Annotated in this window: 42 protein-coding genes and 4 pseudogenes (1 of these 46 running past the window's edge); 22 read left to right on the forward strand and 24 right to left on the reverse strand. The window is 72.1% G+C overall.

The features are described 5' to 3' along the window. Nucleotides 1-158: 158 nt before the first annotated feature. Complete coding sequence (locus tag ACXIZN_RS17735; protein ID WP_457955735.1) at nucleotides 159-2,657, reverse strand: M14 family zinc carboxypeptidase; 2,499 nt, start codon at nucleotides 2,655-2,657, stop codon at nucleotides 159-161. A gap of 214 nt (nucleotides 2,658-2,871) precedes the next feature. Between ACXIZN_RS17735 and ACXIZN_RS17740 the strand changes: the two genes are divergently transcribed. From ACXIZN_RS17740 to ACXIZN_RS17755, 4 genes are all read left to right on the forward strand, one after another. Beyond that, the gene (locus ACXIZN_RS17740; protein ID WP_457955736.1) at nucleotides 2,872-3,561 is read left to right on the forward strand and encodes a DUF998 domain-containing protein; all 690 of its coding nucleotides are present in this window, start codon (nucleotides 2,872-2,874) and stop codon (nucleotides 3,559-3,561) included. Between the two features lie 96 nt (nucleotides 3,562-3,657). After that, entirely contained in the window at nucleotides 3,658-3,996 is a 339-nt protein-coding gene (locus tag ACXIZN_RS17745; RefSeq protein ID WP_457955737.1) for a YciI family protein, read from the forward strand. A 23-nt stretch (nucleotides 3,997-4,019) separates the two neighbouring features. Further along, a complete protein-coding gene (locus ACXIZN_RS17750; protein WP_457955739.1) occupies nucleotides 4,020-5,264 on the forward strand; it encodes an RNA polymerase sigma factor in 1,245 nt (414 codons plus the stop codon). Beyond that, nucleotides 5,261-6,034: a class I SAM-dependent methyltransferase gene (locus ACXIZN_RS17755; protein ID WP_457955741.1), complete on the forward strand. Its 774-nt coding sequence runs from the start codon at nucleotides 5,261-5,263 to the stop codon at nucleotides 6,032-6,034. The genes ACXIZN_RS17750 and ACXIZN_RS17755 overlap by 4 nt, the downstream gene beginning before the upstream one ends. On the opposite strand, the gene ACXIZN_RS17760 is transcribed toward ACXIZN_RS17755, so the two are convergent. Together ACXIZN_RS17760 and ACXIZN_RS17765 are read right to left on the reverse strand one after the other, a co-directional pair. Next, entirely contained in the window at nucleotides 5,928-6,578 is a 651-nt protein-coding gene (locus ACXIZN_RS17760) for a hypothetical protein (protein WP_457955742.1), read from the reverse strand. The genes ACXIZN_RS17755 and ACXIZN_RS17760 overlap by 107 nt on opposite strands. Then, on the reverse strand, nucleotides 6,575-6,907 hold the full coding sequence (locus tag ACXIZN_RS17765) for a hypothetical protein (protein WP_457955743.1): 333 nt from the start codon (nucleotides 6,905-6,907) through the stop codon (nucleotides 6,575-6,577). The genes ACXIZN_RS17760 and ACXIZN_RS17765 overlap by 4 nt, the downstream gene beginning before the upstream one ends. Nucleotides 6,908-7,270: 363 nt before the next feature. Between ACXIZN_RS17765 and ACXIZN_RS17770 the strand changes: the two genes are divergently transcribed. The 11 genes from ACXIZN_RS17770 (at nucleotide 7,271) to ACXIZN_RS17820 (ending at nucleotide 17,537) form a co-directional block, all read left to right on the forward strand. After that, the gene (locus tag ACXIZN_RS17770; RefSeq protein WP_457955744.1) at nucleotides 7,271-8,563 is read left to right on the forward strand and encodes a helix-turn-helix transcriptional regulator; all 1,293 of its coding nucleotides are present in this window, start codon (nucleotides 7,271-7,273) and stop codon (nucleotides 8,561-8,563) included. Next, nucleotides 8,560-9,309, forward strand: coding sequence for a hypothetical protein (locus ACXIZN_RS17775; protein ID WP_457955745.1), 750 nt, complete (start codon nucleotides 8,560-8,562; stop codon nucleotides 9,307-9,309). Before ACXIZN_RS17770 ends, ACXIZN_RS17775 begins: the two co-directional genes overlap by 4 nt. Next, nucleotides 9,300-9,896 (forward strand): dCTP deaminase, encoded by a 597-nt coding sequence (dcd, locus tag ACXIZN_RS17780; RefSeq protein WP_219152951.1) that lies wholly within the window; start codon nucleotides 9,300-9,302, stop codon nucleotides 9,894-9,896. The genes ACXIZN_RS17775 and dcd overlap by 10 nt, the downstream gene beginning before the upstream one ends. Then, nucleotides 9,880-10,962: a thiamine-phosphate kinase gene (locus tag ACXIZN_RS17785; protein ID WP_457955747.1), complete on the forward strand. Its 1,083-nt coding sequence runs from the start codon at nucleotides 9,880-9,882 to the stop codon at nucleotides 10,960-10,962. Before dcd ends, ACXIZN_RS17785 begins: the two co-directional genes overlap by 17 nt. A gap of 249 nt (nucleotides 10,963-11,211) precedes the next feature. Next, nucleotides 11,212-11,973 carry a 3-oxoacyl-ACP reductase FabG gene (gene fabG, locus ACXIZN_RS17790; protein ID WP_457955749.1) on the forward strand — a complete coding sequence of 254 codons (762 nt, stop codon included), beginning with the start codon at nucleotides 11,212-11,214 and terminating at the stop codon, nucleotides 11,971-11,973. Nucleotides 11,974-11,976: 3 nt separating this feature from the next. Beyond that, nucleotides 11,977-12,429 (forward strand): MaoC family dehydratase, encoded by a 453-nt coding sequence (locus tag ACXIZN_RS17795; RefSeq protein WP_126735814.1) that lies wholly within the window; start codon nucleotides 11,977-11,979, stop codon nucleotides 12,427-12,429. 91 nt (nucleotides 12,430-12,520) lie between these two features. After that, nucleotides 12,521-13,546, forward strand: a complete 1,026-nt coding sequence (locus ACXIZN_RS17800) for a phosphotransferase family protein (RefSeq protein WP_457955751.1) — start codon at nucleotides 12,521-12,523, stop codon at nucleotides 13,544-13,546. Between the two features lie 2 nt (nucleotides 13,547-13,548). Continuing rightward, nucleotides 13,549-14,772 (forward strand): acyl-CoA dehydrogenase family protein, encoded by a 1,224-nt coding sequence (locus tag ACXIZN_RS17805; RefSeq protein ID WP_192745152.1) that lies wholly within the window; start codon nucleotides 13,549-13,551, stop codon nucleotides 14,770-14,772. After that, nucleotides 14,769-15,950: an acyl-CoA dehydrogenase family protein gene (locus tag ACXIZN_RS17810; RefSeq protein WP_457955752.1), complete on the forward strand. Its 1,182-nt coding sequence runs from the start codon at nucleotides 14,769-14,771 to the stop codon at nucleotides 15,948-15,950. Before ACXIZN_RS17805 ends, ACXIZN_RS17810 begins: the two co-directional genes overlap by 4 nt. Further along, entirely contained in the window at nucleotides 15,947-17,062 is a 1,116-nt protein-coding gene (locus ACXIZN_RS17815; protein ID WP_457955753.1) for an acyl-CoA dehydrogenase family protein, read from the forward strand. The genes ACXIZN_RS17810 and ACXIZN_RS17815 overlap by 4 nt, the downstream gene beginning before the upstream one ends. An 82-nt stretch (nucleotides 17,063-17,144) precedes the next feature. Further along, nucleotides 17,145-17,537: a DUF7715 family protein gene (locus ACXIZN_RS17820; RefSeq protein WP_457955755.1), complete on the forward strand. Its 393-nt coding sequence runs from the start codon at nucleotides 17,145-17,147 to the stop codon at nucleotides 17,535-17,537. A 3-nt stretch (nucleotides 17,538-17,540) separates the two neighbouring features. On the opposite strand, the gene ACXIZN_RS17825 is transcribed toward ACXIZN_RS17820, so the two are convergent. Then, a complete protein-coding gene (locus ACXIZN_RS17825) occupies nucleotides 17,541-18,158 on the reverse strand; it encodes a TetR/AcrR family transcriptional regulator (protein ID WP_192745156.1) in 618 nt (205 codons plus the stop codon). A gap of 173 nt (nucleotides 18,159-18,331) precedes the next feature. Here ACXIZN_RS17825 and ACXIZN_RS17830 point away from each other — a divergent pair, with 173 nt between their 5' ends. After that, nucleotides 18,332-21,115 (forward strand): AAA family ATPase, encoded by a 2,784-nt coding sequence (locus ACXIZN_RS17830; protein ID WP_457955756.1) that lies wholly within the window; start codon nucleotides 18,332-18,334, stop codon nucleotides 21,113-21,115. 204 nt (nucleotides 21,116-21,319) lie between these two features. After that, a complete protein-coding gene (locus ACXIZN_RS17835; protein WP_457955757.1) occupies nucleotides 21,320-23,692 on the forward strand; it encodes a BTAD domain-containing putative transcriptional regulator in 2,373 nt (790 codons plus the stop codon). Between the two features lie 216 nt (nucleotides 23,693-23,908). On the opposite strand, the gene gntA is transcribed toward ACXIZN_RS17835, so the two are convergent. The 17 genes and pseudogenes from gntA to ACXIZN_RS17920 form a co-directional block, all read right to left on the reverse strand. Continuing rightward, complete coding sequence (gene gntA, locus ACXIZN_RS17840) at nucleotides 23,909-24,613, reverse strand: guanitoxin biosynthesis heme-dependent pre-guanitoxin N-hydroxylase GntA (protein ID WP_457955758.1); 705 nt, start codon at nucleotides 24,611-24,613, stop codon at nucleotides 23,909-23,911. Then, complete coding sequence (locus tag ACXIZN_RS17845; RefSeq protein WP_457955760.1) at nucleotides 24,610-25,368, reverse strand: 4'-phosphopantetheinyl transferase family protein; 759 nt, start codon at nucleotides 25,366-25,368, stop codon at nucleotides 24,610-24,612. Before ACXIZN_RS17845 ends, gntA begins: the two co-directional genes overlap by 4 nt. Further along, on the reverse strand, nucleotides 25,365-26,111 hold the full coding sequence (locus tag ACXIZN_RS17850; RefSeq protein ID WP_457955761.1) for a thioesterase II family protein: 747 nt from the start codon (nucleotides 26,109-26,111) through the stop codon (nucleotides 25,365-25,367). The genes ACXIZN_RS17845 and ACXIZN_RS17850 overlap by 4 nt, the downstream gene beginning before the upstream one ends. Next, entirely contained in the window at nucleotides 26,108-27,157 is a 1,050-nt protein-coding gene (locus tag ACXIZN_RS17855) for an HAD-IIIC family phosphatase (protein WP_457955762.1), read from the reverse strand. The genes ACXIZN_RS17850 and ACXIZN_RS17855 overlap by 4 nt, the downstream gene beginning before the upstream one ends. Then, nucleotides 27,154-28,293 (reverse strand): acyl-CoA dehydrogenase family protein, encoded by a 1,140-nt coding sequence (locus ACXIZN_RS17860; RefSeq protein ID WP_457955763.1) that lies wholly within the window; start codon nucleotides 28,291-28,293, stop codon nucleotides 27,154-27,156. The genes ACXIZN_RS17855 and ACXIZN_RS17860 overlap by 4 nt, the downstream gene beginning before the upstream one ends. 12 nt (nucleotides 28,294-28,305) lie before the next feature. After that, complete coding sequence (locus ACXIZN_RS17865) at nucleotides 28,306-28,557, reverse strand: acyl carrier protein (RefSeq protein WP_007029786.1); 252 nt, start codon at nucleotides 28,555-28,557, stop codon at nucleotides 28,306-28,308. A 382-nt stretch (nucleotides 28,558-28,939) separates the two neighbouring features. Beyond that, nucleotides 28,940-29,785, reverse strand: coding sequence for a 3-hydroxyacyl-CoA dehydrogenase family protein (locus tag ACXIZN_RS17870; protein WP_457955764.1), 846 nt, complete (start codon nucleotides 29,783-29,785; stop codon nucleotides 28,940-28,942). Beyond that, a complete protein-coding gene (locus ACXIZN_RS17875) occupies nucleotides 29,782-32,712 on the reverse strand; it encodes a type I polyketide synthase (protein ID WP_457955766.1) in 2,931 nt (976 codons plus the stop codon). The genes ACXIZN_RS17870 and ACXIZN_RS17875 overlap by 4 nt, the downstream gene beginning before the upstream one ends. An 8-nt stretch (nucleotides 32,713-32,720) precedes the next feature. Further along, complete coding sequence (locus tag ACXIZN_RS17880) at nucleotides 32,721-41,453, reverse strand: type I polyketide synthase (protein WP_457955768.1); 8,733 nt, start codon at nucleotides 41,451-41,453, stop codon at nucleotides 32,721-32,723. A 202-nt stretch (nucleotides 41,454-41,655) separates the two neighbouring features. Next, nucleotides 41,656-52,647, reverse strand: coding sequence for an SDR family NAD(P)-dependent oxidoreductase (locus ACXIZN_RS17885; RefSeq protein WP_457955770.1), 10,992 nt, complete (start codon nucleotides 52,645-52,647; stop codon nucleotides 41,656-41,658). Nucleotides 52,648-52,680: 33 nt separating this feature from the next. Beyond that, nucleotides 52,681-57,717, reverse strand: a complete 5,037-nt coding sequence (locus ACXIZN_RS17890; protein WP_457960544.1) for an SDR family NAD(P)-dependent oxidoreductase — start codon at nucleotides 57,715-57,717, stop codon at nucleotides 52,681-52,683. Between the two features lie 12 nt (nucleotides 57,718-57,729). Further along, nucleotides 57,730-57,921 (reverse strand): annotated as a pseudogene (locus tag ACXIZN_RS17895) (hypothetical protein); the annotation flags it as partial. Then, nucleotides 57,881-77,839 (reverse strand): annotated as a pseudogene (locus ACXIZN_RS17900) (SDR family NAD(P)-dependent oxidoreductase); the annotation flags it as partial. The pseudogenes ACXIZN_RS17895 and ACXIZN_RS17900, both read right to left, overlap by 41 nt. Before the next feature lie 39 nt (nucleotides 77,840-77,878). Beyond that, nucleotides 77,879-82,213 (reverse strand): annotated as a pseudogene (locus tag ACXIZN_RS17905) (type I polyketide synthase); the annotation flags it as partial. A 344-nt stretch (nucleotides 82,214-82,557) separates the two neighbouring features. Beyond that, the gene (locus tag ACXIZN_RS17910; protein WP_457955771.1) at nucleotides 82,558-92,376 is read right to left on the reverse strand and encodes an SDR family NAD(P)-dependent oxidoreductase; all 9,819 of its coding nucleotides are present in this window, start codon (nucleotides 92,374-92,376) and stop codon (nucleotides 82,558-82,560) included. A gap of 132 nt (nucleotides 92,377-92,508) precedes the next feature. Continuing rightward, a complete protein-coding gene (locus ACXIZN_RS17915; protein ID WP_126735794.1) occupies nucleotides 92,509-92,730 on the reverse strand; it encodes a hypothetical protein in 222 nt (73 codons plus the stop codon). Then, nucleotides 92,730-99,119, reverse strand: a pseudogene (locus tag ACXIZN_RS17920) (SDR family NAD(P)-dependent oxidoreductase); the annotation flags it as partial. The pseudogene ACXIZN_RS17920 and the gene ACXIZN_RS17915, both read right to left, overlap by 1 nt. A 304-nt stretch (nucleotides 99,120-99,423) precedes the next feature. Here ACXIZN_RS17920 and ACXIZN_RS17925 point away from each other — a divergent pair. The 5 genes from ACXIZN_RS17925 (at nucleotide 99,424) to ACXIZN_RS17945 (ending at nucleotide 108,074) form a co-directional block, all read left to right on the forward strand. After that, nucleotides 99,424-101,115, forward strand: a complete 1,692-nt coding sequence (locus ACXIZN_RS17925) for a flavin monoamine oxidase family protein (RefSeq protein ID WP_457955772.1) — start codon at nucleotides 99,424-99,426, stop codon at nucleotides 101,113-101,115. A gap of 19 nt (nucleotides 101,116-101,134) precedes the next feature. Continuing rightward, entirely contained in the window at nucleotides 101,135-102,547 is a 1,413-nt protein-coding gene (locus ACXIZN_RS17930) for a class I adenylate-forming enzyme family protein (RefSeq protein WP_457955774.1), read from the forward strand. Between the two features lie 27 nt (nucleotides 102,548-102,574). Then, entirely contained in the window at nucleotides 102,575-103,513 is a 939-nt protein-coding gene (locus tag ACXIZN_RS17935) for an ACP S-malonyltransferase (RefSeq protein ID WP_457955775.1), read from the forward strand. Then, nucleotides 103,510-105,054, forward strand: coding sequence for an MFS transporter (locus tag ACXIZN_RS17940; RefSeq protein WP_457955777.1), 1,545 nt, complete (start codon nucleotides 103,510-103,512; stop codon nucleotides 105,052-105,054). The genes ACXIZN_RS17935 and ACXIZN_RS17940 overlap by 4 nt, the downstream gene beginning before the upstream one ends. A 275-nt stretch (nucleotides 105,055-105,329) precedes the next feature. Further along, nucleotides 105,330-108,074, forward strand: a complete 2,745-nt coding sequence (locus ACXIZN_RS17945) for an AAA family ATPase (protein ID WP_457955778.1) — start codon at nucleotides 105,330-105,332, stop codon at nucleotides 108,072-108,074. Between the two features lie 6 nt (nucleotides 108,075-108,080). Here ACXIZN_RS17945 and ACXIZN_RS17950 read toward each other — a convergent pair whose 3' ends face one another. The 3 genes from ACXIZN_RS17950 to ACXIZN_RS17960 all read right to left on the reverse strand — a co-directional run. Continuing rightward, nucleotides 108,081-110,762 carry an AAA family ATPase gene (locus ACXIZN_RS17950; RefSeq protein WP_457955779.1) on the reverse strand — a complete coding sequence of 894 codons (2,682 nt, stop codon included), beginning with the start codon at nucleotides 110,760-110,762 and terminating at the stop codon, nucleotides 108,081-108,083. Nucleotides 110,763-110,859: 97 nt separating this feature from the next. Continuing rightward, on the reverse strand, nucleotides 110,860-113,598 hold the full coding sequence (locus tag ACXIZN_RS17955; protein WP_457955780.1) for an AAA family ATPase: 2,739 nt from the start codon (nucleotides 113,596-113,598) through the stop codon (nucleotides 110,860-110,862). Further along, on the reverse strand, nucleotides 113,595-115,343 hold the 3' portion of the coding sequence (locus ACXIZN_RS17960) for an AAA family ATPase (RefSeq protein WP_457955781.1). It continues 945 nt past the right edge of the window; the window shows 1,749 of its 2,694 coding nt (coding positions 946-2,694); its start codon lies off the right edge, out of view; the stop codon is at nucleotides 113,595-113,597. Before ACXIZN_RS17960 ends, ACXIZN_RS17955 begins: the two co-directional genes overlap by 4 nt.

Raw genomic sequence — 115,343 nt, forward strand, 5'->3', positions numbered from 1 at the left:
GACACCGTGGAGGCCGGCCACCTGAGGGGGGCCGTCCACTGGGGACGCGGCGGCGATGCGGGCGGTGCGGGACCGGCCCGCGTTTCAGGGCGAAGCGCGTGAAGGCCCCCTTCCCTCGGCTGAGCCGAGGGAAGGGGGCCTTCACGCGTAAGGGAGAGCTACCGGACCGAGCGCTCCTTCTTGGCCCGCGCGGAACGGGTGCAGACCTCACCGACATCGACCGTCTGGCCGCGGTCGATGTACACGTCCGCCAGCCCGACGAGCTTGCCCTTCGGCGACGTACAGGTCAGCTGGTACGCCTCCTTGGGGCCGTAGGTCGGCGGGATCGGCGACTGGAACGACACGCCGCCGGTCCAGTCGTCCACAGTGGACGGATTCGCCTGCGAGTAGTTGACCAGCACGGCCGTGTAGTCCCCGGCGGGCGGGTCGTACAGGATCGCGTGCTCTTCCGTGGTCGAACCGTTCGCCGACGACGACACCATGTTGCCCGCGGAGTCGAAGACGTACAGGTCCCAGTCCGTGTCCTGGCTGGCCCACTTGACGTCGACGCTGAACTTCCCGTTGTCGACCTTGGGGAGCCCGTCGACGTGGAACGTGAAGCTCTCCGAGGTCGGGTCCGTCGGGTAGTTCTGGTTGATCGCCGGGACCCCGGCCGGGTTGACGGCCTGGATCGCGGGCTGCGCCGGACCCTGCGGCTCGCGGCCGTAGCGGCCCGCGACGTAGGGCCGGGTCGACGGGTTGATCGACCACGCGAACCGCCCGCCGGTGGAGGACAGCGACGAGTTCAGGTCGTCGGTGACGTAGATCGGCGGCTTCGTCGAGCCGTCCGGCTGCACCACCGGCGAGGTCGGCGTCTGGAAGGTCTTGTGCAGCTTCAACTGGTAGCCCTTAGGCGCCGTACCGATCAGCGTCGAATGCGCCGCCGGGTCGGCGGTGTTGGCCAGCATGTCGATGAACGCGGCACGGTTTCCGCCCTTGCCCGCACCGGCCGCGGGGGCGACACCGGTGTACTCGGCGACGACACCTTCGGCGAACGGCGGGTGGAACTCGTTCGGGCCGACCTCGAACGTGAAGCCCCAGCCACCGGTGGCCCAGTACGACCAGTCCTCGGTCGAGCCGGTCGTGTCGTAGAGCGCCCACGACGGCTGGCTGGTGTACCCGTTGCGCGAGGCCATCTTGTCGCCGAGCGCCTTGTACGCCGGCTCGTCGAGCGGCGGGCGGACGGCGGCGACACCCGGGACACGCAGCACCAGGTTGGAGTAGGTGTGCAGCGTGATCAGGTTGGTCACCTGGCGGTTGGACACGATCGAGCGGATGTTCTGCGTCTCCGGCTCGGAGAACGGGCCGGAACCACGGAACGTGTCACTGCGCCACAGGGTCGACGCGCCGGCGCCGCCCCAGAAACCCGCGTAGTTGCGGTTCGGGTCGGTTCCGCGTTCACGGCCGGCGGGGTTGGCCTTGCAGACGCCGGTCGCGAACTCCTTGGGCGAGTCGTTGACGTTGCAGTTCTTGCGCTTCATCTCGTAGTCGAACCGCGAGAAGTCGCCCTTGGGCTCGGCCTCACGGGAGATTTCGAAGCCGTCGGGGTTGACGATCGGCACGATGATGTTGCGCGTCCGGCCGACCAGGCCGCGGATCTCGGCGTTGCCGCCGGTGTAGCCCTTGACCAGCTCGTGGGCCCACTCCATGGCGTGCTCGCCCGCCGGCCACTCCCGGGCGTGGTGCACGCCCATGGTGAAGTTGACGGGTTTGCCGTCCGCGATGTTCTTGACGTCGCTCGCGACCTCCAGGCCGATTACGTCACGGCCTTCCCAGGTCGGCTGCGGCAGCGTGAACGCCGTGACGAGCTTGGGGTTCTTGCGGGCCAGTTCCTTGACCTCGAACTGGTAGTCGTAGAGGTGCCGGTAGCTCGTCCGCCCGGACGGCAGCGTGGAGCCCGGCGTCTTCGCGGCGTACTCACGGTCGGTCTTGGCGTTCTGGATCGACTTCGCCGAAAGGTCGGCCTCGACCACCTTCGACTTGAAGCCGTTGTCCGCCAGAGTCTTGCGGTCGGTGTCGTTGGCGAGGACGACCTCGACACCGGTGGCGTCGGCCTTCTCGGTGACGTCGAGGCCGAGCCGGAGCAGCTTGTCCTTGTCCTGCTTGCCCGGGGTCTCGACGCGGACCAGTTCGGCGCGCTGCGGCGCGTGCGCGGCACTGGTCGGCGTCCCCTGCGGCGTGAGGGCGAGGAAGTCGACCCCCAGCAGCGCGTCCCGCGTCTTCCCGTCGTACCGGCAGGTCTGCACGACCAGCTGCTGGTCCTTCTTCACGAATCCTTCGGCGAGTTCGTGGCTGCGCAACGCGGCGGACGCGGCGACCACGGCGCCGGTGGCCTTGTCGAAGACCGCGAGGTCCCAGTCGCCCTCACCGCCGCCACGAGGCGCGATCCGCGCCTGGAGCAGACCGTCCACTGTGGACGTGAACTCACGCCGGTCGGTACCTGCCGTGCCCGGCTTCTGGAGCGCGGCGAAACAGGAACGAGGCACGGCCCGATCGGCCCGGACCACGTTGTCCGCGGCCACCGCCGTCGTGGCCGACGGAAGTGCCACGAAGGTGCCGGCGAGCACCAGGGTCGCCGCCGTCCATCCCGCTCTTCGCCGGTTTGGTGAATACCCCACAGACTGACCTCCTTGGACAGTCCGGTGACCGGGTGAGGTCACCGGTAGCGAGACCCTAGACCCGGGACGCCACCGGGGGGACCCGCCACAAGTCGGCTGCACCCCTTTCGGCCCAACGATCTCACCGACCGTGGCGGAACGATCACCGGGTTTCCTGTCGATTCCGACAGGAAAGCCTAAGAAAACCTTCAGGTTGGGTCGTTACCGTTCAACCATGACGACGCGCCAGGTCACCGCCAGGTCACCGCTGGCCCTGCTGGCCGCCGTGGCCTCGGTCGCCGGCGGAGCGCTGCTGATCCTGCTCCTGCAGGTCCTCCCCGCCACCAGCGACATCAGCCCCGTCCGCCGCACCATCAGCGAATACGCGCTCAGCGAGCACAAGTGGATCTTCGACGTCGCGGTCCTGCTGGTCGCGCTGGGCTCGGCGATCGGCTTCGGCGCGCTGATCCGCCGCAAGCACCTTCCCGTCCTGTCGGCGGCATCGGTCTTCTGCGCCCTCTGGACGGTGAGCCTGGTGGTGATCGTGGCGTTCCCCAAGAACAACTGGGCGATCGGACCGAGCACCGGCGGGACCGTGCACCGGATCGCGAGCGTCGTGGCCTTCGTCTGCCTGCCCTTGGCCGTGTGGTTCGCGGCGAAGGCGGTCTTCCCGTCCTCCCCCGCGCGGCGCGCGGTGACGCGAGTGCTCGCGGTGGCGGCCCTGGCCTGGTTCGGCGTGATCCTCGGGGCGATCGTGGTCTCGATGAACGGTGGCGAGCCCTGGTGGCGGGCGATCCCGCTCGGGCTGGTCGAACGCGCCATGGCGCTGACCGGGCTGCTCGCGCTCGCGTCGCTGCTCATCCCCGCGCGCGTGGTCACCGCACCGGTGACCGAGCAGGCCGAAGCGCTCGAGACCGCGTCCTGAAAGTTCCTTCGGGCGTCCTGTCCATTTGACGGTCTCCCGCTCGTAGCGGTGTCGTGCGGCGAGCAGGCCGCGCGGAAACCAGAACGGGAGTACACCGTGAAGTACATGCTGCTGATCCAGGCCGCGACCGGCGACGCCGAGCCCCAGTGCACCTTCGAGGACTGGATGGCCTACGACAAGCAGGTCAAGGACGCCGGGATCTGGTCCGCCGGGGAGTCGCTGGCCGACCTCGTCACCGCGACGACGGTGACGGTCGACCGGGACGGGAAGCGGACGGTGACCGACGGGCCCTACGCCGAGACCCGCGAGGTGCTGGGCGGTTTCTACGTCATCGACGTGCCGGACCTGGACGCCGCGCTCGACTGGGCGGCCCGCTGTCCCGGCGCCCGGGACGGCTCGGTGGTGGTCCGCCCGGTCGCCGACTTCTCCGCCTGACCGTGGACGAGCGGAGCGCCGGCGTGGCGTCGGTCGAGGCGGTGTTCCGCGAGGAACGGGGCAGGCTCCTAGCCGCGCTCGTGCGCCGCTTCGGCGACTTGGACCTGGCCGAAGAGGTCACGTCCGAGGCGATCGAAGCGGCGCTGGAGCGCTGGCCGGTGGACGGTGTCCCGCCGAGGCCGGGTGCGTGGCTGATGACCACCGCGCGGCGCAAGGCGGTCGACCGGCTGCGCCGTGACCAGGCCTACGCCGCCAAACTCGCGGTCCTGCAGGTGGAACTGGATCGAGCCGATCCCGCTCCCGCGGCGGACGCCGGGGACGGCCTGCCGGACGAACGGCTGCGGCTGTTCTTCACCTGTGCCCATCCCGCCCTGCCCGTCGAGGACCGGGGCGCGCTGACCCTGCGGTTTCTCGCCGGGTTGACCACGCCGGAGGTGGCGCGGGCCTTCCTCGTCCCGGTGCCGACGATGGCGAAACGGATCGTGCGGGCGAAGAAGAAGATCAGCGAGGCCCGGATCCCGTTCCGCGTTCCCGGTCCGGACGAACTACCGGAGCGGCTGCCGGATGTGCTGCAGGCGATGTACTCGATCTTCACCGAGGGGTACGCGGCCAGTTCGGGAGCGAGTCTGCAGCGGGCCGACCTCGCCGAGGAGGCCATCCGGCTCGGCCGTGTCCTGCGCGGGCTGATGCCCGCCGATCAGGAGGTGGCGGGGCTGCTCGCGCTGATGCTGCTCGTCCACGCGCGGCGGGACGCCCGGACCGGGCCGGACGGCGAACCGGTCCTCCTGGCGGACCAGGACCGGAGCCGGTGGGACCGGGAACTGATCGAAGAGGGCGGTGCCCTGGTGGTCGCCTCGCTGACGGGCGGCCCGCCTGGCCCGTACGGGGTGCAGGCCGCGATCGCGGCCCTGCACGACGAAGCGGCCGATGTCGAAACCACCGACTGGCCGCAGATCGTGGCGCTCTACGACGTCCTGATGACCTTGGCGCCCTCCCCCGTCGTCGCGCTCAACCGCGCCGTGGCCGTCGCCCTGCGCGACGGCCCGGCCGCGGGGCTCGCGCTGCTCGACGAACTGACCGGCGAACCGATGCTCCGGGGCTATCCTCCCTTCGCGATCGCCCGGGCCGATCTGCTGCAACGGCTGGGCCGCGACGACGCGGCGGCCACGGCCTACCGTGAAGCGATCGCGCTCGCCCCGACCGAACCCGAACGCGCACACCTGCGGCGAAGGCTCGCCGCGCTCGAATCCCTTGCGGAGACACGATGACCGCCGAACAGCTCGCCCGCGCCTGGGACCAAGCCGCCGCCGGCTACGACGCCTACTACGTTCCCCGGTTCGCGCCGTGGGTCTCCGCCGCGGTACGGGCTCTCCCCTCGGTTCTGCCCGAGGGCCCCGTTCTCGTCCCCTGCAGCGGGACCTTCCCGGAACTCGACGAACTCAGCGGGCACTTGCCCGGCCGCGAGATCGTCGGCATCGATCTGTCCGCCGGCATGGTCGCGAGGGCGAGGCGACGGGCCGCGGGCAATCCACTCGTGCGCGTGGTCGAGGGTGACGCCTCGGAACTCGATCCGGCCTCGGCCGCCGCGGTCGTCTCGGTCTTCGGCCTCCAGCAACTACCCGAACCCGACGCCGCGCTCCGGTCGTGGGCGGGCGCGCTTCGCCCGGGCGGCGTGCTTTCGGTCGTCTACTGGCCGCACAGCACCGAACCGGGCGGACCGTTCACGGTGCTGTCCGACGTGCTGCGGGAACGCGTCCCCGCGGGCGATCGCTCCTGGGAAGAACGGCTCGTGCCCGCGCTGGAAGACGTCGTACTCGAACGCTACGAACCCTTGTCGTTCCCGATGGTCCACCCCGACGCCGGCACGTTCTTCACCGCGCACACCCGGTCCGGACCGATGCGGCCACTGGCGGACGCGCGCGGTGAAGAGTTCATCGCCGTGCTGCGCGCGGAATTCCTGCGAAGGGCGCCGGAAGGGGAATGGCACCACCGTCCGTCTGCCCGGCATATCGTCGCGCGGGCGGCAGACCGGGCTTGACCTCGTCCTCGTCCTCAGCCTTGCGCAGGCGTGCTGTGCAGACCGAAAGGTGCACCACGTTGGCGCGTTTGTGGTGGCGGTACACGTGGACGTCGGAGGCGAAGCACGCCGCCGCGAGCAGGGCCCGCCGCTGCTCGATGCGCTCGTAGCCGACCCCGGCCGGGCAGAACAGGGTGACCTCGACCTCGTCGCCGCGCGGCTTGGTCCACAGGATCACCGGCAGCTTGCCGTCGAGCGTGCACACCCTGGCCCGGGCGAACCCGGTCCGCAGCCGGTGCTGCACGACGATCGAGCGGAGCCGGTCGCGGAGGAAGCGCCGCGCCGAGCGCCAGTAGAACAGCCAGTTCGCGACACCGAACAGCACGACCGCGCCCCAGATCGGGCCGACCGCCTGGAAAAGGGAGAACAACGCGTACGGGAGCACGATCAGCGCACCGATCTCGTACCGCCAGTGATACAAGGCGGTGACCGGGTTGGGCCTCCTGACCACCGTGATCTCCCTGGCCAGCTCGGCGATCGCCTGGGGTTCCTGCCAACGGCTCATGACCTTCCTCCTGTCCGTCCGGCGGTTTGCGCGGCGGCCACGGCCGCCGCGGGAATGGAGCGGACGACACCGGCACCGGCGCAGTCCGGGCAAACGGCGTCCTCGTAGGGCCACCACCCCGTGCCGCCGCAGGGCGCGCACGCGTGGACGGTGTCCCAGCGGGGGTCGCGGTAGACGCGGCGCCTGCTGTTCGGCACCCGCGACACCTGCCAGCCGCGAGCGGCCGCGCGCGTGTCCTCGCCGGTCGCGAAGAGCCATTCGTGGAAGCGTTCGAGAAGCCGATCGAACCAGGACCGGGGCGCTGCCGTGTGGTTCTCGTGGTGGGACATGAGGTTCACCCCCGATGCAGCCAAGCGCGAACTCGGGTCGGCCCACACGGCGCCTACTCCGGCATTCGTGTGGCCCACAGGCGACGCGAGCGGGGTCAGATGCGCAGCGTTACATTCAGTTGGCTGACAGCATCCATTCTCCGGTCGTGCCCAGGCCGGACCAGTCCTCGTGACCGGGTGGGTCACGCACACCAGGACCAGGTGGAACAGGGTCCATCGCGGCTTTCGACACGTTGTGACCCGACGTTGACCGACGCGCCAGCACGGTTCGATCCCCTTGCTGTACTCTCCCCGTTGTGTGCACGTTCAGTCACCGCCCTACATTGCCTACCAGAGGTAGGTAAGCCTGTGTCTAGTGCCTACATGAAGCCTACATCGGCCGGGCAGGGGCCGGTAAGCCCTGATGCGGAAACCGTTACCGCGTCGGGTGTCGGACGTGAGCTGCGGCGGCTGCGCAAGGCCGCGGGCGAAACGCAGGCGGAGACCGCCCGGATCATCGGCGTCACCAGGGCGAACCTGACCCAGTGGGAAACCGGGAAATACCTGCCGTCGGCGCACAACGCGCGTCAGCTCGACGATCACTTCCGCGCCGCGAACGCGCTGTTCACGCTGGTGGAGACCGCCCGTTCACCCCACGAGCACGCGCCGCACGCGGTCGGCGACGCCGCCACCGTCGACACCTCGCGGTCGCTGCTGCAGGTCTTCCACACCGTCGGCGCCAAACTCGCCGAGCGCCTGATCCGGGACGAGCACGGGAAACCGCTGGGCTGGCGGCACAACCTGCAGAAGAGCACCGGCCCGAAGGCGCTCAGTACCGCGTACGGGATCAACACCATGCTGGTGGTAGGCGATCCCTACATCGACCTACATACGCTCGCCGAAGATCTGTACCGGCTGCAATCGGCACAGGGCTGGCGTGGCCGCGCGGGCGGCAAACGGCCGGAGACGACAGCGTCCGTTGTGGACGCGCTCTTCCGCACCAGCACCATGTCCGCCGACGAAGGGCTGGACCAGCTCGAAGGGTCGCTCGACCCGTACAGCAGGACCCGCCCCTACCTGTTGTCCGCCGTGCTGCACACGGCGGTCCGGCTCCGGCCGGACGCCCCGCTGACCGACCGGCTGATCGACGCCCTCCTGGCGGCCCGGCTCGACTTCGACGGCTCACAGCTGTGGCCGGAGAAGAACGAGGCCGGGCTCGTCGCCCCGGAGGCCTCGGTGGTGCACACCGCGCGGTCGGTCGTCGCTCTGCGGGAAGTCCTGCGCAGCCGTGAAGATCGCAACGACGTCCGTGAGGCGGCCGACGAAGCCACACAATGGCTCATCGACCGGTCGCATTCGGACGATGGCGTGGCCGAGGATCTCGAAAGGCCTCGCCCCGACGGGGAAGGAACGACCCGGATCATCATCCGGCACTTCACCGCAGCCTGGGTCGTCCAAGCGCTCGCCACCGCCCCCTTCCTGCCACTCCCCCGGCTCAACCGGGCGCTCGGAACCCTTTGGGAGCGCTACGACGCCGATCAGGGATTGTGGGCCTGGGGAAGCGGCGACCTACCCATCTGGCAGACCTTGGACGCAGTCACCGCGCTCCGCGCGGCCGCATTCGCCGCCGCCGGGCCCCCGCTCAGCCCTCCAGGAACTCCAGGTACGACTGCATGATCGACACCCCGCCCCCGACCCTCACGGCCGCTCCCGCGGGCGCGCACGCGTTCCTCCGTGACCTCACCGGGAGCCGCCCCGGCCACGGCGACGCGGACCTTCCCTGGCTGCGCACGGTCGCGCACCGGGTACAGGACTCCCCCGGCGCTTTCCTTTCGTGGCTCGAAGAAATCCTCGACGACGAGGAAGCCGTCCACGCCGCGGCGAAACGTTCCTACTGGCATCCCAACGGATTCGCCAAAATGGTGCTCCACGCCTCCGCCGATTTCCGTATCCGGCTCCATGTCTGGCCGGAATCCGCGGAGCCGTCCCGCGGCGAATCCAATCCGCATAGCCATCGATGGGAATTCGCCTCGGCCATCGTCGCGGGCGAAGGCCTGCACATGGTCGAGTTCCGCGAAACGACCGAAGGCGGGAAGCCGTACGACCGGTACCGCTACGGCGCCGATCCGGCGAATCCGGCCGCGTTGCTCGCGGACGGCGCCGCCCGGCTCGCGGTGGAGAAGACCCCGCACGTCCGGCTCGGTGACGTCTACCCGTGCGATACCGCCGTCGTCCACACCGTCCGGCCCATCGCCGCGGGATTGACCGCGACGGTGGTGATCCAGGGACCGCACCGCACCGGCACCACGGTCGTGTACTGCGAGCCCGGCGAGTCCGACGACCAGCCCAACGGCGAACTGACCGAGACAGATTTCCGCGTCCTGGTCGGCGCCGTCGCGAAAGCGGTGGCGTCATGCCGTTGACCTGGCCCGCCCCGCGCCGCGGAATCCTGACCGACCGGGCCATCAAACGCGCGCACCGCACCGGCGAACTCACGATCACCCCGTTCGAACCCGGCCTCGTCCGCCCCGCCGCGATCAGCCTGCGGCTCGGACGCCAGGCGTTCGCGCTGGAATCGACCGGGACCGTCGACATCGCCGACCGGAGCACATATCCGGAGCTGCGGCCGAAGGAACTCGACGCCGAAGGCAGGCTGCGCGTCGAGCCCGGCGAAGTCGTTCTCGCGCCGACGTTGGAGAAGATCGGGCTCTCGGAAAGGCTCGCCGGGCTCGTCGACGGCACCAGCGATTACGCGCGGCTCGGCATCAGCGTCGTCCTGTGCGGTCAGGTCAGCCCCGGCTTCGGCAGTGAGACCGGCGCCGTGCTGACCCTGGAGATCGTGAACCACCTGCGGCATCCGGTGCTCCTGCACCCCGGAACGCGGATCTGCAACCTGATGCTGTTCGCCTCCACCGGCAGCGAGCAGCCCTACGGCACCATGCCGAACAACTACTCCCGCGACCACGACGTCGCCCCGTCCCGATTGGCGGATCATGTCGGGCGTAACTGAACTTTCGCCGGTGGGCGACGACGTCCAGCTCGGCGAACTGGGCGAGCACGCGATCCTGGAACACATCCTGCGGCCGCGTTACGGCGGTGTCCGCGGGTTCGGGGACGACTGCGCGGTCCTCGACGCCACGGAAGGGCTTCGTGGCGAACTGGTCGCCACCACCGACAGCTGCCCCACGCCGCTGGTCACCATCCTCGGCGAAACGGATCCCTATCACGCCGGGTGGCTGCTGGCGACGATCAACCTGTCCGATCTCGCCGCGGCCGGCGCCACCCCGCTCGGCCTGGTCGTCAACTACACCCTGCCGAAGACGACCACGGCGGGCGAGTTCCGGCGGCTTCTCGACGGCGTGGACGACTGCACGAAGGTGCACGGCACCAAGGTCGTCGGCGGCGATCTCCGGGACGGCCCGGTCCGGCAGCTCACCGCGACCGCGATCGGCCGGTGCGTCCCCGGCGGGCGGCTCGGTCGCGCGGGTGCCGAAGCCGGCGATCGGCTGCTGCTGGTCGGTTCGCCCGGCTATCTCTGGGCGTACGCGTTGCTCGTCGAAAAGCAGGCACGGCTTCCCGGATCTGTCGTCGCGGACATCCGCGAGCGCGCCTGCCGTCCGATGGCCCAGGTGGCGGCGGGCCGGATGCTCGCCACGGCCGGGCTGGCGCGCGCGGCGATGGACGTCTCCGACGGTCTCTTCCCGACCGTGCGGACCCTGTGCGGTGCCAACGGTCTCGGCGCGCGGATCACCACGGACATCCGGCTGGACGACGCGCCCGCCGACGTCTGCGCGCAGTCGGGGCTCGGCCCGTTCGAGCTCGCGCAGGCCTGGGGCGACTGGACACTCGTGGTCGCCGTGCGGCCGCAGGATGTCGAACTCGCCAAGAAGACCCTCGCCGGCGAAGGTGCCGCGGCCCAGGAAATCGGCTCCCTGGTGGCCCGCGAAGAAGGCATTTCGCTGGACGACGGCGAACTCTGGGAAGGGATCGCGCAGGAGCGCTTCTCGCCCAGTTCCTGGCACGGCGGCGAGGTGCCGAAGCTGATCACCGAGGTCCTCGGCAGGCGAGCGGGCTGACCACTGCTGGGCTTGGCCGGAGGTCGCGAAAGCCACTTTCGAGACGTCTGATGTCCCGAAAGTGGCTTTCGCGACATGTCCTCCACAACTCCCCAAGCCTTCAGCGTCGGCCTCGCCAAGCCGGACGTTCGCCAACGTCGCACTTATGCCATCACTAAATCTGGGATCAATCCCCTGTTCGCTCTACAAAGCGACCGCTCAGTACGGCAGACTCGGGCTCACTTCCACTCGACGACGAGGAGAACACCCGTGACCGAACACCCCTCCCGTGTAGCGATCGTGACCGGCGCCGGCCGCGGCATCGGGGCGGCCGTGGCCAAGCGCCTCGCTTCCGACGGGTTCGCCGTCGGCCTGCTGGACCTCGACGAGGCGGGCGTCAAGCAGGGGGCCGAAGCGATCGTCGCCGAGGGCGGCAAGGCCGTCGGTGTCGCGCTGGACATCAACGACGCCGCACAGGTCGAAGCCGCGGTGACCCGGGTGGCCGAGGAACTCGGCGCGCCGACCGTGCTGATCAACAACGCCGGTATCACCCGCGACAACCTGCTGTTCAAGATGACCGAACAGGACTGGGACTCGGTGCTGGGCGTGCACCTGAAGGGCTCGTTCCTGATGACCCGCGAGGTGCAGAAGTACCAGACGCAGGAGAAGTGGGGCCGCATCGTCAACCTGTCCAGCACCTCGGCGCTGGGCAACCGCGGCCAAGCCAACTACTCCGCGGCCAAGGCCGGCATGCAGGGCTTCACCAAGACCCTCGCGATCGAGCTGGGCAAGTTCAACGTCACCGCGAACGCCATCGCCCCCGGGTTCATCGCCACCGACATGACCGCGGCGACCGCCGAGCGGATCGGCATGTCGTTCGAGGACTTCAAGGCGGCGGCCGCGTCGCAGATCCCGGTGCAGCGTGTCGGCACCCCCGAGGACATCGCCAACCTCGCGTCGTTCCTGGTGAGCGACGGTGCCGGGTTCATCTCCGGCCAGGTCATCTACGTCGCCGGCGGACCGAAGGACTGAGCCATGCGCGAATTCGCCTCTCTGCAGGAGTTCGAGAACGCCGTCGGCGAGCACTTCGGCTACAGCGACTGGCTGACGCTCACCCAGGACCGGGTGAACCTGTTCGCCGACGCCACCGACGACCACCAGTGGATCCACGTCGACGTCGAGAAGGCCGCCGAGGGCCCGTTCGGCGGCCCGATCGCCCACGGTTTCCTGACGCTGTCGCTCATTTCGGGCTTCGTCGGGAAGCTCTACCGGGTCAACGGGCTCACGATGGGCATCAACTACGGGTTGAACAAGGTCCGGTTCCCCCAGCCGGTCAAGGTCGGCGCGAAGATCCGGGCGGGTGCCGAGCTGGTCGAGGTCACCGACGTCGCCGGCGGTAAGCAGGCCGTCGTCAAATGGACGATCGAGATCGACGGCGAACCCAAACCGGCGTGCGTCGCGGAGATGGTCGTCCGGCTGATCGCCTGACAAGGTGACGTCCGGCACCTCGCCGGACCACCCCTACCCGACATACCGACTGGTCGGTACTGTAACCGGAAAGCGAGCCGCTGGAGGCACCATGAACCAGTCCGACCTGCCGGGCCTCGACCTGGCCAGGCTCAAGGCCCATCTGGACGAGCACCAGCCGGGTCTCGTCCAAGGAGACTTGAGCGGCCAGGTCGTGGAGGGGGGCCGGTCCAACCTCACCTACATCGTGGGCGACGGCCGGTCCCGCTGGGTGGTCCGCCGCCCGCCGCTGGGCCACGTCCTGCCGACCGCGCACGACATGGGCCGCGAGTACCGGGTGATCTCCGGGCTGCACGGCACGGCGGTCCCGGTGCCGGAAACCGTGCTGCTGTGCGAGGACACCGACGTCATCGGCTCGCGGTTCTACGTGATGGAGTTCGTGGAAGGCACGCCCTTCCGCTCCGACACCGAACTCGCCGCGCTCGGCCCCGCCCGGACAAAGGCGATCGCGGAGGAACTGGTCGACACCCTGGTCGAACTGCACGCCGTCGATCCGGAATCGGTGGGGCTGGGCGATTTCGGCCGCCCTGAAGGCTTCCTCGAACGCCAGCTGCGGCGCTGGAAGAAGCAGCTCGACGGCAACCGCAGCCGCGACCTCCCCGGCGTCGACGAGCTCCACGACCGGCTCGCCTCGTCGGTACCCGAATCGGGCAAACCGTCGATCGTGCACGGCGACTACCGGCTGGACAACGTGCTGGTGAACGCGGACGACCGGATCACCGCGGTGCTGGACTGGGAGATGTCCACCCTCGGCGATCCGCTGACCGACCTCGCGCTGCTGGTGGCCTACGCCGAACGCGACAAGGTCTCGCTGCAGTTCGTGTCCAACGCCAGCTCGGCGCCGGGTTATCCGCGCAACGACGAGGTCATCGCACGGTACGCCGAGCGTTCCGGGCGCGACGTCTCCCGGCTCAACTGGTACGTGAGCTTCGCGTTCTTCAAACTCGCGGTGATCCTGGAAGGCATCCACCTCCGCTACAGCAAGGGACAGACCGTCGGCGCCGGATTCGACGGCATCGGCTCCGGCGTCGTCCCGTTGATCGCGCACGGCAATGAGACTCTCAAGGAAGAGGGATAGCGATGGACTTCGCCTTCGACGCGAAAACCGAGGAACTGCGGGGGAAACTCCTCGAGTTCATGGACTCGCACATCTACCCGGCCGAGGCCGTCTTCGAGCGGCAGCTGGCCGAGCGCGACAGCGAATGGGCGCAGCCGCCGATCGTCGAAGAACTCAAGGCCGAGGCGCGCAAACGCGGGCTGTGGAACTTCTTCCTCCCCGGTGACCACGGCGCCGGGCTGACGAACCTCCAGTACGCGCCGCTGGCCGAGATCACCGGCCGCAGCCTCCGGCTCGCGCCGACCGCGCTGAACTGCGCGGCTCCGGACACCGGGAACATGGAGGTCCTCACCATGTTCGGCACCGAGCAGCAGAAGAAGCAGTGGCTGCAGCCGTTGCTGGACGGCGAGATCCGGTCCGCCTTCGCGATGACCGAGCCCGACGTCGCCTCCTCCGACGCGCGCAACATCGCCACCAGCATCCGCCGCGACGGCGACGAGTACGTCGTCAACGGCCGGAAGTGGTACATCTCCGGCGCGATGAACCCGAACTGCAAGATCTTCATCGTGATGGGCAAGACCGATCCGGACGGCCCGCCGCACAAGCAGCAGAGCATGATCCTGGTCCCCCGCGACACCCCCGGTATGACCGTGAAACGCGGTATGCACGTGTTCGGCTACACCGACGGGGATCACGGCGGCCACGCCGAAGTGGTCTTCGAGGACGTCCGCGTGCCCGCGGAGAACCTCATCGCCGGCGAGGGTGACGGGTTCGCCATCGCGCAGGCCCGCCTCGGACCGGGGCGGATCCACCACTGCATGCGCGCCATCGGCATGGCCGAACGCGCGCTGGAACTGATGTGCCGCCGGGCGCTTTCGCGTGAGACGTTCGGCAAGCCGATCGCCGAACAGGGCGTGGTGCAGGACTGGATCGCCGAGGCCAGGGTCAAGATCGAGCAGCAGCGCCTGCTGGTGCTCAAGACCGCGTGGCTGATGGACACGGTCGGCAACCAGGGCGCGCACACCGAGATCCAGGCGATCAAGATCTCCACGCCGATCACCGTCGAGTGGATCCTCGACAAGGCCGTGCAGCTGTTCGGCGCGGGCGGCGTCAGCCAGGACTTCCCGGTCGCCGAGATGTGGGCGCAGGTGCGGACGCTGCGGCTCGCCGACGGGCCGGACGAGGTGCACAAGCGCTCGCTGGCGCACCGTGAGCTGAAGAAGTACCGCGGAGAGGTGACGAAGTGACCACTGTGGACGATCTCAAGCGGCGCGTGGCCGAGCTGCTGGCCGCGTATCCGCCGGAAAGCACGCCACGTCAGGACTTCCTCGACGCCCGGTTCGACGCCGGGCTGGCGTGGATCCACTTCCCCGAAGGCCTCGGCGGCCTGAACGCGCCGCGCTCCCTCCAGTCCGTCGTGGACAACGAGCTCGCCGCGGCGGGCGCGCCGGACAACGACAAACGGCGGATCGGGATCGGCCTGGGCATGGCCGCACCGACCATCCTCGCCTTCGGTACACCCGAACAGCACCAGCGCTTCCTTCGTCCACTGTGGACCGAACGCGAGGTGTGGTGCCAGCTGTTCAGCGAGCCGGGCGCCGGATCCGACCTGGCCGCGCTGGGCACCCGGGCGGTCCGCGACGGCGACGACTGGGTGGTCACCGGCCAGAAGGTCTGGACGTCGGGCGCGCACAAGTCGCAGTGGGCGATCCTGGTCACCCGCACCGACCCCGACGTGCCGAAACACCGTGGCATGACGTACTTCCTGTGCGACATGACCGCCCCCGGCGTCGAGGTCCGGCCGCTGCGCCAGATCACCGGCGAGGCCGAGTTCAACGAGGTCTTCCTCAGCGAGGTCCGCATCCCCGACGCGCACCGCCTCGGCGCGGTCGGCGAGGGCTGGAAGGTCGCGCAGACCACACTGATGAACGAACGCGTCGCGATCGGCGGCACCGAGTTCCCGCGCGACGGCGGCATGGTCGGCGTCGTCGCCCAAACCTGGCGGGAGCGCCCGGAGCTGCGCACCTCCGAACTGCACGACAGGCTGCTGAAGCTGTGGGTGGAGGGCGAAAGCCTGCGACTGGTGAGTTCGCGGCTGCGCCAGCAGCTCGCCGCGGGCGCGCCGGGACCTGAGGGGTCCGCGGTCAAGGTCGCGTTCTCCGAGCTGAACCAGGCCGCTTCCGGGCTGGAGATCGAACTGCTCGGCGACGAGGGCCTGCGCTACGACGACTGGACGATGCGGCGTCCCGACGGCGTGAACTTCCTCGGCCGCGAGGCCGGTTACCGCTATCTGCGCGCGAAGGGCAACTCCATCGAGGGCGGCACCTCGGAGGTCCTGCGCAACATCATCGCCGAGCGCGTGCTGGGGCTGCCGTCCGAGCCGCGGATCGACAAGGACGTCGCCTGGAAGGACCTGCCCCGATGACCGACCTGCTGTATTCCGAGGTCGAAGAGGACCTTCGCGCCAGCGTCCGCGATCTGTTCTCCGATCGGGCGGAACCGGCGGCCCTGATCGCCAGGACCGAGACGGCGGAACCGTACGACCTGAAGCTGTGGCGCACGCTCGCCGCCGACCTCGGCGCGGCGGGCCTCGCCGTCCCGGAGGCACTGGGCGGGCACGGCGCCTCGGCCCGGGAAGTCGCCGTCGTGATGGAGGAACTCGGGCGCAGCGTCGCCCCTGTCCCCTATCTCGGCAGCGCCGTCCTGGCGACGTCGGCCCTGCTGGCGGCGGACACGTCGCAGGCGGAAGTGGCCGAACCGCTCGGGAAACTGGCCGCGGGCACGGTCATCGGCGCGCTGGCGATCCCGCTGTCGACCGCGCCCGGTGCCGAGTTCCCCTCGACGGTCACGGCGTCCGCCGACGGCACGCTCAGCGGCCAGGTCCGCAGCGTGGTCGACGCGTCGGTGGCCGAACTGATCGTCGTCCCGGCGGTGGGACCCGACGGCCCCGGCCTCTACACGATCGACGCGTCGGCGGCGGGCGTGACGGTCGCCGAGGCGATTTCCCTCGACCTCACCCGGCGCATCGCCGACGTCACCTTGGAGAACGTGGCCGCGAAACGCGTCGCCGGCGGCTCGGTGGCCGCGTCGGCGCTGGACACGGCACTCGTCACCGCGGCGGGGCTGCTCGCCTCGGAACAGCTCGGGATCGCCGAATGGGCGCTGACCGAAACGGTGCGCTATCTCAAGGAGCGCTACCAGTTCGGCCGTCAGGTCGGTTCGTTCCAGTCGCTGAAGCACCGGCTGGCGAACCTGTACACGGATCTGGTCAACGCCAGGGCGACCGCGCGCTACGCCGCCGACTGCCTGGCTTCCGGCGACGACATCGCGATCGCCGTCGCGGTCGCGCAGGCCCGGAACTCCCCCATCGCCGTCCACGCCGCCGAAGAGGCGATCCAGTTGCACGGCGGGATCGGCATGACCTGGGAGCACCCCGCGCACCTGTACCTGAAGCGCGCGAAGAGCGACGAGATCGCGTTCGGCACTCCTGGGCGGCATCGCGCCGCTCTCGCACCGCTGATCGATCTGCCCGCCTGACCCACCCGGCGGGGTCCGTCCCGGAAACTGTCGGACCCCGCCGGTACAACTGTTCGAACATCCGATCGAACAGGGAGTCAGCATGAAACCGCTCGTGGCCACCGCGAAGACCCAGGGCGCGCGGGAGAACGACTTCGCTCACTGCGTGGAAGGCGAACTGCTCTGGGTCGCCCCGCCCTGCGGCGACGGCGAGAGTTCGCCCGATTCCGGCTGCGGCTGCGGCCGGGCGTTCGGCGGGCTGAGCTCGCACCGCGGAACGACGACGGCGCTCGTCGCGGACCTGCCCGGCTTCACCTTTTCCGACTACGCCGACGCGTTGCGGTCGAGTCTGGCCGCTCAGGGCTGGCCGCCTGAAGCAGCCGAAGACGTGGCGACGGATCTGCTCGCCCTCGCGTCCGAGTGGGAGGTGGGAACGGTGCTCGAACGCCGCGACGACTGGTTCGCCGAACGCCTCGTGCCCGCGCCACCGGGCTGAGCGCTACTCGGGTCGCAGCGCGGCCAGCAGGAGATCGGCGAAGTGATCGCCGATCTGGCGGGCCGAAAGCGCGCCGCCGCGCCGGTACCACGAACCGAGGTGGTGCACCGACCCGAAGAAGAAGTCGACGATCACGTCGGCCGGTTTGTCCGCGCGGAACTCGCCGGACTCCTGGCCTTCCTCGATCAGCGTGCGGAACCGCTCGTGGTACTTGCGGCGTTCCGCGCGGACGGCCTTCTGCTTCTCCACGCTGAGCTGGTGCATGGACTGCATGAAGATCGTGTTGTCGTCGAGGTTGTCGATCGTGCTGACGACGACGTCGGAGGCGGCGGAACGCAGCCGTTCCCGCAGCGGAGCCTCGCTCGAAACCACTTTTTCCAGTTGCTCGGTCTGCGCGCGCAGCACCCGGGCGTAGATCTCGTAAAGGAGGTCGTCCTTGGAGCCGAAGTAGTGGTACATCGCGCCCTTGGTGACCCCGGCGGCCTCGACGATCTCCTGCACGGAGGTGCGGTCGAAACCCTTCTTCGCGAAGAGCTTCGTGGCGTGCGACAGCAGACGGCGCGGGACGGCGGCCTGGTCTTCGCCGCCTGCCTCGGCCTTCCTGGTGGTCGCTCGTGTCATGGCCGGCCCCTTCTCGTGCGGACACTCAGCATACCGGCCGGTTTGTCGACGGCCGGGGAACCGCCGGTTCCCGGGAGTGATCACCGGCCACTGGGCGCCCGGGAGGGCCTCGATCGCCCGATTCATACGGTTGGGTGACGGCCAGCCTGGTCCCGTCCTGGTGAACTGGGCGCATGAGCACCAGGCACCCGGGCGCCGGGACGGGACCATGGGCGGACGTCCGCGTCGGGGAGGTCGGGATCCTGCGGGACGAAGCCGCGCTGGGCACGACCCCGCTGACGGTGCTCGCCGGGGAGCCGGGCTGCGGCCGCGGCACGGTGCTGGACAAGCTCGCCGAGGAGCTCACCCCGGCGGCCAAGGTGCTGGTACTGCGGCTGGCCGAGCTCGACCGGACGCTCCCGTACGGGGTGATCTTCCGGCTGCTCGTCCTGCTCGGCGGCGGCCGGGCCGAGGAGGAGCCCGCGCGGCGCTCCGTGCTGGCCATGCTGGCCAGGGCGGGCGAGACCACGCCGACCCCGGAGACCGTCGCGAAGATCGCGACCGTCGTGTTCGCGCTCCTCCGCGCCCAGACGCCGCTGGTGGTCCTGGTCGACGACGCGCAGTGGCTCGACGAGCACACCGCCCGGCTGGTGAGCGCGCTGCTGCACCGTTGCACGGCGGAGACACCGATCAGCGTGGTCGCGACGGTGCGGGTCGGCGCGGGCGACGACCTGTCCGAGAGTCCGGCGCTGAAGGGCGCTTTCGCCCGGCTCGTGGCGAGCGGGCGCGCGAAGTTGCGGTTCCTCCGGCCGCTTTCGCGCGCGCAATCGCGCTCACTGCTGACGGGACTGGTCTCGGCCTTGCCGAACGACGGCCTGGTGAGCGAGCTGCACACCGCCGCCCGGGGCAATCCCGCCGCCCTGACCGCGCTCGTGCGCGGCTACCGGGCGGCCGGAGCCCTGCGGATCGTCGACCGCACGGCGTACCGCGTCGAGCGGGTCGATCAGCCGGTGGCCATCGAGGAGCACCCGCTCCTGCTGGCGGTGACCGAGGCCGGTGGCGGCGTGAGGGAAGTGGCCGAGACGATGGCGGTGCTCTGCCCGCTCGGCACCGCCGCCCCCGGCCTGGCCGCGACCGCGCTCGGATGGGGCGAGGACGATCTCCGGGCGGTGCTCGACAGGCTCGTCGCCGAGCGTGTCCTGGTGCGGGAGCACGACGGCGGGCACCGGTTCCGGGTCCCCGCCGTGCGAGACGCCCTGCTGACGAAGCTCGGGCCGTACGCCTCGCGCAGCCTGGCCGCTCAAGCGGTCCAGGCGGTGTGGTCCGGCTCCGCGTCCACCTCGGATCCTGACGTGGTGCTCGACTGGATCACCCAGGCCGGGTCGCTCATCGACACGCGCCGTGCGTCGCGCGAACTCCTCGAAAACGGCAAGCGTGTCCTGTTCACCGACGGCGCGAAGGCGGAACGCTGGCTCCACGCGACGCTGTCCTGGGTGACCGAGCCACCGGCGCGGACGGTCGTGCTGATGCTGTTGAGCGCGGCGAAGGCGTTGCACTACCGGGCGGCCGAGGCCGGGGACTGCGCGCGGCAGGTGCTCTGCAAACATCTCGGCCACCTCGAACCCGCGGAGGCGCAGGAACTTTCGGTCGTGTTCATCTCCGGGCTCGCCGCCCGTGGCGACCTCGGTGAGCTCGCCGAGATCGCCGCGGGCGCGTCGCCGGTGCTCCCGGACGATCCGGCGCTGATGGTCATCAACCGGGCCTATGCCCTGGTGCTGAGCCATCGGTGGATCGAGGCGCGCGACCTGCTGGAGCGGGCGCGCGCGGTGTGGACCGGCAGCAACGACATCACCGCGGACTTCGGCATGATCTTCATCGCGGCCTGCGGCGTCGTGCTCGGCGACACCTCCCAGCTGCAAACGCTCATCGCGCATCCGGAACTGTGGCGTGCGGCGCATCTTCCGCAGTACCGCGTCGAACAGCGCCGATTCGAGGTGGAGATGCTGCTGCAGCTGGGAGAACTCCGGCAGGCGCGACGGCTGATCACCGAGGCCGGGATGAGCCTGGACCAGTTGCCGGGGCCCACCCTGTTCGCGCTGAACTACCTCGGCGGGGACTGGCCGGAAGCGATGGAACTGGCCCGGCGGACGATATTGGGCGGCACCGATCCGGCCCGGCCGCTGCACTGCCTGCTGACCCACTGCGCGATCCGGATCCTCGGCGCGCAGGGCAGGCTCTCCAGGGCCAGGGCGCTGGCCACCGACAGCCGCCCGTCCGGGATCCGGCACACGATCGATCTCGCCGAATCCAGCGTGCTCAGCAAACTCGGTGACACCGAAGGCGCGGACGCGTTGCTGTACTCCGCGGCGCGCAGCGCCGACGCGGGCGGCTATCTCCTGGGCACCGAAGACCTCTGGGCCGACCTGGCGCGCTCCGCGCTGGCACGGAACAAGCAACGCGAGGGTGAACACTGGGTGCGGCGGTCCGCGCGCACGGCGACCCAGCTCGACACCGCCCGCGCGCACCAGAACCACTACCTCGCCCGCGCTGCGATCCATCGCGAACCCGCCTCCGCCCGGCGCGCCGCGGCCATCGCGCGCGAACGCCGGGACGTTCCCTACGAGTCGGCGATGACGCTCCTTCGGGCGGGCCTCGCCGGGCACCGCCCGGAGCAGTCGTGGACCGAGGCATACGAGCTGTTCGGCGAGGTCGACGCCTGGTACTGGCGTGGACGGGTACGGAAACTGTTGCGCGACAACGGGTTCGCCGGGCCCGGCCGGACGGAGACGACCGCCGAGAACGAACGGCTGCTGGCGATCCTCGTCGCCGAGGGGCTCACCAACCGTCAGCTGGCGGTCGTCCTCGAAACCAGCGAGAAGAGCGTGGAGGGCAGGCTCAGCAGGCTGTTCTCCCGGACCGGGTACGCGTCCCGGGTGGAACTAGCGGCGGCGATCCTGACCGGCGAATACCTGACCTGACCCGCATTCAGAGGACTGAATGCGGAGTGGCGCGCGCGTCTAGCAGGTGCGAACGTCCACAGTCAACACATCGGGCGGTAACTGGCATCGTTCTCGGGTGCCACTGGCACCGAGCCAGTATCCGCGCCGCGGCGTTGTCCGGGGGCGGGGTGCGGGGCCACGGTGGAGATCGTCTTCGCAAGTCCCGAACAAGGTGGTGACCCCGTGCGTTTCGACCTCCTCGGCCCCTTCAACGTCGTGCACGACGGACGTCCGGTCGTGTTGCGCGGGGCGACCCAGCGGGCCGTGCTCGCCTATCTGCTGTTGCGGCACAACGAGGTCATCGCCACCAGCACGCTGCTGCAGGCGATCTGGGCGGACGAGATCCCGGCCACCGCGCGCAAGATGGTGCAGAACGCCGTTTCGGGGCTGCGCTCGACGCTGGCCCAGCGGACCGGCGCCACCGAGCAGGCGATGCTGCTCACGCACGCGCCCGGTTACCTGCTGCGCGTCGACAGCGAGCAGGTCGACGCCGCCCGGTTCCGGCGGCTCGCCACCGAAGGACGGACGGCGCAGGCGGCCGGTGACGCCGAGCAGGCCGTGTCGGCTTATCGCGACGCGCTCTCGCTGTGGCGCGGCCCGGTGCTCGCCGACCTCACCGAGACCGGCGTGGTGTGGCCCGAACTGGTCGCGCTGGAGGACCAGCGGATCGCCGTCCACGAGGATCTTTTCGGGCTGGAGCTGGACCGCGGGCACCACCATGAGGTGCTCACCGATCTGCGCGGGCTGGCGGAGGCCAACCCGAACCGCGAGCGGCTCAACGCCCAGCTGATGACCGCGCTCTACCGCTGCGGCCGTCACGTGGACGCGCTCGAGGTCTACCGCGCGACGCGGGCCAGCCTCGCCGAGGGGCTGGGCCTGGAGCCGGGCAAGGAGCTGCGCGAGCTGGAACGCGCGATCCTCCAGCACGACGAAACCCTGCTCACCCGGCGGCCGGATCCGGCGCCGCGTCCCGAACCCGAGCCCGCCCCCGTGGTCGAGCCGCTGCCCTTCACACCCGCGCCGGTGATCGCCTTGCCCCGTACGGAGCCCGTCGAGAGCGAGCGGAAGCCCGTCGTCGCGGTCGGGGTCGCCCTCGCCACGCCGGACGACGATCCGGAAGAAGCCGTGGAGGCGCAGGCGCGGTTGCGGACCGTCGTCGAGGAGGAGGCCATCGCCGCGGGCGCGTATCTGCCCGGCGAGTCGGGGCCGGTCGTGCTGGCCCTGTTCGGTCTCCCCCGGACCGGTGACGACGACGCCGTCCACGCGACCCGGACGGCGTTGCGGATCCTCGACCGGCTGGCCACGGCCGGGATCGCGACCCAGATCGGGGTCGACAGCGGCGACGTTCTCGTCGAGTTCACCGCCGACGGCCCCGGGCAGGTGGCGGGTCCCGTGCTGGACCGCTGTGTCCGCTCGGCCCTGCGCGCGCCCGAAGGCCGGATCCGCGTGTCGGACGCGGTCCGCGAAGCCTCCGAGCCCGCCGTGGTGCACGAAGCGTCCGAAGACTCGCCTGGCTGGTGGCACGCCGTCTCGGCCCGCCAGCATCCGATCGCGGAGCCCGCCGATCCCGGTGGCTTCGTCGGCCGTGACCACGACCGCGACCTGTTGAACCACCTGCTCGGTTTCGTCGAGCGCGGCCGGCGCCCGCATCGGGTGACGGTGTTCGGTGAGCCCGGGATCGGCAAGACACGGCTCCTCGCCGAGTTCGCCCAAACCCTGTCCGAGCAGCCCCGGATCCGGGTGCTGGACGCCGGGGCCGACGTCACCGAGGCGTTCGCCGTCGTTCCCGGGCTGCTCCCCCAGACCACGTCCCGGCTGCGCACCGAGGGCGGAGACGCGGCGCTTCGGGCCGCGGCCACCGAACTGACCGCCTACGGGCCGCTCGTGGTGCTGGCCGACGACCTGCACCGCGCCGACACCGAGACCCGCGACTCCGTCGACAGGCTCGGTGAAGCCTGCGCGGGACTGCCGGTGCTGATCGTCGCGTCCGCGCGGCCCGGGCTGCTGGAAGCCGAACACGGCGAGCGATGCGGCACGACGGTGACGCTCGCCCCGCTCGCCGACGAAGCCGTCGGCAAGTTGCTCGACAAGCTGCTGCCCGGCACCGCCCGGCTCATCCGCGGCAGGCAGGAACTGATCACCAGGATCGGCGGGAACCCCAGGTTCGCGCACGCGTACGCCGAGGAGGTACACGGCCGCACCACCCCGTTTCCGGGCCTCGGCCAGGCGATGACGCCGCCGCTGGTCCGCCGGACGCTCGCCGCGCAGCTCGACAGCCTGCCCGCCGCCGAGAAGTCGCTGCTGAAGGCGGCCAGCCTCACCGGGAACGCCTTCACCGCCGAGGACGTCGCCGCGGTCTGCGGCCGCGACACCGCCGAGATCGAGGGGACGCTGTCCCGGCTCGCGAGCCTCTCGGTGTTGCGCCGTGAGGACGACGAGGGCTACACGTTCCGGCGGGCGACCTTGCGGGAGCTGGTCTACCAGCGGATCCCGCGCGCGACCCGCACCGCGCTGCTCCGGCGCCCGGCCCCGCGCCGCGTCGAAGCCCTCGCCTGACCGAAACGCCACCGGCACCGAAGACGTAACTCGCGTGATTGAGCACGTAACTCGCGTGATTGGAGGCGTAACTCGCGTGATCACGCGAGTTACGTCTCTGAGCACGCGAGTTACGCCTCTGAGCACGCGAGTTACGTCTCTGAGCACGCGAGTTACGGGTCGCCGCAAGGCGAAAGCCCCGGCCGCCGAAGCGGCCGGGGCTTTGTCGTGACGGAGTCAGCCGGTGGGGCGCTGCATGACGTCCGAGGTGTACTTGACCGAAGAAGGCTCGTGCCGCGAGGTGAACGGGCACTTCCAGTCCTCTTCGGTCATCCGGCCGGAGAAGTGCCGGGACGGCATCTGGTACTCGTAGGTGGTGAAGCTCGGGTTGACCGAACCGTTGTTGGTCGTCTCGCGTTTGCGGATCGCGTCCTGCATCGAGAAGAACTTGTCGCCCAGCAACATGAACTGCATCAGCGAGTTGAACGCGATCGCCGGCCGGGAGAACCGGCGGCTCGCCCGGGAGGAACCGGGGTGCATGCCGACGACGAAGAACGAGTGCCCGGCGACGTGGAATCCGAAGTTCGGTTCGTTGGGATCCGACGTGGCGCCTTCGTCGAGGCCGTAGGTGCGGCTGTCGATGTCGTGGATGAGCTGGAGATGACGCCACAGCAGACGTTCGTACTCCTCCTCGTCCAAAACCCCGCCAGGCTCCTCGAAAGTGGACACGAACGTGCGGAAACTCTTGTCCGACAACGTGGGCCGGATATCACGGGCATAGCCGAGCATGTCGCGGTAGTGGGCACGCGCCGACTCCGGATCACCCAGCGCCGGGTAGTGGCCGTGGACGATCGAGCCCTTCTTCAACGCCGCGCGAGCCCCGAGGCAGCTGAACTCCGTGGTCTGGATGAACGCTTCGAGCTCCGCTTTCGGGTCGCTCATTTCACTCCGCCTTTCCGGTGCTCCCCGGCCGTTCGCGGCCTGCCGGGAAGCCAGTCGAAGGCGCGCACGGTGACCGGGCGCGCCGGGACGGCCAGGGCGGCAGCGTTGCCGGCACCGGCGTCCAGTTCCGTGATCGTCCACTCAGGACGGTCTTCGAGGGCGACGTCGCCGCCGGTGAGGGTGAAGGAGGGCCCCGGCAGTCCGGCCAGCCCGGTGCCGTCGACCTTGAGGTAGGCCTCCTTGCAGGTCCAGTACCGGAAGAACGTCAGCGGCTCGCGGACCGCGGCGGCCTCTTCCGGACGCAGTGCCCGCGCGGCGAGGCCGTCGTGGTCGACCTCCCGGACCTCCTCGACGTCCACGCCGACCCGGACCCCGGCCGCGACGGCGACCAGCGCCAGCGTGCCGGACCGGGACAGGCTGAACTCGATCCCCGTCGCACCGTCCAGGGCCGGGCGGTCACCGTCGCGGGTGAACCGTAGCGCGGACGGCGGAATCCCTGTGTAGGACGCGAGGATGTCGCGCAGCGCGACGTGCGCGGCCAGGAAACGGGCCCGTTCCTCGTCCACCGTGATCGCGGCGGCCCGGCGCAACTCGTCTTCGGAGAGCGCGCCGAGTAGACCGTAGGCCTCGGACGAGCCCGGGCCGAGCACCCGCGCGAGGGCGATCCGCCACACGTGCACATCGCGGCCCGGGCGGAGCCGTTCCCCCAGCGCGCCCGAGGGCTGCTTCCACGCCGAGAACCACTGCGTGGTCATCGGCGCAGCTTCCGGTGGATCACGTCCAGCAGCGCCGGCCTGTGCTGCTCGAGATAGAAGTGCCCGCCCGGGTAGGTCACCATCGTCGAATCGGTGGCGAGTTCGAGCCACGCCGCCAGCTCGTCCAGATCGGCCCGCGGGTCGCGGTCGCCGCCGAACACGGTCAGCGGCACCGGCAACGGCTCCCCCGGGACATGCCGGTAGGTCTCGTTGACCGCCAGATCGGCCCGCATCAGCGGCAGGAACATCGCCAGCAGATCGCGCTCGCGGCGCAGGACGTCCGGCAGGCCGCCGAGGGCGTGCAGTTCGGCGGCGAGCCGCTCGTCGGGCAGCGACCGCAGCTGAAGCCGGGTATCGGGCAGCTGAGGGGCCGCCCGCCCTGACACGAACAGGTGCTTCGGCAGCGTGGCCCCGCGCTCGGCGAGCCTGCGGGTGAGCAGGTACGCGGTCAGGGCGCCGACACTGTGCCCGAAGAACGCGAAGTCACCGGTCAGCGCGTCCCCGAGGCCCTCGATCGCCGCCTCGACAAGGCTTTCGACGTCTTCGTGCGGCGTCTCGCGACCGCGTTCGGCACGGCCGGGTAGCTGGACCGGCAGGACGACCAGCTCGTCGCCCGCCGCAAGGACCCAGTCCCGGTAGACCGCCGCGCTCGCTCCGGCGTGCGGGAAACAGAACAGCCTGGTCACCCCGCCCGGCGGGAGCCCGCCGGGCAGCCAGGGACGTGCCGTGCTCGGAGCGGTCATCGCAGCTCCATCGTCAGATAGGGCGGCGGCGGCTGGATCGTGCTCAGGTCGGATTCCAGGACGAGCCGGTCGCCGTCCCGGGAGATCTCGGTGAAGCCCGCGAACGCGTAGGTCACGTACATGACCCGGTTGCGGCCCGTCTCGACGAAGTCCGCGCGCAGTTTCGCGCCGTCCTCCTTCGCCAGCCCCATGATGTGGTTGAGCAGGACCGTGCCGACCCCGCGCGACATCACGCGGCACGACATCAGCATCATCCGCAGATGCCAGGCGGGCGCGCCGCGTTCGGCCAGCGCCAGGCCGATCTTGCCGTAACCGCCGTACTTGTCGGAAAGCGACGCGACGAGCAGCACGTGGTCGGGTGAGGTGCGCAGCTCGTCCAGCTCGTCGTAGGAGTAGGTCCGGCCGGTCGAGTTGAGCTGGTTGGTGCGGACGGTCAGTTCCTCGGCCCGCTGCAGATCCTCCCGCTGGGCACGGGCGATCGTGAACTTCATGTCCAAAGTGGACAGGAACTCCTCGCTGGTGCCCTCGTGGTCCTGTTCGACCTGCTCCCGCACGGCGGCCGCGCGGTAGAGCTCGCGGCGCACCCGCGACTCGTCGGTGACGAACTTCGGCCGGAACTCCTCCGACGCCAGTGCCTCCCCCAGCTTCGCCACGTCGACGGTCTTGACCGAAGGCAGCGCGTGCGCGACCTCGGCCAGCTCGAACGGCTGGTCGTCGACGAACGCGATCGCGTCGAGACCGATGTTGAGCGCCTTCGCGATCCGTTCCACGGAACCGGATTTGGGGTTCCAGCTGATCTGCGGGTACAGGAAGTACTCGTCGAGCCCGGCCGCCTTCAGCCGCGCCATCGCCGCTTCGTGGTCGTTGCGGCTGGCCACCGAATGCAGGATGCCCAGCTCGTCCAGCCGCTTGATCTCCGTCACGACCTCCGGCCGTACGGTGACCTCGCCGTCCTCCAGCAGGGTGCCGTCCCACAGCGTGTTGTCCAGATCCCACACGACGCATTTGATGCGGCCGCGCTTCGGTTTCTCCAGTACCCCGGTCATCCCGGCACCTCCCGGTACGCCTCGTCCGCGATGGTCAGCTCCTGGATCTGGGTGCTGCCCTCGATGATTTCCATGACTTTCGCGTCGCGGTACAGCCGTGCCACCGGATAGTCCGGGCCGCAGCCGTTCGCGCCGTGGATCTGGACCGCGTCCGAAGCCGCCTTCGCCGCGGCCGTGGACGCGAAGTACTTGGCCACCCAGGTCGCCATGATGGTCGCCGGATCGCCCGCGTCCTTGAGCCGTCCGGCCTTCTCGCACAGCAGGCGCGCGGCGTCGCGCGCGGTGACCATCTCGCTGATCTTGGCGCGGATCTGCGGCAGATCGCGCAGCAGCCCGCCGCCCGCCGAACGCGCCGAGGTGTAGGCGGCCGACGCCGAGAGCGCCGCCCGTACGATCCCGACCGAACCGCACGCCACGCTGTAGCGCCCGAGGTCGAGCGCGCCGGTCATCACCGTGCCCGCGGCCCAGCCCGGCGGGCCGACCAGTGCGGACGGGTCGAGCCGGACGTCGTCGAACTCGATGGTCGCCAGCATGCTCGCCGTGGTGCCGAGCATGTGCCGGACCGGCGTCACCCGGACCCCCGGATGATCCGCGGGCACCAGGAACGCGCTCATCCCGGTGGCCGTGCCGGCGAACACCAGCAGCAGCCCGGCGACCTGGCCGCCGGTGATCCAGGTCTTGCGTCCCCGCAGTGTCCAGACGCCGTTCTCGGCGACGGCCACGGTGCCCGCGGCCGTCGAGTCGCTGCCGCTGAAATCCGGTTCGGTCAGGCAGAACGAGCCCAGTGTCGCGCCGTCGGACAGCGCGGGCAGCCAGCGCTCGCGCTGTTCGTCGTCGCCCCAGCGGTGTACCGTCGCGGTCACCATCGTGTGCACGGTGAGCAGGCTCCGCAGCGAAGAACAGCCGCGGCCCGTTTCTTCGTGCAGCCGCCCGAGGGTGACCATGTCCAGCCCGGCGCCGCCGGCTTCGACGGGGAGGAACGGGGCCCACAGTCCCAGCTCCCCCACTCGCCGCAGCACCTCTGGGGGGATGCGCTCGGCCCGGTCCCACGCGTCCGCGTGCGGGCCGACCTCCTCGTCGACGAAACGCCCGACCACCTCGACCGCCGGCGTTTCGGGCCGTGTCCTCGCCCTCACGTCGTTCTCCGTTCAGTGCGCGGCCGCGGCGGTGCGCCGCTCGACCAGCTCGGTCATCCGCGTGACGGTGCGGAAGTTGTCCAGCTTCAGTTCCTCGTTGGGGATCCGCGTGGCGAACGCCTTCTCGATGAACATGACCAGCTCCATCGCGAACAGGGAGTTCACGAAGCCCAGCGCGAAGATGTCCTGCTCGTCGGTGAACGACAGGCTGGGGAACTTCGCGCCGATGAAGCCGCGGATCTCGCCGCGGACGTCCTGCGACATGGTGGATGCCTTTCTCCTTGAAGGAAATGATCTTCCTGAGGGCTGAGTGGTGGTCGCGCCGAAGAAGGGGTTGCGAAAGCCACTTTCGCAACCTTCGACGTCGCCGAAGTGGCTTTCACAACACCGTCGTCCGGCTATCCCTGTTCGATCGGGCGACCATGTCGCGAAAGCCACTTTCGCGACGTCTGATGTCCCGAAAGTGGCTTTCGCGACGCGTTCGGCCGAACTGACCGGTCACCTCGAATCGTCACTCACGGCCGACGCATGTGCCGCCGTTCCGCGAAGGCCCCGGATCCGCCCGGACGCGCGAGGCTAACNTCGCGAAAGCCACTTTCGCGACGTCTGATGTCCCGAAAGTGGCTTTCGCGACACGTCCCCGCCTTCAGCCGCTGTAGTTGTAGAAACCCTTGCCGCTCTTGCGTCCGTGCAGCCCGGCCGCGGTCATCTGCTTGAGCAGCGGGCACGGCCGGTACTTGCTGTCGTTGAACTCGTCGTAGAGCACCTCGACGCTGTAGAGGATCGTGTCGACGCCGATGAGGTCGGCGGTCTCCAGCGGGCCCATCGGATGCCCGAAGCAGCCGCGGAACACCTCGTCGACCGTCTCCGCGTCCGCGACCCCTTCGTGCACCAGGAAAGCCGCCTCGTTGACGGTGAGCATCAGCACGCGGTTCGAGACGAACCCTGAGGCGTCGTTGACCGGGATCGGCTTCTTCCCCATCGAGAGCAGCAGCTCGCGCACGGTGTCCTTTGTGGACTCGCTGGTGTGGTAGCCGGGGATGAACTCGCACGACGGCTTCATCGGCACCGGGTTCATGAAGTGCACGCCCATCACCTTGTCCTGGCGCCGGGTGAGCGCGGCGACCTTGGTGATCGGGATGGCGGAGGTGTTGACGACGAACACGGTGTCGGCCTTGCAGGCCTCGTCGAGTTTCGGGTACAGGCGGGATTTGAGGTCCCAGTTCTCGGTGATGTTCTCGATCACCACCTCGGCCTCGGCGAGCAGCGCGAGCTCGGTGCCGAAGGTGATGCGGCCCAGCACCTCGGCCGCGTCGATCTCGGGGCCGCCGAGCATGCGGCTCATCCGGCATTCGAGTTCGATCCGGTCGCGGGCGTCGGCCAGTTTGCCCGGGTCGACGTCGATGAGCACGGCCTCGTGCCCGCTGGTGGCGAGGTTCTGCGCGACCCCGGTGCCCATCACACCGGCGCCGACGACTCCGACGAGGGTCATCGTTCCTCCTTGGCTGCGTTGCTCGTGGTCAGGTCCAGCACACCGTCGAGCCGGCCGTGGGCGGCCCACACGGCGTCGGCGCCGCCGGGGTGCTCTTCGGCGAACACGACGGTCGCGCCCAGTTCGGCGCCCAGCCGGGTGGCCAGGTCGCGGGCGGTGACGTCCAGTTCGCCTTCGATCAGGTAGACCGGGGTGTCGACGGACCGGGCGCCGAGCGCGACGTCGGCGACGGCCCGGGTCGGCTCGATCCAGTAGCGGTCGCGCTGGAACGGATAACCCGGCAACGTGGTCTTCCGCGGGTCGCGGCCGTCGTGATAGGCCCGCCAGTCGATGTCCGCCCCGGAAAGCCAGGCGCGGCCGAGCGCTTCGGTGAGCACGGCCGTGTCCTGGCGGGGGTCGGCCTCGCCGGGCAGGGTCGGAACCAGCAGCGGCCACGAGGTCTGCGGGAAATCGGGGTGACCGCGGAACATCGAGCCGAGCGACTGCCCGGCTCCCAGTTCCAGCAACACGGTATCCGGGGAAACACTGGCAAGATGCTCGATCATCGCGGCGAACCGGACGGGACGGCACATGTGCTCGGCCCAGTAGCCGGGATCCTTCAGCTGCTTGAGCGTGATCGGCGCGCCGGTGACGTTCGACAGGTAGGGCACTTCCGGCTCGCGCGGCGTGAGGTTCTTCCGCGCCCACGCGGTCAGTTCGGCCGCCGCCGGGCGCAAGGCCCGCGAGTGGAAGGCGTGCGTGGTGCGCAGCGGCCTGGCGGGGATACCGTGTCCGGCGAGTTCGGCGGCCAGCTTTTCGACACCGTCGCCCGCGCCGGACACGACGATCATCCGCGGCCCGTTCACCGCGGCGACGTCGACGCCGAACGCGGTCACGTCGCCCACCAGGGCGGTGAGTTCGGCGGCTCCCAGCGGGACCGCGGCCATCGCGCCTTCCGGCAGGTTCTCGATCAGCTTCGCCCGGGTGGCGACCAGCGCGGTGGCCTCTTCGAGGGTGAGGGCGCCCGCGAGGGTGGCGGCGGCGAACTCGCCGACGCTGTACCCGGCGAGCACGGACGGCTGGACTCCCCACGCGCGCAGGAGGCGGCCGAGGGCGTAGCCGAGGGTGAACACGGCGGGCTGGGTGACCGATGGGGCCGCGTCCTCGGTGTCGGTCGCGCGGCCCAGCAAACGGGCCAGGTCACCGCCGTCCGAACCGCGAGAGCCGTGCAGGCTCGCCGTCGGGTCGGTGCCGAGATGCTCGCGGAACAGTGCGGCGCATTCGTCGACGGCGGCCTTGAACTCCGGCTCGCTGTCGTAGAGCCCGCCTGCCATGCCGCGGTACTGCTCGCCGACCCCGGCGAGCAGGAAGCCGGCTTTCCGCGGCTTCGAGTCCGCTTCGGCCGTCACCGACGCGAACGCGTCAGCGATGTCGTTCTCGGAGGACACCACCGTCATCCGCCGGTGCTCGAACGCCTTACGCCCGTTGTGCAACGTGTAGGCGACGTCCGCCAGGTCCGTCCACTCAGGACTGGCCGCGGCCAGCCTGCCGGTCATCGCGTCCGCCGCCTCGGAGGTCCGTGCGGACCACACGAGCAGCTGATGCGGACGGGCGGACGGACGTTCCGGGCGGTCCTCCGGCGCTTCCTCCAGGACGACGTGGGCGTCGGTTCCGCCGAAGCCGTACGCGCTGACCCCGGCAAGTCGGGGCCGCTCACCGCGTGGCCAATCGCCCAGTTCGGTCTGCACGACGAGTTTGTCGCCGCTGTGGGCGAGCTGCGGGTTGGGCTTCTCGAAGTTGACCGCGGGCGGCAGCTTCTCGTGGTGCAGCGCCAGCGCGGCCTTGATCAGGCGGGCGACGCCGCCTGCCTGGTTGATGTGCCCCAGGTTCGCGTCGATCGAACCGAGCGTGACCCGCTCGACGCCGTCGACGTCGAAGATCTTCTGCAGCGCGGAGATCTCGGCGACGTCACCGAACGGAGTGCCCAAAGTGGACACTTCGATGTGGTCGATCTCGTCCGGCTCGACATCGGCGGCGGCCATCGCCTCGGCGACGACGGCGGCCTGGCCGGGCACGCCCGGCAGGTTGAACCCCTGCCGCGCGCGGTTGCCTTCGTGGTGGATGGCCCAGCCCCGGATCACCGCGTAGACGCGGTCGCCGTCGGCCAGCGCGTCCTCCAGCCGCCTCAGTACGACGACGCCGAGGCCGTTGCCGGGGACCTTGCCGTTGGCGCCCGCGTCGAGGATCCGGTTGATCCCGTCGGGCGCGAACCGGCTGCCCTCGCGATAGAGATAGCCCGGTTCCTGAGGCACGACAACGGAAACCGAACCGGACACGACCAGGTCGGACTCTCCGGTGAGCAGGCTGGAGCAGCCCTGCGCGACGGCGGCGAGCGCGGTCGAACTGCAGCTCTGCACGCTGACCGACGGGCCGGTCAGGTCGAGGGCGTACGACAGCCGGGACGCGAGCAGATCCTTCTCGTTCTGCAGGATCAGCTGGTCCGGGCCGACGGTCAGCGCGGTGACGTCGTTGGACAGCAGGTTCGACAGCAGGTACGTGCTCGGGGCGCCGCCGGCGAACACCCCGGCGAGGCCTTCGATCCGGTCCGGGTCGACCCCCGCGTCCTCCAGCGCGTGCCACGCGCATTCGAGGAACAGCCGGTGCTGCGGGTCGAGGAGTTCGGCGTCGGCGCGGCTGTAGCCGAAGAAGTCGGCGTCGAAGCGGTCGATGCCGGGCAGCAACCCGGCCGCGGGGACGAAGGCGGGATCGTCGGCGACTTCGGCGGGCACTCCCGCGGCCAGCAGTTCGGCGCGGGTCATCCGGGTGATGCCGTCGCGGCCGGCGCACAGATCGGCCCAGAACTTGCCGATGTCGGGCGCGCCGGGGAAGTTCCCGGCCATGCCGACGATCGCGATGTCGTCGCCGGTGTCCCGTTCTCGCGTGGTCATGGGATGGTTCACCTTCCGGTCCGGCTCGGGCGCTTGCGGAGCTTCGCGGTGCGGGCGCGGCGGCGCTCGCCGCGGGCGGAGACGTCTTCGGTGGGCTCGGCGGCCACCTGCGGCGCGCCGGGTTCGCCGAGGAGCGTGACGAACTCGGCGATGGTCGGTTTCTCGAACAGGCTCGCCGGGGCCAGTTCGACGCCGAACTCCTTGGCGACGCGGCCGATCAGCACCAGGCCGATCAGCGAAGTACCGCCGAGGTCGAAGAACGGGTCGTGCACGCCGACCTGCTCCAGGCCGAGGCAGTCGCACCAGGCGGCGGCGACGCGCTCTTCGGCCGGGGTGCGCGGGGCCACGTACGCGGTGCGCAGATCGGGCCGCGGATACCGCTCGCCGGTGGGGATCGCGGCGTCGGCGCCGACCAGCGCGTCGACCGAACCCATCCGGGCGAGCGCGGCCAGCACGTCGGCCAGCGGGAGCGGCAGCACGGTCACCAGCGATTCGCCGGAGACGATGATCCGCGAGAGCAGTTCAGTGCCTTCTTCCGCGCCGATCCCGAATTCCTCACGGAACTTGCGGGAGCCTTCCTGCGCTTCGGCGGAACCCGAGAGCCCGGACGCCGTCCAAGCGTCCAGCTGCCAGGGACCCCAGGCGACCGAGACGACCTGCTTCGCCGGACCGCGTCCGCCGGCCGAGGCCGAGGCGACCCCGTCGAGGAACGCGTTGGCGGCGGAGTAGTCGATCTCGCCGACGCCGACGGTGAGCGTCACCGTCGAGGAGTACAGGACCAGCAGGTCGACCGGTTCGACGCGCAGCGCCTCGGTCAGGGCGAGGGTGCCGTCGACCTTCGGCGCCAGCACCGCGGCCGCCTGTTCACGGGTCTTGTTCTGCAGCAGGCCACCGCCGGCGATCCCGGCCGCGTGCACCACGCCGTCGAGGTAGCCGAAGTAGCCGCGGACCTCCGCCAGCAGCGCCGCGGCCTCGCCGGGAGCGCTGACGTCGGCGCGCAGGGTCAGGACGTCGGCGCCGAGGGCGCGCAGATCCCGGACCGCCAGCAGCACTTCGCTCGTGCGGTCGTCCACGCCATGCTCCCGGATCCAGTCGTCCCAGGTTTCTTCCGGCGGCAGCTCGGACCGGCCTGCCAGCGCGAGGTTCACGCCCAGCGGCGCGAGCCGCCGGGCCAGCGCGAGGCCGAGGACACCGAGCCCGCCGGTGATCAGGTAGGTCCCGCCGGGCTTCCAGGCCAGCGAGTCGTCGACCTCGGGAAGCTCGACGACGTCGAAACCGCGCAACCAGCGGAGTCCGCCTCGCCAGGCGGCGACCGCTACTCCATCGACGGTGTCCACTGTGGACGCCGCCAGGAGATCGAGCTCGTGGAGAGCCTGAGCGACCTTGTCCCCGGTGCGGTCGAAGTCCACGTACTGCGCGTGGACCAGCGGGTACTCGGCGGCGATCGCGTCGGCCGTGGCGGCGATGGTCGGGGCGAAGGCGTCGGTGGCGTCGCCGCCGAGGACGTCGAAACCGTTGCGTCCCAACGCGAGCAGGTCGACACGGCGGCCGGCGCATTCGGCGCCGATGGCCTTGCCGAGCTCCAGGAGACTGTAGAAGCCGGATTCGAGGTCACTGGTGGTGAGCCCGTGGGCGTGCACGATCCACAGCGGACCGTCGCCGGCGAGCACTTGGCGATCCACGGCGGACGCGACCGTGACGCGGTGACCGGCGGCTTCCGCGGCGGCCGCGAAATCGTCGGCGAACTCACCCGGTTCGGCGAACAGGACGAGGTCGCCCGGCGTCGCGGGTACACGGCGGGTGGTGTCCCGGTGCCATGTCGGAATGTGCGCGGCCAGCCCGGCGCGGACCGGTGTCTCCGGTTCGGTGGCGGACATCTGGTTGAGCGACCAGCCCGAGCCGCGCGAGGCGACCTCCGGCCAGTAGCGGGTGCGCTGGAAGCGGTACCCGGGCAGCGTGACGAACCGGCGGTCCGGTCCGGCGCCGTCCGCCCAGCCGATCTCGACGCCGTGCTCCCACAGCGCGCCGAGCGCGGTCAGCCAGGCACGCCGTCCGGCACCGGCCACCGGCTCCGGCAACAGCGAGACCACCGGCGTCTGTGGCAGGTAGCGTCCGGCCGCCTCGGCGCCGTCGTCACCGAGACCCGCCTCGACGAGGACTCCGGCGTACTTCGCCAAGGCCAGCAGGCCGTCTTCGAAGCGGTCGTCGGCGATCCGCCAGTGCGCCGGGTCCGCGGCCTCGGCGGCGGTGAGCACCGTGCCGGTACGGGGCGAGATCACCGGCACCGCCGGGGTTCCCGCCCGCGGCACCGGTCCGCCGAGCGCGAGTTCGAGGCCTTCGGCGAGGCCGAACAGCCCGGCCGCGACGGCGGCGACACATTCGCCGGTGCCGCGTCCGAGCACCACGGCCGGTTCGAGACCCCAGGCGGTCAGCAGCCGGCAGAACGCGTACTCGACGGCGAAGACCACGGCTCGCTCGTCGGCCTCGGCCGTGCCGTAGAGCGCGCCGAGGAGGTCGGCCCGGCCGTCCAGCAGGGCGGCGCATTCGTCGATCGCGGCACGGAAAGCGAGTTCCGTGCGGTACAGCTCGTCGGTCGTGCCCGGCCAGCCGTGGCGGGTGCCGGGCAGCAGGAGACCGAAGCGCCGTTTGTCGGTGACGGCCGAGCCGCCGGTGACCGCGCGCAGCGCCGTGACGGCGTCGGCGTGATCGCGCGCCAGCACCGCCTTGCGCACCGAGAGCGCGCTGCGTCCGGCTTGGGTGGTGAAGGCGACGTCGGCGAGTTCGAGGTCTTCGGTCAGGTGGTCGGCCAAGGCTTCGGCGTTCGCGCGCAGCCCGGCTTCGCTCTGCCCGGACACCGTGAGCAGTTGCCATTCCGGACCCGGCGCGGGCATCGGAGCGGGCGCCGCCTGGTCGAGGACGAAGTGGACGTTGGAACCGGACCAGCCGAACGAGCTGACGCCCGCGCGCAGCACCCCGTCGGCGTTGGCCGGGAAGGGACGCGCCTCGGGGACCGGGCGGACCGGGCCGTCCACGGTGACGACCGAGTTCGGCGTGTTCAGGTGCAGGTTGCCCGGCATGGTGCCGTGTTCCAGCGACAGCACGGTCTTGATCAGCCCGGCCATCCCCGACGCGGCGAGCGTGTGGCCGACGTTCGTCTTGACGGCGCCGACGTAGAGCGGCTCGGGCGCGTTCCGTTCGCCGAAGATCTCGCCGAGCGCGGTGAACTCGATCGCGTCGCCCAGTTGCGTGCCGGAGCCGTGCGCCTCGACGTAGCCCACCTCGTCGGGCATGACCCCGGCGTCGGCGAGCGCCGCGCGGATGACCGCGTTCTGCGCCGCGCGGTTGGGTGCGGTGAGCCCGTTGCTGCGGCCGTCCTGGTTGGTCGCGGTGCCGCGGATGACCGCGCGCGTCCGTCCGCCCCGGCCGACCTCGCCCGCCCGGCGGAGCACCACGACGCCGCCGCCCTCGCCGATGACGTAGCCGTCCGCGCTCTCGTCGAAGGTCTTGGTGCGGCCGTCGGCGGCCAGCATGCTCATCTTGCAGGACTGGATGAACACGTCCGGGTTGATCATCGCCGAGGCCGCGCCGACGATCGCGATGTCGCATTCGCCGCGGCGGAGGCTCTGCACGGCGAGGTGCGCCGCGCTCAGAGCCGACGAGCACGCGGTGTCCACGGTCAGGCAGGGCCCACGCAAATCGAGTAGATGCGCGATCCGGCCGGCGGCGGCGGAAAGCGAGCTGCCGAGGCCGAAGTAGGGGTCGTCGGCCGCGTCCATGCCGTCGGCTTCGAGCTGCCGCATGCTGTACTGCATGGTGTCGATCAGCCCGGCGAACACGCCCGTGCGGCTGCCGCGCAGTTCGTCGGCGGTGAGCCCGGCGTCCTCGATGCCTTCCCACACCAGCTCCATGAGCAGGCGGAAGGTCGGGTCGAGCCGCCGCGCCTCCTGCGGTGACAGGCCGAAGAACGCCGCGTCCCAGCCCGCGATGTCGTCGACGAACGCTCCCTGCTGCGTGTACGCCTTGCCCGGCGCGGTGCGGTCGGGGTCGTAGTAGTCGGCCGCGGTCCAGCGGTCCGGCGGCACCTCGCGGATCAGATCCTTGCCCTGGACCAGGTTCTCCCAGAACTTCTCCGGGGTGTCGCTGCCACCGGCGAAGCGGCAGGACAGACCGACGACGGCGACGTCCTGTCCGGCGGCGGCCGGTCCGGTGACGACGGTCCGCGTCTCCTGGGCCACGGGGGTGAGCGCGGCCAGCAGATGCGCGGCGAGCGCGGCCGGGGTGGCGTGGTCGAAGACCATCGTCGGCGGCAGCGCCAGCCCGGTCTCGGTGTTGATGCGGCCGCGCAATTCGATGGCGGTGAGCGAATCGATGCCCAGTTTCGTGAACTGCTGTCCCGCCGGGACACCGTCGGTGTGCCCGAGGACGGCGGCGGTGTGGGTCAGGACCAGTTCGGTGAGCACGCGTTCGCGTTCGGCCTCGGGCAGGCCGGCGAGCCGGTTTCGCCACGCGTCGGCGGCTTCGGCGCCTTCCTCGGCGCGGGCGGCTTCGGCCTCGGCGATGGCGACGACCTCGGGCAGGCCGGCGAGCAGCGGGCTCGGCCGCAGCGCGGCGAACGGCGGCGCGAACTTCTCCCAGGTCAGTTCGGCGACGGTCAGCGCGGTCTCGTCCCGGTCGAGTGCCTGGCCGAGCGCGACCAGGCCGGTCTCCGGTGCCATGGCCGGGACGCCGAGACCACTGAGCAGTTCGTCGAGGTCCGCGCCGACGCCCATGCCGACCTCGCCCCAGCGGCCCCACGCGATCGACGTCGCGGGGAGCCCGTTCGCCCGTCGGCGTTGCGCGACCGCTTCGAGGTGCGCGTTCGCGGCACCGTAAGCACTTTGGACCGCGTTGCCGATGGAGGCGGCGATCGAGGAGAACAGGACGAAGGCGTCGAGGTCGAGTCCCTCGGTCAGCTCTTCGAGGTTGCGGGTCCCGGCGACCTTCGGGCGGAGGACGTCGGCGTAGCGCGTGCGGTCCATCGACTCGATGAGACCGAGTTCGAGCACGCCGGCGAGGTGGAAGACCGCGCGGAGATCGTCGCGAATGGGCTCGATGACGGCGGCGAGGGCGCCGCGGTCGGCGACGTCGCACGCGACGATGGTGACGCGCTCCCCGGCCAGTCCGGCGGCGCCGGGAGCGTCTTCTCCTTGGCGGGAAACGAGAACGACGTGTTCGGCGCCGTGCTCGACCAGCCACCGGGTGACGATCCCGCCGAGTCCGCCGGTCCCGCCGGTGACGAGCACGGTGCCGCGCGCCTGCCAAGACCGTTTGGGCGCAGTGGGTTCGGCGTGGGCGAGCCGCCTGCCGAACGCGCCGGTCGCCCGGACGGCGACCTGGTCCTCACCGCGAGGACCGGTGAGGACGCCGCGCAGGAGTGAAACGATCCGCTCCCCCGGTTCGGCCGGGACGTCGACGAGGCCGCCCCACGCCTGCGGGTTCTCCAGCGCGGCGGCCCGGCCGAAACCCCACAGCTGGGCCTGGGCTGGCGAATCCGGCGCGTCGTGGGCGCCGGTCGAGACCGCGCCGCGGGTGAGCGTCCACAGTGGACCTTGCGGATCGCGGGCGGCCAGCTCCCGTACCAGGGTCATCGTGGCTTCGGCGCCGAACGAGAGCCCGTCCTTCTCGGTCTCGTCGAGGGCCAGCAGGGACAGGATGCCGTCGAAGGTCTCGTCGGGCAGTTCCACCCGATCGGGCTGCTCGACGACGAGCCGCCGCACCTCGGCACCGGACAGGACTTCGGCGGCGGTCTCGATCCACGGGTGTTGCTGTGCCGAGGTGACGAGCAGCCAGCGTCCGGTGGCCGTGGTCGTCGCGGGGATGAAGGGCTGCCAGCGAACGTGGTAGGCCAGCGAAGCCGCTTCGGCCGACAGCGATCGGGCACGGCGGTAGCGCGAGAGCGCGGGCAGGACCGTGCCGAGCGGCGCTTCGACGTCGGACAGCTTCAGCTCGGCGGCGAACTCGCCGACGTCACCCGCTTCGACGACCGACCAGAACCGGCTGTCTTCGGTGGAGACCACGCCCACGCCAGGGTCTTCCAGCCAGAAACGCTTGCGCTGGAAGGGATAGGTCGGCAGGGTGACGATCCGCGCGCCGCTGCCGCCGAGGTAGGCGGCCCAGTCGACGCGGGCGCCGTGGGCGTGGAGCTGCCCCAGCGCGGTGACGAGCGTGGCGGCCTGGTCGCGGTCCTTGCGCTGAGCCGCGGCGAAAACGGCCCCTTCCGGCAGGACCGAACGGCCCATCGGCGTGAGCGCGGCGTCCGGGCCGAGTTCGAGGAAGGTCGTGACCCCTTGGCCGTGCAGGGTTTCCACCGCGTCGGCGAACCGGACGGTGCCGCGGACGTGGTCGGCCCAGTACGCCGGATCCGTGAGCCGGTCGGCGATCTCCCCGGTCAGGGTCGAGACGACGGGAATCGTGGGCTGGTGGAAGGTCAGGGTCCGCGCGACGTCCGTGAAGCCGGCGAGCATCGGCTCCATCAGCGCCGAGTGGAAGGCGTGGGACACCGAAAGCCGGGTCGTGCGGCGGCCCGGGAAGCGTTCCGCGACAGCGATCGTCGCCGCCTCGGTGCCGGACAGGACGACGGCACGGGGGCCGTTGACCGCCGCGAGGGCGACCTCGGCCGAGAGGTACGGGCGGACCTCGTCTTCGGTCGCCTCCAGCGCGATCATCGCGCCGCCCTCGGGCAGTGCCTGCATGAGACGGCCGCGAGCGGCGACCAGACGGGCGGCGTCCTCCAGCGAGAGCACCCCGGCGACGTGGGCGGCCGCGATCTCGCCGACCGAGTGCCCGGCGACGAAGTCGGGGGCGACCCCCCAGGAGGCGACGAGCCGGAAGAGAGCGACCTCGAACGCGAACAGGGCGGGCTGGGCGAACTCGGTGCGGTCCAGACGCGCGGCGTCGGTACCGAAAACGACGTCCCGGACGCCGGGAAGGTGTGCGCAGGCTTCGTCGAAGGCCTCGGCGAACACCGGGAAGCATTCGTGGAGGCGGCGGCCCATGCCGAGCCGCTGTGCGCCTTGGCCGGTGAACAGCACGGCCAGCCGTCCGGCGGTGTCGCTGCCGGTGACCGTGCCCGCTTCGCCGCCCGCGAGAGCGCGGAGACCGGCGGCCAGTTCGGTGCGGTCGGCCCCGGTGACGACCGCTCGGTGCTCCATGTCGGCGCGGGTGGTGGCCAGCGAGAGCGCGACGTCGACCGGTTCGGCACCGGATTCGTCCACAGTGGACAACAGAGCGGCCGCCTGCGCGCGGACGGTGGCGGGCGAGGCGCCGGACAGCACGTACGGGACCACCGGCGGCGCCACGATCTCGCGCTCCCCGAGGGGTTCTTCGGCAGGCTGCTCCAGGATGACGTGCGCGTTGGTACCGCTGATGCCGAACGACGAAACCCCGGCGCGGCGCGGCCGGTCCGTCGCGGTCCACGGGCGGGCCTTGTCGAGCAGCTCCACCGAGCCGGCGGACCAGTCCACGTGCGGGGACGGCGCGTCGACATGCAGGGTCGCGGGCAGCGTGGCGTGGCGCATCGCCTCGACCAGCTTCACGATCCCGGCGAGACCGGCGGCGGCCTGGGTGTGGCCGATGTTGGACTTCACCGAGCCCAGCCACAACGGCGTTTCCCGATCGCGACCGTAGGTGGCCAGCAGCGCCTGTGCCTCGATCGGGTCGCCCAGCGCGGTCCCGGTGCCGTGCGCCTCGACGACGTCCACAGTGGACGCTTCGATCCCGGCGTTCGCCAGCGCGGCGCGGATCACGCGTTGCTGCGACGGGCCGTTCGGGGCGGTCAGGCCGCTGGAAGCGCCGTCGGAGTTGACCGCGCTGCCGCGGACGAGTGCGAGGATGGGGTGCCCGTTGCGGCGGGCGTCGGAAAGCCGCTCCAGCACCAGCATCCCGGCGCCCTCGGCCCAGTTGGTGCCGTCTGCGGCGGCCGCGAACGGCTTGCAGCGGCCGTCCGGCGCGAGCCCCCGCTGCCGCGAGAACTCGACGAACGCGCCCGGCGTCGCCATCACCGTGACCCCACCGGCCAGCGCCAGCGTGCACTCCCCCGACCGCAGCGCGCGGGCCGCGAGGTGGACCGCGACCAGCGAAGACGAGCACGCCGTGTCGATCGACACCGACGGCCCTTCGAGGCCGAGTGCGTAGGAGACGCGGCCTGACACGACGCTGCCGGAGGTGCCGATGCCGAGGTAGCCCTCGTGTTCTTCCGGTAGCGCGGTCAGCCGTGACGCGTAGTCGGTGAATCCGACCCCGGCGAACACCCCGGTGGCGCTGCCCTTGAGCGAAAGCGGGTCGATCCCGGCCCGCTCGACGGCTTCCCACGCCGTCTCCAGCAGCAACCGCTGCTGCGGATCGGTCGCTTCGGCCTCCCGCGGCGAGATGCCGAACAGCTCGTTGTCGAATTCCGCGGCGTCGTGCAGGAATCCGCCCTCGCGGACGTAGCTGGTGCCGGGCACGGACGGGTCGAGGTCGTGGATCGCGTCGGTGTCCCAGCCGCGGTCGGCCGGGAACGGCGAAATCGCGTCGCCACCGCCGTCGACCAGCTCCCACAGTTGTTCCGGGGTGCGGACACCGCCGGGGAACCGGCAGCTCATCGCGACGATGGCGATGGGCTCGGTCTCCTTCTCCCGCGCGTCCGCCAGCTCGCGGCGGCTCTCCCGCAGGTCGGCCGCCATCCGCTTGAGGTAGTCGACGTACTGCTCTTCCGAAGGCATGTCACGGCTCCTCAATTTCTGTAGTGAACCCGCGACCGCGATCGACGTCGGCAGGGCGATGCCTGGTCGTCCACGTCACGAGCAGGGGAAAGGCGCCCTGCCACCGCGATAGCGGGGCCTGCGGCCGATGCGGGTTCACGCGTCTGGTCACCTTTCCGAGAGATGTGTCAGCTCCGCCGGCTGGCTCCTGAATGGATGAGGGTCAGCGCGGGCCGAATTCGTCGTCGATCAGCGCGAGGAGGTCGTCCGGCGAAGCGGCGTCGAGATCGGCGTGCGCGGGTTTCTTCGCCGCCCAGGCCGACAGCAGCCGCTTCAGCCGACCGTCGATCTCCGGGTCGCCGGGGTCGGCCCCGTCGAGCAAGGCTTCGAGCCGGGTGATCTGTTCGGTCACCGCGTCGGCCGCGCCGGTCTCGGGGGCGAGTTCGGTCTGGAGGTACTTCGCCAGCGCGTCGGGCGCCGGGTAGTCGAAGACGACCGTCGCAGGCAGGGTGAGGCCGGTCGCGGCGGCCAGCGCGGTCCGGAACTCGACCGCGGTGAGCGAGTCGAAACCCAGGTCGAGGAAGCCACGGCCGGGGGCGATCGCGGCCGCCCCGGCGTGCCCGAGCACGGCCGCGGCTTGTCCGCGCACCAGGTCGAGCAACGCGCGTTCCTGCTCCGCTTCGGCCAGCCCGGCGAGTTTGACGCGCAGCGCTCCGGCGTCGGCGGCCGCGGCGGTGCGCCGGACCGCGGGCACCAGGTCGCGCAGGACCGGCGGGAGTTGCCCGGCCGCGGCGGCGTCGGCGAGGCCGGCCTTGTCGAGCTTCACCGGGACCGACGCGGCCACGTCCGCGGCCAGCGCGGCGTCGAACAACGCCAGCCCTTCGTCGATGCCCAGCGCGGGGAAACCGTTGCGGCTCAGGCGTTGCCCGGCCTGAGTACCGAGGGCGCCGCCCATGCCGTCCGCCCAGCGGCCCCAGGCCAGCGAGCGGGCGGGCAGGCCGAGCGCCCGGCGGTGCACGGCGAGACCGTCGAGGAAGGCGTTGGCGGCGGCGTAGTTGCCCTGCCCCGCGTTCCCGAAGACCCCTGCGGCCGAGGAGAACAGGACGAACGCCGCGAGTTCGTGCCCCTTGGTCAGCTCGTGGAGGTGCCAAGCGGCGGCGGCCTTGGGACCGAACACGGTGGCGAGCCGATCCGGGGTGAGCGCGCCGACGAGACCGTCGTCGAGGACACCCGCCGCGTGCACGATGCCGGTCAGCCGCGGGATCCCGGCCAGGAGGCGTTCGACGGCGGCGCGGTCGGCGACGTCGCACGCTTCGACGCGGACGTTCGCGCCGAGTGCCTCCAGTTCGCCGGCCAGCTCGGCCGCGCCCGGGGCATCCGGTCCGCGGCGGCTGGTGAGCACCAGTTCCGTGACGCCGTGCGCCCGCACCAGGTGCCGCGCGAGGTGGGCGCCGAGCCCACCGGTGCCGCCGGTGACGAGCACCGCTCCCCCGGCCAACGCAGGGGTCTCCGTGGTGCGAGCCCGCGCCAGTGTGAGCTTCGGCGCGTAAAGCTTGCCTTCTCGCACCAACAGTTGGTCTTCGCCGGTGGCCAGCGCCTTGCCGAGGAGCGTGGTGTCACCGTCTCCGTCGACGAGGACGAAGCGGCCCGGGTGCTCCGACTGCGCCGCGCGCACCAGCCCCCAGACCGCGGCGGCTGCCGGATCCGCACCGTCCTCTTCGGACAGTGCCACGGCGCCGGCGGTCAGGACGACCAGCCGGGTGCCGGTGTACGCCGGGTTCTGGAGCGCGGCGAGCACGGTCGCCGTGGCCGATCGTGCCGCGTCGGCCACGTCACCGGCCGGTTCGGCGAGTTCCAGTACCACCGCGTCGGGCAGCTCGGCGCCGACGTCTTCGAGAGGAGCCCAGGACACTTCGGCGTCACCCGCCGGGACCGGCGACCAGACGATCCGGTGCAGCGACTCGCTCGGTGCGGTCACCACGGCCGGGCGCTCCCCGAAGGTCACCTCGGCCGACAGCACCGGAGCGCCCGCGAGATCGAAGATCGCCAGCTCCCCCGCCGGGTTCAGATGCGCCCGGACGGTGGTGGCGCCGGTGGCGTGCAGGGTCACGTTCCGCCAGGCGACCGGCCAGCCGTGTCCGGCCAGGACCGGGTCGAGCAGGCTCGGATGCAGGCCGTACAGCTGCGCGGAGTCGTCCGGCAGGGTCAGCTCGGTCAGCGGCCCGTCCGGGACCGGCGGCGCCTGGGCCGGGGTGGTGACCAGGAATCCGGTTCCGTGCCGCTGCCAGCCCTGTCCCGCGCGGGTGTGGATCGAGACCGGGCGGCGGCCGTCGCTCTCGGCACCGACGGCGACCTGGACCTCGCGGTCCCCGGTCAGCGGTGCCTCGACCGCGAATTCGGCCAGTGTGCCCGCGCCTGCCTCGTCGCCGGCGCGGATCGCCAGCTCCACCAGCAGCGTGTCCGAAGGGTCGGCGGGCAGGACGCCGGTGCACAGGACCGAACCGTCGTCCGCCGACGTCACGGCGTTGGCCAGCACCGGATGGCGCAGGCCGCCGGCGACCCGCGCCACGGCGGGTTCGCGCAGCCAGTACCGCTCGTGCTGGAAGGCGTAGGTCGGCAGGTCGACGACACGCGGTTTCGCGGGGGCGAAGAACGCGGCCCAGTCGACGTCGATCCCGCGGACGTGCAGCCGGGCCAGCGCGGTGACCGCCGTCGCCGTCTCGTCCTTGTCGTCGCGCAGGGCGGGGATCGCCTCGCCGGATCCCGCGGCCAGCGCCGAAAGCACCGCCGCCGGGCCGATTTCGAGGTAGGTGGTCACGTTCTCGGCCGACAGCGCGGTCAGCGCGTCGGCGAACCGGACCGGCTCCCGCACGTGCCGCACCCAATACGCCGGGTCGGTCAGCTCGGTGGCGACGGCGCCGGTGACGGCCGACACGACCGGGATCGACGGCTCGGCGTAGGTCAGGCTCCGCGCGACTTCCGCGAAGTCGTCGAGCATCGGGTCCATGAGCGGCGAGTGGAAGGCGTGGGAGACGTCGAGCCGCTTCACCTTGCGGCCACGTGCTTCCAGCGCCGACGCGGCCGCCAGCACCGGCCCCTCCGCACCCGAGAGCACGACGGCGTCCGAGCCGTTCACCGCCGCGACGGCCACGCCGAATTCGGCGACCTCGGCCTCGGTGGCCTGCACGGCGACCATCGCGCCGCCTTCGGGCAGCGCCTCCATCAGCCTGCCTCGCGCTTCGATCAGTTTCGCCGCGTCTTCCAGCGAGAACACGCCCGCGACGTGCGCGGCGGCGATCTCGCCGATCGAATGCCCGGCGACGAAGGCCGGGCGCACGCCCCATGATTCGAAGAGCCGGTGGAGCGCGACCTCCAGGGCGAAGATCGCGGGCTGGGCGGTCCCGGTCCGGCTCAAGTCGCCGTCGAGCGGGAGCAGCGCGGCGATCTCGTCGTAGGCCTTGGCGAAGGCGGGGAAGGCTTCGTAGAGCCCCTGACCCATGCCTTCGCGTTGAGAACCCTGTCCGGTGAACAGGAAGGCCAGGCGGCCGGACGCGGGTTCGCCCGAAGCCAGCGTCCGCACGCCCGCGCCGGGCTCGCCGACGACGACCGCGCGGTGCTGGTGGTGGGTGCGAGTGGTGGCGAGCGAGTAACCGGTGTCGACATTCAAGTCCACTGTGGACAATCGGGAAGTCTGCGCGGCCAGTGCCTCCGGCGTGCGTCCGGAGACCACCAGCGGTACCAGGGGCAGCGTTCCCGAAGGCTCGGGCTCGGGTTCGGCCGGGGCCTGTTCGAGGACGACGTGGGCGTTGGTGCCGCTGATACCGAACGACGACACCCCGGCGCGGCGCGGGCCGCCGGTCTCGGGCCACGGCGTCCGCTCGGTGAGCAGCGAGATGTCGCCCGCCGTCCAATCGACGTGGGGCGTCGGCTCGTCCACGTGCAGGCTCGCCGGGACGATCCCGTGGTTCATCGCCTCGACCATCTTGATGATCCCGGCGACCCCGGCGGCGGCCTGCGTGTGGCCGATGTTCGACTTGACCGAACCGAGCAGCAGCGGCCGCTCACGGCCCTGGCCGTAGGTCGCGAGCAGGGCCTGTGCCTCGATCGGGTCGCCGAGCGGCGTGCCGGTGCCGTGCGCCTCGACGACGTCCACAGTGGACGCTTCGACCCCGGCGTTCGCCAGCGCCGAGCGGATCACGCGCTGCTGCGAAGGTCCGTTCGGGGCGGTGAGCCCGTTGGACGCGCCGTCCTGGTTGACCGCGGAGCCCTTGACGACCGCGAGGACGCGGTGCCCGTTGCGGCGGGCGTCGGAAAGTCGTTCCAGCACCAGGATCCCGACGCCTTCTGCCCAGTTGGTGCCGTCGGCGGCCCCGGCGAACGGTTTGCAGCGGCCGTCGGGGGCCAGCCCGCGCTGCCGCGAGAACTCGACGAACATGTCGGGCGAGGCCATCACGTTGACGCCGCCCGCCAGCGCCAGCGTGCACTCCCCCGACCGCAGCGACTGCGCGGCCAGGTGCACGGCGACCAGCGAAGACGAGCAAGCGGTGTCGACGGAGACGGCCGGGCCTTCCAGTCCCAGCGAGTAGGCGACGCGGCCGGAGACGACACTGCTGAAGGACGCGGTGCCGAGGAATCCCTCGACCTGCTCGGGAATCGCGCTCAGCCGCGAGATGTAGTCGTTGGACAGGGCACCCGCGAAGACACCGGTGCTGGTGCCGCGCAGGGACGCCGGATCGATCCCCGCCCGCTCCAGCGCCTCCCACGCGGTCTCGAGCACCTGGCGCTGCTGCGGGTCGATGGCCAGCGCCTCGCGCGGCGAGATCCCGAAGAACTCGGCGTCGAAATCGCCCGCGTTGTAGAGGAAGGCGCCTTCGGACGCGTAGGTCGTGCCGCGGTGATCGGGGTCCGGATGGAACAGCGAGTCCAGGGGCCAGTCGCGGTCGGCCGGGAAGTCCCCGACGCCGTCGCGGCCCTCGGCTACCAGCTGCCAGAGCTCGGCGGGTGACGTGACCTCGCCCGGGTACCGGCAGCCCATGCCGACGATGACGACCGGATCGTCGTGGATACCGGCCCCGGTCGTGGCGGGGGTGACCGCGACCGGGGCCGGCGTCTCGTCCCCGACGAGTTCGCCGCGCAGGAAGATCTTCAGCGCGTCGGGCGTCGGGTGGTCGAAGACGAGCGTCGCGGGCAGCCGGAGACCGGTGGCGGCGCCGAGACGGTTGCGCAGTTCGACCGCGGTGAGCGAGTCGAAGCCGATTTCGTTGAACGCGCGGGTCGCGGCGATCCCGGCCGCGTCGGCGTGCCCGAGGACCAGCGCGACCTCGCGGCGCACCAGGTCCAGCAGCAGTTCGTCCCGGTCCGGCGCGGGCAGCCCGGCGAGTTCGCGCCGCAGTTCGCCCGCCTGCTCGGCGGTGGCGGTCTTGGCCTTGGCCCGGCCGGAACCGCCGACGAGCGCACGGATCAGCGGGGAGATCGGGGCGTCGCTGCCGCGCACGGTCGCGCGGTCGAATTTGAGGCCGAGCAGGACGGCGTGGTCGAGGCCGACCGCGCGGTCGAACATCGCCAGGCCCTCTTCGGGGTCGATCGGCGGGAAACCGCTGCGGCGCATACGTTCTTCGCCCGCGTCGCCGAGCTCGCCCTTCATGCCGCCGGACCACAGGCCCCACGCGACGGACTGCGCGGCCAGGCCTTCGGCGCGACGGCGGGTGGCGAGGCCGTCGAGGAAGGCGTTGGCGGCGGCGTAGTTGCCCTGACCCGGATTGCCGAGCACACCCGCGGCGGAGGAGAACTGGACGAACCAGCGCAGTGGGAGATCCGCGGTCAGCTCGTGCAGATGCCAGGCGGCGTCGGCCTTCGGGGCGAGGACGCGGTCGAGACGTTCGGGGTTCAGCGCGTCGATCGGGGCGTCGTCGAGGACGCCGGCCGCGTGGACCACGGCGGTGAGCGGATGCTCGGCCGGGATCGAAGCGAGCAGTGCGGCGACGGCGTCGCGGTCCGCGCTGTCGCACGCGGCGATGGTGACGGTCGCGCCCAGCGCGGTCAGCTCTTCGGACAGCTCGGTCGCGCCGGGGGCGTCCGGGCCGCGGCGGCTGGTCAGGAGCAGATGCCGGACGCCGTACTCGGCGATGAGGTGCTTGGCGAGCAGGGCGCCGAGGCCGCCGGTGCCGCCGGTGATCAGGACGGTGCCGCCGGGCTCCGGCCCGCGCGGGATGGTGAGCACGACCTTGCCGATGTGCTTGGCCTGGCTGAGCAACCGGAACGCCTCCGGCGCCCGGCGGACGTCCCAGACGTGACGCGGCAACGGCTTCAGCACACCGCTCGCGAACAGCTCGAGCACTTCGGCCCACATACGGGAGAACTGCTCAGGACCGGCTTCGATGAGGTCGTAGGGCCGGTAGAGCACACCGGGGTGCCGCGCGGCGACCTCGCCGGGGTCGCGCAGTCCGGCTTTGCCCATCTCCAGGAACCGGCCGCCGCGCGGCAGCAGCCGCAGGGAGGCGTCGACGAAGTCACCGGTGAGCGCGTCGAGGACGACGTCGACGCCGCGGCCTTCGCTGGTGGTGAGGAAGTGCTGTTCGAAGTCGAGGGTGCGGGAGTTGGCGACGTGGCCGTCGTCCAGCCCGGCTTCGCGCAGCACGTGCTGTTTGGCGGGGCTGGCGGTGCTGTAGACCTCGGCGCCGAGATGCCGGGCGATCTGGATCGCCGCCATGCCGACGCCGCCGGCGCCCGCGTGGATCAGGACGGACTCCCCCGCCTGCAACCCGGCGAGTTCCTTGAGGCCGAAGTAGGCGGTGAGGAACACCAGCGGCACGGACGCGGCTTCCTCGTCGGTCCAGTTCTCGGGGATGCGGGCGCACATCGAGCGCTGCGCGGTGGTGATGGAGCCGATGCCGCCGATGGCGACGCCCATCACGCGGTCGCCGGGGACGAGATCGTCCACTTCGGACCCGGTTTCCAGGACCACACCGGCGATCTCGTTGCCCAGCGGCCCTGGCTCGCCTTCGAACATGCCGAGGACGTTGAGCGCGTCGCGGAAGTTGAGGCCCGCGGCGGCGACGGCGACCCGGATGTGCCCGGGCGCCAACGGTTCCAGGGCTTGGGGGCAGGGTTCGAGCCGCAGTTCCTCCAGCGTTCCGCGGGCGGCCATGCCGAGGCGCCACGCGGGTTCGGCGGGCGGGCTGAGCTCGTCGGCACCGGGCACGGGGCCGAGCCGGAGCGCGGCGAACTCGCCGTCGCGCAAGGTCAGCTGGGGTTCGCCGGTCGCCAGCGCGGCGGCGAGTTCCGTTTCGGTCAGGTCGCCGGTCTCGGTGTCGACGAGGACGACCCGGCCGGGGAGTTCGCTTTGCGCCGAGCGGCCGAGGCCCCAGACCGCGGCGGCGGCCGGGTCGACGCGGCCCGGGCCGATGGCGGCGCAGGTGACGAGGACGAGTTTCGCGTCGGCGAAGCGGTCTTCGGTGGAGAACTGCTGCAGGACGGCGAGGACCTCACGGGTGGCGATGCGGGCGCCCGCCGGGTCGGTGAACACCGGGAGCACGACCACCGGCGGCACGGCTCCACCGCCGACCCGCCCGTGATAGGCCCACTCGACCGGTGACGGCTCGGCCGGGGTGGGCACCGGCGTCCAGTCGAGACGGAACAGCGAGTCGAGACCGGGGGCCGTGGCGGTGACGGGGGCGAGTTCGCGCAGGGTCAGGGAGCCGATGGTGACGACCGGTGCCCCCGTGCCGTCGGCGGCGCGCAGGGTGACGGCGCCGGACGGTCCCGGCGTGAGCTTCAGCCGCAGCGCGGACGCGCCGGTGGCGTGCAGCGTGACGTCCTGCCAGTGGAACGGCAGCTTGGCGCCGCTCGCTTCCCCGGCCAGCAGGCCGATGGCGTGCAGACCGGCGTCCAGGAGCGCGGGGTGGAGGCCGAAGCGTTCGACGTCGGCCTTCGCGGTGTCTTCCGGCAGCGCGGTTTCGGCGAAGATCTCCTCGCCCAGCCGCCAGGCGGCCTTGAGTCCTCGGAAGACCGGGCCGTATTCCAGTCCGGCGGCGGCGAACACCGGGTAGACGTCGGCGACGTCGATCGAGACGGCGTCGCGGGGCGGCCACTCGGCGAGGTCGAAAGCGGCGACCGGAGCCTGTGGCGCCAGGGTTCCCGAACCGTGCAGCGTCCAGGAACCCTCACCCGAACGGGAGTACACGGCGACGGCGCGACGGCCGCTTTCGTCCGCCCCGGCCAGGACCACCTGGACGTCCAACGGACCCGCCAGGACCATCGGCTCGCGCAGGGTGAGCTCTTCCAGATGCGCGCAGCCGGCTTCGTCACCGGCTCGCAGCGCGAGCTCGACCAGGGCCGTACCGGGCACGATGACGGTGCCCGCGACCGCGTGATCGGAAAGCCAGGGATGGGTGGACGGCGAGATCCGGCCGGTCAGCACGACCCCGGCGCCGTCGGCGAGCGGGACGGACGCGCCCAGCAGCGGGTGGGCGGCGTCGGCCAGGCCGAGCCCGCCCGGGTCACCCGCGCCGCGACCGCCGCGCAGCCAGTAGTTCTCGCGCTGGAACGGGTACGTCGGCAGATCGACCGTGCGGGCCCCGGTGCCCTCGTAGAACGCGGTCCAGTCGACGCGGGCGCCGCGGACGTGCAGTTCGGCGAGCACGGTCATCGCCGTCTGAGCCTCGGCGCGGTCCTTGCGCAGCACCGGGGCGACGAGGGTGCCTTCGGGCGGCAACGTCCGCGCGGCCATCCCGGCCAGCACGGCGTCCGGGCCGATCTCGACGAACCGGGAAACCCCTTCGCCGCGTAGGAATCCGATACCGTCGGCGAACCGCACCGGCTGCCGGACGTGCCGAGGCCAGTAGCCGGGCACGGTGACCTCGTCGGGACCGGCGAGGCGGCCGGTCACGTTGGAGACCACCGGGATCGACGGCGTCCCGTGCGGGATCTCCTCGGCGATGGCGCCGAATTCGGCGAGCATGCCGTCCATCCGCGCCGAATGCGACGCTTGGGAGATGTTGAGCCGCTTGATCTTCCGGCCCCGTTCGGCGAATTTCGCCGCGAGGGCCTCGGCGGCGGCTTCCTCACCGGAGACGACGACCGAGTCGGGGGCGTTGAGCGCGCCGATCTCCAGGCCGTCGGTCAGTTCGGCGGCGACCTCCTCCTCGGTCGCCTGGATGCCGATCATCGCGCCGCCCGGCGGCTGGGCCTCCATCAGACGCCCGCGCGCGGTGATCATCCGCGCGGCACCGGCCAGATCCCAGACCCCGGCGACATGGGCGGCGGCCAGTTCACCGGCGGAGTGGCCGACGACGTAGTCCGGGTGGACGCCCCACGACTCCAGCAGCCGGAAGAGCGCGACCTGCACGGCGAACATCGCGGGCTGCGCGAAGGTCATCCGGTCGAGCAGCTTCTGGTCGTCGCCAAAGACGACGCCGGCCAGCGGACGGTCGAGGTGCGGGTCGAGCGCGGCGCACGCCTCGTCGAAGGCGGCGCGGTAGGCGGGGAAGGTGTCGTACAGCTCCCGGCCCATGCCGCAGCGCTGGGAACCCATACCGGAGAACAGGAACGCGGTGCGCCCGAGCAGCGGTTCGCCGGTGACGACACCCGGAGCGGGCTCTCCCCCGGCGAGCGCGGTCAGCCCGGCGGTGAGGTCTTCCCGGGTGCCGCCGACGATCGCGGCGCGCGACTCCAGCGCGGTCCGGGTGGTGGCCAGCGACCAGCCGAGATCGAGCGGATCGAAAGTGTCCACTATGGACAGAAGTTGCGCGGCCGCGGCCTTCAGCGCGGCCGGGCCACGAGCCGAAAGAGACCACGTCTGGACGGCGGGCGGAGTCCGTTCCGGTTCGTCCTCGTCCGCGGGGGCCTGCTCCAGGATGACGTGCGCGTTGGTGCCGCTCATGCCGAAGGACGACACCCCCGCGCGACGCGGGCGGTCGCCGGTCTCCCACAGCCGGGGTTCGGTGAGCAGTTCGACGGCTCCGGCCGACCAGTCGACGTGCGGCGAGGGCTCGTCGACGTGCAGGGTGCGGGGCAGCACGCCGTGCCGCATGGCCTCGACCATCTTGATGATCCCGGCGACCCCGGCGGCGGCCTGGGTGTGCCCGATGTTCGACTTGACCGAACCGAGCCACAGCGGGTTCTCCCGCTCGCGGCCGTAGGTGGCCAGCAGCGCCTGCGCCTCGATCGGGTCGCCGAGGGTCGTGCCGGTGCCGTGCGCCTCCACGGCGTCGACGTCGGCGGCGGTCAGCTTCGCGTTCTTCAGCGCGGCACGGATGACGCGTTGCTGGGCCGGACCGTTGGGCGCGGTCAGGCCGTTGGACGCGCCGTCCTGGTTGACCGCCGTTCCCCTGAGCACGGCCAAGATCCGGCGCCCGTTGCGGCGCGCGTCGGACAGCCGCTCCAGCAGGAGCATGCCCGCGCCCTCACCCCAGCCGGTGCCGTCCGCGCCGGCGGCGAACGCCTTGCAGCGCCCGTCCGGCGCCATCCCACGCTGACGCGAGAACTCGACGAACGTCTCCGGCGTGGCCATCACCGTGACGCCGCCCGCCAGCGCGAGCGAGCACTCCCCCGACCGCAGCGCGTGCGCCGCCAGGTGGACCGCCACCAGCGACGACGAGCACGCCGTGTCGATCGTGACCGCCGGGCCTTCCAGCCCGAGGGTGTAGGAGAGCCGACCCGACAGCACGCTGTTGGAGGAACCGGTGCCGAGAAAGCCTTCGACCTCTTCGGATCCGCCGTCGAACCCGGAGACGTACTCGGTGCGCATGGCCCCGGCGAACACCCCGGTGGCGCTGCCCTTCAGCGCCGCCGTGTCCAGCCCCGCTCGTTCGAAGGTCTCCCACGTGACCTCCAGCAGCAACCGCTGCTGCGGGTCCATCGCGAGCGCTTCCCGCGGCGAGATCCCGAAGAAGCCCGCGTCGAATTCCCCGGCGTCGTGCAGGAATCCGCCCTGGTCGCTGTAGCTGGTGCCCCGGTGTTCCGGGTCCGGGTGGTAGAGCCCGTCGGTGTCCCAGCCCCGGTTCGCCGGGAACCCCGTCATCCCGTCCCCGCCGCCGTCGACGAGGTCCCACAGTCCTTCCGGCGAGGTGACCCCGCCCGGGAACCGGCAGGCCATGCCGATCACGGCCAGCGGTTCCGAGCCGCTCTCCTCGGCCTCTCGCAGCCGGCGCCGCGTCTCGCGCAGTTCGGCGGTCAGTCGCTTGAGGTAGTCGAGCGTCCGCTCGTCGGTCGTCATGACGGTGGTCCTCCTCGCGGCGGCGGGCCGGGGTCAGAGTTCGTTGTCCAGCAGGGCGAACATGTCGTCGATGGTGTCCACTTCCAGATCCGCGTCGCCGCCGGACGACGGGCGCGTCCGGTCCTGCCACAGGGACACCAGGTTCCGCAGCTTCGCCTCGACCTCGGCACCGTCCGCGCTCCCCAGGTCCACTGTGGACAGCTCGGCGGCGAGCTTGTCGATCCCGGAGGCCAAGCCGGTGTCCGCGGCCGGTCCCGCGGCGTCCATCTCGGACTGCAGGAACTTGGCGAGGTTGTCGGGGGTCGGGTAGTCGAAGATCAGCGTCGCGGGAAGGCGCAGCCCGGTGGCCGCGTCGAGCCCGTTGCGCAGCTCGACCGCGGTCAGCGAGTCGAAGCCCAGTTCGGTGAACGCCCGGCCCGGCTCGATCGAGTCCGCGCCGTCGTGCCCGAGCGCGGCCGCGGCCTGGCCGCGCACCACCCCGAGCAGCACCAGTTCGGCGTCCGCCTGCGACAGCCCGGCGAGCCGTCGCTTGAGCCCGTCGGCCTGCGCCGCGGCGTCCACCGGCGCGGCACGCCGCACCGAACCGCGGACGAGACCGCGCAGCAGCGGCGGCACCGGCCCGGTCATCGTGCGGAGCCCGGCGACGTCCAGCTTCACCGGCACCGACACCGGTTCGGCCAGTCCGGTGGCCAGGTCGAACAGCGCCAGTCCCTCGGCGGGGTCGAAACTGCCGACCCCGTCACGGCCCATGCGGTCCGCGTCGGCGGAATCGCCCATGCCGTCGGCCCAGAGACCGAAGGCGAGCGACGTCGCCGGCAGGCCGAGGCCGCGGCGGTGATGCGCCAGCCCGTCGAGGAAGGTGTTCGCCGCGGCGTAGTTCGCCTGCCCCGGCGCGCCGAGCACTCCGGCGGCCGAGGAGAACAGGACGAACATCGTCAGGTCGTGGCCGCGGGTCAGCTCGTGCAGGTTCCACGCCGCGTCCACCTTGGGCCGCAGCACCTTCTCCAACCGCTCGGGGGTGAGCGCGGTGAGCAGGCCGTCGTCGAGGACACCGGCCGCGTGCACCACCCCGGTCAGTTCCGGGGTGCGGTCCAGGACCGCGGCGAGCGCGGCGCGGTCGGCGGCGTCGCACGCCTCGATCCGCACGGTCGCGCCCAGCCCGGTCAGTTCCGCCGCCAGTTCGGCCGCGCCGGGCGCGTCCGGGCCACGGCGGCTGGTGAGCACCAGGTCCTTGACGTCGTGCCGGGTGACCAGATGCCTGGCCAGGACCGCGCCGAGCCCGCCGGTGCCGCCGGTGACGAGCACGGTGCCGCCGATCGGGCGGCGCGGCACGGTCAGCACGACCTTGCCGACGTGCTTGGCCTGCGACAGGAAGCGCAGCGCCTCCGGTGCCCGGCGCAGATCCCAGGTGCGGATCGGCAACGGGGTGAGCGCGCCCTGGTCGAACAAGGCGATCAACTCCTCCCATATCCGCGCGATCCGGTGGTTGCCCGCGTCGATCACGTCGAACGCCTGGTAAGTCACACCGGGATGGTGCCCCGCGCCGCCGCCGTCCGGACGGACGTCGGTCTTCCCCATTTCCACGAACCGTCCACCGCGCGGTAACAGGCGCATCGACGCGTCGATGAAGTCGCCCGTCAGCGCGTTGAGGACGACGTCCACGCCCTTGCCGCCGGTGGTCTCGCGGAACCGCTCCTCGAAGTCGAGCGTCCGCGAAGACGCGATGTGGTCGTCGGCGAGCCCGGCAGCGCGCAGGACATCCCATTTGCCCTCGCTGGCGGTGCCGAACACCTCGGCGCCGAGATGCCGCGCGAGCTGCGTGGCGGCCATCCCGACACCACCGGCGGCCGCGTGGATGAGCACCGACTCGCCCTTCTTCAGCGCGCCGAGATCGGTCAGCGCGTAGTAAGCGGTGAGGAACACCAGCGGTACCGACGCGGCCTCTTCGAACGTCCAGCCCTCGGGCATCTTGGCCAGCAGATCCCGGTCGGCGAAGGTGAGCGGGCCGAATCCGCCGTGCACCAGGCCCATCACGCGGTCACCCGGCACGAGGTCGGTCACCTCGGAGCCGACGTCGGTGACGACACCGGCGGCCTCGTAACCGATCCGGCCCGCGTCACCCGGGTACATGCCGAGCACGTTGAGCACGTCGCGGAAGTTCGTCCCGGCCGCCCGGGTGGCGATCCGGACCTCGCGCGGCAGCAACGGTTCGAGCACATCGGGGTACGGCTCGAAGGAGAGCCGGTCGAGGGTGCCCTTGACGACGCTGTCGAGGCGCCAGGCCGGTTCGTGCCACGGCGGCGCGAGATCCGGCGACGACGCGGCGGTCAGCAGCCGCGCGGCGTGGACGACGCCGTCCCGCACGGCCAGCTGGGTTTCGTCGCCCAGCACGGCCAGCGCGGTGTCGACGTCGGCCTCGGCCGCGTCGAGCAGCACCAGCCTGCCGGGGTTCTCCGACTGGGCACTGCGGACCATTCCCCACACCGCGGCCGAAGCCGGCTCGACACTGTCCGTAGTGGACACAGCGACCGCGTTCTCGGTGCGCACCACGAGGGTGGCGTCCTTCTCTTCGGCCAGCCATTCCTGCAGCTTTCCCAGCGTGCTCCGCAGAAGCGCGTGGGTGGCCTCCGGGGTCCCGCCCGCTCCCGGCACCGCCGAGAGCAGCTCCGTCGACGCGGCCGGGGACCCGGTCGTGATCTGGGACCAGCCGAGCCGGAACAGCGAGTCCGAAGTGGACGGATCCGCCGGGCCGATGTCCGTGACCTCGCGCAGCAGCAACGATCCCACGGTCAGCACCGGCGCTCCGGCACCGTCGGTGAGCTCCAGCCGCACCGAGCCGGTCCCGGAGGCGGCGACCCGGACCCGGGCGGCGGTGGCGCCGGCCGCGTGCAGCACGACGTCACGCCAGAGGAACGGCAACCGGGTGGTCTCGGCGTTGCCCGGCAGCAGGCCGATGGCGTGCAGCGCGGCGTCGAGCAGGGCCGGGTGCAGGCCGAACTTCCCGGCGTCGGCGTGTGCCACCGCGGGCAGTTCGAGGTCGGCGCAGACCTGGTCGTCCACGAGCCAGGCGGCGGTGAGGCCCTGGAACACCGGCCCGTACTCCAGGCCCGCGTCGGCGAGCCCCGGGTAGAGCCCAGTGACGTCGAGAGCCTTGGCTCCGGCGGGCGGCCACGCGGTGTCCTTGGCGGCCGGATAAGCGTCGCCGGGGGCGAGCAGGCCGGTCGCGTGCTCGGTCCACGGGGCCTCGTCGAGCCGGGAGTGGATCGACACCGGACGCCGTCCGTCGTCGTCCGCGGCCCCGACCACGACCTGCACCGCGAGCCCGCCGGTCTCCGGCAGCACCATCGGCGCGGCGATGGTCAATTCGGCCACGCGGGCGCAGCCGAGTTCGTCGCCTGCCCGGACGGCGAGTTCGACCAGTGCCGCGCCGGGGACCAGCACGGTGCCGAGCACCGCGTGATCGGCCAGCCACGGCTGTGCCGCGCGGGAAAGCCTGCCGTATCCGACCAGGCCGTCCTCGCCCGCCGTCGGCACGGTCGCCCCGAGCAGCGGATGCCCGGCCGCGGCCAGGCCCAGCCCGGCGGCGTCGCCGGCGACGGCGGGCGGGTCGAGCCAGAACCGCTCACGCTGGAACGCGTACGTGGGCAGCGGGACCGCACGGGCGCCGGTGCCGTCGAAGAACGCCGTCCAGTCGACCTCGGCCCCCGTCGCGATTAGTCGGCTGAATGCGAGGGCGGCGGTTTGCCGTTCGTCGCGGTCCTTGCGCAGCACCGGGACGAACATCGCGTCGGGGGCACTGTCGAGACCCATCGCGGAGAGCACGCCGTCCGGGCCCAATTCGGCGAACCGGGTGACACCCGCTTCGGCGAGCGCGCGGACACCGTCGGCGAAACGCACGGTCTCCCGCACGTGGCGCACCCAGTAGCCCGGGTCGGTCAGATCCGCCGCTTCGGTCACTGTGGACACGATCGGGATCCGCGGCTCGTGGTACCCCAGGGATTCGACGACTTCGGCGAACTCCGCCAGCATCGGCTCCATCAGCGAAGAATGGAACGCGTGCGAGACGACCAAGGCCTTGGTCCGGCGGCCTTCCTTCGCGAACCTGTCGGCGACCTCACGGACCGGACCGTCCACACCGGACAGAACGACCGCTTCAGGTCCGTTGACGGCGGCCAGACAGACCTCTTCGGACAGGTACTCGCGCACCTCGTCCTCGGACGCCTGGACCGCGACCATCGCGCCGCCCTCGGGTAGCGCCTCCATCAACCGGCCGCGTGCTTCGACGAGCTTCGCCGCGTCCTCCAGGGAGAACACCCCGGCCACGTGGGCGGCGGCGATCTCCCCGATCGAATGCCCGGCCAGGAAATCGGGGCGGATCCCCCACGACTCCACGAGCCGGAAGAGCGCGACTTCCAGCGCGAAGATCGCGGGCTGCGCGGTGCCGGTGCGATCGATGTCGCCATCGAGCGAGAGCAGCGCGGCTACCTCGTCATACGCCGCCGCGAACACCGGGAACGCCTCGTAGAGCCCTCGGCCCATGCCGAGCCGCTGGGAACCCTGCCCGGTGAACAGCAGTGCCAGTTTTCCTTCCGTGGCACGGCCGGTGACGACCTCCGGGGTGCTCCGGCCGCCGGCGAGCGCGGCCAGCCCGGTGCGCAACGCGTCGGCGTCGCCGGTGAGCACCGCACGCCGTTCGAACGCGGTCCGGGTGGTCGCCAGCGCGTAGCCGATGTCGACCGGGTCGGCGAATCCGACGGTGCCGAGCAGCCGTCCGGCCTGGGCTCGCAGCGCCTCCTCGGTCCGGGCGCTGAGCACCCACGGCAGCAGCGACGGCGGCGCCGGAGTCCGCGCGGGCACGGAAGGTTCGGGGACCTGCTCCAGGATCACGTGCGCGTTGGTGCCGCTGATCCCGAACGCCGACACCGCCGCCCGCCGGGGACGGCCCGCCTCCGGCCACGGCCGTGCCTCGGTGAGCAGCCGGACCTCGCCCGCTTCCCAGTCGACGTGCGGGGACGGCTCGTCGACGTGCAGGGTCGCGGGCAGGACGCCGTGCCGCATCGCCTCGACCATCTTGATGATCCCGGCGAGCCCGGCGGTGGCCTGCGTGTGGCCGATGTTGGACTTCACCGAGCCCAGCCACAGCGGCTCGTCGCGGTCCTGGCCGTAGGTGGCCAGGAGCGCCTGTGCCTCGATCGGATCGCCCAGCGCGGTCCCGGTGCCGTGCGCCTCGACGGAGATGCCGCGCGAGCTGCGTGGCGGCCATCCCGACACCACCGGCGGCCGCGTGGATGAGCACCGACTCGCCCTTCTTCAGCGCGCCGAGATCGGTCAGCGCGTAGTAAGCGGTGAGGAACACCAGCGGTACCGACGCGGCCTCTTCGAACGTCCAGCCCTCGGGCATCTTGGCCAGCAGATCCCGGTCGGCGAAGGTGAGCGGGCCGAATCCGCCGTGCACCAGGCCCATCACGCGGTCACCCGGCACGAGGTCGGTCACCTCGGAGCCGACGTCGGTGACGACACCGGCGGCCTCGTAACCGATCCGGCCCGCGTCACCCGGGTACATGCCGAGCACGTTGAGCACGTCGCGGAAGTTCGTCCCGGCCGCCCGGGTGGCGATCCGGACCTCGCGCGGCAGCAACGGTTCGAGCACATCGGGGTACGGCTCGAAGGAGAGCCGGTCGAGGGTGCCCTTGACGACGCTGTCGAGGCGCCAGGCCGGTTCGTGCCACGGCGGCGCGAGATCCGGCGACGACGCGGCGGTCAGCAGCCGCGCGGCGTGGACGACGCCGTCCCGCACGGCCAGCTGGGTTTCGTCGCCCAGCACGGCCAGCGCGGTGTCGACGTCGGCCTCGGCCGCGTCGAGCAGCACCAGCCTGCCGGGGTTCTCCGACTGGGCACTGCGGACCATTCCCCACACCGCGGCCGAAGCCGGCTCGACACTGTCCGTAGTGGACACAGCGACCGCGTTCTCGGTGCGCACCACGAGGGTGGCGTCCTTCTCTTCGGCCAGCCATTCCTGCAGCTTTCCCAGCGTGCTCCGCAGAAGCGCGTGGGTGGCCTCCGGGGTCCCGCCCGCTCCCGGCACCGCCGAGAGCAGCTCCGTCGACGCGGCCGGGGACCCGGTCGTGATCTGGGACCAGCCGAGCCGGAACAGCGAGTCCGAAGTGGACGGATCCGCCGGGCCGATGTCCGTGACCTCGCGCAGCAGCAACGATCCCACGGTCAGCACCGGCGCTCCGGCACCGTCGGTGAGCTCCAGCCGCACCGAGCCGGTCCCGGAGGCGGCGACCCGGACCCGGGCGGCGGTGGCGCCGGCCGCGTGCAGCACGACGTCACGCCAGAGGAACGGCAACCGGGTGGTCTCGGCGTTGCCCGGCAGCAGGCCGATGGCGTGCAGCGCGGCGTCGAGCAGGGCCGGGTGCAGGCCGAACTTCCCGGCGTCGGCGTGTGCCACCGCGGGCAGTTCGAGGTCGGCGCAGACCTGGTCGTCCACGAGCCAGGCGGCGGTGAGGCCCTGGAACACCGGCCCGTACTCCAGGCCCGCGTCGGCGAGCCCCGGGTAGAGCCCAGTGACGTCGAGAGCCTTGGCTCCGGCGGGCGGCCACGCGGTGTCCTTGGCGGCCGGATAAGCGTCGCCGGGGGCGAGCAGGCCGGTCGCGTGCTCGGTCCACGGGGCCTCGTCGAGCCGGGAGTGGATCGACACCGGACGCCGTCCGTCGTCGTCCGCGGCCCCGACCACGACCTGCACCGCGAGCCCGCCGGTCTCCGGCAGCACCATCGGCGCGGCGATGGTCAATTCGGCCACGCGGGCGCAGCCGAGTTCGTCGCCTGCCCGGACGGCGAGTTCGACCAGTGCCGCGCCGGGGACCAGCACGGTGCCGAGCACCGCGTGATCGGCCAGCCACGGCTGTGCCGCGCGGGAAAGCCTGCCGTATCCGACCAGGCCGTCCTCGCCCGCCGTCGGCACGGTCGCCCCGAGCAGCGGATGCCCGGCCGCGGCCAGGCCCAGCCCGGCGGCGTCGCCGGCGACGGCGGGCGGGTCGAGCCAGAACCGCTCACGCTGGAACGCGTACGTGGGCAGCGGGACCGCACGGGCGCCGGTGCCGTCGAAGAACGCCGTCCAGTCGACCTCGGCCCCCGTCGCGATTAGTCGGCTGAATGCGAGGGCGGCGGTTTGCCGTTCGTCGCGGTCCTTGCGCAGCACCGGGACGAACATCGCGTCGGGGGCACTGTCGAGACCCATCGCGGAGAGCACGCCGTCCGGGCCCAATTCGGCGAACCGGGTGACACCCGCTTCGGCGAGCGCGCGGACACCGTCGGCGAAACGCACGGTCTCCCGCACGTGGCGCACCCAGTAGCCCGGGTCGGTCAGATCCGCCGCTTCGGTCACTGTGGACACGATCGGGATCCGCGGCTCGTGGTAGCTCAAGCTTTCCGCCACTTCGGCGAACTCCGCCAGCATCGGCTCCATCAGCGAAGAATGGAACGCGTGCGAGACGACCAAGGCCTTGGTCCGGCGGCCTTCCTTCGCGAACCTGTCGGCGACCTCACGGACCGGACCGTCCACACCGGACAGAACGACCGCTTCAGGTCCGTTGACGGCGGCCAGACAGACCTCTTCGGACAGGTACTCGCGCACCTCGTCCTCGGACGCCTGGACCGCGACCATCGCGCCGCCCTCGGGTAGCGCCTCCATCAACCGGCCGCGTGCTTCGACGAGCTTCGCCGCGTCCTCCAGGGAGAACACCCCGGCCACGTGGGCGGCGGCGATCTCCCCGATCGAATGCCCGGCCAGGAAATCGGGGCGGATCCCCCACGACTCCACGAGCCGGAAGAGCGCGACTTCCAGCGCGAAGATCGCGGGCTGCGCGGTGCCGGTGCGATCGATGTCGCCATCGAGCGAGAGCAGCGCGGCTACCTCGTCATACGCCGCCGCGAACACCGGGAACGCCTCGTAGAGCCCTCGGCCCATGCCGAGCCGCTGGGAACCCTGCCCGGTGAACAGCAGTGCCAGTTTTCCTTCCGTGGCACGGCCGGTGACGACCTCCGGGGTGCTCCGGCCGCCGGCGAGCGCGGCCAGCCCGGTGCGCAACGCGTCGGCGTCGCCGGTGAGCACCGCACGCCGTTCGAACGCGGTCCGGGTGGTCGCCAGCGCGTAGCCGATGTCGACCGGGTCGGCGAATCCGACGGTGCCGAGCAGCCGTCCGGCCTGGGCTCGCAGCGCCTCCTCGGTCCGGGCGCTGAGCACCCACGGCAGCAGCGACGGCGGCGCCGGAGTCCGCGCGGGCACGGAAGGTTCGGGGACCTGCTCCAGGATCACGTGCGCGTTGGTGCCGCTGATCCCGAACGCCGACACCGCCGCCCGCCGGGGACGGCCCGCCTCCGGCCACGGCCGTGCCTCGGTGAGCAGCCGGACCTCGCCCGCTTCCCAGTCGACGTGCGGGGACGGCTCGTCGACGTGCAGGGTCGCGGGCAGGACGCCGTGCCGCATCGCCTCGACCATCTTGATGATCCCGGCGAGCCCGGCGGTGGCCTGCGTGTGGCCGATGTTGGACTTCACCGAGCCCAGCCACAGCGGCTCGTCGCGGTCCTGGCCGTAGGTGGCCAGGAGCGCCTGTGCCTCGATCGGATCGCCCAGCGCGGTCCCGGTGCCGTGCGCCTCGACGGCGTCCACAGTGGACGACTCGACGCCCGCGGCGGCCAGTGCGCGACGGATCACCCGCTGCTGCGAGGGTCCGTTGGGCGCGGTCATGCCGTTGGACGCGCCGTCCTGGTTGACCGCGCTGCCCTTCACGACCGCCAGCACGTGGCGTCCGTTGCGGCGCGCGTCGGAAAGCCGTTCCAGGAGCAGGAATCCGGCGCCCTCGGCCCAGGCGGTGCCGTCGGCCGCGGCCGCGAACGGCTTGCAGCGGCCGTCGGCGGCGAGGCCGCGCTGACGCGAGAATTCGATGAACGGGTTCGGGCTGGCCATCACGGTCGCACCGCCGACCAGCGCCAGCCCGCATTCACCCGAGCGCAGCGCCTGCGCCGCCCAGTGCAGGGCGACCAGCGAGGACGAGCACGCCGTGTCGACCGAGACCGCCGGGCCTTCGAGCCCGAAGGTGTAGGCGACCCGGCCGGTCAGCACGCTGCTGGCGCTGCCGGTCCCGAGCAGGCCTTCCATCCCGTCCGGGGTGGCGGCCAGCCGCGACGCGTAGTCGTCGTACATGACGCCCGCGAACACGCCGGTGGCGCTGCCGCGCAGTGAGACCGGGTCGATCCCGGCGCGCTCGAACGCCTCCTGCGCGGTCTCCAGCAGCAACCGCTGCTGCGGGTCGACGGTGACCGCCTCCCTCGGCGAGATGCCGAAGAACTCGGCGTCGAAGTCGGCGGCGTCGTGCAGGAAGCCGCCTTCGCGGGCGTAGCTGGTGCCGGGGTGGTCGGGGTCCGGGTGGTAGAGCCGGTCGAGATCCCAGCCGCGGTCGGAGGGGAACGGCGTGATCGCGTCGGTCCCCTCGGCGACCAGACGCCACAGGTCCTCCGGCGAGCTCACCCCGCCCGGGAACCGGCAGCTCATCGCGACGATGGCGATGGGCTCGTCCGGCTCGGCCACCCTGACCGGCTCGGTGTCCACACCTGCCTCGTCACCGGCCAGTTCGCCGCGGATGTGGGCCGCCAGCGCCGCCGGGTTCGGGTGGTCGAACACCAGCGTGGCGGGTAGCCGCAGACCGGTCGCCTCGCCGAGCCGGTTGCGCAGTTCGACGGCGGTGAGCGAATCGAAGCCGAGTTCGGTGAACGCGCGACCGGCTTCGATCGACGTCGCGGTGCCGTGTCCGAGCACGTCGGCCACGTGGCCGCGGACGAGGCCGGCCAGATGCGAGAGCTGGTCGTCGGGCGAAAGCCGGGCGAGCGTCGCGGTCAGCCCGGCGGCGGCCGCGGCGTTGGCCGCACCCCGCCGCTTCGGCATCCGGACAAGGCCGCGCAGCGCGGGGGCGGGCTCGCTCGTGCGGGCCAGCGTGCGCAACGTCGCCAGGTCGAGCTTGACCGGAACCGGGACCGGCGTCGGAGCGGCCAGCGCGGCGTCGAACAGTGCCAGGCCTTCTTCGTCGGTCAGCGCGCCGAAACCGGCGCGGGCCAGGCGGTCCACATCGGACTGACCGCCCATACCGTTGGCCCACAGCCCGTACGCCAGCGAACGAGCGGGCAGCCCCTCCGCGTGACGGCGGCGCGCGAGGTCGTCGAGCAGGGCGTTGGCCGCGGCGTAGCTGGCCTGCCCCGGGCCGCCGAGGATCCCGGAGACCGAGGACACCAGCACGAACTGGGTCAACTGCCTGCCGAGGGTGAGTTCGTGGAGCGCGTGCGCCGCCTCGGCCTTGGGCCGCAGCACGGTGTCGAAGCGCTCCGGGGTCAGCTCGGTGACGACGCCGTCGTCGAGCACACCGGCGGCGTGCACGATGCCGGTGAGGTCCTCGATCCCGTCGAGCAGCGCGGCGAGCGCGTCGCGGTCGGTGACGTCGCAGGCGACGACCTCGGCGCCGAGTTCTTCCGCCAGTTCCGCGGCGCCGGGCGCGTCGAGACCACGGCGGCTGGTGAGCACCAGCCGGGTGACCCGCGGCGCCAGGTGCCGGGCGATGGCCGCCCCGACCCCGCCGGTGCCGCCGGTGACGAGAACCGTGCCCTCGCCCCAGACGGCGGGTTCTCCCGCCGTGGTCCGGGCGAGCCGTGGGACTTCCGCGACGCCGCCGCGAATCCGGACCTGCGGTTCGCCGGTGGCGAGCGCTTTCGCCACGTCATCGATACCGCCGCCTTCGAGGACGACGAACCGGTCCGGGTGCTCCGACGCGGCGGTGCGGACGAGACCGCGGACGGCGGCTCCCGCCGGGGTGTCGCCCGTGCACACGACCATGCGCGTCCCGCCGTCGGCGAGGAATTCCTGGACGGCGGCGAGGGTCGCGGCGAGCGCGGCACGCGGCTCGCCGTCCGGCGCGGTGAAGACCTGGACGTCTGCGCTGGTTTCGCCGTCGGCGGGCACTTCGACCCACGTCAGCTCGTACAGCGAATCCGTGCCGCGCTGCCTGGGCGCCTCCGCGGCCCGGACGGCGACCATGCCGATCGTGGCGACCGGAGCACCGGTGGTGTCGGTGGCCAGCAAGGAGAAACCGGATCCGGCGGGGGTGACCCGGACGCGCAGCGCGGTGGCGCCGGTGGCGTGCAGCGTGACGCCGCCGAACAGGAACGGCAGCCGCGTGCCCTCGCCCGGCAGGAGGCCGATCGTATGCAGTGCGGCGTCGAGCAGCGCCGGATGCAGGCCGAAGCCGTCGACTTCGGTGCCCTCGGGCAGCTCGACCTCCGCGAACACCGTGTCCCCGTCGCGCCAGGCGGCGACCAGCCCGCGGAACGGCGGGCCGTAGTCGAGACCCGCGGCCGCCATGTCCGCGTACAACCCGTCGAGGGAGATCGGCTCGGCGGCGGGCGGCCACTCGGTCAGGCCGGACGGCACGGCGGCCGCCTCGGGAGCGAGGGTGCCGGTGGCGTGCTCGGTCCACTCCCCTTGCGGGGCACGGGAATGCACCGAAACCGGGCGTCGTCCGCCCGTGCCCGCCGCGCCGACGAGCACCTGGACGTCCAGGGCGCCGTGCGGCGGCAGCACCAGTGGCGCGGCCAGGGTCAGTTCCTCCACGCCTCCGCAGCCGGCTTCGTCACCGGCGCGGACCGCGAGTTCGAGCAGGCCGGTGCCGGGGACGAGCACCTCGCCGAACGCGGCGTGCCCGGCCAGCCACGGATGCGTGGCGACCGAAAGCCGTCCGGTGAGGACCCAGCCGTCGCCGTCGGCGAACGGCACGGCGGCGCCCAGCAGCGGGTGCCCGGCGGCCTGGAGCCCGGCGGTGGTGACGTCGCCCGCGCCGGACCCGGCGGCGAGCCAGAAGCGGCGGCGGTCGAACACCGACGTCGGCAGGTCGACGACGCGGGCGCCGGTCGGGCGGAACACCGCGGCCCAGTCCACGGGAACACCGCGGGTGTACGCGGCGGACACCGTGGTGAGGGCGGTCTCCGCCTCGTCGCGGTCGGCGCGCAGGAACGACGCCGCGAACGTGTCCGGGCCGTCGTCCGCGAGCGCGGTCAGCACGGTGGCCGGGCCGAGTTCCACGAACTTGGTCACCCCGGCCTCGCGCAGCCACGCGAGCCCGGCCGAGAACCGGACGGTGGCGCGGACGTGCTCGACCCAGTACTCCGGTTCGGCCACGCGTCCGGTGCGCTCGCCGTCCACAGTGGACACGAACGGGATCTTCGGCGCGGAGAAGCCGAGTTCCCGCACCACGGCGGCGAACTCGTCGAGCATCGGCTCCATCAGGGCCGAGTGGAACGCGTGCGAGACGTCCAGCCGCTTCGTGCGGCGGCCGAGCTTCTCGAACTTCTTGGCCAATTTGAGCGTCGGTGACGCGGCTCCCGAGAGAACGACCGCGTCGGGGCCGTTGACGGCGGCCAGCGACACCTTCGGCGTCAGGTGCTCGCGCACCTCGTCCTCACTCGCCTGGACCGCGACCATCGCGCCGCCCTCCGGCAGGGCCTCCATCAGCTGTCCGCGGGCCTCGACGAGCTTGGCCGCGTCCTCCAGCGAAAGCACGCCCGCCACATGCGCGGCGGCGATCTCGCCGATCGAATGCCCGGCCACGAAGTCGGGCACGATGCCCCACGACTCGGCGAGCCGGTACAGCGCGACCTCCAGCGCGAAGATCGCGGGCTGCGCGGCACCGGTGCGGCTCAGGTCGCCGCCTGCCGGGAGCAGCGCGGTGACCTCGTCGTACGCCGCGGCGAACGCCGGGAAGGCGGCGTAAAGCCCTTCGCCCATACCGGGACGCTGCGATCCCTGACCGGTGAACAGGAACGCCGTCCGGCCGGGCAGTACCCGTCCGGCGACGACCGACGGTGTGGTCGCTCCTTCGGCCAGTGCTTCGAGTCCGGTGCGGAGATCCGCGCCGGTGGCGCCGAGTACGACGGCACGCCGCTCGTGCGCGGTCCGGGTCGTGGCGAGCGCCAGACCGACATCGACCGGCTCACCGTCGCGGCCGAGCAGGCGCCCGGCCTGCTCGCGCAAGGTGTTCTCGGCGCGGCCCGACAGCACCCACGGCACCAGCGCGGGAGCCACGACCTCGCGCGGGGCGGGCGTTTCGGCCGGAGGCTGTTCGAGGATGACGTGCGCGTTGGTCCCGCTGATCCCGAAGGACGACACGGCGGACCGCCGCGGCCGCCCGGTCTCCGGCCACTCCCGGCCTTCGGCGAGCAGCTCGACGTCACCGGCTTCCCAGTCGACGTGCGGGGTCGCCTCGCCCAGGTGCAGCGTCGGCGGCAGGACACCGTGGCGCATCGCCTGGACCATCTTGATGATCCCGGCGACGCCCGCCGCGGCCTGCGTGTGGCCGAAGTTCGACTTCACCGAGCCGAGGTACAGCGGTTCGCCGTCACGCTCGCGGCCATACGTGGCCAGGAGCGCCTGCGCCTCGATCGGGTCACCCAGCGTCGTACCGGTGCCGTGCGCCTCGACGGCGTCCACAGTGGACGACGGGACACCGGCGGCGGCCAGCGCCTGACGGATCACGCGCTGCTGGGAAGGACCGTTCGGGGCGGTGAGACCGTTGGACGCGCCGTCGGAGTTGACCGCCGAGCCCTTGACGACCGCGAGCACGCGGTGCCCGTTGCGGCGCGCGTCGGAAAGCCGTTCCAGCACGAGCATCCCGGCGCCCTCGGCCCAGCCGGTGCCGTCGGCGTCGGCCGAGAAGGATTTACAGCGGCCGTCGGCGGCGAGGCCGCGCTGACGCGAGAATCCGATGAAGGTCTCCGGCGTCGCCATCACGGTGACACCACCGGCCAGCGCCAGCGAGCACTCCCCCGACTTCAGCGCCTGCGTCGCCCAGTGCAGGGCGACCAGCGACGAGGAGCACGCGGTGTCGACCGAGACCGCCGGGCCTTCCAGCCCGAGGGTGTAGGCGACCCGTCCGGACAGCACGGAACCCGAGGTGCCGGTGCCGAGGAAACCCTCGACGTCGTCGGGAACGTCGTTGCCGAGCCGGGTGCCGTAGTCGTGGTACATGACACCCGCGAACACCCCGGTCGGGCTGCCCTTCAGCGACGTCGGATCGGTGCCCGAGCGTTCGAGCGCCTCCCAGGCGACTTCGAGCAGCAGCCGTTGCTGCGGGTCCATCGCGAGCGCTTCCCGCGGCGAGATCCCGAAGAACTCCGGATCGAAGTCACCGGCGTCGTGGAGGAATCCGCCCTCACGGGTGTAGGTCTTGCCCGGCTGGTCGGGGTCGGGGTCGTAGATGCCGTCGACGTCCCAGCCGCGGTCCTCGGGGAACCGGGTCACGCCGTCGCGGCCGCCGGCGACGAGGTCCCACAGTTCTTCCGGCGACGTCACGCCGCCCGGGTAACGGCAGGCCATGCCGACGATGACGATCGGGTCGCCGTCGGCGCGGGCGGCCGTGAAGACCGGGGTCGCGTCGGCGGGTTCGTCGAGCAGTTCGGCGAGCAGGAACTCGGCCAGCGCCAGCGGGGTCGGGTGATCGAAGGTGAGGGTCGCCGGGAGCCGCAGTCCGGTGACCGTGCCGAGCCGGTTGCGGAACTCGACCGCCGTGAGCGAGTCGAAACCCAGGTCACCGAAGGCGCGTTCGGCTTCGACGGCGTCGGGGCTGGTGTGGCTGAGGACGTGCGCGGCCTCGGTGCGCACCAGTTCGGTCAGCAGCCGCGTGCGCTCCCCGGCGGGTACACCCGCCAGACGTTGCCGCAGGCCCGCGGCTTCCGCTTCCTCCGCCGCACGGCGACGTCGTGGCCGGACCAGGCTCCGCAGCACATGCGGTACCTCGGCCTCGGCCCGCAGCGCGGCCAGATCGAGCTTGGCCGCGACGGGCCGCGGGTCGTCACCGAGAGCCAGCAGGTCGAACAGCTCCAGCCCGGCCTCCACGGGCAGTGCCGCGCCACCGCGGCCCTCGCCCATGCCGGTTTCCCAAAGGCCGTAGGCGATCGACGTGCCGGGAAGGCCCTGCGCGCGCCGGAGGCCGGCGAGACCGTCGAGGTAGCCGTTGGCGGCCGCGTAGTTCGCCTGACCGGGAGCGCCGAGGGCGCCGGCGATCGAGGAGAACGTGACGAACAGCTTCAGGTCAGTGGTCAATTCGTGCAGATGCCGCGCGGCCTCGGCCTTCGGTCCGGCCACGGCGGCGAGCCGCTCGGGCGTCATCGCGGAGAGGACACCGTCGTCGAGGATGCCCGCCGCGTGCACCACCCCGCTGAGCGGCGGCTCGGCGAGCGCGAGCACGGACTCCAGCTGGGACCGGTCGGCGACGTCGCAGGCGGCGATCGTCACTTCCGCGCCGAGAGCGGCGAGCTCCTCCCGCAGTTCTTCGGCACCGGGAGCGTCGGCACCCCGGCGTCCGGCCAGCAGCAGATGACGGACGCCGTGCCGCTCGACGAGCCGACGGGCGACGTGCGCGCCGAGTCCACCGGTACCGCCGGTGACCAGCACGGTGCCATCGAGAGTCCAGTCGGGGTCGGCGGTCGCGCGGGACCGCGTCAGCCGGGGAACGCGCGGACCGTCGTCGGTGAGCATGATCTCGGGCTCACCGGTGGCCGCCGCGATCCGGGCATCGCCGGCGCCGTGGACCAGGACGAACTTGTCCGGGGACTCGGCCTGCGCGCTGCGCACCAACCCGGCGACGGCGGCGTGCTCCGGGCCGTCACCGGTGAGGTGCACGACGAGCCGGTCTTCAGCGGTCTGCAACGCCTCCAGCGCGACCTCGACCGACTCGGCTTCGCAGACGGCGACGTCTTCGGCCTGCGAAGGCAACGCGACGGGAATCCAGTCGATGCCGAACAGCGCGTCGGAAGCGGCGCTGGGCAGTGGCCCGTCACCGACCGGCCGCAGGCTCAGCGACGCGACCGAGAGCACCGGAGCGCCCGTTCCATCGGTGACACGCAAGGAAACCGCGTCCTGACCGGCCGGGGTGAGCCTGGCCCGCAGGGTGGTCGCACCGGTGGCGTGCAACGCCAGCCCGGTCCAGGAGAACGGCAGCCGTGCCGGGCCGCCGGTCAGGCCGACGGCGTGCAGCACGGCGTCGAGCAGGGCCGGGTGCAGCCCGAATCCGCGCACGTCGGTGCCCTCGGGCAGCGCGACCTCGGCGAAGACCTCGTCACCCTGGCGCCAAGCGGCGCGCAGCCCGCGGAACGGGTCGCCGTAGCCGAGCCCGGCGTCGGCGAGCGCGGAGTAGAAGCCATCCAGGTCAACAGGTTCCGCGCCGGACGGCGGCCATTCGTTAAGCGCGGAGGGTTCCTCGGTGGCCGTGGTCACCGATCCGGTGGCGTGCAGCGTCCAGTCGCCGTCCTCGGGACGGGAGTGCACCGCCAGGGCACCACTGTCCGAAAGGGACACTCGCAGCTGCACCGGGGCCGAGGTGAGCACAAGCGGTGCTTGCAGCGTCAGTTCTTCGACGGTTCCGCAACCGACCTCGTCACCCGCCCGCACGGCCAGTTCGGCGAACGCGGTGCCGGGCAGCAGGACGGCGCCACGGACGCGGTGCCCGGCCAGCCACGGCTGTTCGTCGAGCGACAGCCTGCCGGTGAGCACGAGCCCGCCGCGTTCGGGCAGCGCGACGGCGGCGCCGAGCAGCGGATGGTCGAGCGCGCCGAGGCCGAGCGCGGTGGCGTCACCGGAGCCAGGCGGGGCCAGCAGCCAGAAACGACGGCGCTGAAACGGATACGTGGGCAGGTTCACCGGCCGCGCGCCGGTGCCGTCGAAGAAGCGGTCCCAGTCGACGGGTGCGCCCGCGGCGTGCACGGCACCCAGCGCGGTCATCGCGGTCCGGGCCTCGTCCTGATCCTTGCGCAACGCGGACACGCCGCCGTCGACGAGCGCGCTGAGCACGGCGTCCGGTCCGAGTTCGAGGAACGTGGTGGCACCTTCGGCGGTCAACGCCGCGAGCCCGTCGGCGAACCGCACGGTTTCGCGGACGTGGCGCACCCAATACGCCGGGTCGGTCAGATCCGCCGCTTCGGCCACTGTGGACACGATCGGGATCCGCGGCTCGTGGTAGCTCAAGCTTTCCGCCACTTCGGCGAACTCCGCCAGCATCGGCTCCATCAGTGACGAATGGAACGCGTGCGACACCACGAGATGCTTGGTTCGACGGCCTTCCTTCGCGAACCGGGCGGCGACCTCGCGGACCGGACCGTCCACACCGGACAGAACGATCGCCTGCGGACCGTTCACCGCGGCCAGACAGACCTCTTCGGACAGGTACTCGCGCACCTCGTCCTCGGACGCCTGGACCGCGACCATCGCGCCGCCCTCGGGCAACGCCTCCATCAACCGGCCACGCGCCTCGACCAGTTTCGCCGCGTCCTCCAGCGAGAACACCCCGGCCACATGCGCCGCCGCGATCTCACCGATCGAATGCCCGGCCAGCAGGTCCGGGGTGACGCCCCAGGACTCGAAGAGCCGGAACAACGCCACTTCGAGCGCGAAGATCGCGGGCTGCGCCGTACCCGTGCGGTCGAGATCGCCCTCGAGCGGGAGCAGCGCGGCAACCTCGTCATACGCCGCCGCGAACGCCGGGAAGGTCTCGTAAAGGCCTTGGCCCATACCGATGCGCTGGGAACCCTGGCCGGTGAACAGGACCGCGAGCCTGCCGGTGACCGCCCGTCCCGAGACGACGTTGGCGGCCCGGCCGGTGTCGGCGAACGCGGCCAGCCCGGCGCGCAGCACCGACGGGTCGACCCCGACGACGACCGCGCGGCGTTCGTGCGCGGTCCGGGCGGTGGCGAGCGTGAAAGCGACGTCGAGCGGGTCGGCCGTCAGGTTCGCGAGCCGCGCGGCCTGCGCCCGCAGCGCTTCCTCGGAACGTCCGGAGAGCACCCAGGGCAGCATCGCGGGCCGGGCGGCCGGCTCCTCGGTCTCCGGGGCGGGAACGTGTTCGAGCACGACGTGCGCGTTGGTCCCGCTGAACCCGAACGACGACACGCCCGCCCGGCGCGGACGGCCGGTCTCCGGCCAGCCCGCGGACCCTGTGGCCACGCGGATCGCGCCGGTGTCCCAGTCCACCTGGGCCGAGGGCGCGTCGACGTGCAGCGTCGCGGGGACGACGCCGTGCCGCATCGCCTCGACCATCTTGATCACCCCGGCCACACCCGCCGCGGCCTGTGTGTGCCCGAAGTTCGACTTCACCGAGCCGAGCAGCAGCGGCTCTTCGCGGTCCTGGCCGTAGGTGGCCAGCAGGGCCTGCGCCTCGATCGGGTCGCCCAGCCTGGTTCCGGTGCCGTGCGCTTCGACGACGTCGACGTCCGAAGTGGACAGTCCGGCGTTGGCGAGTGCCTGCCGGATCACGCGTTGCTGCGAAGGCCCGTTCGGCGCGGTGAGACCACTGGACGCGCCGTCCTGGTTGACCGCGGAACCCTTGAGCAGCGCGAGGACCGGGTGCCCGTTGCGGCGCGCGTCGGACAGCTTCTCCAGCAGGACGAACCCGGCGCCCTCACCCCAGCTGACGCCGTCGGCCCCGTTGGCGAACGCCTTGCAGCGGCCGTCGACCGCCATCGCGTTCTGCTTGCTGAAGTCGACGAACGGGTCGGGGTTGGCCATCACCGTGACACCGCCCGCCAGCGCGAGCGAGCACTCCCCCGACCGCAGCGCCTGGCTCGCCAGATGCATCGCGACCAGCGACGACGAGCACGCCGTGTCCACCGACACGGCGGGCCCCTCGAACCCGAAGGTGTAGGAGACGCGGCCGGACATCATCGCGCCGGACGTGCCGGTGCCGAGGAATCCTTCGACCTCCTCCGGGATCTTCGTCAGCCGGGAGGCGTATTCGTGGTAGATCGCGCCGGTGAAGACACCGGTGTCACTACCGCGCAAGGTGCCCGGCGGGATCCCCGCGCGTTCGAACGCCTCCCACGCGATCTCCAGCAGCAGCCGCTGCTGCGGATCCATGGCGAGCGCTTCGCGGGGCGAGATGCCGAAGAACTCCGGGTCGAAGTCGCCCGCGTCGGGCAGGAATCCGCCCGTCCGGGTGTGCGAGACGCCCTGTTTGCCCGGCGTCGGGTCGAACAGGGCCGCCAGGTCCCAGCCACGGTCGGCGGGGAACTCCGTGAGCCCTTCGCGGCCCTCGGAGACGAGGCGCCACAGGTCTTCCGGCGTGTTCACACCACCGGGGAACCGGCAGCTGGTCGCGACGATCGCGATCGGTTCGCTGTCGTCGGTGACGCGGGCACGGGTACGCGGCCCGGCGGTCAGGTCGCCGAGCAGCTCGGAACGCACGTAGCCGGCGAGCGCGACCGGGGTCGGATGGTCGAAGATCACCGTCGACGGCAGCCGCAGCCCGGTCACCGAACCGAGCCGGTTGCGCAGCTCGACCGCGGTCAGCGAGTCGAAACCGAGGTCCATGAACCCGCGGCCGGGTTCGACGGTGGCGGCGTTGACGTGCCCGAGCACGAGGGCGACCTGGGTGCGGACGAGGTCGAGCAGTTCGCGGTCCTGGTCGGCCTCGGTCAGCCCGGCGAGCCGCCTGGCCAGCGAAGAGTCCTGTCCACCGCCTGATTTCGCGGTCCGGCGGCCGGGTTTGACCAGCGCGCCGAGCAGCGGTGGGAGCGGTCCGGACGCGGTGAGCACCGGCAGGTCCAGCTGGACCGGGACGGCCAGCGGCGCCCCGGCGGCGAGGGCGGCGTCGAACAGCGCGAGGCCGTCCTCGACGGCGAGCGCGGGAGTTCCCCCGGCGCGAAGGCGCGCGAGGTGGGCCTCGCCGAGGGTTTCCGCCATGCCCGCGGCCCACGGCCCCCAGGCCAGCGACTGCCCGGCGAGACCGAGCGAACGGCGGTGGGCGGCGAGACCGTCGAGATACCCGTTGGCCGCCGCGTAGTTGCCCTGCCCCGGCGCACCGAGCACACCGGCCGCCGAGGAGAAGGTGACGAACAGTTCGGGGTCGCCGGAGAGTTCGTGCAGATGCCGGGCCGCGTCGGCCTTCGGCCCGAGCACGAAGTCGAGCCGCTCCTGGGTGAGCGCGTCGATGGTGCCGTCGTCCAGGACACCGGCGGCGTGCACGACACCGGTCAGGTCGACGCCGTCGAGCAGCGCCGCCACTGCGTCGCGATCGGAGACGTCGCAGGCGACGACCTTCACTTCGGCACCGGTTTCGCGGAGATCGGCCACCAGCTCCCGCGCACCCGGCGCGTCCAGGCCGCGGCGGCTGGTGAGCAGGAGCTTCCGGACGCCGTGCGCGGTCACGAGATGGCGGGCGATCAGGGCGCCGAGACCACCCGTGCCGCCGGTGATCAGCACCGTCCGGTCCGGGTCGAGCGCGCGCGGCATGGTGAGCGCGACCTTGCCGATGTGCTTGGCCTGGCTGAGGAACCGGAACGCTTCCCGCGCCTCGCGGACGTCCCACGTCCGGGTCGGCAGCGGGGCGAGCGCGCCCGAGTCGAACAGCGCGGTCAGCGCGTCCCACATCTGCGCGGTCCGCTCCGGTCCGGCGTCGATCAGGTCGAAGGCGCGGTAGTGGACGCCCTCGGGCTCGCGGATGTCGGTCTTGCCCATCTCCAGGAACCGGCCGCCCGGCGCCATCGTGCGGATGGAGGCGTCGACGAAGTCCCCGGCGAGCGCGTTCAGGACGACGTCGATACCGCTGAACCGCTGCTCGAAGTCGAGGGTGCGGCTGGAGGCGATATGCGCGTCGTCGAGACCGGCGTCGCGCAGCACGTACTGCTTGCTCTCGCTGGCCGTGCCGTAGACCTCGGCGCCCAGATGGCGCGCGACCTGCGTGGCGGCCATTCCGACGCCACCGGCGGCGGCGTGGATGAGGATCGACTCGCCCGCCTTGAGCCCGGCCAGGTCGACCAGCGCGTAGTAGGCGGTGAGGAACACCAGCGGTGTCGAAGCGGCCTGCTCGTAGGTCCAGTCCGCGGGTTTTCGGGTGATCATCGGCCGTTCGGCGATCGCGACCGGGCCGGCACCGCCGGAGACGAGGCCCATCACCTGGTCGCCGGGGCGCAGGTCGGTGACGCCGGCGCCGACCTCGATGACGGTCCCGGCGAACTCGCTGCCGAGCAGCCCGGCCTCGCCGGGGTACATGCCGAGCGCGTTGAGCACGTCACGGAAGTTGAGCCCGGCGGCGCGGACGGAGACCCGGACGCCCTGCGGGCCCAGCGGCTCGTCGGGCAGCGGCTCCAGGGTGAGGTGGTCGAAGGTGCCCTTGCCGGACAGGCCGAGCCGCCAGTTTCCGGGCGGCGGGAGCAGACGGCCGGTGGATTCGGGGGTGACGAGACGCGGCACGCGGAGTTCGCCGTCGCGGACGGCGATCTGCGGCTCACCGGAGGCCAGTACGGCGTCGGTCAGCTCGTCGGCGTCGGCGAGCAGGAACCGGTCCGGATGCTCGGACTGCGCGCTGCGCACCAGCCCCCACACCGCGGCGGCGACCGGATCCACATCGGACTGTCCAGTGTGGACAAGAAGTTTCGATGCGGAGAAACGCTCTTCGGCGAGGAAGGTCCGGAGGACGTCCAGCGTGGCGCCGGCGACGGCGTGCACGTCGTCACCCTCGGCGCGGTACACGACGATCTCGGGGACCTCACCGGTGACGTCGGCGAAGTGCGCCCAGCTCGGCGCTTCGGTTTCCGGCGCGGCGATCGGCCGCCAGGCCAGCTCGTACAAGCCGTCACGGGTGGCGGCGGGCCGCAGCTGACCGGCCGAAACCGGGCGCACGACCAGGGAACCGACGGTGGCGACCGGCGCACCGGTCCCGTCGGCCACGCGCAGGCTGACCGCGTCGGCACCGGATGGGGTGAGCCGGACACGCAGCTCGGCCGCGCCGGAGGCGTGCAGGACGACGTCACTCCAGGCGAACGGCAGGCGAGCGGGGCCGTCGCCCTCGGCGAGGGCGTGCAGCGCCGCGTCCAGCAGCGCCGGGTGCAGGCCGAACCGGCCCGCCTGGTCGCGGGCGGCCTCGGGCAGTGACACCTCGGCGTAGGTGTGGTCGCCGTCGCGCCACAGGGAACGCAGACCTTGGAAGATCTCGCCGTACTCCAGGCCGGCCGCGGCGAGTTCGGCGTAGCGGCCGTCGAGGGACACGGCTTCGGCGCCGGGCGGCGGCCACTCGGTCAGCTCCCAGTCCGGGGTGGGAGCAGCTGGGGCGAGCGCACCCGTCGCGTGCAATGTCCAGTCCCCAGTGCCGTGTGGGCGCGAGTGCACGGTGAGCGACCGGTGGCCGGAGTCCTCCGGCGCGCCGGCCCACAGCTGCACCTGGACCGCGCCGCTTTCCGGGAGCACCAACGGGGTTTGCAGCGTCAGTTCTTCCAGTACGGCCAGGCCGGTTTCGTCGGCGGCGCGTACGGCGAGTTCGACCAGCGCGGTGCCCGGCACGACGACCTGGCCGTGCACCATGTGGTCGGCCAGCCACGGATGCGTCCGGAGCGAAAGGCTGCCGGTGAACAGGAATCCGCCCGCGTCGGCGACCGAAACGGCCGCGCCGAGCAGCGGATGGCCGAGCGAACCGAGGCCCAGACCGGCCGCGTCACCGGCGGCGTGGGTCGAGGGAAGCCAGTAGAACTCGCGCTGGAACGGGTAGGTGGGGAGGTCGACCGGGCGCGCGCCGTCGAACGCGGCGGCCCAGCGGACCTTCCCGCCGTGGACGTGCACCGCGGCCAGGGCGGCGACGAAGGTCTCGGGTTCGGGCCGGTCGCGGCGAAGCGCGGGCACGAACAAGCCCTCGGCGCTTTCCTGACCCGCGGCCGAAAGGATGCCGTCCGGGCCCAGTTCGAGGAAGCGGGTGACGCCCGCGTCGGCCAGCGCGCCGATCCCGTCCGCGAACCGCACGGCTTCGCGCACGTGCCGCACCCAGTAGGCCGGGTCGAGGATTTCGGCGGTTTCGGCGATGCGGCCGGTGACGCCCGCGATCAGCGCGATCTTCGGTGTCTTGTAGGTGACCCGGCGGGCGACGGCGGCGAAGTCGTCGAGCATGCCGTCCATCAGCGCCGAGTGGAACGCGTGGGACACGGCGAGGTGCTTGGTGCGGCGGCCCTGCCCGGCGAACACTCCCGCGACCGCCCGCACGGCGTCTTCGGTGCCCGAGGCGACGATCGCGCGCGGACCGTTGACGGCCGCGACGTCCGCTCCCGCGACCAGCGCGGCGCGGACCTCGTCCTCGGTCGCCTCGATCGCGCACATCGCGCCGCCGCGCGGCAAGGCGCTCATCAGGCGGCCACGCGCCGCGATCAGGGCGGCCGCGTCCTCCAGCGACCAGACGCCCGCGACGTGCGCGGCGGCGAAGTCGCCGACGGAATGCCCGACCAGGAAGTCCGGGACCACGCCCCAGGATTCGGCAAGCCGGTAGAGCGCGACCTCCAGCGCGAACAGCGCGGGCTGGGCGTTCGCCGTGTCGTTCAACGCGGCGGCGTCGTCACCGAAGACGATCTCGCGCACCCCCGGCAGCAGCTCGCAGACCTGGTCGAACGCGGCGGCGAACACCGGGTACGCCTCGTACAGTTCGCGGCCCATGCCGAGCCGCTGGGAACCCTGTCCGGTGAAACAGACCGCGAGACCGCCGTCGGTCACTTCGCCCAGGGCTGGCTCTCCTTCGGCGATCGCCGTCAGACCGGCACGCAGAGTCTCCTCGTCCCGGCCGGTGACGACGGCCCGGTACTCGAAGACGGTCCGGGTCGCGGCCAGCGACCAGCCGATGCCCGCCGGATCGCCCTCGACGTCCAGCAGCGCGCGGGCCTGTGCGCGCAGCGCCGCCGGAGTCCGGCCGGACAACACCCACGGCACCACTGGCGGGGCGACGACGTCCACTGTGGACTCTTCGGGCTCGGGTGCCTGTTCCAGCAGGACATGGGAGTTGGTGCCGCTGATGCCGAACGAGGAGACACCCGCCCGGCGGATCTCCCCCGACGGCCAGGGTCGGGCGGAGGTCAGCAGCTCGATCGTTCCCGGCGACCAGTCGACCTGCGGGCTCGGGGCGTCGATGTGCAGGCTCGCGGGCAGGATTCCGTTGCGCAGGGCCAGGACCATCTTGATGATCCCGGCGACCCCCGCCGCGGCCTGGGTGTGCCCGATGTTCGTCTTGACCGAACCGAGCAGCAGCGGGCCGCGTTCCCCACGGTCGCGGCCGTAGGTGGCTTGGAGGGCCTGGACCTCGATCGGATCGCCCAGCGTCGTGCCGGTGCCGTGCGCCTCGACCACGTCCACATCCTTTGTGGACAGTCGAGCGTCGGCCAGCGCCTGGCGGATGACACGCTGCTGCGACGGCCCGTTCGGCGCGGTGAGACCGTTGGACGCGCCGTCGGAGTTGACCGCCGAGCCGCGCACCACGGCCAGCACCGGATGCCCGTTGCGCCGGGCGTCGGAAAGCCGCTCCAGCACGATCATGCCGGCGCCCTCGCCCCACGCGGTGCCGTCGGCCCCGGCGGCGAATGCCTTGACCAGGCCGTCGCGCGCGAGGCCGCGCTGACGCGAGAACTCGATGAACGCGTCCGGGCTCGCCATCACGGTGGCGCCGCCGGACAACGCGAGGTCGCACTCCCCCGCGCGCAGCGCCCGGACGGCGAGGTGCAGCGTGACCAGCGACGCCGAGCACGCCGTGTCGACGGTGACCGACGGGCCTTCGAGCCCGAGCACGTAGGAGATCCGTCCGGAAAGGACACTGCCGGAGATGCCGGTGCCGAGGTAACCCTCGACGCCTTCGACGCCCTTGGGCAGGTCACGGCCGTAGTCCTGGCCGTTGGTGCCGACGAAGACCCCCGCGCGGCCACCGGACAGCGAGGTGGGGTCGATCCCGGCGCGTTCCAGCGCCTCCCACGACGTCTCCAGCAGGAGCCGCTGCTGCGGATCCATCGAGACGGCCTCGCGCGGCGAGATACCGAAGAACTCCGGGTCGAATTCCCCGGCGCCCTCCACGAATCCGCCTCGGTCGACGTAGCTGGTGCCCAGGTGGTCCGGGTCCGGGTCGATCAGCGCGCCGACGTCCCAGCCGCGGTCTTCGGGGAACCCGGTGATCCCGTGTTCCCCGGCGGTCAGGAGTTCCCAGAACCGCTCCGGCGTGCGTACGCCGCCGGGGAACCGGCAGCCCATGCCGACGATCGCGATCGGTTCGGCGGCGCGGTCCTCCAACGCGGCCAGCCTGCCGCGCGTGCGCTGCAGTTCGCCGGTGACTCGCGTCAGGTAGTCGCGAAGCTTGTCGTTCTCACCCACGGTGTCCCCACTCATCGGTCGAGGTCGCGTGCACCCGGCTCAAGCGCCGAGTTGCTGGTCAATGAAGGCGAAGAGTTCGTCGTCCGAAGACGGCGTGAAGCCGGGCCCGTCGAGGCTCTCGGCGAGTTTCCGCAGGCGGGCGCCCGCTTTCGCGTGCTCGTCCCCGCCCGGGTCGAGACGGCTCAGCGCGGCTTCCAGGCCGTCGAGCAGGCCCTCCACGTCGTCGTCCGCCCCGGCGAGTTCCTGCCAGAGGTAGGCGGCCAGAGCCTGCGGGGTCGGATGGTCGAAGACGAGCGTCGCGGGCACGGCGAGGCCGGTCGCGGCGTCGAGCCGGTTGCGCAGTTCGACCGCGGTGAGCGAGTCGAAACCGAGTTCGGTGAACGCGCGGTCCGGGCCGATCGCCGATGTGTCCGGATGGCCGAGCACCTTGGCCACGGTCTCGCGGGCGACCTTCAGCAGCAGCCGTCGTTGTTCGGGTTCGATCAGGCCGCTCAGCCGGGACCGCAGATCCGCCACCGGTGCTTCGGCGGCCGCGGTTTCGGGTCGTGGCAGTTCGGCGAGCATCGGCGCGGCACGGAAGTCCTCGAAGAACGACGGCCAGTCGAAGTCGGCGACGGTGACACAGGTGTCGCCGGCGGCGATCGCCCGGACGAACTCCTCGGCCGCGGATTCGGGGGTCATCGGGCGCAAACCTTTGCGGCGGACGGCGTCGTCGACGGCCTCGGCCATACCGCCCTCGGCCCACGGGCCCCAGGCGATCGACACCGCGTTGACACCTTCGGCCCGCCATCGGGTCGCGAGCGCGTCGAGTTCCGCGTTCGCGGCGGCGTAGGCGGCCTGCCCGCCATTACCGAGGACCCCGGCGACGGACGAGAACAGCACCAGCGCGTCGAGGTCCTTCGTGAGTTCCCGCAGGTGCCGCGCGGCGGTCACTTTCGGCCGGGCGACGGCCTCGAATCGCTCAGGCGTCGCGTCATCGAGCATTGCGTCGTCGAGGACGCCGGCCGTGTGCACGACCACGCGGAGGCCGGTCAGACTGGTGACCACTGTGGACAGTGCGTCCCGGTCGGCGGCGTCGCAGGCGTGGATGTCGACGCGGGCGCCGAGACCTTCCAGCCGTTCACGCAGTTCCGCCGCCCCAGGCGCGTCCTCGCCACGGCGGGAGAGAAGCACGACGTGCTCCGTCCCGGCGCGGATCAGCCGTTCGGCCACGAGCGCGCCCAAGGCCCCGGTACCGCCGGTGATCAGCGCGGTTCCGGAGGTGGTCCACGTCGCGCCGGACGCGGGGGCGGCGGGCACGAACCGGCGGGCGAAGATCCCGTCCGCGCGGATCGCGACCTCGTCTTCGGGACCGCCGAGCACGTCGCGGAGCCGGGCGGCGTCGTCCGGCCGCTCGGGCAAGGTCACGCAGCCACCCCAGCGGCGGGGCTGCTCGATCGCCGCGACCCTGGCGACCGCGGCGACGCCGGGATCGCTGGTGGCACACCACACCTTCGCCGGGGTGTCCCGCAGGAGAGCGGCGAGGGCGGCCCCGTCCGCCGGGAACGCGAGGATCGGACCGGTCTCCGGAACTTCCGTCACCAAAGGCGCGTCGAGTGCCTTCGCGGCGGCTTCCGCCCACTCGTTGGGTTCTGCGGCGTAGACGGTCCAGAATTCCTGCGACGCCACCGGCTCCATCGGACGCCAGACGACTTCGTACCGCCGGGCCGGAGGGGCGGTCCGCTCGGCGGCGAGCCAGAAGCGGTCGCGCCGGAAGGGATACGTCGGCAAGTCGACACGGGCGGCGCCGGTGCCGTCGAAGATCCGGGCCCAGTCGAGCCGCACCCCGGCGGTGAAGAGCCTTCCCCGCGCCAGGTCCGCGGCGGCGGCCTCGTCACGATCTTTCCGTTGTGTGGCGATGAAGACGCCGTCGCTGACGCAGTCGGCGCCGAGCGCGGTCAGGGAGGCGTCCGGCCCGATCTCGACGAAACGCCGGACACCGCGTGCGTGCAGGCTCGCGACGCCGTCGGCGAACCGGACGGGTTCGCGCACCTGCCGTACCCAGTACTCCGGGTCGCGGACGTCACCGGAGACGATCGGGATCCGCGGTTCGGCGTACGTCACGCTCTCGGCGACCTCGCGGAAGTCGTCGAGCATCCCGTCCATCATCGCGGAGTGGAAGGCGTGGCTGACCGAAAGGCGCTTGGAGCGACGGCCGGGGAGGGCCTCGACCACCGCGGTGACCGCCTCCTCCTCACCGGAGAGAACGAGGGACGAAGGACCGTTGATCGCGGCGATGCTCACGCCGCCGGGCAAGTCGAGTTCCGCCTCTGTGGCCTGCAACGCGACCATCACGCCGCCCTCGGGCCGCGCCTGCATCAGCCTGCCGCGGGCGGCGACCAGGCGGGCGGCGTCGTCGAGCGACCACACCCCGGCGATGTACGCCGCGGCGAGCTCGCCGATCGAGTGCCCGAGCAGGAAGTCCGGCTCCACGCCCCAGGAGCGCACGAACTCGGCCATCGCGACCTCGAAGGCGAACAACGCGGGCTGCGCGACGTCGGTCCGGTCGATCCTGGTCTGGTCTTCGGAAGCGAGGACTTCGGCGAGCTTGAAGCCGGTGTGCGCGTCGAGCCGGTCCGCCACGCGCTCGAAGGTCTCGGCGAAAACGGGGAAGGCGGCGGCGAGCCCGGCGCCCATCGCGAGCCGCTGCGAGCCCTGCCCGGTGCAGAGGAAGGCCAGCTTGCCGCCGCCCGCGCGGCCGGTGACGACGCCGGGCGCGGACTCGCCGCGGGCAAGGGCGCCGAGGCCGGCGCGGAGTTCGTCCTCGTCGGCGCCGGTGACGACCGCGCGATACGGCAGCGGCGCCCGGCCGGTGGCCAGTGACCACGCGATGTCGGTGGCATGACCGCCGGTCTGCAGCAAGCGGTCCGCCAGCTCGGGCAGCGCGGCCTCGGTGCGTGCGGACAGCACCCACGGGACCCGGGCTCGCCCGGCCGTGTTCTCGGCCTGCGGCTGTTCGGGGGCCTGGCGGAGGATGACGTGCGAGTTGGTGCCGCTGATCCCGAACGACGACACCGCCGCCGCGCGCGGGCGGCCGGTCTCTGGCCAGGGCCGGTGCCCGGTGAGCAGTTCGACCGCGCCGGAATCCCAGGCGACGTGCGGGGACGGCTCGTCGGCGTGCAGCGTGCGCGGAAGCTCGCCGCGGCGCAGTGCCTCGACCATCTTGATGATCCCGGCGACCCCCGCCGCGGCCTGCGTATGCCCGATGTTGGACTTGACGGAACCGAGCCACAGCGGGTTTTCCCGGTCGCGGCCGTACGTGGCGAGCAGGGTGTCCGCCTCGATCGGGTCGCCGAGTTTGGTGCCCGTGCCGTGCGCCTCGACGACGTCGATATCCGAAGTGGACAGTCCGGCGCTCGCCAGCGCGGCGCGGATCACGCGTTGCTGGGACGGCCCGTTGGGCGCGGTGAGCCCGTTGGACGCGCCGTCGGAGTTGACCGCGGAGCCCTGCACGACGGCCAGCACCCGGTGTCCGTTGCGGACGGCGTCGGACAGTTTCTCCAGCAGCAGCACGCCGGCGCCCTCGCCCCAGCCGGTGCCGTCGGCGCCCGCGCCGAACGACTTGCAGCGTCCGTCCGGGGCCAGCCCGCGCTGGCGGGAGAACTCGACGAACGTGTCCGGGACCGCCATCACGGTCGCGCCGCCCGCCAGCGCGAGCGAACACTCCCCCGCCCGTAACGCCTGCGCGGCCAGATGCACGGCCACGAGCGACGACGAGCAAGCCGTGTCGACCGACACGGCCGGGCCCTCGAAGCCGAACGTGTAGGCGACACGGCCGGAAAGCACGCTGCCGGCGGTGCCGGTGCCGAGGAAGCCCTCGACTCCTTCGGGCAGCTCGGAAACGCCTGCTCCGTAGTCGTGGTACATGATCCCGGCGAACACGCCGGTCGCGCTGCCCTTCAACGCCGACGCGTCGAGCCCGGCGCGTTCGATCGCCTCCCAGCTGATCTGGAGCAGGAGCCGCTGCTGCGGATCCATCGCGAGCGCTTCGCGCGGCGAGATGCCGAAAAACTCGGGATCGAATTCGGCGGCATCGTGGAGGAATCCCCCTTCACGCGCGTACGACGTTCCGGGGTGGTCGGGATCGGGGTGGAACAGCTCGGCGAGGTTCCAGCCGCGGTCGGCGGGGAACCCCGAGACCGCGTCGCGGCCGTCGGCCACCAGATCCCACAACGCCCCGGGCGAATCGACCCCGCCCGGGTAGCGGCATCCCATGCCGATGATCGCGACCGGTTCCCTCGCCGCGTCGGCGAGTTCGCGGTTGCGCGCGGCCAGCCTGCTGTTCTCCTTGACCGACTCCCGCAGCGCGGTCACCAGTTCTTCGGGTGTCGCCATCAGATTCTCCGGACCGGACGAGACGGACGCAGCTCGGGCATGGCCTCATCCTGGGCGCGGACGCCGCTCGTCCCGGGCGCTGTTCGCCACCCCGGCCCCATTGCCCGGTAACCGGGGGCCCACTTGGTACGTGAAGGCCCCCTTCACTGCGCTAGGCGCACTGAAGGGGGCCTTCATGTACTCGGGCGGCTTCGCGGGCGGGTCCGCGCGGCTCGGGCGGCTTCGCGTGTTGCGAAAGCCACTTTCGCAACGTTGAAGGTTGCGAAAGTGGCTTTCGCAACCTGTGCGCTGGGGTCCCGTCCGGGAAAGCGCCCTTCACGGCGTCCGACGCGGGAAAGGTCCCTTCAGCCCTGCTCGGCGGTCGACATCGCCCGGCTGATCAGATCCCCCACGTCCAGCTCGTCGATCGACTCGTCGGGCACCGCGGGCTCGGCGGCCGGGAGTTCCTCGGCCAGCTTCACCAGAGCCTCCAGCACCCCCAGCTCACGGAGCCGCTCCACCGGCGCGCCCGCCAGCGCCCGCCGCAGACGCGCCTCGTCGGGCACCGCGACCTCCGGGAACAGCAGCGTCCGCAGATGTGCCGCGAGCGCCGAGGGGGTCGGGTGGTCGAACACCACCGTCGCCCCCAGCTGCCGTCCCGCCGCGGCCGCGAGCCGGTTGCGCAGATCGACCGACGTCAGCGAGTCGAAGCCGAGGTCGGTGAACGCGTGGTCCGGATCCACCTCGTCGGCCGTGGCGAAGCCGAGCACCTGAGCGGTCTGCGTCCGGACCAGGTCTTCCACCGCGTCCGGCGTGAGCGCGGCGGATTCCGCGACCGGGGAAACCGTCCGCCGCACGGGAAGCCGGACGAGCCCGGTGAGCAGCGCGGGCAGCACGCCCGCCCGGGCCTGGTCCCGCAGCCCGGCCAGGTCGAGTTTGACCGGCACGGCCACCGGCCCGGGCGCGACGTCGAACAGCGCCGCACCTTCTTCCGGCGTGAGCGCACCGAAACCATCGCGCCGCATCCGGTCGATCAGCGCCTGGTCGAGCACCCCGCCCATCCCCTCGGCGGCCCACATCCCGTACGCGAGCGACCGCGCGGGCAGGCCGTCGGCGTGCCGACGCTCGGCCAGCGCGTCGAGGTAGGCGTTGGCCGCGGCGTAGTTGCCCTGCCCCGGCCCGCCGAGCACGCCGGACACCGACGACACCAGCACGAACTCGGTCAGCGGCCGGTCGAGGGTCAGTTCGTGCAGGTGCCGTGCCCCGCCGGCCTTCGGGCCGAGGACCCGGTCCAGGCGTTCCGGAGTCAATGCGGTGACGACGCCGTCGTCGAGCACCCCCGCCGCGTGCACGATGCCGGACAGCTCGGGGATGCCGTCCAGCAGGGCGGCGACCGCGTCGCGATCGGCGACGTCGCACGCTTCGACGCGCACCTCCGCGCCCAGCTCGCCCAGCCGGGCGGCCAATTCTTGGGCGCCGGGAGCGGCGAGACCGCGGCGGCTGGTGAGGACCAGCCGTTCGACGCCGTGTTCGGTGACGAGCCGTTCGGCCAGTTTCGCCCCGACACCACCGGTACCTCCGGTGATCAGCACCGTGCCCGCGGACTCCCAGTCCGGTTTCGGGCCGGGCTCGGCGCGGACCAGCCGCGGTACCTCGGCGCGGCCGTTCCGCACTCGGACGCGGGGTTCGCCGGTGGCCAGTGCGATGTCCACATCGGACACTTCGCCGTCGAGGATGACGAACCGGCCGGGGTTCTCCGCCTGTGCGGATCGCACCAGACCGGCCGCGGCCGCGTCGTCGAGGCTGTCGCCGGTGACCACGACCAGCCGCGAGCCGGAGAACCGGGGCTCGGTCAGGAAACGTTGAAGGACTTCGAGGACAGCGTGGATCCCCGCCGACGGCATCGGCAGGACGACCACGGGCGGCACCGGCTCGGTCACCTCGTCCCACCGCACCCACGGCACCGGCGTGACTGACGACGGCTCGGCCGCGATGTGCTCGACGCGGAACAGCGACCGGTCTTCCCCGGACCGCATCTGCTCGCCGGTGACCGCGCGGACGACCAGCGAGCCGACCGACAGCACCGGTGCTCCGGCGAGGTCGGTCAGGTCGACCGCGACCTCCCCGGGCGCGAGGAACCGCAGCCGGGCGCGCACCGTGGTGGCGCCGGTCGCGTGCAGGCTGACGTCGCTCCAGCTGAACGGCAGCGCCCCGGATTCCTCACCCTCGCCGAGGAACATGCCGTGCAGGGCGGCGTCGAACAACGCCGGGTGGATCCCGAACCTGGCCGCGTCCTCGCGGGCGTCCTCGGGCAGCGAGATCTCGGCGTAGCGGTCCTCACCGTGCCGCCAGGCCGCACGCAGGCCCTGGAAGAGCGGGCCGTAGACGAACCCGCGGTCGGCGAGGTCGTCGTAGAACGAGCCGAGGTCGATGGGTTCGAGACCGTCCGGCCACACGAATCCCTTCGCGGGCGGCTCGGCCTCGGCCAGCAGGCCGAGCGCGTTGAGTTCCCAGTCGTCGCCGGGGATCCGCGAGTGGATGGTCACCGCCGCCGCGGCACTGACCGCGACCTGGAGTTCGATCGGCCCGCTCTCGGGGATCACGACCGGGGCGTGCAGGGTCAGTTCGGCCAGCCGCGGCCGCCCGGCCTCGTCACCGGCCCGGACGGCGAGTTCGGCGAGCGCCGCGCCCGGCAGCAGGACGGTGTCGTGCACCGTGTGCCCGGCGAGCCAGGAGTGGGTCGCGAGCGAGATCCGTCCGGTGAGGACGGTGCCGTCGCTCTCGGCGAGGGAGAGCCCGGCGGCGAGCAGCGGATGGCCCGGCGAGTCCAGCCCGGCCGACGTGAGATCTCCGATCGGAGCCGGTTCGAGCCAGAAGTGCTTGCGCTGGAACGGATACGTCGGAAGGTCGATCGCTCGGGAACCGGGTAGCACGGAGTCCCAGTCGACGCGGACACCTTGGACGTGCAGGGTCGCGAGCGCGGTCATCGCCGTCACGGCTTCGTCTCGTCCCTTGCGCAGCAGGGGAATTCCGTCGGCGAGTGCCGAAAGCACCGCGTCGGGGCCGATTTCGAGGAACTTCGTGACGCCGTCGGCACGAAGCTGCTTGACCGCCGCGCCGAACCGGACGGTTTCCCGGACGTGCGCGACCCAGTACGCCGGGTCGGCCACGTCCGGCACCATCGGAATCCGCGGCTCCGAGAACGTCAGTTCCCGGACCACCGCGGCGAAGTCGTCCAGCATCGGCTCCATCAGCACCGAATGGAACGCGTGCGACACGTCCAGCCGCTTCGTCTTGCGATCGCCGAACCGGGCCACGACGGCGAGCGTCGGCTCTTCAGCGCCCGAGAGCACCACCGACGACGGACCGTTGACCGCCCCCAGCGACACACCCTCCGGCAACTCCCCGATCTCGTCCTCGGACGCTTGGACCGCGACCATCACCCCACCCGGCGGCAAGGCCTGCATCAACCGGCCGCGTGCCGTCACGAGCTTCGCCGCGTCCTCCAACGACAGCACACCCGCGACATGCGCGGCCGCGATCTCGCCGATCGAATGCCCCGCCAGGTAATCCGGCCGCACACCCCACGACTCCACCAACCGGAACAAAGCCACTTCCAAAGCGAAAATCGCCGGCTGCGCGAACTCCGTCCGCGACAGGTCCCCGAACTCGGGCAACAGCGGGCGCACCTCGTCGTAGGCCGCCGCGAACACCGGGAACGCCTCGTACAGCCCGGAACCCATCCCGAGGCGTTGCGAACCCTGACCGGTGAACAGGAACGCCAGCTTGCCCCGCGACGCGCGACCGGTGATCCCGCCACCGGCCGCGATGGCTTCGAGCCCGGCACGCAGGCTCTCCGCCTCCGCGCCGACGACCGCGGCCCGGCGCTCGTGCGCGGTCCGCGTCGTGGCCAGGGAGTACGCCACGTCACGTGGATCAGCTTTGTCCACAAGGGACAGTAGAGCGCGGGCCTGGTCGGCGACGGCCTGATCGGTCTTGGCCGACAGCACCCACGGTACGACGCCGTGCGAGGCGGGCTCGACCGGCGTTTCGGCCGGGACCTGCTCCAGGACGACGTGCGCGTTCGTCCCGCTGATCCCGAACGACGACACCCCGGCCCGGCGCGGTCGCCTCACCTCCGGCCACGGCCTCGATTCATGGAGCAGTTCCACGGCGCCGGCGTCCCATTCGATCTCCTCCGAAGGTTCCGCCGCGTGCAACGTCCTGGGCAGCACACCACGGCGCATCGCCTCGACCATCTTGATGATCCCGGCGACCCCGGCGGCGGCCTGCGTATGCCCGAGGTTCGACTTGACCGAACCGAACCACAGCGGTTCGTCCCGTTCGGCGCCGTAGGTCGCGATGAGCGCCTGCGCCTCGATCGGGTCGCCCAGCCGCGTGCCCGTCCCGTGTGCCTCGACCGCGTCGATGTCCGAAGTGGACAGACCGGCGTCGGCGAGCGCCGCACGGATCACGCGCTGCTGCGAAGGGCCGTTCGGCGCGGTGAGCCCGTTCGACGCGCCGTCCTGGTTGACCGCGGAACCGCGCACCACGGCCAGCACCGGATGCCCGTTGCGGCGAGCGTCCGAAAGCCGCTCCAGCACGAGCACCCCGGCGCCTTCCGACCAGCCGGTGCCGTCGGCGGCGGCGGAGAACGACTTGCAGCGCCCGTCCGGGGAAAGCCCGCGCTGGCGCGAGAAGTCGAGGAACGTCTCCGGCGTCGCCATCACGGTGACCCCGCCGGCGAGCGCCATGTCGCACTCCCCCGACCGCAGCGAACGCGCCGCCAGATGCAGTGCGACCAGCGACGACGAGCACGCCGTGTCGACCGACACCGCCGGGCCTTCCAGCCCGAGCGTGTACGCGATCCGCCCCGACAGGACGCTCGCCGAAGTCCCGGTGCCCAGGAACCCGGCGACGCTGTCGGGCACGCTGGCCAGTTTCGCGGCGTAGTCGTAGTACATGATCCCGGCGAACACACCGGTGGCGCTGCCCTTCAGCGACGCCGGGTCGAGCCGGGCGCGTTCGAGCGCTTCCCAGCTGATCTCCAGCAGCAGGCGTTGCTGCGGGTCCATCGCCAGTGCTTCCCGTGGCGAGATGCCGAAGAACTCGGGATCGAATTCGCCCGCGTCGTGCAGGAAGCCGCCGTGGCGGGTGTAGGTCTTGCCGGGCAGGCCGGGTTCGGGGTCGTAGATCCCGTCGACGTCCCAGCCGCGTCCGCCGGGGAACGGCGAGATCGCGTCGGTGCCCGCGGCCACGAGGTCCCACAGCTCCTCGGGTGACCGGACGCCGCCGGGGTACCGGCAGCTCATCGCGACGATCGCGATCGGCTCGTCGGCGGCGCCGCGCCGGGTCACCGCCGGACGTGCCGGTTCCGGGGCGCCGAGCAGTTCGGCGCCGAGGAACGCGGCCACCGCCGCCGGGCTCGGATGGTCGAAGACGAGGGTCGCGGGCAGCCGCAGCCCGGTCTCCGCGGTGAGTTCGTTGCGCAGTTCGACGGCGGTCAGGGAGTCGAAGCCCAGTTCGGTGAAGGGCCGCGACGGCTCCACGGTATCCGCGCCCGCCCGGCCGAGAACCGCCGCGACGCGTGCCCGGACCAGGCCGATCAGCAGGGCTTCCCGGTCGCTTCCGGACAGTCCGGCGAGCTGTCCCGCCAGCCCGGTGTCGGCGCGGCGGGCGGCTTCGCGACGGGTCCGGACGCGGACCAGCCCGCGCAGCAGCGGCGGGACACCGGCGTCGCGCACGGCGGCGAGGTCGAGCCGCACCGGGACGAGGACGGCACCGCCGTCGGCAACGGCGGCGTCGAACAGCGCGAGTCCTTCTTCCGGTTCGAGTGCGCCGAAGCCGTCCCTGCCGATCCGGTCCCGGTCGGTGCCGCTCAGCGAGGCACCCATCCCGTCCCGCCACAGACCCCACGCGAGTGACTGCGCGGGCTTTCCGGTGGCGCGGCGCCGCCGGGCGAGGGCGTCCAGCTCGGCGTTCGCCGCCGAGTACGCGCCCTGCCCCGGTGAGCCGAACACCCCGGCGATCGAGGAGAACAGCACGAAGAAGTCGAGTTCGCCGGTGAGTTCGTCCAGCAGTCGCGCGGCGGTGGCTTTGGCCCGGTAGACGGCGTCGACCCGCTCCGGGGTGAGCGACGTGACCACGCCGTCGTCGAGGACACCCGCCGCGTGGACCACACCGGTGACCGGCGGCTCGGACCGGTCCAGCAGATCACGGAGCTGCTCACGATCGGAGACGTCGCAGGCTTCGATCCGGGCGCCGAGCTCGTCGGCGAGTTCCCGGGCACCCGGCGCGTCCGCACCACGACGGCTGACCAGCAGCAGATGCCGGACACCGTGCGCGGCGACCAGATGCCGGGCGAGGCGGGCGCCGAGCCCACCGGTGCCGCCGGTGATCAGGACCGTGCCGGAAGTGTCCAGTGTGGACTCACCGGAGCCCGCCCTGGCCAGGCGCGGCGCGAACAGGCTTCCGCCGTCGGCGTGTACCTCGGGTTCGCCGGTGGCGAGAGCGGCCTCGACGTCGGCATGAGTACCGCGGACCAGGACGATCCGGCCCGGATGCTCGGCCTGCGCGGCACGGACCAGCCCTTCGGCCGCACCTTCCCGAGCGGTCAGCACCACCAGCGGGCCGGGCTCGTCCGTGGCCAGGAAGTCCTGCAACCCGCGCAGAGTGGTGTCGAGCGAGTCGGCTTCCAGGACCGCCGCCGCCGTGGTATCCGAAGAACCGGCGGGAAGCGGCACCTCTTCGACACGATAGAGGCCGTCCCGCACCAAGGTGGTGGCCGTGACGGCGCGGACGCTGAGCCCGCCCACGGAAGCGACCGGCGCGCCCGTGCCGTCGGCGAGGTCGAACGCGAAGCCGTCGGCGACCGGCCGGGCATGCACGCGCAGTTCGGTCGCGCCCCTCGCGTGGAGCACGACGTCTCGCCAGGCGAACGGCACCGAACCCTGGTCCTCGCCCGGAACGGCGGTGGCCTGGAGCGCGGCGTCGAGCAGTGCCGGGTGCAGACCGAACTTCGCCGCCTGCTCGGGCTCCGGCAGGACGACTTCGGCGAAGATCTCCGTGCCGCGACGCCAGACCTTGCGCAGGCCGCGGAACATCGGCCCGTACGCGAGCCCGGCGGCGGCCAGCCGGTCGTAAGCGTCTTCGAGTCCGAGCGATTCGGCGTTCTCCGGCGGCCACACCATATCCATAGTGGACACTGGCGGAGTGCCGAGGAAGCCGGTCGCGTGGGTGACCCACGGCCGCTCCGGAAGCCGTGAATGGATCGACACCGGACGGCGGCCGTGCTCGTCGGCGGCGCCCGCGACGACCTGGACCTCCGGCGCGGTGCCGGGTTCGAGGACCAGCGGTTCCCGCAGGATCAGCTCTTCCACGCCCGCGCAGCCCACCTCGTCGCCCGCACGGACGGTGAGTTCGGCGAACGCCGTGCCGGGAACGAGCACGCGGCCCGCGACGACATGGTCGGCCAGCCACGGATGCCAATCGAGCGAAAGGCGTCCCGTGAGCAGGACACCATCGTCGGCGGCGACGGACACGGCGGCGCCGAGCAGCGGGTGGTCGGCGGCGGCGAGCCCGGCCGCGGTGACGTCGGCGTCGCTTTCCTGGCCGAGCCAGAAGTACTCGTGCTGGAAGGCGTACGTCGGGAGGTCGATGAACCGCCCGCCGCCGAGGTAGGCGGCCCAGTCGACGCGGACGCCGCGCGTGTGCAGCCTGCCGAGCGCGGAGACCAGGTGCCCGGCTTCGTCGTGGCCGCGGCGGAGCGCGGGCACCGCACCATCGACGAGCGCGCTGAGCACGGCGTCCGGCCCGAACTCGAAGAACTTCGTGACCCCGGCGGCGGTCAGGCGCTCGGCCGCGCCGGCGAACCGCACGGTCTCGCGGACATGCGCGACCCAGTACGCCGGGTCCGTCAGATCCGCGTTCTCCGCCACGGTGGACACGATCGGGATCCGCGGCGCCGAGAATTCCAGGCCCCGCACCACTTCGGCGAAGTCGTCCAGCATCGGTTCCATCAGCACCGAGTGGAACGCGTGCGACACGTCCAGCCGTTTGGTCTTCCGGTCGCTGAACCGTTCCACGAAAGCGAGAGTCGGTACCTCGGCGCCCGACAGCACCACTGAGGAAGGCCCGTTCACCGCGGCCAGCGAAACACCGTCCGGTAGCTCGCCGATCTCGTCCTCGGACGCCTGCACCGCCACCATCACGCCACCAGCGGGCAGGGCTTGCATCAACCGGCCCCGCGCCACGACGAGTTTCGCCGCGTCGGTCAAGGACAGCACTCCGGCGACGTGGGCGGCGGCGATCTCGCCGATCGAATGCCCCGCCAGGTAATCCGGCCGCACACCCCACGACTCCACCAACCGGAACAAAGCCACTTCCAGCGCGAAAATCGCCGGCTGCGCGAACTCCGTCCGGCTCAGGTCCCCGAACTCGGGCAGCAGCGCACAAACCTCGTCGTAGGCCGCCGCGAACACCGGGAACGCCTCGTACAGCCCGGAACCCATCCCGAGGCGTTGCGAACCCTGACCGGTGAACAGGAACGCCAGCCCGCCCTCGGTCACCCGGGTGGCGGCGACGTCGGCCAGCCCCGCCGACAGCGTTTCCCAGTCCGTGCCCGTGACGACGGCCCGGTACGGCAGCGCCGCCCTGGTCGTCAGGGTGTAGGCGACGTCGATCGGCTCAGCGGTCCCGGCCACCGCGAGCAGACGGGACGCCTGCGCGGCCAGCGCCGGTTCCGTGGCCGCGGACAGCAGCAGCGGCACCACGGCGGGCGCGGGGCGCACGGCGGCGGGCTCCTCCGGCGGGGCCTGCTCCAGCACGACGTGCGCGTTCGTCCCGCTGATCCCGAACGACGACACCGCCGCCGAACGGGGCCGCCCGGTCTCGGGCCACGGCGTGCGTTCGGTCAGCAGCGAGACCGGCCCGGCCGTCCAGTCGACCTCGCGGCTGGGCGTGCCGACATTGAGGGTGGGCGGCAGGACGCCGTGACGCATCGCCTCGACCATCTTGATGATCCCGGCGACCCCGGCCGCGGCCTGCGCGTGCCCGAAATTCGACTTGACCGAACCGAGGAACAGCGGCCGGTCTCGGTCGCGGCCGTAGGTGGCCATCAGCGCCTCGGCCTCGATCGGGTCGCCCAGCCTGGTGCCCGTGCCGTGCGCCTCGATGGCGTCGACATCCGAAGTGGACAGTCGCGCGTCGACGAGCGCGGCGCGGATCACGCGTTGCTGCGACGGGCCGTTCGGCGCCGTGAGTCCGTTGGAGGCGCCGTCGGAGTTCACCGCGGAACCCCGCACCACGGCGAGGATCCGGTGCCCGTTGCGCTGGGCGTCGGACAGCTTCTCCAGCACGAGCATCCCGACGCCTTCGGCCCAGGCGGTGCCGTCGGCGTCGTCGGAGAACGACTTGCAGCGCCCGTCCGGTGCCAGGCCACGCTGCCGAGCGAAGTCGACGAAGATCCCCGGCGAGGCCATCAGGTTGACGCCACCGGCCAGGGCGAGCGTGCACTCCCCCGCGCGCAGGCCGCGCACCGCCGCGTGCACCGCGACCAGCGACGACGAACACGCCGTGTCGATCGAGACCGCCGGGCCCTCCAAGCCGAGCTGATAGGCGATCCGTCCGGAGTGGACACTGCAGGTGGTTCCGGTGAGCAGGTAGCCGTCCACCGTGTCGCCAGGGTTGTGCAGCCGCGGCCCGTACTCCTGCGCGGAAACGCCGACGTAGACACCGGTCGGGCTGCCGCGCAACGCCGCCGGATCGAGGCCGGCGCGTTCGACGGCCTCCCAGCCGACTTCCAACAGCAACCGCTGCTGCGGTTCCATGGCCAGCGCCTCGCGCGGCGAGATCCCGAAGAACTCGGCGTCGAATCCGGCGGCGCCGGGCAGGAAGCCGCCGGTGCGCACATAGGTGGTCCCGCGCTTCTCGGGGTCATCGTCGAACAGGCCGGAGGTGTCCCAGCCGCGGTCGGCCGGGAACTCGCCGATGCCTTCGCGGCCGCTCTCGACCAGGTCCCACAGCGCGGCCGGCGTGTCGGCCCCGCCGGGGAACCGGCAGGCCATGCCGACGATCGCGATCGGCTCGTGCCGTCCGTCCTCGGCGTCACGCAGCCGTTCCCGGGTCCGATGCAGGTCCCCGGTCACCCGCTTCAGCAGGTCGAGAAGCTTCTCTTGGTCCGCCATCACACCCTCGCTCGGTGGTCGGTGTCTGTCGGTGAACCCGCGTCCGCGATCGACGTCGGCAGGGCCTTCGGCCAGCGCGGGTTCACGCGTTCAGTCGCTCTTCCGGATACATCTGCAGCTCCGCCGACACGGTCAGAAGATCTCGTCGGTGAGGAAGCCGAAGACCTTGTCGACAGCGGCGTCGAACAGCAGGTCGTCGAATTCGTCGTCCTTGTCGCCCGCCGCGTAGGCCAGCAGCAGCTTCTTCAGCGGCTTGGCGACCTTCTTGCGGTCTTCGGGATCCAGTTCGCCGAGGCGTTCGCTCAGCCGCTCGATGTCGGCCAGCACCTTGGCGACGGCTTTCTTGTCCGCCATCACGAAATCCCCAATTCGGTGGCCAGGAAGTCGACGACCTCGTCCGCGGTCGCGTCCTCCAGCCGTCCGCCGATGTCGCTCCCCGGCGTGGTGATGCCGTCGAGCAGGGCTCGCAGCCGTCCGGCGACCGCGGTCCGGCCGTCGTCGTCGACGGCGGCCAGGCGTTCTTCGAGCCGGTCGAGTTCGGTGAGCACCGCGTCGGCCGCGCTGAGCGACGGCGGGGCCAGTTCGGCAAGCAGGTGCCCGGCGAGCGCGGCGACTGTCGGATGGTCGAACACCGCCGTGGCCGACAGCCGCAAACCGGTGACGGTGTTGATCCGGTTGCGCAGTTCCACCGACGTCAGCGAATCGAAGCCGAGGTCCTTGAACGCGCGTGCCGGATCGATCATGCCGCCCGCCTCGTGCCCGAGGACGGCGGCGGCGTTGTGCCGCACGAGGTCGATCAGCAGAGCCGTGCGTTCGTCATCGGGCAGTGCCGTGAGCCGCTCGCCGAGCGCGGCGCCGCCCGTGGCCGCGGGCGCCGCCGCGCGCCGGGTGGTGACCTTCGCGAGACCGCGCAGCACAGGCGCGACTTCGGTGGTCCTGGCGTGGGCGCGCAGCGCGGCACGATCGAGCTCGATCGGCAGGACGGTGGTGAAACCGCCGTCGAGGGCGGCGTCGAACAGGGCCAGCCCGGACTCCGCGGTCAGCGGCGGCAGGCCTTCGCGGGCCATGCGGTCGACGTCGTTCTCGGCGAGCCCGCTGCCCATCCCCTCCCTCCAGAGTCCCCAGGCGAGCGAGACGGCGGACAGGCCCCGGGTCCCGCGGTAGGCCGCCAAGGCGTCCAAGAACGTGTTCGCGGCGGCGTAGGAGGCCTGCCCCGCCGAGCCGACGATCCCGGACACCGACGAGTAGAGCGCGAAGAGCGCGAGATCGTGGCCGAGGGTGAGTTCATGCAGGTGCCACGCCGCGTCCACCTTGGGGCGCAACACTTTCGCGAGCCTCTCCGGGGTCAGGCCGGTCAGCACGCCGTCGTCGAGGACACCCGCGGTGTGCACGACGCCGGTCAGCTCGACCCCGTCCAGCAGGGCGGAGAGCGCGTCCCGATCGGCGACGTCACAGGCCACGACGCGGACTTCGGCGCCAAGGCCGGTGAGCTCGGCGGCGAGTTCTCCCGCGCCCGGCGCGTCCGGGCCGCGGCGGCTGGTGAGCAGCAGCTTGCGGACCCCGTGCGCGGCCACGAGATGCCGCGCGACGAGTGCCCCGAGACCGCCGGTGCCGCCGGTGACCAGCACCGTCCGGTCCGGATCGAGCGCTCGCGGGACGGTGAGCGCCACCTTGCCGATATGCCTGGCCTGGCTGACGAACCGGAACGCGTCGGGCGCGTGCCGGACGTCCCAGGTCCGCACCGGCAGCGGGGCGAGCGCGCCCTGGCCGAACAGGGTGATCAGCTCGGCCCAGATCTCGGCGGTGCGGGTCCGGCCCGCTTCGATCAGGTCGAAGGCGCGGTAGGCGACGTCCTCCGGTTCGCGGACGTCGGTCTTGCCCATTTCGAGGAACCGGCCGCCGGACGTGGTCACGGCGAGCGAGGCGTCGACGAACTCGCCCGCGAGGGAGTTGAGCACGACGTCGACCCCGCGTCCGCCGGTCGCGATCCGGAAGGCTTCGGCGAAGTCGAGGGTTCGTGAAGAGGCGATGTGGTCCGAGGGCAGCCCGGCGGCGCGCAGGACGTGCTGCTTGCCCTCGCTGGCGGTGCCGAACACCTCGGCGCCCAAATGGCGGGCGAGCTGGGTCGCGGCCATCCCGACCCCGCCCGCGGCCGAATGGATCAGGATCGACTCGCCCGCCTTCAGCCCGGCCAGGTCGACCAGCGCGTAGTAGGCGGTCAGGAAGACGAGCGGCACGGTCGCGGCCTGCTCGTCGGTCCAGGCGTCCGGGACCCGGGTCAGGAACGGGCGTTCGCCGACGGCGACCGGGCCGATCGCGCCGTGCACCATGCCCATCACGCGGTCGCCCGGCGCCAGGTCGGTCACCGCGGCGCCGGTCGCGAGCACGGTCCCGGCGATCTCGCAGCCCAGCGGCCCGGCCTCGCCCGGGTACATGCCCAGGACGTTCAGCACGTCACGGAAGTTCAGCCCCGCCGCACGGACGGCGATGCGCACGTCGTCCGGCCCGAGGTCCGGCTCGCCGGCGGTCTCCAGGACGAGGTCGTCGACCGTGCCCTCACCGGACTTGCCCAGCCGCCAAGGCCCGGCGGGCGGCAGCAGGACTCCCGCGCCCGCCTCGGCTATCCGCGGCACGAGCGGGACGCCGTCGCGCACGGCGACCTGCGGTTCCCCGGTCGCCACGGCCATCGGCACGTCTTCGGCCTCGCCGTCGACGAGGACGAACCGGCCCTGGTGCTCGGCCTGGGCACTGCGCACCAGGCCCCAGATCGACGCGGCCGCCGGATCGGTGGCGTCCGGGCCCGCGGCGTGTCGCGTGTGGACGACCAAAGTGGACTCTTCTCGCGTCACCCAGTCCTGGAGCACTTCCAGGACCTGGGTGCCGAGCTCGTGCGCCGACGCGACCGGGTCGCCCTCGGGGAGAACCGACAGCACCGCGGGCTTGCCGGGCACGATCTCCGGATACGCCGTGCACGCCACCGGTTCCGCGACCGCGACCGGCGTCCAGTCCACGGTGAACAGCCCACTGGGGAGCTCCCGGCCACGCGCCGCCGGGCGGCGGACGACCAGCGAGCCGACGCTCAGCACCTCGGAGCCGGAGGGATCCACGGCGACCAGCGACACGGTGTCCGCCGCGTGGAACGTGATCCGCAACCGCAACGCGGCCGCGCCGCTCGCCCGCAGGCGGACGTCCGACCAGGAGAACGGCAGCCCACCGGCGGATTCCGCCGACTCGCGGAAGAACATCGCGTGCAGCCCGGCGTCCAGGAGCGCCGGGTGGATCCCGAAGCCGCCGTCCTCGTCCGTGGGAAGCGAGACCTCGGCGTGGACGTCGTCGCCGTCGACCCACACCGACCGCAGTCCGCGGAACACGCCTTCGTAGCCGAAGCCGGGTAACTCGTCGTAGAAGCCTTCCAGGGACCGGGCTTCTCCCGGCGGTGGCCACTCGACGGTCGCGGGGACGGCATCGGTCTCGGGAGCGAGGGTGCCGTTCGCGTGCCGCGTCCAGTCATCGCCGTGTTCCGGTCGCGAATGGACGGTGACCGCGCGGCGGCCGTCGTCGTCCGCGGCGGCCACCACCACCTGCACCTCGGCCGCGGCCGAGAGCACGAGCGGGGCGCCCAGGGTCAGTTCCTCCACACGCCCGCAACCCGTTTCGGCACCGGCGTGCAAGGCGAGTTCGAGAAAACCGGTGCCGGGGAAGAGGATGTCGTCGCCGACCCGGTGGCCGTCCAGCCAGGGCTGATCGGCCGTCGAGAGCCGCGCGGTGAACACGGTGTCGCCGCCGGGCACCGCGACCACCGCCCCGAGAAGCGGATGCTCGGCGCGACGCAGGCCGAGGCCGCGCGCGTCCCCGCCCGGGCCGGGGGTGAGCCAGTACTTCGACCGCTGGAACGGGTAGGTCGGGAGGTCGATCCGGCGCCCGCCCGTAGCGATCGCCGCGAAGTCGACGTCCACGCCGCGGACGTGGGCGGTGCCCAGCGCGGTCAGGAGTTCGGGGACTTCGGGCCGGTCGCGGCGGAGCAGCGGACGCGCGACACCGTCGTCGACCAGCGCCGAGAGGACGCCGTCCGGGCCCAGCTCCAGGTAGGTGCCGCAGCCGTTGTCCAGCAGGACACGCAGCGCGTCGGCGAAGCGGACGGTCGCTTCGACGTGGCGGATCCAGTACCCGGCCGAGTCGTGCCCGCCGGTCTCGCCGGTGACCGTCGAGACGATCGGCAGGTTCGCGGGGTGGTAGTCGGCGAGCCGCGCGATCCGGGCGAAGTCGTCGAGCATGTCCCGCATCAACGGCGAGTGGAACGCGTGGCTGACGTTGAGCCATTTGACCTTGCCGTCGAAGCCGCTGATCGCCGTCTCCAGCGCGTCGCGGGCGCCGGACAGCACGACCGCGTCCTCGCCGTTGACCGCCGCGATCCCGGCGCGTTCCTCGTGCCCGGACAGCAACGCCCGAGCGGTTTCCTCGGAGGCACGCAGGGACACCATCGCGCCGCCCTCGGGCAGCTCACGCATGAGCCGTCCGCGTGCGGTCACCAGCATCGCCGCGTCGGACAGCGACAGCACGCCCGCGACGTGCGCGGCCGCGAACTCGCCGACCGAATGCCCGCACAGGTAGGCGGGAGTGACACCCCAGGACTCCAGCAGCCGGAACAGGGCGACCTCGACGGCGAACAACGCGGGCTGCGCGTAGTCGGTGCGGTCGAGCAATCCCGGGTCCGCCTCGTCGAACACCACGTCCCGCAGCGGCGGATCGAGCTGTAGGTCGACGTGGGCGCAGACTTCGTCGAAGGCCTCGGCATAGCCGTCGTAGGCGTCGTAAAGCTCGCGGCCCATCGCGATCCGCTGGGCACCCTGGCCGGTGAACAGGTACGCGAGTTCGGCGGGCTCCTGGAGCGGACCGCCGCGGAGCACCCGTTCGTCGAACGCGGTCAGTGCTTCCGCCAGGTCCGCGGCGTCCGGCGCCAGAACGAAGGCGCGCTCGGACAGCGTCGCGCGAGTCTTGGCGAGCGAGAAGGCGAGGTCCGCCGGATCCGCGTCGACAGCGGCGAGTTGCGCCGCGTGGGCGCGCAACGCGTCCGGATCGGCGGCCGAGAACGCGATGGCGATCGGTGACGGCGCCGAGGGCACGGGCTCGGCAGGTTCGGCGGGTGCCGGTTCCTCCAGGATCAGGTGGGCGTTCGTGCCGGAGATGCCGAACGACGACACGGCGGCCCGGCGCGGTTCCTCGCCACGAGGCCAGGCGACGGGCTCGGCCAGCAGCGAGACCGCCCCGGCGGACCAGTCGACCGCCGGGGTCGGATCGGCGCCGTGCAGGGTGCGCGGCAAGCGGCCGTGGCGCAGCGCCATGATCATCTTGATCACCCCGGCCGCGCCCGCGGCCGCCTGCGTGTGCCCGATGTTGGCCTTCACCGAACCCAGCCACAGCGGCGTTTCGCGGTCCCGGCCGTAGGTCGCGAGCAGCGCCTGCGCCTCGACCGGGTCGCCGAGGGTGGTCCCCGTGCCGTGCGCCTCGACGGCGTCCACAGTGGACGCTCCGATCCCGGCGTCGGCCAGCGCGGCGCGGATCACCCGCTGCTGCGACGGGCCGTTCGGCGCGGTGAGCCCGTTCGAGGCGCCGTCGGAGTTGACCGCGCTCCCCCGGATCACCGCGAGCACCGGGTGTCCGTGCCGTTCGGCGTCGGAAAGCCTTTCGAGGACGAACATCCCGGCGCCTTCGGCCCACGCGGTCCCGTCCGCCGCGGCCGAGAACGGCTTGCACCGCCCGTCCGGCGCCAGGCCGCGCTGGTTCGAGAAGGCCACGAACGGGCCAGGGGTGCCGAGCACGGCGACCCCACCGGCGAGCGCGAGACCGCATTCGCCGTTCCGCAGCGCGCGGACCGCGAGATGAAGCGCGACCAGCGAGCCGGAGCAGGCGGTGTCGACCGTCAACGCGGGCCCCTGCAGGCCGAGGGTGTACGCGATCCGTCCGGAGACGACGCTCGGCGCGCTGCCGGTGAGCAGGAGCCCGTCGAGCCCCTCGGGCGCGTCGGCCAGGCGGGTGCCGTATTCCTGCGGCTCGGCGCCGACGAACACCCCGGTCCGGCTGCCGGTCAGGGTCCCGGCGTCGATCCCGGCGCGTTCCAGTGCCTCCCACGCCGTCTCCAGGACCAGCCGTTGCTGCGGGTCCATCGCCAATGCCTCGCGCGGCGAGATCCCGAAGAACCCGGCGTCGAATTCGGCCGCGCCGGGCAGGAATCCGCCGTGGCGCACGTAGGTCTTGCCCGGCGTTCCCGGGCGCGGGTCGTAGAGGCCGTCGACGTCCCAGCCACGGTCACGGGGGAATTCCGTGACCACGTCCCTGCCGTCGTCCACAATGGACCACAGGCCCTCGGGTGAGTCCGCGCCGCCGGGGAACCGGCAGCCGATGCCGACGATCACGATCGGTTCTCCGGTGGCCGCGCCACTTTCCGCGGCGTCCTCGGACCCGGCTCCGAAGAGACACTCGTCGAGGAAGTCCGCCAGCGATTCGGGTCCGGGATGGTCGTAGGCCAGCGTCACCGGGAGTTCGAGCCCGGTCTCGGCGGTCAGCCACGCGTGCAGCTTCACCGCCAGCAAGGAATCGAACCCGAGATCGGCGAAGGTGCGGCCGGACGGGAGCGGCCCGTCCAGCACCGCCGACGTCGCCCGGCGCACCAGGCCCAGCAGCGTGCGGCGCCGCTCGGCGCGCGGCCTGCTTTCCAGCCGTCGCAGGGAATCCAGCTCGGTCATGCGCGCACTCGCCACCTCGGGTCGCCCGGCACAGGGAAGTCGCGGTCCAGCTAGCCACAGCGGCCGTCGCGGACGGGGCGGAACTGTTCCACCGCCGGGTAACCGGCCGCTCCCCTGACCGGTTTCCGTGCCGTGGGCAAGCGGTGGAAAAGGTATCCGGCGCGCCGGGACGGAATCGTTAACGTGGCTTTCGGCGAACCGGATTTCAGCGCCGAGACCCGTAGCCGCACGAGAACGCCGGCGTCCGCCGTGCCGGCCCGCGGTCGTCCGCGCGACGCCAGAACTAGTGCCGGAGGTAACGCCGATGACCCTGTCTCCCGTCGAAGAACGCATCCTGCCCGGCCCCCGCGCCGAGGCGGCGCCGCCGGCGAGCATGCTGTGCCCCGATTTCCCGTTCGCCTACGACGACTGGCTCCGCCATCCCGCCGGTCTCGGCCGCGTGCCACGCCAGGCGCACGGCACCGAGGTCGCGGTGATCGGCGGCGGCCTGTCCGGGATGGTGGCCGCCTACGAGCTGATGAAGCTCGGCCTCAAACCGGTGATCTACGAGGCCGAACAGCTCGGTGGCCGGATGCGCTCGGTGAGCCTGCCCGGTTACCCGGACGCCGTCGCCGAACTGGGCGCGATGCGGTTCCCGCCGTCCGCCGGGGCGCTCTTCCACTACATCGACAAGGTGGGCCTGGAGACGACGCCGTTCCCGAACCCGCTCTCCCCCGCGTCACCGAGCACGGTGATCAACCTGCACGGCGAGAACCACTGGGCGCGCACGTCCGCCGACCTGCCGCCGGTGTACCGCGAGGTCAACGACGCCTGGACGAAGACGCTCCAGGAGCAGGCGGACATGTCGCTGATGGAGGACGCCATCCGGCGCCGGGACATCCCGACCATCAAGGCACTGTGGAACCACCTGGTCACCAAGTTCGACAACGTGTCGTTCTACGGCTTCCTGACCTCGTCGCCGCTGTTCTCGTCCTTCGAGCACCGCGAGATCTTCGGCCAGGTCGGCTTCGGCTGCGGCGGCTGGGACACCGACTTCCCCAACTCCGCGCTCGAAATCCTGCGGGTGATCTGCACCGACACCAGCGACGAGCACCACCGGATCCTCGGCGGCTGCCAGCAGCTGCCGCTCGGGCTGTGGGCCGACGAGCCCACCGACCTCGAATACTGGCCGTCCGGCACCTCGCTGAAAAGCCTGCACGGCGGCGAACCGCGCCCGGCGGTGGTGCGCATCGACCGCACCGGCCGTGGGTTCACCATCGAGGACGCGAACCGCGACGTGCGCACGTACCCGGCGGCGATCTTCGCCGCGCAGAACTGGAACCTGCTCTCGGGGATGAAGAGCGACGACGCCCTGCTGCCGCAGCCGGTCTGGACCGCGCTGGAGCGCACCCACTACATGGGCGCGTCGAAACTGTTCGTCATCACCGACCGGCCGTTCTGGCTCGACCAGGACCCGGCGACCGGCCGCGACGTGATGAGCACGACGCTCACCGACCGCATCCCGCGCGGGGTCTACCTGATCGACAACGGCCCCGACGAGCCCGGCACGATGCTGCTGTCCTACACCTGGAACGACGACTCGCTCAAGGTCGCGTCGCTGAGCCCGGACGAGCGGCTCGACGTGATGCTCTCCGCGCTGGCCAAGATCTATCCGGGCGTCGACATCCGTTCGCACATGATCGGCCCGCCGATCGCGATCACCTGGGAGACGCAGCCGCATTTCAAGGGCGCCTTCAAATCCTGCCTTCCCGGCAGCTACCGCTACCAGCGGCGCCTGTTCACCCAGTTCATGCAGCGTGACGCCGCCGAGCACCACCGCGGCTTCTTCCTCGCCGGCGACGACGTCGCGTGGATCGCCGGTTTCTCCGAGAGCGCGGTCACCACCGCGCTGAACGCCGTATGGGGCGTCGTCGAGCACCTGGGCGGCGGCACCCATCCGGACAACCCCGGTCCCGGCGACGTGTTCGACGAAATCGCCCCGGTGAGCCTCGATTGACAGCGGAAAGGACTTCCCCATGTTCGCGAAGATCTATTCCCCCGACGCGGTCACCGGCGGCGCGGCCTTCGAACAGCAGGCCCTCCGCGTCGCCGAGGTGCTGCGGGACCGCGGCGTCGGCTCCGGCGACCGTGTCCTGCTCAAGGCCGACAACACGCTGGCCTATCTGACGATCCTCGTCGCGCTGATGCACGTCGGCGCGTCGGTGGTGCTCGTCGACCACATGGAGCACGCCGACCGCACCGCCGAGACGATCGCCGGTTCCGGTGTCGTGCTGGCCGTCATCGACGACGACGCGCCGATGCCGCCGGACGCGCCGTCGGCCTACACCTACGAGATCATGGTGGCCGCCGCCGACCGGGCCCCCACGGACGTCCGGTTACGTTTCGACGTCTGGGAAAAGCTGCCCGACAGTCTCGTGATGTGGTCGTCCGGTTCGACCGGTGTCCCCAAGGGCGTCGCGAAGAACGGCGCGCGGTTCCTGAAGAACCTCGAACGCAACGCCGATCTGGTCGGCCACGTAGCGGACGACGTCCTCCTGCCGCTGCTGCCGTTCAACCATCAGTACGGCCTTTCGATGGTGATGATCGCGTGGCTGCGGGACTGCTCGCTGGTGATCGCGCCCTACCGCCGCCCCGACCGCGCGCTGCGCCTGGCCGGACGCGCCGGGGCGACGGTCGTCGACGCGACGCCGTCCACGTATCGCAGCCTGTTCAACATCATCGGCAAACGCCCGGCGCTCAAAGAGGAATTCTCCCGGGTGCGCATGCTGTGCAGCGGCGCCGCGCCGCTCGAACCCGGCGTCGTGGACCAGGCCGAAGAGCTGTTCGGCATGCCGCTGCTCGACAGCTACGGCAGCACCGAGATGGGCAACGTCGCCTTCGCCAACATCGGGAACCCGCGCGGCTGCGGGCAGATCGTCGAAGGGCTGGCCCTGGAGGTCCGCGCCGACGACGGCACCGTGCTGCCGCCCGGCGAGATCGGCGAACTGTTCGTCCTCGACCCCGACCTCATGGAGGGCTACCTCGACGCCGGCGGGCAGGTGATCCCCGCCGACCGCGGCTGGTACGCGACCGGCGACCTCGGTCGTCTCGACGCGGACGGGAACCTGTTCGTCGTCGGGCGTAAACGGGCGGTGCACCGCAACGGGCACACCCTGCATCCCGAGGTGATCGAGCACCGGCTGGCCGGCGAAGGCTGCTCCGCGAAGATCGTCGCGCTGCCCGACCAGCGGCGCGGGTCGAGCCTGGTCTTCGTCGTCGAGGACGACGCGCGGCGGGACTCGCGGTACTGGCGCGACCGGATCTGCGGTGTGCTGCCGCCCGCCGAGCAGCCGAACCGCGTCCTCGTCACCGATCAGTTCCCGTTGAACCGCAACGGGAAACCGGACCGGAAGCGGCTGGAGCAGTTCGCCGCCGCCGAACAACTCTGATCCCCACCACGAAACCGGGTGTGCGCAGTGGAAAGTTCCACCGATGCCGTCCTGTTCCCCGGCATGGGCCCGGCCCGTGCCCGCGAACTGGGCCGCTTCCTCGTCATCGATCCCCTGGCCCGGCGCCTGCTCGGCGTGGCGGAGCAGGCGCTCGGCCGCTCTCTGCTGGATCCGCTCGCCAGAACGGACGAGGAGTACAACGAGCACACCCAGATCGCGTTCGTGCTCGCGTCGCTGGCGCTGGCCGAACGCGCCGAGCGGGAGCACGGGCTGGTGCCGGTCGCGGTCGGCGGCGCCAGCTTCGGCGAACGCGCCGCCGTGGTCCGCGCGGGCGCACTTCCCGTGGCGGATCTCGTCCGCCTCGTCGACGCCGTCGCCCGGCGGGAAGGAGAGTACTTCGAGACGGCGCACCAGGATCTCGTCAGCCAGTTCATCGTGCGCACGCCGGAAGCGGCGCTCGGCGGGATCCTCGACGGGATCGGCCACGAACTCTCCGGCCGGTTCGACGACGAGGTCCACCTGGTGACCCTGCGCGAGTCCGATTTGGACGAATTCGTCCGGCGCGTCCGGGCCGCCGGCGGCTACGCGCTCACCACGATGCGTCCCGCGGCGCACGCGCGGATGCTCGGCGGACTGCGCGACCGGCTGGCGGAAGAGGTCTTCGGCGGCTTCCGTTTCGCGGATCCGGAGCTGCCGATCGTGTCCGATCAGGACGGTGAGCCGGTCCGGACCGGCGGCGAGGCGGCGTCGCTCCTGCTGGAGTCGACCGTCAACGCTGTCCGGCTGCCGGGGCTGGTCCACCGGTTCGCCACGCTCGGCGTCGGCCGGGTCCTCGTCGCCGGCCCGGACCACCTGCTGCACCGGCTGCCCGGGCTGACGTCGGCGTTCACCCTGCTGCGCGCCGACCTCCGGGACACCCTGAAGCCGAGACGGCGAGCCCGCCTTCGAGAGGCGGTGGCCGCATGAGCACCAAGGTCCGCGACATCGCGACGATCATGGTGTCCTGCCTGGCGCAGCTGATGGTCGCGATCGACATGACCGTGCTGCATCTCGCGGTCCCCGCGCTGACCACGCAGCTCGGCGCGTCGGCCGAGGAACTGCTGTGGATCGCCGACGTCTACGGGTTCGCCATGGGCGGCCTGCTGGTGACCATGGGCAATTTCGGCGACCGGTTCGGCAGGCGCCGGGTGCTGCTCATCGGCGTCACCGCGTTCGCGCTGGGCTCGCTGGTGGCGGCCTACGCCCCGAGCGCCGAACTGCTCATCACGGCCCGCGCGCTGCTGGGGATCGCGGGTGCCGCCGTGTTGCCTTCGACGACTTCCTTGCTGCGTGCGGTCTTCACCACGCAACGGGCGCGGACCGCCGCGGTCGGGGTCACCGCCGGGGTTTCGGCCGCGGGCTTCGCCATCGGCCCCATCGTCGGCGGGGTCCTGCTGGAACACTTCTGGTGGGGTTCGGTCTTCCTCGTCAACATCCCGGTGGCGCTGCTGATCCTCGGCGCCGCCCGGGTCGTACCGGAATCCCGGTCCAGCGGCAGGCTGCGGCTCGACCTGCCCAGTGTCCTGCTGTCCATCGTCGGGCTGGTCGCCGTGGTGTACGCGCTGAAGGGCGCGTTCTACGTCGGGCTCTGGTACCCGGAGGTGCTCGGTGCGTTCGCTCTGGGAGGCGCGTCGCTGCTGTGGTTCGCCCGGCGTCAGCGACGGCTGGAGCAGCCGCTGATCGACCTCGATCTGTTCCGGCGGCGCGGTTTCTCGGCGTCGGTCGGCTCGAATCTGGTGTCGGTGTTCACGATGTCGGCGTTCGCGCTGATCTCCAGCCAGTACTTCCAGCTCGTGCTGGGCTGGAGCCCGCTGCGCTCCGGGCTGGCGTTCGTGCCCGGCGCTATCGCCGCGCTCGTCGCGGGCGGTGTCGTGGCGGCCAAGGCGGTGCGCCGGTTCGGCCGGGCGCCGACGGTCTCGGGCGGGCTGGCGCTGGCGTCGATCGGCTTCGGCCTGTTCGGCGCGATAAGCACGGACTCGTCGTACCTGCTGGTGCTGGCCGCGCAGGTGGCGTTCGGCGCGGGCGCCGGGCTCACGCTGACCGTCACCGGTGACACGATCCTCGGCACCGTCCCCCGTGACCGGGCCGGCGCCGCGTCGGCGATCTCCGCGACCGCCTACGAACTCGGCGGCTCGCTCGGGATCGCGGTGGTCGGCAGTGTGCTGTCGGCGGTCTACCACGCCGAACTGACGCTGCCAGCCGGTGTGCCGCCCGATCTGGCCGCGCAGGTGCGGGAATCGTTCAGCGCCACCGCGGCGGTCGCGACCGGCCTGCCCGAACCGGTGGCGACGGCGGTCCGGACGGCGGCCGAGGAGTCGTTCGTCGGCGGCATCCGGACGAGCATGCTGGGCAGCGCGGCGGTGATGACGATCCTCGCGCTGGTGGCGCTGCGGAGCCTGCGAGGTGTGCCGAAGGTGATCGAGACCGATGTGCCGCCCCCACAACCCGCCCCGACCCCGCTGCCCTGACTTGGCGGGCGTCGCGCAGGTCCGGCGTCGAAGTACGTGAAGGCCCCCATACTTGCGCCTAGGTACATGAAGGGGTCCTTCACGGACTTGGCCGGGCGTGACCGTGTGGCTTGCCGCCCCGTACGACGAACGACCGACCGTGGTCCGCCGGGGCAACTATGCTGGCCGAAGGTGCCCCGGCCGCTTGACCTCCCGACCGTACGGTCCTCCTTGCGCCATGCTCGGAGCGACCGTCGCCCGGCCGCGCCGTGGTCCCGCGCCGGCCGAGGAGGGAAATGGGAGCGACGGCCGTCACGAGCGCCGGACCGGAGGACGCGCAGGCCGCGTTGGACCGCGCGCTCACCGGGCCCGGCGCGATCTGGGTGGTGCACGGGCCGCCGGGCAGCGGCCGCAGCACCGTCCTCTCCGGTCTCGCCCAGCGCGGCCGCCGCTCCGGCGCCGCCGTGCTGGCCGTGCCCGCCGGCCCTGAGCCCGGGACCGTCCTCCTCCGGCTGACGACCCAGCTGGTCGAGCTGATCACCGCCCTCGCCCGCCCCGAACTGGTCAGCATGCTCAGCGCGGTCGCCTGGCTGCGGACCCGGCTCGAGTCGGGTTCCGGCGCCGGGCCGCAGACCACGGCCCACGATCTGGTCACCGTCCTCGCCACGCTCGCCCCGCGCGGCCGCGTCGTGCTGCAGTTCGACGACTTCGATCTGCTGCCGCCGGATCTCGCCACCGTGCTCACCCTGGTCGCCGAGGGCGCCCGCGCCACCGGGACGGTCACCGTCGCGTCCGTGACCGGCCGGGGCAGGCGGGACGGCCCGGTCGGCAAGGTGTTCGCCGTCGCCGACGGCACGATCGGTCTCCGGCCGCTGACCGCCGAGGAGACGACGGCACTGCTGCCCGGCTGGACGACCCGCGCCGGGCGGATCGCGAGCGATCCCGCGCTCGTCACGACGGTCCGCGCCGCGCTCGGGCCGCTGTTCGGCAATCCCGGCACGGTCGGCGCGACGGTCGCGGGCCTGCGCGCCACCGGCAGGCTGTCGGTCATCGACGAGCACGTCTGCCTGACCGGCGCGGGCACGCCGATCGTGCTGCCCGGCGGACATCCCGAAACGCTCCGGCTGCGGCGGCTCGGGCCGCGCGCCCGGCGGCTGGCCGCCATCGTCGCGGTGCTGAGCGAGCAAAGCACCCCCACCCTCGAAAGGCTGCCCTGGCTGGCTTCCGCGGCCGCGCTGCCACCGCCCATCACGGGACAGGCCCTCGACGATCTGGTCCGGGCCGGGATCCTCCGCACCGGGTCCGGCGGCGCGATCGAGTTCGTCGTCCCCGCGCTGGCCGAAAGGCTCCGGCTGGAGCACGGGACGCGCTGGCGCACGGTGCTGCACCGGCGGATCGTCCGGGAGCGGCGGTCCGAGGAGATCGCCCCGCATCTCGCCGAGCTTCCGCCGTCACCGCCGGATCCCGAGGCCGCGGGCCTGCTGCTCGAAGCGGCGGCGAAAGCCGACCTGCCGACCGCCCGCCGCTACCGGAGGGCGGCGCTGCGGCTGCTCGCTCCGGCCGACCCCTGCTTCCCCGAAACGCTCCGAGCGCTGCTCGCGGACAGCCTCGCGGCCGGTGAGTACGGCATGCTGGCCGACGACCTCGCCACCGTCGTCGCACCGCGGCTCACCGGCGCCGAGCCGTCCGCCACCACGCTGCTGTGCTGGCTGGGCGCCCTCGCCCATGAACAGCGGCTCGCCGAACTCGACGTCGTCCGGCCGCTGGCCGCCGAAGTCGCCCGCGCCCTCGACGCGGCTCACGACTGCCGCCGCCTGCTGGACGCGGTCAACCGGGCGGACCGGCCGGTGGCCGCCGAGGCGGTCCGGGCGCTCGCGCGGGCCGGCGGCGCCGAGGACGACAGCCTGTTCGCCCTGGGCGCCGCGATCCTGCTCGGTTCCTTGCCCGGTGACGGTGGCAGGCCTGCCGAAGAATGGCTGGTGTCGACGGAGATGCCGCCGCACGAGGACGTCGCCGAGGCCGCCGAGGTCCTCGACACGGTCAGCGTGCTGAAGGTCCTGCTGCGCGGCCGCTACCAGCCACCTTCGAGCGGGTTCTCGAGCGATTGGCACGCCGTCCGGCAGGCCTACCGCGAGGGCGAGTGGGACACCGCGTTGTCGCTGGCGCGGCGGCTCGAAGGAGACCGTATGTGGTGGGACCCACCACGTCGCCACCGGTTCGCGAGTGTGTTCGCCGCGGAGATCTGCGCCCAGCGCGATCAGCCGGACCGAGCCGCGGAATGGTTGCGCCGCTTGCCTTTCCGGACCTCCGCCGACGCCTGTGCCGCCTGGGTCCGCTGCCGCCTGCGCCAAACCGGAGGGCAGCACGACGAGGCGGTGGAGCGCGGCTGGCGGGATTACCTCGATTGCCGCGAGCGCGGCGTGCGCGCGGGGATGGAACGGCTCCTCGCGCGGCTCCTGTACGGCGCGCGGCGCCAGGGTGACACCGAGTCCGTGACCCGTCTGCTGGCCGAATTGGAGAACCTCGCGACCCGATGCCCGACCGCGTCGGTCCAGGAGGCGGCCCTGGTGTGCGGCGGGCTCGTGCGCGGGGACATGGAAGCGGTACGCGCGGGGGTGAAACTGGCGCGGCAGTCCGGCGACGTGTTCCGCATCGCCGAGGCGTGCACGGCGTTCGGCGAGGTGAGCCCGGTCCCGGCGCCTTCACTCCTGGAAGCGCATCGGACGCTGGAGCGGCTCGGCGCGGTCGCCGAGCTCGCGTCCGTTTCGACGCTGCTCGAACGGCATCGCATCGCCTTCTCGCCGGAGCAGGCGGACCGGACCGACCGGGCGGCGCTGGATCCCTTGGAGCGCCACATCGTCGGCCTGGTCGCGAGCGGCCACACGAACCGGCAGATCGCGGCGGCGTTGCAGGTCAGCGAGAAACGCGTCGAGGCCCGGTTGACGTCGCTGTTCGAGCGCACCGGCAGCCATTCCCGGGTGGAGCTGGCCGCCGCGTGGCTGCAGGGCCGCCTGGGGACGGCGGCGCCCGCCGGATCCTGACCGGATTCACCCCGCCCGGTGGCCGCGCATCGCCGCGGCCAGCTGGGCGCGGCCGGTGATGCCCAGCTTGCGGTACGAGCTGGTGAGGTGCTTCTCCACCGCGCGCACCGTGACCTCCAGCAGTTCCGCGATGTCGCGGTTGCGGCGCCCGGACACCGCCAGCTCCACCACGCGCTGCTCGGTCGCGGTCAGCAGGCCGTCCGCCTGATCCGGCGGCTCCCCGGAGCCGGTCAGCCAGCTCGCGCCGCATCCGGCCGCGAGGCTCCGGCCCTCCAGCAGCCGTTCGCGGGCGTCGGGCCCGGTGCCCCGTTCGCCGAGCAGCACCAAAGTGCGGGCGAGTTCGAGCCGATCTCCCGATCCTGCCAGGACTTCCGCGGCCTCGCGCAGCACCGGGACGGCGTCCTCGTCGCGATCGAGCAGTGTCGCGCGGATCCTCAGCGCGCGTCCGATCGACGACGGCGCGCCCCACGACAGGGCCCGCTCGACCTCGCCCTGCGCGACGGCTTCGGCCCGCTTCGGATCGTCCGTCGCCGCCAGCAGCAGCGCGATCTGGCCGCGCAGCGGCAGCAGCACGCGGTTCCCGAACCGCTCCAGCTGATGCACGCAGTCGAGGAAGTACTCGGCGGCCGCGGTGTGGTTGGCCTCGGTCAGCGCCAAGGTGCCGTAGGCCAGCGACCGCAGCCAGGGGTCGTGGTCGGCCTCCAGGTTGTCGACGAGCAGCCGGGCGAGCGCCGGATCTCGTTGCTCCATCGCGATTTCGGCCAGCACGCGCATCGCCGTCATGGTGATCCCGACCCGGCTGGGGCCCGCCGAGGCGAGCACCGCCTGCGCGCGATCACGGGCGACGCCGAGCAGTCCCGTCGCCGAGGCCACCAGCGCCTGGCCCGCCCAGGCGACCAGCGTCGGGAGGTCGGGGTCGGCGGCGGGGCCGCACGCCGCCGCGAGCCAGGAGTCCACCCCGTCGAGCGAATCCGCCGCGGCCAGCACCAGCACGGTGAGTGGGAACGTGGTGTACATCTGGTCCGGTGAACCGGGTTCCCGCGCCAGCACCTGCCTGGCGATGTCCACAATGGACTCACGGGGCGCGGCGCCCGCGACGGTCATCAGGTACAGCAGGACCGCGACCAGTTCCCGCTGGGCCGAAGACCCCTGGGCGGGCTCTGGGCCGAGCTCGGCCAGCCGGTCCGCCGCCGCGTCGCCCGCGCCGGGCACTCCTCGTTCGAGGTAGCGAAGCCGGGCTTCCATGCGCAATGCCGCTTCGGCCGCGGCCGGGCCGGGGACCTCCCGCAGTTCCACGAGCACCTGCCGGAGACGGCGGACGTCCGCGGCGAACCGGAGCCCGGCCACCACCGGGAGCAGGCCGAGCGCGAAGGCGCGATCGACCGGATCCCGCATCAGGCCGAGTGCCTGATGCAGATGCCGGTGGGCGGCGGGCAGGTCGTAGCCGCGTTCGACGGCGGCGAGATCGACGAGCAGTTCCGCGCGATCGGCGCCCGGATGCGCCAGCGCGTGCCGCAGGTACTGGGCGGCCGTGCGGGGCGACGAGTTCGCCAGCGCGGCACTGGCCGCGGTCCGCAGCACGTCCGCCGCCCACGGCTCGGGTTCGGCGACCGTGGCGAGCAGCTGCCGCCCGATCTGCTCGACCGGCCTTCCGTTGCGGTACAGGACGTTCGCGGCACGCAGGTGCAGGCTGTCCTGTTCCTCCGCGCTCAGCTGGTCGGCGACGAGATCGCCCGCCATCCCCCCGGCGAACCGCAGCAGCCCGTCGGCGGGGGTCTCGACGATGCCCAGCCTCCGCAACGCGCGCAGTGCCGCGTCGAAGTCCGGGGAATCGAGTCCGGCGAGTTCGGCGAGGACGCCGGCCTCGGTCTCCTCGCCGAGCGCGGCCATCGCCTTGGCCACCGCGCGGACGTCGTCCGGCTGGGCGCGCAGGCAGCGGGTCAGCCGGGCCGCCGCGGGCGAGGGGCGCAACGCGGCGAGTTCGGCCGCGGCCGAGGCGACCGGGCGCAACCCGTGCCCGAGCATCGTGTTGACCAGCGCGTCCAGCAACATCGGCGAACCACCCGTGCGGGCGAGACAGGCGTCCGCGAACTCGGGGGCGGGTTCGGCTCCGCAGCGTGCGGTCAGATAGGCCCGGACACCGGCGGCCGAGAGCGGGGTGGCGTGGATCGTGCGCGCCGCGGTGCGGGCGATGTCCTTGACCACGATGTCGTCCGCGGAGTCGTCACCCTCCAGCAGGGTCGCGACGACGAGGACCCGCAGCCTGCTCATCCGCTTGGCCAGATAGGCGAGCCAGCGCGCCGACGCCGCGTCCGCCCATTGGAGATCGTCCACGAGCAGGGCCACCGGGCCGGTGTCGCGCACCATTTCGGTGAACAACTCCAGCAGCTCGTGCAGCACGAGATGGGCGCGGCGCGGGTCGGGCGGGTCGGCGGAAAACTCGCTGTCGGCCCGGACCGCGGTGAGCAGTTCCCCGCGACGGCCCGCCTCCAGCAGGGGTTCCAGCAGCAGCCAGACCACACCGTGGGCGACTCCTCGCTCCAGCGGCGTCGCCGCCGCCCGGACCACGCGCACTCCCCGCGCGGCGGCTTCCTCCCCCGCCGCGTGCAGCAGGGCGGATCGTCCCGCCCCCAGCCCACCGCGGACCCGCCGCGTGCAGCAGGGCGGATCGTCCCGCCCCCAGCCCACCGCGGACGACGACGAACTCGCCCGCCCCGGCACGGGCTTCGGCGACCGCCCCGGCGATCGCGGCCAGCTGATCCGCTCGCTCGATCATCACGGCGGCTCAGAGCTCCTTGTCCAGCGCGTCGAACAGCTCCCGCAACTCGGCCCGCCCGGTCACCTCGAGCTGCCGGTAGATCGCGGTGAGCCGCAGCTCGACGGCGCGTTTGCTCACGCCCAGTTCCTCCGCCAGTTCGGCGTTGGAGGCGTTCGCGAGCACGCGGCGGACGAGGTCGGTCGCCGCGGGCGAGAGCGCCCGCCAGCGCCGGGAGGCCGTGCGGTAGGACCGCCGCGGCCGGTCGGACAGCCGTTTCCCGAGGTCCGCGATCCGCGACGTCGCCCACGCGAGCTGGTACGCGCCGGCCAGCCGTTCGGCTTCCCGCAACAGCCGCGGCACGCCGCTGGTCTGGCCGCGGTTGAGCTGGGCGGCCGCGAGCAGAAGTACCGCCTCGACGTAGAGCACCCTGGCGGGCGACTGCTGGAGCGCGTTGACCGCCTGGGTCAGCCGGAACACCGCGTCCTCGGACCGGACCGCGACGCCCGCGCCCAGATGGGTCCGCCCGATCGCGGTGCGCGTGCCCCACTTCTGCGCCAGCCGCCATTCCTCGCTGATCATCGCGGCCGCGGTGTGCTCGTCGCCGAGCGCCTGCGCCGCGATGGCGACATGCGAACGCCACGGCACCAGGCCGGGGTTCAGCCAGCCCGCCGCGTTCATCCGCCTGCCGCATTCCTGGAACAGGCCCAGCGCCCGGCGGTGGCGTTTCAGGTCCAGTTCCAGCAGCCCGCGCATGAAGAGCAGATAGGGCGCGGAATACAGCGGCCCGCCGTCGCCCGCGGCGTCGACGGCGCGCTGGGCGGCGTCGAGGTTCCCGCGGGTGAGGGCCGCCGCGATCTCGATGGTGCGCAGCGACGTGGCGACCGTCGACGGCCAGCCGTCCGGTGGACCGGAGGCGGCGGCTTCGGCGAGCGCGTCCTCGGCCGCCTGGACACGGCCGCGCTGCAGATGGATCCACGCCTTGCCGGTGAGCCCGAGGGCCACCGGCACGCCCGCCCCGGCGGCGCTCGCGTCCGCGATCATCTCCTCGTAGACCGAAAGCGCTTCCAGGACGTCGTCGGTCTGGGTGAAGGTGATGGCCAGCGCCAGCCGCGGCGAGTAGAGGGTGATGGGTTCGCGGGACGGATCCGCCGCGCGCCGGGCCAGCCGTCGGGCGGCTTTGCCGTCGCGGCAGGCGATCGTGGTCAGCCAGGACGCGGCGGCCGCCTGCGCGGGGGTCAGTGCCGCCGGGTCGAGATCCGGCAGCGCGGGGATGCCGAGATGGACGGCGCCCGCCCCGCTCCCGGCGGCCAGCCAGTACAACGCGGTCAGATCCGCGCGGTCCCGGTCGTCGACCGCGGCCTCGCTCAGGAGAGCCAGCTCGCGCAAGGCGTCTTCCGTGGCGCCTCGCTGCATCATCAAGTCCACAGCGGACAGTCGCGTTCGGACGGTGTCGTCCCCGGAGACCCTGGTCGCCCTCGCCAGTCGCAGCCCGCCGGTGAACGGGCACGACGACGCCTCGACGGTCTCGAGCTCCAGGCGCAGCCGCGCCGACATCCCCGGCGGCGCGGGTTCGGCGAGCGCTCTCCGGTAGTAGCGCGCCGCTTCGGCGTGATCCCCGGCTTCGCGACGGCGCAACGCCGCGGCGTGCAGCGTCTCCAGGGCCCAGGCCTCGCCGACCGGTTGCGAGCCGAGCAGCAGCCCGGCGACGTCCTCCTCCGGGGCGGCCCGGCGATGCCCGAGTTCGGCGGCCCGGCGGCGCGTCCCCGCCCGCTCGTCCGCTCCGGTCTCGGCCAGCACCCAGGTGGCCACCTGGGGGTTCATCGGCTCGGCGGGATCGGTCCCGATCAGGCCGGCGTCCGCCAGCACCCGCAGCGCCCGGCCCAGCGGCATCCCGAGCGGCCCGGCGAGCGGCCGCAGGTACACCTCGTCGAGGGTGCCGATCGCGGCGATCGTCCGCACCAGCGCGGCGAGATCGGACGGCAGGCGGGCGAGCAGGTCGAGCACGGTGTCGCGGCGCACGTCCGCGGTGACGGCGGTGATCTCCGGACCGGCCGACGACCGGGCGAGCACCTCCGCGAGCAGGGCGGGATTCCCCCGCGTCGCCGCGTAGACCTCGGCCACCGGCGGCCGCGGCGCGGGGACCGCGTGCACCAGCCGCCGGACCGCCGCCTCACTCAAGGGCCGCAACCGCACCACATGCCGGTTCTCCCAGGGAAGACCGCCGAGGGACAAGGGATCCGCCTCGTCGGCGTCCTGCGGGCCGGAATGCGCGGCGATGAGCAGGACGGGGTCGTTGCCCCGGCGTCGCTGCAAGGCGGCCAGCCAGGCCTCGGACTGCTCGTCGGCCAGGATCAGGTCGTCGACGACCAGCAGGACCGGGCAGCGCCGGGCCGACTCCAGCAGCCGCTGGCAGAGCAGTTCGTGCAGGACCTGCACGTCGGTGCCGTCCGAGAGCGCGGCGTGCAGCCACGGGACGTCCGCGAGCTCCGGGATCGGTGCCAGCAACTGGGAAAGGAGCCCGTACGGCAGCTGCGCCTCGGTGGCCGAGCCCCGCGCGGTGAACACCTGCAGTCCCCGCCCGGCGGCGAGGGACGCGACCTGGTCCAGCAGTGCCGTGCGCCCGCTGCCCGCCGGGCCGAGAACCGCCGCGGAGCCTCCGTGGCCGTGTTCGAGATCGCCGATCAGGCGGGTGAGCAGACGCAGTTCGGTCTCGCGTTCGACGAGTTCGTCGGCGCCGTCGGCTTCGAGCCGCCGGACGGCGCTCACCGGACACCTTCGAGGACGGCCTGCCGCTCGTCGGTCTCTCCCAGCACCGCGGCCAGTTCGGGCCGCCCGCTGATCCGCAGTTTCCGGTACACGCTCGTCAGGTGCGTCTCGATGGTCCGGACGGTGACGAAGAGCCGTTCCGCGATGACCCGGTTGCTGACCCCGCGTCCGGCGAGCCGGGCGATATGCCGTTCCGCGGGGCTCAGCGAGGCGAACGGGGACAACTCGCTCGGGATGCCCGCGTCGGCGGCGGTCCGCTGGGCGCGGCGGAGCAGGAACCGGTCCCCGGTCCGCAGGCTCAGTTCGGCGCAGCGCCGCAACCGGGTGCGCGCGGCGACGCTGTCGCCCGCTTCGACGAGGGCGCGGCCGAGGTGATACTCCGCCAGCGCCTCCTCCAGCCGGGCGGGTGAGCCCGCCAGGATTCCCGCCGCCTCTTCGATCAGCGCGATCCGGCCGGGGCCGCGGGTGGCGACCGCGGTCGCGAGCCGGGCCATCCCGACCGCTCTCGGGGTGCCCCAGCGCAGTGCCGGCCCGGTTCCTTCGGCCGCGAGGTCCGCGGCCTCCTCGAAACGTCCTTCGTCGGCCAGCATGCAGGCGCCCTCGAACCACCACGGCGCCAGCAACGGATTGGCGATGCCGACGTCCGCGAGGCTCTCCCCGCATCGGTTGAAGAGCTTCAGCGCCGTCTCGCGGTCCCCCGCCGCCCAATGCACCCGCGCGTCGACGAGCTGGAACCACGGACGCATCACCGTGTGCTCCCACAATTGCGGGGAATCCGCTTCCCGCAACAACTTCATCGCCTTCGCGGTCTCGCCCTGCTGCGCCGCGACGGTCGCGTACGCGATCCGCGGGACGACACCGCCGGTCCGGCCTTCGGCGCGGCGGCTGAGCGCGTAGGCCTGCCCGGCGTCGGCCGCCGCGGTGGCGAGATCACCGCACCAGTGCCCGAGCAGACCGCGGAACGCGAGGTATTCGCTGCGCTGGGACGGCACCAGTTCGATGGCCCTGGTCAGTTCGTCCCTGGCGACGTCGATCTCGTCCGCGAGCAGCAGGGCCAGCACGGCGGAGCTGACGGCCGAATCGTCGGTGGTCGGGGTGTACCCGCGGATCGCGCGCATCGCCCATTCGGCGGCTTCGCGCGGCCGCGTGCCGTCGAGCGCGGCGACGACGGCGCAGACGGCCAGATGCCTGGCGTCGACGACCGTGTCCGTCGACCGCGGCTGGATCCGGGTGTCGAGCTTCGCCAGGCTGTCCCGGTCTTCGATGCCCACCAGGCACAACAGCCCTTCGAGCTGCCCGCGCAGTTGCTGGTCCATCTCGCCGCCGAGCACGGTCAGCACCCGGTCCAGCACGGTGACGGCGGTCCCGCAACGGCGGGCGACGAGCGCCGCCCTGCCCAGTTTCACCGCGGCCCTGGCCTGGTCCACGGGGTCCTGTTGCAGTTCGAGCGCGCGGCGCAGGAGGTCGAATCCGCTGTCCGGTTCCAGCAGCGCGACCGTCTCCGCGAGCTGGACGGCCAGTCCGGCGTCCGACGGCCTGGCGGCCGCGGCCGGCCGGAGATAGCGCAACGCGTCCCAGGGCGCGCCCCGGTCGCAGGCGCAGGTCGCGGCGTCGCGCAGCAGGTCGACCATCCACGTGTCGAGTTCGGCGAGTTCGAGCAGGTGTTCCGCCACCTCCTCCGGCGATCCGGCCGCGTCGCTCAGCAGGATCGCCGCGGTCCGCCGCCACCGGCCCAGTTCGGCGGG

This window comes from Amycolatopsis sp. TRM77291 (assembly GCF_054166285.1).

Coding starts and splice junctions, on each gene's coding strand:
- ACXIZN_RS17885 (WP_457955770.1), bottom strand. CDS start 52,647: ATGACGACCGACGAGCGGACGCTCGACTACCTCAAGCGACTGACCGCC.
- ACXIZN_RS17870 (WP_457955764.1), bottom strand. CDS start 29,785: ATGACCCTCGTCGGAGTCGTCGGCGCCGGTGTGATGGGCACCGGGGTC.
- ACXIZN_RS17770 (WP_457955744.1), top strand. CDS start 7,271: ATGAAGCCTACATCGGCCGGGCAGGGGCCGGTAAGCCCTGATGCGGAA.
- ACXIZN_RS17765 (WP_457955743.1), bottom strand. CDS start 6,907: ATGTCCCACCACGAGAACCACACGGCAGCGCCCCGGTCCTGGTTCGAT.
- ACXIZN_RS17890 (WP_457960544.1), bottom strand. CDS start 57,717: ATGGTCGAGGCGATGCGGCACGGCGTCCTGCCCGCGACCCTGCACGTC.
- ACXIZN_RS17815 (WP_457955753.1), top strand. CDS start 15,947: ATGACCGACCTGCTGTATTCCGAGGTCGAAGAGGACCTTCGCGCCAGC.
- dcd (WP_219152951.1), top strand. CDS start 9,300: ATGCCGTTGACCTGGCCCGCCCCGCGCCGCGGAATCCTGACCGACCGG.
- gntA (WP_457955758.1), bottom strand. CDS start 24,613: ATGAGCGACCCGAAAGCGGAGCTCGAAGCGTTCATCCAGACCACGGAG.
- ACXIZN_RS17945 (WP_457955778.1), top strand. CDS start 105,330: ATGGGAGCGACGGCCGTCACGAGCGCCGGACCGGAGGACGCGCAGGCC.
- ACXIZN_RS17740 (WP_457955736.1), top strand. CDS start 2,872: ATGACGACGCGCCAGGTCACCGCCAGGTCACCGCTGGCCCTGCTGGCC.
- ACXIZN_RS17800 (WP_457955751.1), top strand. CDS start 12,521: ATGAACCAGTCCGACCTGCCGGGCCTCGACCTGGCCAGGCTCAAGGCC.
- ACXIZN_RS17760 (WP_457955742.1), bottom strand. CDS start 6,578: ATGAGCCGTTGGCAGGAACCCCAGGCGATCGCCGAGCTGGCCAGGGAG.
- ACXIZN_RS17850 (WP_457955761.1), bottom strand. CDS start 26,111: ATGACCGCTCCGAGCACGGCACGTCCCTGGCTGCCCGGCGGGCTCCCG.
- ACXIZN_RS17910 (WP_457955771.1), bottom strand. CDS start 92,376: ATGGCGGACCAAGAGAAGCTTCTCGACCTGCTGAAGCGGGTGACCGGG.
- ACXIZN_RS17820 (WP_457955755.1), top strand. CDS start 17,145: ATGAAACCGCTCGTGGCCACCGCGAAGACCCAGGGCGCGCGGGAGAAC.
- ACXIZN_RS17875 (WP_457955766.1), bottom strand. CDS start 32,712: ATGACCACGCGAGAACGGGACACCGGCGACGACATCGCGATCGTCGGC.
- ACXIZN_RS17795 (WP_126735814.1), top strand. CDS start 11,977: ATGCGCGAATTCGCCTCTCTGCAGGAGTTCGAGAACGCCGTCGGCGAG.
- ACXIZN_RS17880 (WP_457955768.1), bottom strand. CDS start 41,453: ATGCCTTCGGAAGAGCAGTACGTCGACTACCTCAAGCGGATGGCGGCC.
- ACXIZN_RS17845 (WP_457955760.1), bottom strand. CDS start 25,368: ATGACCACGCAGTGGTTCTCGGCGTGGAAGCAGCCCTCGGGCGCGCTG.
- ACXIZN_RS17930 (WP_457955774.1), top strand. CDS start 101,135: ATGTTCGCGAAGATCTATTCCCCCGACGCGGTCACCGGCGGCGCGGCC.
- ACXIZN_RS17940 (WP_457955777.1), top strand. CDS start 103,510: ATGAGCACCAAGGTCCGCGACATCGCGACGATCATGGTGTCCTGCCTG.
- ACXIZN_RS17755 (WP_457955741.1), top strand. CDS start 5,261: ATGACCGCCGAACAGCTCGCCCGCGCCTGGGACCAAGCCGCCGCCGGC.
- ACXIZN_RS17825 (WP_192745156.1), bottom strand. CDS start 18,158: ATGACACGAGCGACCACCAGGAAGGCCGAGGCAGGCGGCGAAGACCAG.
- ACXIZN_RS17855 (WP_457955762.1), bottom strand. CDS start 27,157: ATGACCGGGGTACTGGAGAAACCGAAGCGCGGCCGCATCAAATGCGTC.
- ACXIZN_RS17915 (WP_126735794.1), bottom strand. CDS start 92,730: ATGGCGGACAAGAAAGCCGTCGCCAAGGTGCTGGCCGACATCGAGCGG.
- ACXIZN_RS17805 (WP_192745152.1), top strand. CDS start 13,549: ATGGACTTCGCCTTCGACGCGAAAACCGAGGAACTGCGGGGGAAACTC.
- ACXIZN_RS17865 (WP_007029786.1), bottom strand. CDS start 28,557: ATGTCGCAGGACGTCCGCGGCGAGATCCGCGGCTTCATCGGCGCGAAG.
- ACXIZN_RS17830 (WP_457955756.1), top strand. CDS start 18,332: ATGAGCACCAGGCACCCGGGCGCCGGGACGGGACCATGGGCGGACGTC.
- ACXIZN_RS17785 (WP_457955747.1), top strand. CDS start 9,880: ATGTCGGGCGTAACTGAACTTTCGCCGGTGGGCGACGACGTCCAGCTC.
- ACXIZN_RS17775 (WP_457955745.1), top strand. CDS start 8,560: ATGATCGACACCCCGCCCCCGACCCTCACGGCCGCTCCCGCGGGCGCG.
- ACXIZN_RS17925 (WP_457955772.1), top strand. CDS start 99,424: ATGACCCTGTCTCCCGTCGAAGAACGCATCCTGCCCGGCCCCCGCGCC.